We start from the raw sequence: 110,122 nt of genomic DNA on the forward strand, positions 1-110,122 counted from the left end.
TAGGCCGGCTCGCAGCCGTCCAGGCAGATCGCAATCGCCGGCACGCGCGGCCAAGGATAATCGCGCCCATTGACGGAAACAGTGACAGGGGACATCTGGTTCATGGGAAAAAATCCTTGTTCAGTAAGACGGCGTCAAGCTGCGAGCTTGGCTCGTTCGGCAATGGCGGCAGCGGGAGGGGTTGCGGTGTCGACGCCCATCTCGGCGAGCGAGGCGGCGGCGGCCTCGACTACGCGGCGCATGACATGTTCGTCCATGCGGCCGATGCAGCCGACACGAAAACTGTCCACCACGGTCAGCTTGCCCGGATAGATGATGAAGCCTTTGTCCTTCATCAACTCGTAGAAGCGCGAAAAGACGAAGCTTTCATGCGCCGGGCAGAAAAAGGTGACGATGATCGGCGACAGCCACCGGTCGGACAAAAGCGTCTCGAAACCCAATTCGCGCATCCCGGCCACGAGCACGTCGCGGTTCCTCATATAGCGCGCGCCGCGCGCGGCAACGCCGCCCTCGGCCTCGTGCATCTTCAAGGCTTCGAGGAAAGCGGCAACGACATGCGTCGGCGGCGTGAAGCGCCACTGGCCTGTCTTTTCCATGGTTGCCCATTGCGCGTGGATATCGAGGCTGAGCGAATGGCTGTTGCCCTTGGCGGCTTCCAGTTCGGTCTTCTTGGCGATGACGAAGCCGAAGCCTGGAACGCCCTCGATGCACTTGTTGGCCGAGGAGACCATCGCCTCGTAGCGAATGTCGCCGACTTCCAGCGGAACGGCCCCGAAGGCGCTCATGGAATCAACCAGCAGCTTGCGGCCCCTGGCATAGGTCGCTTCGGAAATCTCGGCGACCGGGTTGAGGATGCCGGAACTGGTTTCGCAATGGATCGCCAGCACATGGGTGATCGCCGGGTCGGCGTCGAGCGCCGCACCGACCTCGTCGCCGCGTGGCGGCAGGTAATCGCCCTTGTCGATCAGCGTATAGGCGCGGCCGAGCACTTGCATCGTCTGGGCGGCGCGCAGGCCGTAGGCGCCGTTGGCCAGCACCAGCACCTTGCCGTCCTTCGGCACGAAGGAACCCAGCATCGCTTCGACGCAGTAGGAGCCGCTGCCCTGGATCGGCACGCAGTCATATTCGTTTTTCGTATCGCCGATGAGGGCGAGCAGGCCACGACGGAGATCGGCGGTCATGGCGCGGAAATCGGCATCCCACGAACCCCAGTCGCGCAGCATTGCCTGCTTGACCGAATAGGCGGTAGTCAGCGGCCCTGGTGTCAGCAGATAGGGCTCGCCCAGCGCCGGCGGCTCGAAACCTTCAGGCGCTGCGGTTGACGTGTCGGCCGCCATGGTCTGTTCTCCGAATGAATTTCTTCTCCACCCTTATCGCCCCGCAAGAAGTATTCGTGAAATCGTTATTTTGTATCCATCGATAAGTTTGGCGTATAGTATGAGGACCAGCGAGCCTTCGCTTCGCATCATCAATCGGGTGGAACAGCCATGCGCTACGTACAGCTTCGGGCCTTTCACTACGTCGCCATAACCGGCGGGTTCTCGCGGGCAGCGGAAGAATTGTTCCTGACCCAGCCGGCGATTTCCGACCAGGTTCGCAAGCTGGAGGAAGAGTATGACATTCTGTTATTCAACCGGCAGCGCAAGCAGGTCACGCTGACGCCGGCCGGCGAAAAGCTGCTGGCGATCACGTTGCGCATGTTCGATACCGAAAGCCAGGCGCTGGAACTGCTGTCGGAATCGCGGGCGCTGCGGGCCGGCACGCTGCGCATCGTCGCCGACGCGGCGCACCACGTCCTGCACATCATGGGCGAGTTCCGCGACAAGTACCCCGGCGTCAAGGTCACGATCCGGGCCGGCAATACCGAGACGGTGATCGAGAGCCTGTACAGCTATAATGCCGATATCGGCGTGCTGGGCGATCTGCCTTCGGGCCGCGACTTCGAGGTCATCAAGCTGAACTCGTCGCCCATCATCGCCTTTGCCGCCGCCGGCCATGCTGCCACCCAGCGCAAGCTTCTGTCCTTTGCCGATCTGGTCTCCCTGCCGCTGGTGATGCGCGAGCGCGGCTCGCGGACGCGCAAGAAGCTGGAGGAGGGCGCGGTCGCCGCCGGCGTCGAACTGAAACCGTCCATCGAGGCGGAGGGGCGCGAAGCCGTGCGCGAGATCGTCGCCTCGGGTGCTGGCATCGGCTTCGTTTCGGAGGCCGAGTTCGGCAACGATTCGCGGCTGGAAAAAATCCCGATCGACGGCCCGCCCATGCTGATGGACGAGGCGCTGGTGTGCCTCGCTGAGCGCAGCCACGGCAAGACCATGCGTGCGTTCCTCGACATTGCGCGCTCGTTTTCGCACGAACACTGATGGGATCGAGCAAGACAAGAGGTCACGCTTGACTTCGAACTGAACCGATTTAGGTTCCGGCTCGATTCCAGCCTTTGATCGGACACCCATCATGGATGCGCCCAACGCCATTCAAATCGCCTATCGCGGCCGCTGGGCAGTCGCGACCATGTTCCTGGCCAACGGCTTCATCACCGGCAGTTGGGCCCCGCAAATTCCCGTCTTGCTGACCCGTCTCGACATCAGCAAGGGAACGCTCGGCCTGCTGATTCTCCTGTTCGGCGCGGGCGCGGTGGGGGCCATGACATGGTGCGGCCACCTGATCGAGCGCCACGGATCGCGGACCGTCCTGCGCTGGTTCGCCGTCTTCGCCAGCTTCGGCCTGCTCGTCGTGGCAGCGGCTTCCAGTCTGCCGCTGGCCGCACTCGCCATGGTCTTCTTCGGCGGTACGATCGGCGGCATGGACGTCGCCATGAACGCCAACGCGGTGGCTGTCGAACGAAAACTCTCCCGCGCCATCATGTCTTCCTCGCACGGTTTCTGGAGCCTTGGTGGTTTTGCCGGCGGTGCGGCGGGCGGCTTCGCCATCCAGCATTTCGGCCATCTCGCGCATGCGGCCGCGGTCACGCTTGTCGCTGTCGTTGCCATCCTTGTCGCCATGCGCATGCTCGTCGGCGAGGACAAGCCGGCCGTGCGGGCCCACACCAAATTCACGCTGCCGAAAAATCCCGCCATCTACCTCGTCGGCGTCATGGCGCTGCTGTCGATGATCCCGGAAGGGGCGGTGCTCGATTGGTCGGCGCTTTATCTGCGCCAGGAACTCGGCACCAACATCGCCACCGCAGGCCTCGCCTACGCCGCCTTTTCGGGCGTCATGGCGCTGATGCGCTTCCTCGGTGACGGCGTTCGAAACCGTTTCGGTTCCGTCACGACATTGCGCGTTTCGGCGTTGGTGGCGGCGGCGGGCATGCTGGTCGCGGGCCTGTCACCTTCACCCTGGCTGGCGATCCTCGCCTTCGCCTTTTGCGGGTTCGGCATCGCCAACATGGTGCCGATTGCCTTTTCCGCCGCGGGCAACCAGACCGGCATGTCGTCGGGCACAGGCCTGAGCGTGGTCACCACCATGGGCTATTGCGGCATCCTGGTGGTGCCGTCGGCCATCGGCTTCATCGCCGAGCGCACCGGCTTCGGCCCGATCTTCATCGTTCTGTCAGGCTTGCTGGTTGTCGTTTCCCTGATGGCGGGGCTGGCGCGCGGCGCCGACTTCAAGCCACCGCTCATGCCGTCCGAGTAGAGCGCTCACATCCGGCCGACCAGAACCAGCGTCAGAACCGCGACCAGACTGACGACCACGACGCTGAAGGGGCCATAGCCCCACGCGCGGGAATGACGCCAGGTCGGTACCGTGCCGATGAGCGCGGCGATCAACGCCACGATAACAATCGTGCTGAGTGTCATCAACGTTTCTCGCCTCAAGCGCTTCGGTTTATCCAGAATGAAAAAGCCGCCCGGTTGTTCCGGACGGCCTTCAGATTCATGAATGGTGACGGGGAATGGCGGCGGGATGCGCCTATTCCGCCGGCTTCGGCAAGGCTCCCGCAGGCGCTTCGGCGGTCGTCGCCTTGTCCTCTTTGCCGCGCCGCCAAAGCCTGCTCCACCAACTGCGATGCTGGCCGGGTTGTACCTTGGCGCGGGTAAACACCATCAGCATCGACGGCGTCACGATCAGCGTGAGAATGGTGGCGAAGGACAGGCCGAAAACGATGGCCGAGGACAGCGAGATCCACCATTGCGTCGAGGGCGCATTGATCGTCGTCTCGTGGTGGAAGATTTCCAGCCCGAGCCCGAAGGCAATCGGCAGCACGCCGAGAATGGCCGACACCGCCGTCAGCACCACCGGGCGGGCGCGCTCGCGGCAGGTTTGAAGCACGGCTTCGGTCCTGTCCCAGCCCTCTTCGCGCAGCCGGTCATAGGTATCGATCAAAACGATGTTGTTGTTGACCACGACGCCGGCCAGCGCGATCACGCCGATGCCCGACATGACGATGCCGAAGGTTTCGCCGGTAATCAGCAGGCCCAAAAACACGCCGATCGTTGCCATGACCACACAGGACAGCACCAGCCAGACGCTGGTGAATTTGTTGAACTGCGCCAGAAGCACGATGAAGATCAGGAAGATCGCCGCCCCGAACGCTTTCGACAGGAAGGCGGAAGCCTCCGCGCTGTCTTCGTTGGAGCCGGCGAGCTTCCAGCGCGTGCCGCTGCCGAGGTCCATTTCGGATATGGCCTTGGTGACGTCCTGCTGGACGACGGCGACCTGCTTGTCGGCGGCGACGTTGGCCTGCACCACCACGGTGCGCGCGCCATCGATGCGGTTCAGCGTGCCGACGCGCTGTTCGGGCTTGCGCACGACGAAGTTCGAGATCGGCACCGCGCCCTGGCTGGTCTGCACGCGCAATTCGTCCAGCGTCGACAGCGTGCGCTGGTCCTCCGGCAGGCGAAGCCGGATATCGACGGCGTCGTCAGCACCGGCTGGCCGGTATTCGGAAAGCTTCAGGCCGGTCGTCACCAGTTGCACCACCGTGCCGACGGAACTGGGGCTGATGCCGTATTGCGCCGCCTTGGCGCGGTCGACATTGAGCGCCCAATCGACGCCGGGCGGCGGCAGGCCGTCGGAAACATCGATGACGCCCGGAACCTTGGCGATGCGCGCCGCGACCTCGCGCGCCCTGTCGTTCAGGCCGGCCGGATCGACGGCGGACAGCCGCACCTGGATCGGCTTGCCGGTCGGCGGACCGGCGTCCGGCACCCGCACCTCGACGTCGATGCCCGGAAGCCCGGCCATGACCTTGCGCAGATCGTCGAGAATCTGGTTGGCCGGCTTGCGCTCGCGCCAGTCGACGAACTCGTACTGGATGACGCCGACCACATCCTCGGGGATATCCGCGCCGCCGCCCTGGGTCTTGCCGACGCGCGTATAGACCGACTTGACGCCCGGCCAGCCCAGCAGCCGGCTTTCCGCCTCCTTCGTCGCCGCATCCATCTCGGCCAGCGAGAGGTTGCCGCGCGCATGCACATAGAGCAGGCCGTAATCCGGCTCGACGCTGGGGAAGAATTCTACGCCGGCGCCGTACTTGGAATAGGAGAACTGCACGCCGACAAGCAGCACGACGGTCAGCACCAGCACCGTCTTCGGGAAATGCACCGCCTGTTTGACGACCGCCATGTACCAGCCGTCGCGGTGGTCGCTTTCGTGCTGCGCCGGAGCCTTGGCGAACATTGCGCCCAGCGTCGGCGCGAACACCAGCGCATAGAGCATCGAGGCGGCGAGCGTCACGATCAGCGTGATCGGCAGGTATTTCATGAAGTCGCCGATGATGCCCGGCCAGAACAACAGCGGCGAGAACGCCGCGATGCGTGTCATCGTGGCCGCGATCACCGGGCCGGCCATGCGCTTGGCGGCCAGTTCGAAGGCTTCTTCCTTCGCCATGCCCTCGCCCATGCGGCGCTCGGCAAATTCGGTGACGATGATGGCGTCGTCGACCAGCATGCCGACCGCCAGGATGAGGCTGAACAGCACGATCATGTTGATGGTGTAGCCCATCATGGTCAGCGCCAGGATGCCGATCAGGAACGATGACGGGATGGCAAGGCCGATCAGCAGCGAGGCGCGCCCCGACAGCGCGTAGAGAATGACGATGAACACCAGGATCACGGCGATCATGACGTGGTTCTGGAGGTCGCCGAGCAACTGGTTGACGAACACCGACTTGTCTTGCGTGTAGGTCACCTCGACGCCCTGCGGCATGGTCTTCACGAACGTGTCGGCTACCGTCTTCACCTGCGCGATCGTGTCGATCAGGTTCGCGCCGATGCGCTTCTTGACCTCGATGGCGATGGCCGGCTTGCCGTCGAGCCGCGTGGTCGTCTCGGCATCCTTGAAGGTGGAGCGGATCGTGGCGATGTCCTTGGCCTGCACCACGGCATTCGGGCCGGTCACGATCGGAAGATTGGCGACGTCTTCCGGCGTCTCGATCAGCGACGGCACTTTCACGGCATATTTGCCCTGCGAGCCTTCCATATTGCCCGCAGCCACGAGATCGTTGGAAGCCGCCACCCCCTGGATCATCTGGTCGAGTTGCAAGCCGTAGGAAGACAGCTTTACCGGGTCGATGACGACCTCGACGAGATCGTCGCGCGCGCCCTGCAGCGCGCCTTCCAGCACGCCGGGCACTTCCTCGATGCGGTCGCGCAATTCGCGCGCCGCCGCCGTCAGCGCGCGCTCGGGCACCTGGCCCGAAAGCGTCACCACCAGTACCGGAAATTCGGAGATGTTAATCTCGCTGACCGTCGGCTCCTCGGCCGCCTGCGGCAGGTCGGCCTTGGCGTCCGAAACCTTGGAGCGCGTATCCTGCAGGGCCGTCGCCAGGTCGACGGAAGGCTGGAACTCGACCAGCACGTAGCCGCCGCCCTGGAACGCCGCGGAGCGCATCTCCTTCAGGCCCTTGAGGTTCTTCAGCTTGGATTCCATCGGCCGAAGCAGCAGGCGCTCGGAATCTTCCGGCGAAATGCCCTGATAGATGAGGCTGACATACATCATCGGGATCGGCACGTCCGGCTCGGCTTCCTTCGGCACCGACTGATAGGCGAGCGCGCCCGCGATCACGAGGAACAGCAGGACGGAGATGGTGAGCCGCGAATTGCGGATCGCGAGTTTGACGATGTCCATGACTATTGAGTCCCGGCAGTCACTTCGCCGACAAGCTTCTTGATGGTTTCCTGGTCGGCCTCGACCGGCTTGACGACCTCGCCCTCCGTCACCAGTTCCTGCCCGGCGACGATGACCCTGGCGTCGGCCGGAATTCCGGCAAGCACAAGGCCCTTGGTCGTGTCGTCGATGAGATCGATCGGGAAGAACACCACCTTGTCGTCCTTGTCGACGGCGCGAATGCCGAGATCGCCCGCACCGCTCAGCGTCACGACCGAGCGGGGCAGCATGATGGCGTCAGTGGGGGCGGCCCTCAACGTGATTTCGGCGGTCATGCCGGCGGGAATGGCACCATCGGCGTTCGGGACGGCGATCTCGACGCGGAACGTGCGGGTCGCCGCCGAAGCATCGCGGCTGATATAGCGCAACGTACCCTTGACCGTTTCGCCGTTGACGAGGCGCACATCGGCCTTGTCGCCGGTCTTGATGAAACGCAAATCGCGTTCGCTGATCTCGCCCCGCGCTATGATCGGATCGAGCGCAAGGACGGTCGCGACCTCGCCGCCCTGCATGACGGCGCTGCCGAGTTCGACCGGCACGCGGTCGACAATGCCGTCGAACGGAGCCTTCACCTCGTTGCGGTCCAGTTCGGCCTGTGCCGTGCGCAGTTCGGACTGGGCGGAAGTCAGGTTGGAGCGCGCGGTATCGAGTTGCAGCTTGGGCAGATTGCCCGACTTCGCCAGCCGCTCGGCGGCACCCAGTTCGGCCTGCCGCTGCACGAGCAATTGCTTGGCGTTGTCCACGGCGGAAATCTTGTCCTCGGCATCGAGCATAAGGATCAGATCGCCCGCCTTGACGCGCTGCCCCTGCCTGACCGGCAGCTTGGCGATGACGCCGGCGGCCCGTGTCGCCAGCACCGCGCGCTTGTCGGCTTCCGTCAGGCCTGAAATGCGGATGGCGCGTGCGTGCATGCTTCGCGGCGGCGCTACTACCGCAACGGTGCGAAGCGGAGCCTTGGGCTGTTCGGCTTGCGCCGGCTTCGGCTTTTCAGCGACGGTGGCGCTGCCGACCGACGAGAATTCGCCCGTCGCCATCCACGCGGCGAAGACGATGAGCACAATAATGGCGGCAAGCTTGTGAAATCTGAATTTCGGCATTGTCGTCTTTCCGGGTGAGGAGCCTCGGCCGACCGCCCCTTGGTTCGGTGCGCGCTTCATATGGGGTTGTACGCGCTCCGTTCAAATCGTCGTGACCAACGGAGCGCGCCTTCTACAGGAAAGGCGCGGCCTGAAACAGTCAGAAAAGTTGATCGGATCGCACCGCGAAACCGTGCGGCGCGCTTGGAACGCATTCCGTTCGCGCGCATGACGCTGTTTTTTCTTGCATTTCGGGACGGCAGCCCGGCGTTTTGCGGGAAAGCGCCGATGATTGCGCGACATGGCAGCAGCCGTCAGCAGAGTCTATCGCGTCAGTTCCACGGCAAGTTCGCCGGGATGAGCAGGCGGCCAACCAAGCTCCTAATAATCTTGACTAAATAGTTCATGTATTTATAGGTGCGACGGCATCCTTCCCAATGTTCTGGAGAAACCCATGAAGTCCATTCTTTCCGCCATGGCCGGCGCTGCCGTTCTTGCCGGGCTCGCTGCCTTCCCAGCGCTCGCGCAGGACGATGGCATCGTGGTCTATAATGCCCAGCATGATAGCCTGGCCAAGGAATGGGCCGAGGGCTTCACCAAGGAAACCGGCATCGCGGTCACGCTGCGCAATGGCGGCGACAGCGAATTCTCCAACCAGATCGTCGCCGAAGGCGCTTCGTCGCCCGCCGACGTGTTCCTGACCGAAAACTCGCCGGCCATGGTGCTGGTCGAAAGTGCCGGCCTGTTCGCGCCGCTAGAGGCCGACACGCTGGCGCTAGTTCCGGAGCAGTTCCGCCCGGCCACCGGCGCGTGGACCGGCATCGCCGCCCGCAGCACCGTGTTTGCCTACAACAAGACCAAGTTGACCGCCGACCAGCTGCCAAAGTCGCTGCTCGACCTCGCCAATCCGGACTGGAAAGGCCGCTGGGCGGCCTCGCCTTCCGGCGCGGATTTCCAGGCCATCGTCAGCGCCCTGCTTGAACTCAAGGGCGAACAGGCCACGGTCGACTGGCTGAAGGCGATGAAGGAGAATTTCACCGCCTACAAGGGTAACGGCACGGTGATGAAGGCGGTCAATGCCGGCGAGATCGATGGCGGCGTCATCTATCACTATTACTGGTTCGGCGATCAGGCCAAGACCGGCGAAAACAGCAAGAACGTCGAACTGCACTATTTCAAGAACGAGGATCCGGGCGCGTTCGTCTCGATTTCCGGCGGCGGCGTGCTGGCTTCCAGCAAGCATCCGAAGGAGGCGCAGGCCTTCGTCAAGTGGATCGCCGGCAAGGGCGGCCAGGATATCCTGAAGAACGGAACGTCTTATGAGTATGCGGTCGGCAACGGCGCGGAGTCCAATCCGAAGCTAGTCCCGCTTGCCGACCTGCAGGCTCCCAAGGTCGAACCGTCGAAGCTGAACTCGAAGAAGGTCTCCGATCTGATGACGGCCGCCGGCTTGCTTTAGCCGCGGTTCGTCCTAAAAGAGCAACCATCCAGGCTCCCGCGGGCATTGTCCGCGGGAGCCTTAAAACATGTCTCTCGAAAGTGGGCACCGGTTTCGGGACAAAGACATGCGAAAATCAAAGAGCTGACGTGTCGGGCGATTCTGATTGATCGCGACACGCGTTAGCGTTTCGAAATGGCATTCGCCGATGACAACAAGCCAGCCTTTCGGCCCAAGGACAGCCTTGCGCACGGTGCGTTTCGCCTGATGCGGCCAGCGCTCGATCAAGCGCCCGATCAGGCGGATGGAGCCGTGCTGGCCGCCGGGTTTCCGATGCGCTCCGGCCGTGGGCTGAAGCTGTCGTGGATCACGCTTATTGCCGTCGGCGTTTCCGTCTTTACGCTGCTGCCGCTTGGCTTCGTGATCGTCGTCGCAGTCCAGAGCGGATGGGAGACGGTATCCGCGCTGGTGTTCCGGCCACGCGTCGGCGAACTTCTGGTCAACACCATCTTGCTCACCGCCCTTACCGTGCCGATCTGCATCGTGCTGTCGGTGGCGCTGGCGTGGCTGACCGAGCGCAGCGACCTGCCCGGCGCTCGCTGGTGGGCATGGCTGTCGGTCGCGCCGCTGGCGGTTCCGGCCTTCGTTCATTCCTATGCGTGGGTCACGCTGGTGCCCGGCCTGCACGGACTGGGAGCCGGCGTGCTCATTTCGGTGATCGCCTATTTCCCCTTCCTCTATCTACCGATATCAGCCTCGCTGCGCCGGCTCGACCCGGCGCTGGAGGATGCCGCCGCCGCACTCGGCCAGGCGCCGTGGCGCGTGTTCCTGCGTGTGGTGCTGCCGCAGCTTCGGCTTGCCATCTGCGGCGGTTCGCTGCTGGTTGGCCTGCATCTTCTGGCCGAGTATGGTCTGTTCGTGTTCATCCGCTTCGATACGTTCACGACGGCCATCGTCGACCAGTTCCAGTCGACCTTCAACGGGCCGGCAGCCAATATGCTGGCCGGCGTGCTGGTGACGTGCTGCCTCGTGCTTCTGGCGATCGAGGTGCTGGTGCGCGGCGAGGAACGGTATGCCCGCGTCGGCTCGGGCGCGGCACGGTTGCTTCCACGCACAAGGCTCGGGCGGGCGTCCCTGCCTTGCCTGCTTTTGATGGCAGGGGTTGCGGTTATGTCGCTGGGCGTGCCGTTCATGACGATCGGGCGATGGCTGGTGGCCGGGGGCGTCGAGGTGTGGCGCATCGACGAGATCGGCCTGGCGCTCGGCCAGACGCTTTTCCTGGCCGTCGCGGGCGGCCTTTTGGCCACCGTCGCCGCCATTCCGATGGCGTGGCTGTCGATCCGCGCGCCGGGACCGCTGCAGCGCGTGCTGGAAGGGTGCAATTATATCGTCGGCTCGCTTCCGGGCGTCGTCATCGCGCTGGCGCTGGTGACGATCACGGTGCGCGTCGCGCTGCCGCTCTACCAGACACTGTTCACCATCGTCGTTGCCTATGCGCTGATGTTCCTGCCGCGCGCGCTGATTTCGCTGCGCGCATCGATCGCGCAGGCACCGATAGAACTGGAGCGCGCGGCGGCCAATCTCGGCCGCGGCCCGCTCAATGCCCTGTGGTCGACCACGATCCGGCTTTCGGCGCCGGGCGCGGCCGCCGGCATGGCGCTGGTGGCGCTCGGCATCATGAACGAGTTGACGGCCACGCAGATGCTGGCGCCCAATGGCACCCGCACGCTGGCGCTGGCGTTCTGGGCCTATAGCGGCGAGATCGACTATGCCGCCGCCGCGCCCTACGCGGCGATCATGGTGGCTGCATCCATGCCGCTGACATGGCTGCTTTACGTCCAATCGAAGCGGATGGCCGGACGATGAGCTTTCTAGAATTCCACGCCATTCACAAGCGCTACGGGCCGGTCGAGGCCCTTGCCGGCATCGAGCTTGGCGTTGCAGCCGGCAGCCGCACCGCAATCGTCGGGCCGTCCGGCTGCGGCAAGACGACCTTGCTGCGGCTGATCGCGGGGTTCGAAGCCCCCGATGAAGGGCGCATCGTGCTGGACGGCGAAGTGCTGGCGGAAAACGGAGCCGCCGTGCCGGCGCATTTGCGTGGCATCGGGCTGGTGGCGCAGGACGGCGCGCTGTTTCCGCATCTGACCATTGCCGACAATATCGGTTTCGGCATGCGTCGGCGCGAGGCCGGCCGCGATGCCCGCATTCGCGAACTTGCCTACATTGTCGGGCTGGACAAGGCGATCCTGAAGCGGCGGCCGCATGAGCTTTCCGGCGGCCAGCAGCAGCGCGTGGCGCTGGCGCGCGCCATGGCCTGCAAGCCGCGCCTGATGCTGCTCGACGAGCCGTTTTCGGCGCTCGATACCGGCCTTCGGGTTTCGATGCGCAAGGTGGTTGCCGAATTGCTGGAAGCGGCCGGCATCGCCACCATCCTGGTGACGCACGATCAGGCCGAAGCGCTGTCTTTCGCCGACCAGGTTGCCGTCATGCGGGACGGCAAGTTCTCGCAAGTGGGCAGCCCGCGCGACCTGTATCTGAGGCCCCGGAACCGGATGGTCGCCGAATTCCTTGGCGATGCCATCATCCTGCCTGCCGGCCTTTCCGGCGGCTTTGCCCAATGCACGCTTGGCCGCATCGCAGTGGACATCCGGGAAACGCGCGAAAATGCCCGCATCATGCTGCGGCCCGAGCAACTGATGTTGAAGCGAACGTCGCGCGAAGGCATGTCGGGTACGCCGGACATGCTGTTCGGCGAGGTGACTGCCCTCGAATTCGGCGGGCCGAACTGCATGGTGGCGGTGCGCCTGATGAACAGCCCCGAGCCGCCGGACGCCGCCGCCATCGGCAATACGCCGCTCATCCTGCGCAAGCCCGGCATGGAGGCGCCGTCGGTGGGCGAGATCGTGCGGATCAGCGTGACCGGCACGGCGCATGTATTCGACTGACGCATGATCCCGAAAAGCGGGAGCCGCTTTTCAGTCGAGATACTGCTCGAAGACAAATACACCGGCGTGGTCGAGTGACCGGCAAGACCCACTGACCCATAGAAAGGGCCGGCGGGCGGCGGCGAAAAGTACTTCGCACTTGCACGACGGTGCGCCCTCTGATTCCTTGCGCCAAAGCTGTGCCGATGCGATTCGCACGCCTGCGATCCAGCCGGGCGAGAAACGCCTTTGGCCTGGCGCCGGTTTCTCAAGGGGATTTCCAGTCATGAACACCAAGCCCAGACCGGAGATTTCCGAGATGCGGCCCAAGATTTCCGTGATCGGAGTGGGCGGCGGTGGCGGCAATGCGGTCAACAACATGATCGCCAAGGACCTGCAAGGCGCGGAGTTCATCGTCGCCAATACGGACGCGCAGGCGCTTACCATGTCCAAGGCGACGCGGCTCATCCAGTTAGGCGTGCATGTGACCGAGGGTCTTGGCGCGGGGTCCCTGCCGGAGGTAGGGCAGGCGGCGGCGCTGGAATCGATCGACGAGATCATGGATCATCTGTCGGGCACCCACATGTGCTTCGTGACCGCAGGCATGGGCGGCGGCACCGGCACCGGAGCCGCCCCGGTGATCGCCAAGGCCGCGCGGGAAGCGGGCATATTGACGGTGGCCATCGTCACCAAGCCGTTCGCCTTCGAAGGCAAGCGGCGCATGCAGTCGGCCGAGCTGGGCATCGAGCGGCTGCGCGAAAGCGTCGATACCGTCATCGTCATCCCCAACCAGAACCTGTTCAGGATCGCCGACTCCAAGACGACATTCGCCGATGCTTTCGCCATGGCCGACAACGTCCTCTATGCGGGCGTCGGCTGCATTACCGACCTCATCGTCAAGGAAGGGCTTATCAATCTCGATTTCGCCGACGTGAAGTCGGTGATGCGCGACATGGGCCGCGCCATGATGGGCACCGGCGAGGCCACGGGCGAGGGGCGGGCCAAGCAGGCCGCCGAGGCGGCGATCGCCAATCCGCTGCTGGACGAGGCCTCGATGATGGGCGCCAAGGGCGTGCTCGTCTCGATATCGGGCGGCCTGGACATGACGCTGTTCGAGGTGGACGAGGCCGCCACCCGCATCCGCGAGGAAGTGGATGCCGATGCCGACATCATCGTCGGCGCCATCTTCGACAAGTCGCTCGAAGGCAAGTTCCGCGTTTCGGTGGTTGCGACCGGGTTGCGGCAGGAACCCCAGATCCTTTCCTGAACCGCCTTGCGGGACGGCAAGGCTGGGCGCAACGCGCCGTTCCAGGAACGAAAGGCGCGGCCGCGGCCGCGCCAGCCCGGTCAGCTAGCCTCGTCGGCCAGCGTGTTCTCGATTGCCGAGATGTTCAATTCCAGCTGGGCGACGCGCTGAAGCGTGCTCTGGCTTGGCAGGCCCGCCGACTGCGCGGCGGCGATCAGCAAGCCTTTCTGCTCGTCGCGCAGGCGCTTGGAGAGGGCGTCGAGTTTGGTTCGCTGATCCGATTTCATCTGTTGCCTATAAACCACCGCGCCTGAGGGCTCAAGACGCCTTGGCCTGCTTGCAGGGTGGTTTCCACCCCGCGCTCCAGAAAAAGGGGAGGCCACGTTCGCGGCCTCCCCTTTTCCTGTCGACGCAAAGTGTGCGGGCAGATTACTTCTGCCAGCTCTTCACCAGTTCGTCATAGTCGACGGTGATCGGCTTTTCCTTCTCGTTCTCGATCTTGAGCTGCGGCGCCAGATTGCCGTTCTTGACCGCGTCGGCATTCCAGTAGGCCAGATCGTGCTCTTCAGCCAGCTTCGGACCGATATCGCCCTGGACGCCCGACTTCTCGATGCGGGCCATGACCTTTTCCTGTTCGGCGCAGAGCGAGTCCATGGCTTCCTGCGCCGTCTTGGCGCCGGAAGAAGCATCGCCGACCGCCTGCCACCAAAGCTGGGCCAGCTTCGGATAGTCCGGGATGTTCGTTCCGGTCGGCGACCACTGCACGCGGGCCGGCGAACGGTAGAACTCGATGAGCCCGCCGAGCTTCGGCGCGCGTTCCGTGAAGCTCTCATGATCGATGCTGGATTGGCGGATGAGGGTCAGGCCGACATGGCTTTTCTTCACATCCACCGTCTTCGAGGTCACGAACTGCGCATAAAGCCATGCAGCCTTGGCGCGGTCGTCCGGCGTCGACTTCATCAACGTCCAGGAACCGACGTCCTGATAGCCCAGTTTCATGCCCTCCTTCCAGTAGACGCCATGCGGCGATGGCGCGAAACGCCACTTCGGAGTACCATCCTCATTCACCACCGGCAGGCCGGGCTTCACGAAATCAGCCGTAAAGGCGGTGTAGGTGAACATCTGCTGGGCGACTTCGCCCTGCGACGGCACCGGTCCCGATTCCGAGAAGTTCATGCCCTGCGCCGTCGGCGGTGCGTAGGCCTTCATCCAGTCGAGATATTTCTGGATCGAGTAGACGGCGGCCGGACCGTTGGTATCGCCGCCACGCGCCACGCAGGAGCCGACGGGCTGCGACTGGGCGTTGACCTTGATGCCCCATTCGTCGACCGGCAGGCCGTTGGGCAGGCCCTTGTCGCCATTGCCTGCCATCGACAGCCAGGCATCCGTGAAGCGCCAGCCCAGCGACGGGTCCTTCTTGCCGTAGTCCATGTGGCCATAGACTTTCTTGCCGTCTATCTCGCGGCCGGTGAAGAATTCGGCGATATCCTCATAGGCCGACCAGTTGACCGGCACGCCGAGATCGTAGCCGTACTTGGCCTTGAAGTCGGCCTTGTTCTTCTCGTCGTTGAACCAATCGTATCGGAACCAGTAGAGGTTCGCGAACTGCTGGTCGGGAAGCTGGTAGAGCTTCTTGTCCGGGGCGGTCGTGAACGAGGTTCCGATGAAGTCGGCCAGGTCGAGGCCGGGGTTGGTGACGTCCTTGCCTTCATTGGCCATGAAGTCGGTCAGGTTTCGCACCTGCTGATAGCGCCAATGCGTGCCGATCAGGTCGGAATCGTTGACCCAGCCGTCGTAAAGGTTCTGGCCGGTCTGCATCTGGGTCTGGATTTTCTCGACTACGTCGCCTTCCTGCAGAAGATCGTGCGTGACCTTGATGCCGGTGATGGCCGTGAAGGCCGGCGCCAGCACCTTCGATTCATATTCGTGCGTGGTCAGCGTTTCCGACACCACCTTGATGTCCATGCCCTGGAAAGGCTTGGCGGCGTCGATGAACCATTGCATTTCCTTTTCCTGCCCGGCGCGATCGAGCGTCGAAAGGTCGCCGATCTCCTTGTCGAGGAAAGTCTTTGCCTCATCCATGCCGGCATAGGCGTTGCCAGCGCACACCAACAGGATAAGCGCGGTTGTCGAGCTTAAGAATTGCCGTCGCATTATGTCCTCCACTGTTCAGTTTCGAGTGCGTTTCAGAGCGCCGGCGCGGTGCCGCCGCTCCAACGAGTTTCCCCTCTATACGTAGCGGAATACCCCGATGGCATAGACTACGGAGAGAGCGAGAGCCCACCACAGGTTCGGTCCGACCAGACCGAGCCAAGCGAGATGGATGAAGGCGCTGCCAAGCAGCGAAACGAAAAGGCGGTCGCCGCGCGTCGTCTCGAAGCGCAGGATGCCGACACGCGGATTGCCGCCGGGCGAGGCGTATTCCCACGCGCCCATGCCAGCCAAAAGCAGCGCGATGACGATGAAGAAGGCCGTCGTCGGCCACGTCCATGCCATCCAGGAGAGGTCAAAATTCACCTCATACCCTCCCCAGGGCGAAGCCCTTGGCGATGTAGTTGCGCACGAACCAGATGACGAGCGCGCCGGGGATCAGCGTCAAGACGCCGGCGGCGGCAAGCAGGCCCCAATCCATGCCGGATGCCGACACGGTGCGCGTCATAATGGCGGCGATCGGCTTGGCGTCGGTCGTCGTCAGCGTGCGGGCGATCAAAAGCTCCACCCAGGAGAACATGAAGCAGAAGAAGCAGGCGACGCCGATGCCGCTCGCGATCAGCGGTATGAAGATCTTCACGAAGAAACGCGGGAAGGAGTAGCCGTCGATATAGGCGGTTTCGTCGATCTCCTTCGGCACGCCGGACATGAAGCCTTCGAGAATCCACACCGCCAGCGGCACGTTGAACAGGCAGTGCGCCAGCGCCACCGCAATATGCGTATCGATGAGGCCGAAGGCGGAATAGAGCTGGAAGAACGGCAGCGCGAACACCGCCGGCGGCGCCATCCGGTTGGTCAGGAGCCAGAAGAACAGGTGCTTGTCGCCAAGGAAGCGGTAGCGCGAAAAGGCGTAGGCCGCCGGCAGAGCGACAGCGACCGAGATCACCATGTTCATGACCACGTAGATGATCGAATTGATGTAGCCGGAATACCACGACCGGTCGGTGAAGATGATCTTGTAGTGGCGCAGCGTCGGTTCGTGCGGGTAGAGCGTCAGCGAATTGACGATCTCGCTGTTGGTCTTGAAGCTCATATTGACGAGCCAGTAGATCGGCACCAGCAGGAAGACGATGTAGAGCGTGGGGATGACCCACCACCAGCGCGATTCCTCGCCGCGCCGGTGCATGCGGCGCGCCAGCGCATCCCGCGAAAGCTCGCTCGGCAAGACAGCGGCCTGGCCGGGCGCGACTGCCTGTTCGGTTCGTTCGTTGCCGCCGCCCATCTCAGCGCTCCGCGTCGTAGTTGGTCATGACGGTGTAGAACACCCACGACAGAAGCAGGATGATGAGGAAGTAGACCAGCGACATCGCCGCCGCTTCCCCCAGATTGAACTCGCCAAGCGCCATCTTGACCAGATCGATGGACAGGAAGGTCGTCGAATTGCCGGGGCCGCCGCCGGTGACGACGAACGGCTCGGTGTAAATCATGAAACTGTCCATGAAGCGCAGCAGCACGGCGATCAGCAGCACGCGGTTCATCTTCGGCAACTGGATGTAGCGGAACACCGCCCAGCGCGAGGCGCCGTCGATCTTGGCGGCCTGGTAGAAGGCGTCCGGAATGGAGACCAGTCCGGCGTAGCAGAGCAGCACCACAAGGCTGGTCCAGTGCCACACGTCCATGATGATGACCGTCACCCAGGCGTCGAACGGGTCCTGCACGTAATTGTAGTCGATGCCGATCGCGTTGATTGTATAGCCGAACAGGCCGATGTCGTTGCGCCCGAACACCTGCCAGATGGTGCCGACGACGTTCCACGGAACCAGAAGCGGCAGCGCCATGGCGACCAGGCATACCGGCACGCCCCAGCCCTTTTTCGGCATGTTGAGCGCCACGAAGATGCCAAGCGGCACCTCGATGGCCAGGATGATGAAGGAAAAGATCAGATTGCGCACCATCGCCTGCCAGAAGCGGTCGGAGCCAAGCAATTCCTGAAACCATTCGAGGCCGGCCCAGAAAAACTGGTTGCGGCCGAACGTGTCCTGCACCGAATAATTGACCACCGTCATCAGTGGGATCACGGCGGTGAAAGCGACCAGCACCAGCACCGGCAGTACCAGGAACCAGGCCTTGTTGTTCAAGGTCTTATCCATGTCAGGCTCCCATCTCGACGCGCCAGGAGTCGGCATAGATGTTGATGCCGGCAGGATCGAAGCGCACCTTCGGATCGGCCGGAATGTCTGTGTCCTCACTGACGATCGCCGCTATTTCACGGCCTTCCAGATTGGCCCGCACCACCTTGTGGCGACCGACATCCTCGACCTTGGCGATGCTGACCGCCATGCCCTCTTTGCCCAGCCTTACATATTCGGGACGCACGCCAAGCTCTATCGTACCGGCCGCCGCCTTCGGCGCGCCAGGCAGTGCAATGCGTTGCGAACCGAGATGCGCCGTCTTGCCGTCAACCGTGACGGGCATGACGTTCATGCCCGGCGAGCCGATGAAATAGCCGACGAAGGTATGTTTCGGCCTCTCGAACAGTTCCGCCGGCGTGCCGATCTGGACGATGCCGCCGTCATACATCACCACCACCTGATCGGCGAAGGTCAACGCCTCCGTCTGGTCGTGCGTGACATAGACCATGGTGTAGCCGAAGCGGCGGTGAAGCTGCTTCAGTTGCGAGCGCAGCACCCATTTCATATGCGGATCGATGACGGTCAGCGGCTCGTCGAACAGGATGGCGTTGACATCCGAGCGGACCAGCCCGCGGCCAAGCGAAATCTTTTGCTTCTGGTCTGCCGTCAGGCCGCGCGCCTTTCGCTTCGCCCAGTCGGCAAGGTCGATCATGTCGAGTGTCTCGCGCACCTTGCGGTCGACGTCGGCTTCCGGCACGCCGCGGTTGCGCAGCGGGAAGGCCAGATTGTCGTAGACGGTCATGGTGTCGTAGACGACGGGGAACTGGAACACCTGGGCGATGTTGCGTTCCTGCGTCGACAGATTGGTCACGTCCCTGCCGTCGAACAGCAACTGGCCATGCGAGGGGCGAAGCAAGCCTGAAATGATGTTGAGCAGGGTGGTCTTGCCGCAGCCGGAAGGGCCAAGCAGCGCATAGGCGCCGCCATTCTCGAACGTGTGATGGACCTCGCGCAGCGCAAAGTCGGCGTCCTTTTGCGGATTGGCCAGGTAGGAATGGCGGATATGGTTGACGTCGATGCGTGCCATGTCTCTCCCTCAGGCCGCAAGTTTCTGTGCCGCAACGGCTTGGCCGGCGGCATCGAAGACCATGATGTGGCGCGGATCGATGAACACCTCCACCATTTCGTCCGGCATGAAAGTGTGGATGCCGTGCGCCAGCATGACCCAGCGCACATCGGCGAAATCGAGATGGACGAAACTTTCAGAACCGGTGATTTCGGTGATCGAAACCTTGGCGCGAACCGGTACGGCGTTGGCGCTCGGCCGTTCCAGCGAAAGGTGATGCGGCTGGAAGCCGATCGTGTAGCTGGCGTCGGCGATGCCGGTTAAGCCGGCCGGCACCGGCAGGTTGACGCCGCCGTCGAGCAGGAAGTGATCGCCCTTCTTGGCCAGAACGATGGTGTTGAGCGGCGGGTCCGAAAACGTCCTTGCCGTTACCAGGTCGACGGGCTTGCGGAAGACCTCGACGGTCGGGCCGAACTGGGTGATGCGGCCTTGGCTGAGCGTCGCGGTATTGCCGCCGAGCAGCAGCGCCTCGTGCGGCTCTGTCGTCGCATAGACGAAGATGGTGCCGGACGCGGCGAAAATCTTGGGCAGTTCCTCGCGCAGTTCCTCGCGCAGCTTGTAGTCCAGATTGGCCAGCGGTTCGTCCAGCAGCACGAGGCTGGCTTTTTTGACGATGGCGCGCGCCAGTGCCGTGCGCTGCTGCTGCCCGCCCGACAAATTGAGCGGCAAGCGATCGAGATAGGGCGTCAGCTTCAGCAAGGCTGCGGCAGTGCGCACCTCTTTTTCTATCGTCGCCTTGTCCGCGCCCGCCACGCGCAGCGGCGAGGCGATGTTTTCATAAACGGTCATTGCCGGGTAGTTGATGAATTGCTGGTAGACCATGGCGATTTTGCGCTTCTGCACGGCCATGCCGGTGACATCGCGGCCATCGAACCAGACCGAGCCGGAACTCGGCGCGTCGAGACCGGCCATCAGGCGCATCAGGCTGGTCTTGCCCGAAAGCGTCGGCCCAAGCAGGACATTGAGCGAACTGTGCTGCAAGGTCAGCGACACGTTGCGGATATGCTCCGCCGCGCCCACCACCTTCGTCACGTTTCTCAATTCCAGCATAAGGCCTCCTCCCAGGCTATCTGCTCCGCGGCGTCGTCGACGCCCTCGCACCATTTGCCTTTCGCCGCTGGACCAGTTCCGCCAAACGGTCAGCATACTCGCGTACCGTCGGCGTGAACACGGGCCAAAACAGACTGGCAGATAGGCTGGTAGCGCTCCCCCGAATTTCGTATTCCATCGCAATTGTCGATAGCGAAGTTCGTTTTGATTATTTCGAAATTGTAACGAGTGTCAAACGAAATTACCAAAGCACCGAACAAGAATGCCCGGCGCACGGCCTGGCGCGCCGGCAAACCGGGCAGGGAAGGGGATTTTCCGGATGGTTCCGGTCGGGCTCGAAGCCTGTCAGGCCCCTGCGAGGTCGGTCGGCAAGGACCCGGCCGCAGTTCGATGCGCGAGGATCATGTCGACGATCTCGACAAAGCCGGCGCCGCCCCGCTTGCCGGCGACGAAAGCCGGTTCGGCCTCGATGCGGCCGGAAAAATCGCGGACATTGGCGACCCCGCAGGAGTTCGGGAAAAAGCCGAACATGGGCGCGTCGTTGGGGCTGTCGCCGACAAAGACAAAGACGTCCTTCGCTGCATCCAGATCGACGCCCAGCCGCTCCGTGGCAAAGCGGCGCGTCATCGACAACTTGTCGTAGTGGCCGAACCAGCCATTGACATGAATGGACGATATTTTCGCGACCGCGCCCTCTTCCTCGAAAATGCGCTTGATGCGCTGAACGGCGCTTGCCGACAGTTCGGGAACGTCCTCGCGAAAGTCGATCGCCAGGTCGGCCTCGCGGTAGGCCTGGTCGGCGGACACGGCGGTGCCCGGCACCTCTCTCAGGATGCGCGCTTCGATGGCGGCAAGCTTGCGCCGGTTGTCGGCGCGCTCGGCATCGCCGGCGGCAAAGACGCGGACCATCTTTCGCGTCACCTCGTCATAGGCGAAATAAAACGCGCCGTTTTCGCCGACCACGCCGCTTACCGGCCAGAAGCGGGCGATCATGTCGCACCAGCCGGCCGGTCGACCGGTGATCGGCGCAACCGCGAGGCCCGCTTCATGCAGGCGCTCCAGTGCCCGATAGGCATCGCCGGTCAGGCGTCCGTCGGTCGTGATCGTATCGTCGATATCGCAGAACACGCCGCGAATGCGCCGTGCCGCATCGGCGGGAAAATTGGCCAGCGCCCGCATTCACACCGTCCCGCCGCGCGCCAGTTCGGCTGGGACCGCCGGACAACCGGAAAGAGCTTTCGTCATGGCGTGATATTGTCCGCTGAAGATGTGGGTGTGTGGAACAGACGTCATCTGAAGTTGTTCTTTGTCAACAACGTTGTTTTCGAACGCGCATAGCCTTGCGCTGCGGCAGACGGTCCCATGCACGCAATGGTGCATTGCTTCGGCAGTGACGGGATGCCCTGCTTGTGACACACTGTCGACGCGCGGCACTACCGTCGAGCGTCGCGTTCGGGAACAGGATAACCGCGATGGAACTCGATCCACTTTTCCTTTCCCGGCTGCAATTTGCCTGGCTGATCGGCTGGCACATATTGATGCCGGCGCTGACTGTCGGCCTGGCCTCCTTCATCGCGCTGCTGGAGGGCATGCATTTCTTCACCGGCAAGGACATCTATTTCCGGATTTCTACATTCTGGATCAAGGTTTTCTCGGTCGCCTTCGGCATCGGCGTCGTCTCCGGCATCATCATGCCCTTCCAGTTCGGCACCAACTGGAGCCGGTATTCCGACGTGACCGCCAACGTGCTGGCGCCCCTGTTCGCCTATGAGGGGCTGACCGCGTTTTTCCTGGAAGCGGCGTTCCTCGGCGTGCTGTTGTTCGGGCGCAAGCTGGTGCCGGCCTGGGCGCATTTCTTCGCAGCCCTGATGGTGGCGTTCGGCACGCTGTTGTCCTCGTTCTGGATTCTCGCCGCCAATAGCTGGATGCAGACGCCGGCCGGCTACAAGATCGTCGACGGCCGCTTCTTTCCGACCGACTGGTTTGCAATCGTCTTCAACCCGTCCTTCCCCTACCGTTTCGCCCATACGGTCGTCGGCTTCTACATCACCACCGGTTTTGTCGTGATCGCGGTCGGGGCCTATCTGCTGCGCAGGCAAAAAGCCGTCGCAGAAGCCCGCACGATGCTATCGGTCACACTGTGGTTGCTGACGATCCTGGTGCCGATGCAGATTTTCATCGGCGACCAGCATGGCCTCAATACGCTCGAGCACCAGCCGGCCAAGGTCGCCGCCATGGAAGCGCTTTGGGAAACCCAGAGCGGGATGCCGCTCGTGCTTTTCACCATTCCCAGCGATACGGCGGAAGCCAACCGCTTCACCGTCGAGATTCCCAAGCTCGGCAGCCTGATCCTGACACACAGCCTGGACGGCACGGTCCGGGGCCTCAAGGATTTTCCAGCCGACCAGCGGCCGCCGGTCGCGCTGCCGTTTTTTGCCTTTCGCGCCATGGTCGGCATCGGCCTTTTGATGCTGGCGCTGGTGGTTTCCAGTTGGTGGCTGCGCTGGCGGGGGCGGTTGTTCGAAAGTCCGAACTTCCTCCGCGCCTGCCTGTTCATGGGGCCGATGGGCTTCATCGCCGTCCTTGCCGGATGGACGACCACCGAGGTTGGGCGCCAGCCCTGGGTCGTCTATGGGCTGATGCGGACCGCCGACGCCGTCTCGCCTTCGTTGACGGGGTGGAACGTCCTCACCTCGCTGCTTTTCTACATGGCTGTCTATCTCATCATTTTCCCGGCAGGCGCATTCATCATGCTCCGTATCATCCGCAAGGGACCGCACGATGCCTCGCCCGATGACGCAGACGACGACGAGCCGCTGATCGAGGGTGGCCGACCAAGCCAGCCGATCACGGTCGAACTGCACTCGAAGGGAGAAGCATGATGGACACCATGCTGAGCTTTGTCCCGATCTGGGCGATGATCCTTGCCGCCGGCATCTTCTTCTACGTGCTGCTCGACGGCTTTGATCTGGGCGTCGGAATTCTCTACGGGTTCGAACCCGATCTGCAGTCCCGCAACCTGGTCATGAATTCGATCGCGCCGATCTGGGACGGCAACGAAACATGGCTGGTGCTTGGCGGCCTGGCGCTGCTGGCGGCTTTCCCGCTTGCCTTTGCGATCATCGTTCCCGCTCTTTATTTCCCGATTCTGGTCATGCTTTTGGCCCTGGTTTTCCGGGGCGTGGCCTTCGAGTTCAGGTTCCGCGACGTCGAGCACAAGACGTTCTGGGATCATGGCTTCTGCTATGGATCGGCTGTCGCTGCCTTCGCGCAGGGCGTGATGCTCGGCTCCTATATTCAGGGCTTCAAGATCGAGGGGCGCGAGTTCGTCGGCAGTTCGCTCGATTTCTTCACGCCGTTCGCGCTGCTGACGGGCGTAGCACTTGTCTTCGGCTATGCGCTTCTGGGCGCGGGCTGGCTCGTCCTCAAGACGGAAGGCGATATCCAAAAACGCGCCCGCAAGCATGGCCGCTTCAGCCTGCTTGGCGTTCTGGCCGGTGTCGGCATCGTCAGCCTGTGGACGCCGCTGGTCAGCGCCGAGATTGCCGAGCGCTGGTTCTCCTGGCCGAATGTCCTGATCCTGGCGCCGATCCCGCTCCTTACCCTGCTGACGGCTTTCCTGACGTGGCGGTCGCTTTGGGGCAACTCGCATGCCGGGCCGTTCATCGGCGCGGTCATTCTATTTACGCTGTCTTATCTGGGCATCGCGGTCAGCCTGTGGCCGTTCATCGTCCCGCACACCTTCACGCTGTGGGAAGCGGCGTCGTCGCCTTCGACGCAGGCCTTCCTGCTGGTCGGCACGCTCTTCCTGCTTCCGATCATCCTCGTCTATTCCGGCTGGTCGTACTGGGTGTTCCGAGGCAAGGTACGCCACGACATCGGCTATCACTGACGGCCGGCGGCTCTTGCGGAAGACTGCGATGCGTCAGGCGATGCGCCGCTGCGTCGCCGGATCGAAGAACACCGCCTTCGACAGGTTGAAGGCCAGCGGCGCGTCGGCACCGGAGCGGATGTTGGCGTCGGCGCGAAGCCTGGCGACCACGGCCTTGCCGCCCAGATTGGTGATGGCGAAGGTGTCGGAACCGGCGGGCTCGATCACTTCGATATGGCAATCGGCGGTGGCGATGGTCGAGGCGTTGCGCTCGGCCCCATCCGGGTCGGTCAGCGCCTCGGGCCTGATCCCGAAAATGATCGGCTTGCCCTGAAAGGCGGAAAGGCCGGCCGGCGCCTTCGCCAGGGGCAGCAGGATCGGCGCGCCCTCTCTTTCGAGCACGACGTTCAGGGCGTTGTCCTTCGTCTCGATCGTTGCCGGAATGAGGTTCATGGCCGGCGATCCCATGAAGTCGGCGACGAAAAGGTTGAACGGGTTGTTGTAGATTTCCGCCGGCGTGCCGACCTGCTGCACCTCGCCCTCGCGCATCACCGCGATCTTGGTGGCAAGCGTCATCGCCTCGATCTGGTCGTGCGTGACGTAGACGATAGTCTTGCCGGTGTTGGCATGCAGGCGCTTGATCTCGACGCGCATGTCGACGCGCAGCTTGGCGTCGAGATTCGATAGCGGTTCATCGAACAGGAACAGTTTCGGGTCGCGCACCAGCGCCCGGCCCATGGCGACGCGCTGGCGCTGGCCGCCGGATAGCTGGCTCGGCTTGCGCTTCAGGAGGTGCTCGATCTGCAGCACCTTGGCGACCTTGTCGATGGCCGCCTGCCGCTCGGCCGCCGGTACGCCGCGCATTTCCATGCCGAAGGAGATGTTCCCGGCGACGGTCATGTTGGGGTAGAGCGCGTAGCTCTGGAACACCATGGCAATGTCGCGCTTCGATGGATGCAGATCGTTGATCGCGCGCCCGTCGACGCGGATTTCGCCCTGGGTGATCGGCTCCAGCCCGGCAATGGTGTTGAGCAAAGTGGACTTGCCGCAGCCGGAAGGGCCGACCAGCACCAGGAAGCCGCCCTCGTCGAGGTCGAGGTCGATCCCCTTGAGAATGTCGACCGTGCCGAACCGTTTTTTCAACCCATCGATTTCTAGAAATGCCATTGCATCATCCTTTGACGGCGCCCGCCATCAGGCCGCGCACGAAATAGCGGCCGGCGACGACATAGACGAGGAGCGTCGGCAGGGCCGCGATCATCGCCGCCGCCATGTTGACGTTGTATTCGACCACGCCGGTCGAGGTGTTGACGACATTGTTGAGAGCCACCGTCATCGGCATCGCGTCTCCCGTGCCGGCATAGGCCGAGGCGAACAGGAAGTCGTTCCAGATGTTGGTGAACTGGAAGATGACGGTGACGACGAAGATCGGCAGCGAGTTCGGCAGCATGATGCGCCGGAAGATCTGGAAGAAGCCGGCGCCGTCGACTTGTGCTGCCCTTACCAGTTCGGTCGGAAATGCCTCGTAGTAATTGCGGAAGAACAAGGTGGTAAAGCCGAGGCCGTAGACGACGTGGACGAACACCAAGTTTACCGTCGGATTGCCGAGGCCGAAGCGGAAACCGGTGAGGTTGTCCAGGGTCGCGCCGAAGCGGCCCAACGTGCCGAGGATCGTCGCCATCGGCAGCAATACTGACTGGAACGGAATGAAGCAGGCGAACAGCATCAGCCCGAACACCAGCGTCGCGCCGCGGAACCGCCATTTGGTCAGCACATAGCCGTTCAACGCGCCGAGAAACGTCGAAATCAGCACGGCTGGAACCACCATCTTGATGGAGTTCCAGAAATAGCCCTTGATGCCGGCGCAGGTCAGGCCGACGCAGGTTCCGCCCCAGGCCTTCACCCATGGCGCGATGGTGGGTTCCCTGGGCAGCGCCAGCATGGTGCCGTTCTGGATCTCGTCCATGGTCTTGAACGAGGTCACCAGCATGACGAACAGCGGCATCAGATAGAAGACGGCGAAGATCGCCAGCAAGCCGTAGATGACGATCCGGTTTAGCGTCCTTGTGCTGATGCCCAAGGGTTTTGGCCGGTCGGTGGCGGCAGCGGCGCTCATCGCGGCTTCTCCCGCAGTTCCGAGTAGAGATAGGGTACGATGATCGCCACGATGGCCATCAGCATGATGATGGCGCTGGCCGAACCCACGGCCATTTGGTTTCGCTTGAACGTATATTCGTACATGAAGTTCGACGGCAGCCAGGCGGAGCCGCCGGGACCGCCGCTGGTCAGCGCGACGACCAGGTCGTAGGATTTGATGGCCAGGTGCGCCAGCACGATGAAGGCGGACAGGAATACCGGCCGAAGCATCGGGATGACGATGCGGCGATAAAGCTGGAAGGTGGTCGCGCCGTCGATCTGCGCCGCCTTCAGGATCTCGCCGTCGATGCCGCGCAGGCCGGCCAGAAACATCGCCATGATGAAGCCGGAAGCCTGCCAGACGCCGGCGATCACCACGGTGTAGATGACGAAATCCTTGTTCTTGATCCAGTCGAAATGGAAGCTCGTCCAGCCCCACGCATGCAGCGTCTGCTCAAGGCCGAGGCCGGGATCGAGGAACCATTTCCAGGCCACGCCGGTGACGATGAAGGACAGCGCCATCGGATAGAGATAGATGGGGCGCAGCACGCCTTCGCCGCGAATTTTCTGGTCGAGAAGGATGGCCAGGCAAAGGCCGATCGCCAGGCAGATGCTGATGTAGAGAAAGCCGAATATGCCCATATTGGTGATGGATGTGTACCAGCCCGACGGCGGGTCGTTCTCGAAGGTCCAGCGCCACAGCTTTTGATAGGCGCCCGCGCCGGTAAGCTCGTAGGACGGGAAGGTCTTGGAGTTGGTGAAGGACAGATAGACCGTCCACAGGATGAAGCCGTAGACGAAGATGACCGTGATCGCGAAGCTTGGTGCCAGCACGATCTTGGGCAGGGCATCCTGCAGCCGCGACCGCACCGCGCGCCGCGGTCCCGAACCCCTTTTTGGCGTCAGGTTAACGGCGGTTTCGGCAACCGTGCTCATTGTTCCCCTCCCGTAACCGTAGCGCACCCCACGCCGTCAGACGCCAGGCAGATGGGCAGGCAGCCCATCGTTGACGGAAGCCTCCCCGCTCGCGCGGGAAGGCTCTTTCGCTTGTTCAGGCGCCTACCTGGCGTCGTCGATCGCCTGGACGAGCTGGGTTACGGCTTCGTCGGAGGTCTTGATCTGGCCGTGGACGAATTTCGACACCACGTCCTTGTAGGCGTTGGCGACGGCCGGCGGTGCGCCATAGCCCTGCGCCAGCGAGCCGAACAGCGTGCCGCCGTCATTGGCCGCCTTCAAATCGGCGATGCCCTTCTTGCCGCAGGCGTCGAAGTCGGTATCGGGCACGTCGGTGCGGGCTGGAACCGAGCCCTTGACCACGTTGAACGCCGACTGGAAGCTCTTCGACAGAGTTGCCGTGGCCAATGCGACCTGGGCGGCCTTGCGGTCGTCGGGAACATTGAACATGCCGAACATGTCGGAGTTATAGACCACGCTGCCATCCGTGCCGGGGAAGCGATAGCACAGGAAGTCGTCGCCCGCCTTCTTCTTGGCGGCGGTGAACTCGCCCTTTGCCCAATCGCCCATCACCTGCACCAGCGCGTCGCCCTTGATGACCATGGCGGTCGCAAGGTTCCAGTCGCGGCCCGCGAAATTGGCGTCGACATAGGGGATCAGCTTGGCGAGATTGTCGAACGACTTCTTCATCGTGTCGGATTTGAGCGCCTCCTCGTCGAGGTCGTTGAACGCCTTCTTGTAGAACTCCGGGCCGCCGGTGGAAAGTACGACGTCGTCGAACAGAATGGCTTCCTGCCAGTCCTGGCCGCCAAGCGCCAGCGGGGTGACGCCGGCTGCTTTCGCCTTGTCGAGCAGCGCCAGGAATTCATCGAAGTTCTTCGGCTCGGTGCCGCCGATCTTTTCCATCACCGCCTTGTTGACCCACAGCCAGTTGACCGAGTGGACGTTTACCGGCACGGCGACCCATTTTCCTTCATAGACGGAAAACTTCTGCAGAGCGGCGGGAACGACCTTGTCCCAGCCTTCCTTCGTCGCCGTCTCCGTCAGGTCGCCCATGACGCCGGCGGCGGCATAGTCGAGCACGGTGTAGCCGAGCATCTGCGAGGCGGTCGGATAATTGCCGGCCGCGACCATCGCCTTCAGCGCGGTCATGGCAGCGTCGCCGCCGCCGCCCGCCACCGGCACGTCCTTCCAGGCATAGCCTTCCTTGGACAGATCCTGCTTGAGCACGTTCAGCGCGGCCGCTTCGCCGCCGGACGTCCACCAGTGCAGCATCTGGACTTCCTTGACGTCTTCGGCGTGGGCCGCGAACGCAAAGGCTGACGCCAGAGCCGTTCCGATAAGAAGTTTGCGCAACATATTCCTACTTCCTCCCTTGGGTAACTGGCCGGCCTATACCGGAACTTGCCAACCATGGGCGAAGCATAAGGCGTGTCGTTGGCGAAGCGCAACGCCTTTTCAATCGATTCAAAGATCAAGGTCGCCGCCTCGCCTGCGCTGAAGCTATTTCGGGGAAGGGTTGTGGATCATGGCCGCGCCGAGAATGGGACCCGGCAGGCCGTCCTTGCCGACGGCCTGCAAAAGTGCTGCGCAGCCGCCCTTTTTGGCGATCTCGCTCATCGGCAATTCGTAGCGCTGCGCCTTGCCGTGCCACATGCCGGCGGTCTGGATTTCCGAAACCGCGTTCCAGTATGTTTCCTTGCGGCCGTTATTTTCGCCATTGCCGATGCTGATGATCTGAGGCGCGTCGAAAAAGACGAGGATGAGGTGGGCGTTGGGTGGCACGGCCGGATTGGCGCCCGCATCGCCGGCATCGATGATGACGCCATCGTCGGTGCGGCTGACCTTGAGCGAAACGCTCATGCCCTGGCCCGCCTTTTTCATGCCGGCCAGCGTGTCGTTCACAGCATGGCGGTTGGCGCCGTTGACATGGGTGCGGCCGTTGATGACGGCCTGCGGCGTATAGACGGACCGGCTGCCGAAGGCGCGCATATAGGCATATTGCCGTTCGGTGTTCTTCTTGCTGCTCAGCGTGTCCTTCCAGCCGAGATAGTCCCAGTAGTCGACATGGTAGGCGAGCGCCACGATGTCCGGCCGGGCCGCCAAATCGGCGAAAATCTCGTCGGCGGGCGGGCAGGAACTGCAACCCTGGCTGGTAAACAGTTCCACCACACCCAAGGGGGTGCCTTCGGTCTGCGTCTCGTCGGCAAGGGCGGTGTCGGCCAATGCCGTCAACGCCAGCGCCGCTACTGCCGCCAGCCGCAGAAAATTTGGAAATGCCATGGCCGTTCCGCGATTGCGCCGGTGATGCCGGCTCTTCTTGTTATCTCTAAAATATGTGGCAGAAGCGGCCCTCAACGGGAAGTCACGTTGCGGTGAAATTTTTCGCCGCCACAAACAAAACCGCCGGAGCTTTCGCTCCGGCGGTTGGCATTCGCGGATGAAAGGGCGGTTACGCCGCCAGATCGCGCAGCACATATTGCAGGATGCCGCCGTTCTTGAAGTAGTCGAGTTCGTCCAGCGTATCGATGCGGCACAGGATCGGCACGTTCTTCACCGTACCGTCGCCATAGGTCACCTTGGCGATCATCTTCTGGCGCGGCTTGATCGAGGAAAGCCCGTCGATCTCGACCAGTTCGTCGCCCTTGAGGTTGAGCGAGGCCCAGGAAGTGCCTTCCTCGAAAGTATAGGGAACGACGCCCATGCCGACCAGGTTCGAGCGGTGGATACGCTCGAACGACTGGGCGATGACCGCGCGCACGCCGAGCAGATTGGTGCCCTTGGCCGCCCAGTCGCGCGACGAACCGTTGCCATATTCGACGCCGGCAAAGACGACCAGCGGCACGCCTTCCTGCTTGTACTGCATGGCCGCGTCGTAGATCGATTCCTCTTCCTTGGACGGATAGTGGATCGTGTAGCCGCCCTCGCGGCCGTTTTCGCCCAGCATGTGGTTGCGGATGCGGATATTGGCAAAGGTGCCGCGCATCATCACCTCATGGTTGCCGCGCCGCGTGCCGTACTGGTTGAAGTCGGTGACGGCGACGCCATTATCGGTGAGGTATTTTCCGGCGGGCGACGCCGCCTTGATCGAACCGGCCGGCGAGATGTGGTCGGTGGTGATCTTGTCGCCGAACAGGCCAAGCACGCGCGCGCCCTTGATGTCGGCGATCGAGCCGAAGCCGGCCGTCATGCCTTCGAAATAGGGCGGATTTTGCACATAGGTCGAATTGTCGTCCCAGGCGTAGGTCTGGCCCGCCGGCGCTTGCACCTTCTGCCAGTTCTCGTCGCCCTTGAAGACGTCGGCATATTTGCGGGCGAACAGTTCGCGCGTGACGTTCTTTTCGATGAACTCCTGGATTTCGGCGGAGCTTGGCCAGATGTCCTTCAGATAGACCGGCTTGCCGTCGCGATCCTCGCCCAGCGGCTCCTTGGTCAGGTCCTTCGTCACCGTGCCGGCCAGCGCATGCGCGACCACCAGCGGCGGCGAGGCGAGATAATTCGCCTGCGTGTCGGGCGAGACGCGGCCCTCGAAATTGCGGTTGCCGGACAACACCGCCGCGACGATCAAGCCCTTGTCGTTGATGGCCTTGGAGATCGCCGGCGGCAAGGGACCCGAGTTTCCGATGCAGGTGGTGCAGCCGAAGCCGACGAGGTTGAAGCCGATCTGGTCGAGTTCCTTCTGCAGGCCGGACTTTTCCAGATATTCGGCAACCACCTGGGAGCCGGGCGCCAGCGAGGTCTTCACCCACGGCTTCTGCTTGAGGCCGAGCCGGTTGGCGTTGCGGGCCAGCAGGCCTGCCCCGATCAAAACGCTCGGGTTGGACGTGTTGGTGCAAGACGTGATCGCGGCGATGACGACGTCGCCATGGCCGAGATCGTGGCTTGTGCCCTCGACGGGGTAGCGCTTGTGGATTTCGGCAGCCTTCTTGTATTCCGTTTCCATCGCCGTGGCGAAGCCGGCCGGAATGTCTTCCAGCGCCTGGCGGCCTTCCGGACGCTTGGGGCCGGCCATGGAAGGCACGACATCGCCGAGGTCGAGTTCGAGCATGTCGGTGAAGACCGGATCGGCCGAGGAATTGTCGCGCCACAGGCCTTGCGCCTTGGAATATTCCTCGACCAGCGCGATGCGGGCCTCGGTGCGGCCGGACATATGCAGATAACGCACCGTCTCGACGTCGACGGGGAAGAAGCCGCAGGTCGCGCCATATTCCGGCGCCATGTTGCCGATGGTGGCGCGGTCGGCCAGCGTCATCGAGGACAGGCCGGGGCCGAAGAACTCGACGAATTTGCCGACGACGCCCTTCTTGCGCAGCATCTGGGTCACGGTCAGCACCAGGTCGGTGGCGGTGACGCCTTCCTTGACCTTGCCGGTCAGGCGGAAGCCGATGACTTCAGGCAACAGCATGGAAACGGGCTGGCCGAGCATGGCCGCTTCCGCCTCGATGCCGCCGACGCCCCAGCCGAGAACGCCAAGGCCGTTGATCATGGTGGTGTGCGAATCGGTGCCGACGCAGGTGTCGGGATAGGCGGTCGTTTCGCCGTCTTCGGAATTGGTCCACACGACCTGGCCGAGATATTCGAGATTGACCTGATGGCAGATGCCGGTGCCGGGCGGCACCACGCGGAAGTTGCGGAACGCCTGCTGGCCCCATTTCAGGAACTTGTAGCGTTCTTCGTTGCGTTCATATTCCAGTTCGACGTTGCGCGCGAACGCCATCGGCGTGCCGAACTCGTCGACGATGACCGAGTGGTCGATGACCAGATCGACGGGCACCAGCGGGTTGATTTTCTGCGGATCGCCGCCCAGCGACACCATCGCGTCGCGCATAGCCGCCAGATCGACCACGGCCGGAACGCCGGTAAAGTCCTGCATCAAGACGCGGGCCGGGCGATAGGCGATCTCGACGCCGGCGGTGCCCTTGTCGGTCAGCCAGTCGGCCACTGCCTGGATCGACGCCTTGGTGACGGTGCGGCCGTCCTCGTTGCGCAGCAGGTTTTCCAGCAGCACCTTCATCGAATAGGGCAGTTGGGCGATGCCGGTAAGGCCGTTCTTTTCAGCTTCGATGAGGCTGAAATAGACATATTCCGCGTCCCCCGCGGTCAGGGTACGGCGACAATTGAAACTATCGAGAGATTTGGACATTGCGATCCCATTCTGGTCTGTTCAGCCGGAAGGGAAGGGACGCCGATGGCATGCAATCACGCGCAAGGGTGCGGGTACGGCCATTTCCGCTGTCCGCTCCCTGATGTCCGGTCGTTCAAGGCGACACGCACACTGGTCCGGTGCAAATTCTGTTCCCGCGCCGACCGCTGGCACGGATGGCTCGCATATAGAGTTTATTCTGGAATAGTTCTAGACACAGAATCGCCATTTTTACCGCGCCGCCCGCATATTGCGGCCGAACGTCAGGCCAAGGGGGAACGATGCGGCTCATCGCCGAGAATTTGAGCGGCGAACGCGGAGGCGAAACCGTGTTCTCCAATATCGGCTTTTCGTTGGAAAAGGGAAAAGCGCTTGTCGTTACCGGCCCGAACGGTTCGGGAAAATCGACGCTGCTTCGCATTATCGCGGGCCTTCTACCGGCGGCGAGCGGGCGCGTCGCTTTCGAAGACGGCGGCGAGGCGTTCCCGACGGTTGCCTCTGCCTGCCACTATCTCGGCCATCAGAACGCGATGAAGCCGACGCTCAGCGTCACGGAAAACCTGTGCTTCTGGCGCGATTTCTGCGGCGAGACGCAATTGAGCACCGAGGAAGCTCTGGAAGTCGTCGGCCTTGGCGGGATCGGCCACCTGCCCTTTGGCTATCTGTCGACCGGCCAGCGGCGCCGCGCCGCGATAGCCCGGCTGCTGGTTTCGCGCCGCCCGCTCTGGCTGCTGGACGAACCGACCGCGGGGCTGGACAACGCTTCGGCGCAACGCTTTTCCGGGCTGATGGCGACATACTGCCGCGACGGTGGCATTCTCGTCGCCGCCACGCATCTGCCGCTGGGCATCGAAGCACAGGAATTGCGGATGGACGGGGATGCCTGAGCCTCTTCGCGCCCCCCTCGGAGAAACTCGATAGTGTGGGCCCTCTACCTCCGCGACCTGAAACTTTCCGTGCGCGCCGGCGGCGGGGCGCTGACCGGCGTCATCTTCTTCCTGGCCGTCATCGTCACCATTCCCTTTGGCGTCGGGCCGGACCTGAACCTGCTGGCCCGCATCGGTCCGGCCATCGTGTGGATCGGGGCGCTGCTGGCATCGTTGCTTGGCCTTGATCGGCTGTTCCAGGCGGAGCGCGAGGACGGCTCGCTTGACCTCCTGGTGCTGGCGCGCGACCGCCATATGCTGGCGCTGACCGTGCTGGTCAAATGCCTCGCGCACTGGACGGCAAACGTGCTGCCGCTGGTGATCGCCGCGCCCGTTCTCGGCCTGTTCATGAACATGGAGCCGATCGGCATCGGGGCGGCTGCCCTGACGCTGCTCGTCGGCACGCCGGCGATCGCCTTTATCGGCGCTGTCGGCGCTGCGGTCGCGGTTGCGTTGCCGCGCGGTGGCCTGCTGATCTCCGTGCTGGTGCTGCCGCTGACCATTCCGGTGCTGATCTTCGGCGTCTCGGCAAGCTACGGCGCGGTGGCCGAGCCGGACCCGTTCCTGCCGCCCTTCCTCATTCTTGCCGCCTTGACGCTGTTCTTCGCGGTGATCGGCCCGCTCGCGGCGGCACTGGCGCTGCGGCAGGGCACGGACTGAGCCCACCTGCGGCACGGCGGCTGATTGCGCCGGCAACGGCCCGACGCTAAGGAAAGACATGGTCATTCGAAATCGCACGCTACGGATGAAGTCGAACATCGCTTGCCCAGGGCGGCCCGCATGAGCGCGCATGCCCTTTATGTGACGGCGGCCTATGGCATCACCGCCGTGGCTCTTATCGGACTGATTGGTTGGGTGTTGCTTGACCAGCGGGCACGCAAGCGCGAACTGGCGGAACTGGAAGCGGCCGGCATTCGCCGCCGCTCCGACAAGGCGAAGGCGGCCAAGCCGTGAGCGTTGAACCAGACATGAGCGTTGAACCAGACAGGGCAGCCAAGCCGAAGCGCCGCCTTTTCGTGGTTCTGCCGCTGCTGATCTTTCTCGGGCTGGCCGGCGTGTTCCTGTCGCAATTGATGTCGGGCCGCGACAGTGCGGACGTGCCCTCGGCGCTGATCGGGCTGACGGCGCCGGCAACGCATCTTCCCCCGCTTGAAGGCACCAACCTGCCAGGCCTCGATTCCAAGGAATTCGCCGGCAAGGTGACCGTGCTCAACGTGTTTGCTTCCTGGTGCGCGCCATGCCGCGAGGAGCATCCGGTCCTGCTCGCCTTATCGAGGGACAAAAGCTATGTGATGGCGGGGCTGAACTACAAGGACAAGCCGCAGAACGCGCTCCGTTTCCTCGGCGATCTCGGCAATCCGTATCAAGCGGTGGGCGTCGATGGAGCCGGCCGCACGGCGATCGACTGGGGCGTCTATGGCGTGCCGGAAACCTTCGTCATCGGCAAGGACGGCAAGATCGCCTACAAGCATGTCGGCCCGCTGACGCCCCAATCCGTGCAGGCGCTGCTGCTTCCCGAGATCGAAAAGGCGCGGGCCAAGCCGGATTAACTTGGGCCGGAATAGAGTCCGAGCCGAATTGACGTCAATCAATTCGGCCCGACGCTCCATCTTTCTGTTTGAGCATCGGATTTTCCGAAAACCGGTAACCACTTTTCGGTCCGATGCTCTCGTGTTTCCTGCGCGCGGGACGCGGAAATCAGCCGAACACTTCCTTGTGGGCGTGATGCAGCATTTCCGAGCGGTTCCCGTTCATATCGGCAAGGTCGCGCTGGCTCAGGCTGTTGATCTCGTTGACAAGCTGGTTGTAGCGCTTGCGCTTCGCGTGGCGGTTGCGCGCGCCCTGGATAAGGCTTTCGAAGATCATGGCGGTTCCTTTCTGTGCCGCTGGCGGCACGATTGTTCCTCCCAGATCACATACGCAGCATGACATAGTGTGTGTGCGGCGCAAAAGGAATATGCTGCATTGCAGCATTGCACCAGGCGCATGGCGCCTAAAGCATCGGACCGAAAAGTGGAACCCGGTTTTCGGATTATTCCGACGCTCAATGAAAGGACGCTCTAACGGCCGTTCACAAATTCGCAAAAGGTCGACAGATGCTCGCGCATCGAGGCCATCGTTGCCGGCTTCGTCAGGATCGCGTGCATTTCCGGCGGTTTCTTGCCAAGCAGGGGAACCTCCAGTTCCGGCCCCTCATGCAGCGAAAACGACATCGTCCGCATGATCTCGCTCAGCGCCGCGCGGCAATACAGCGAGCGTGCCGAGGCGTGCACGAGCATGGCGGGCTTGCCGACGGCGGCGTCGCGCGACACCAGCCAGTCAAGCGCGTTCTTCAGGCCGCCCGGCACGCCATGGGCATATTCGGGACAGGAAAGGATGATGCCGTCCGACCGGGTGACAGCATCGATGAGCAGCGTCGCCTCGTCCGGGGTGCGCGAGCCCTCGTCGTCCGGGTTGAAGATAGGCAGCCGGCCCAGGCCGTCATGGATATGGATGCGGCAAAAGGGCTGAACGACCGCTGCCAATGCGGCGACCAAGGCGGAATTGGTCGAGGCGGCGCGCAAACTGCCGGAAATGGCCAGTATGTTCAGCAAGGACGATCAATCCATCAAGCGAGTCGCGCCCGACTGTAGCATAACCGGCCGTCAGCTATCGCGAGGCCCGCTATTTGCTGGCCTTGCCGCTATCCCCGCTCTTGTTGTCCAGCGAGTGGCGCAGGATCAGCGGCATCTGGCTGATGGTGAATACGATGGTGATCGGCATGGTCGCCCACACCTTGAACGCCACCCAGAAATCGGTCGAGAAATTGCGCCAGACCACCTCGTTCAGCACCGCCAGCACGAAGAAAAACAGGCCCCAGCGGAAGGTGAGCTTGCGCCAGCCTTCGGCGTCGAGGCTGAAAGCCGAATTGAAGACGTAGCCGAGCAGCGATTTTCCGAAGAGAAGTCCGCCGAGCAGGATGCCGCCGAACAGCGCGTTGACGATGGTCGGCTTCATCTTGATGAAAACGTCGTTTTGCAGATAGAGGGTCAGCGCGCCGAAGATGAGCACGACGACGCCGGATATCAGCGGCATCATCGGCAAGGTGCGGGTCAGCAGCCACGATACGGCGAGCGCAATCGCGGTCGCGGCCATGAACAGGCCGGTGGCGATGAAGATCGGACCGCCGAGTTCGGCCAGCGCCGGGAATTTTTGCACGAGCCATTCGCCCCGCGCGTTGGCGAAGAAGAAGACCATCAGGGGCCCGAGTTCCAGCACCAGCTTGAGCGCCGGATTGACGCTTTCCTTCCTGCTTTTCTGCGGGTCTTCGGACGGGTCGCGTTCGACAATAGGGGTCATGCTTGGGTTTCCGCGAAAAGGGGGGACAAGGGGGCAACGTAGAGAGTTGACATCAAAGTTACCCTACCCCTGCGATTGCCCGCGCGAATTCGTTGGCCGAGAACGGTTCGAGGTCTTCGACCTGCTCGCCGACGCCGATGAAATAGACGGGCAATTTGTGCTTGGCCGCGATCGCCACCAGAATGCCGCCGCGCGCGGTGCCGTCCAGCTTGGTCATGACCAGCCCGTTGACGCCGGCGATGTTGCGGAAGATTTCGACCTGGTTGAGTGCATTCTGGCCAGTGGTGGCGTCCACCGTTTGCAGCACCGTATGCGGCGCATCCGGGTCGAGCTTGCCCAGCACGCGCACGATCTTTTCCAGTTCCGCCATCAGTTCGGTCTTGTTTTGCAGCCGCCCGGCGGTGTCGATGATGAGTACGTCGGCGCCGGCCGCTTTCGCCTGCTCGAAGGCGTCATAGGCGAGGCCCGCCGCATCCGCGCCGAGCTTGCTCGAGACGACCGGCGAATTGGTGCGCTCGCCCCATATCTTCAACTGCTCGATTGCGGCGGCACGAAAGGTATCGCCCGCCGCCAGCATGACAGACAGCCCGCCCTCGGTGAGTTTGGCCGCGAGCTTGCCGATGGTGGTGGTCTTGCCGGTGCCGTTGACGCCGACAACCAGCACCACATGCGGCTTGTGCGAAAGGTCGAGTTCCAGCGGCATGGCGACCGGCGCCAGCACTTTTTCCACCTCGGCGGCCATGATGGTGCGCACGTCGGCGTCGGAAACTTCCTTGCCGTAGCGGCTGGCCGAAAGCGCATCGGTGATGCGCAGGGCCGTCTCCATGCCGAGATCGGCGCGGATCAGCACATCCTCCAGATCCTGCAGCGTGTCCTCGTCCAGCTTCCTGCGGGTGAAGACACCGGCGATGTTGCCCGACAATTCCTTCGACGAGCGCGCCAGCCCCTCGCGCATGCGCTGAAACCAGGAAAGCCTCGGTGCAACCGGTTCGGGCGCGGGGCTCGGTTCGGCCTTCTGCTCGACCTTTTTGGCGACGGTAACCTTGCCGGGCTTCGGCATAGGCGGGGCCAACGCTGTTTCGGCAAGCATCGGCTGAGTCTCGGCGGGTGGAGATGGGACTTCCACAGGCGGAGACGGGATTTCAGCGGGCGGCGGCGGAACTTCCACCACTTCCGGCTCACTCGGCTCCGGTGCCGGCTCGGGGATTTCTGGCGGTGCCGGTGCCGGTGTTGGAACGGGCGCGGGTGTTGGAACGGGTGAAGGGACCGGAACGGGTTCGGGCACGATAGGCTCAACCGGGATTTCCGGGGGTGTCGGCGCGGGCTGTTCGGCAGGCTCGGGTCGCGCCGGTTCCGGCTTTTCCGGCACCTCGACCGGAGCCGGTTCGGGCTGCGTTTCCGGCTCAGGTTCCACTTCCGGGGCGGCCGGCTCCGGCTCCGGTTCAACCGGCGTCGGCTGTTCCGGCTCGGCGGCCGGCTTCAATCCTTCCAGCGCTTCGAAATTCAGCGGCGGCAGAGGCGTCGCCTCGTCCGGCCGCTCCTCGACCACTTCCTTCTTGCCGAAGGAAAAGACTTTCTTGATGAAACCAAATGCCATGCGGATTGTCTTCTCAGGCCGCTTGCGCGGCGAGGGGCGCGGCGACCAGCTTGGTGCCGTCATGCCCGGTTATGGTCGCCTCAATGATCTCGCCCGGAGAGCCGGCGGCGATGGCGGCCATGGTAAAACCCTCAGTGCGGCCAAGCCCGTCGCGCTCAATGAGGATTGACTGATGCGTACCAGCCAATGAACCGAGATGCTTGCGATAGGCCGCATCACCAGCGGCCCGGAGGCGTGCGGCGCGCTCTTTGACGACTTCGCGCCGCACCTGCGGCATGCGCGCGGCAGGCGTGCCTTCGCGCGGCGAAAACGGAAAAACGTGCAGATGCGTCAGCCCGCATTCCTCGACAATCTTGATGGAATTTTCGAACATTTCGTCCGTTTCGGTCGGAAAACCGGCGATAATATCGGCTCCGAAGACGATTTCGGGTCGAATTTTACGGATTTCCGCGCAAAAACGAATGGAATCGTCGCGTAAATGACGGCGTTTCATGCGTTTCAGGATCATGTCGTCGCCCGATTGCAGCGACAGGTGCAGGTGCGGCATCAGCCGGCGCTCGCTGGCGATGACCTCCAGCAACTCGGCGTCGGCCTCGATGGAATCGATGGAGGAAAGCCTGAGCCGCTTCACCTCCGGCACCTGTTTCAGGATGGTTTTGACCAGCTTGCCGAGCTTCGGCGCGCCCGGCAGGTCGCCGCCGAAACTGGTCATGTCGACGCCGGTCAGCACCACTTCGGCATAGCCGTTGCCGGCAAGGCGCTTGACCTGCTCGACCACGCCGCCCATCGGCACCGAGCGCGAATTTCCGCGCCCGTAGGGGATGATGCAGAAGGTGCAACGATGGTCGCAGCCGTTCTGCACCTGCACGAAGGCGCGCGCGCGGCCCTCGATGGCGTCGACCATGTGGCTGGCCGTCTCGCGCACCGAAAAGATGTCGTTGACGCGGGCCTTCTCGAAATCGTTGACGCCGAAATCCGGCAGCGCGCGGTAATTGTGGCTGTGCAGTTTTTCCTCGTTGCCGAGAACCAGATCGACCTCGTCCATCGCGGAAAAATCCTGCGGCGCGGTCTGTGCCGCGCAGCCGGTGACGATGATTTTCGCTTCGGGATGTTCGCGGCGCGCCTTGCGGATCGACTGTTTTGCCTGGCGAACCGCCTCGCCGGTGACGGCGCAGGTGTTGACGATGATCGCGCCACCAGCCAGCGCGCCAAGACCGGCCGCCTTGGCCTCGCGCCGCATCACTTCGGACTCGTAGGTGTTGAGCCGGCAGCCGAATGTGACAATTTCGATGCCCATCACGCCACGCTCTCGACATCGCGCGCCCAAGCACCCGTGGCAGGGTCGAAATTGCCGGAAAATTCCCATTCGGCGGCACCCGTCAGCACGACATGGTCGTCCTCGCGCCATTCGACATGCAACTGGCCGCCGGGAGCCTGCAGCGTGACGTTGCGTCCGGTTCGCTTTGTGCGCGCTGCGGCAACGGCGGCAGCACAGGCGGCAGAGCCGCAGGCCTTGGTCAGGCCGGCACCGCGTTCCCAGGTGCGGATCGTCATCGTCTCGGGCGACGTCACCTGCGCGATGGTGATGTTGGCGCGTTCTGGAAAGATCGGATGGTTTTCCAAGAGCGGTCCGAAGCGGTCGAGTTCGTAGGACCAAACATCGCGGTCGACCCAGAAGATGGCGTGCGGATTGCCCATCGACACCACCGACGGCGAATGCAGCACCGGCGCGTCGATCGGGCCGATCTGCAACTCGATCATGCGGGTGTCGCGGAATTCCTCCGCCAACGGAATGTCCTGCCAACCGAAGCGTGGCACGCCCATGTCCACCGAGATCGAGCCGTCGTCATGCTGCTTTGCATTGAGGATGCCGGCGACGGTCTCGAAGGTGAATGTGCTCTGGCCGGTCTCGGCGGCCAGCGCCTGCACGACGCAGCGCGTGCCGTTGCCGCAGGCCTGCGCGCCGCTGCCGTCCGAGTTCAGGATGTCGATGAAGTAGGCCGTGCCCGGTGTGCGCGCATCGTGGATCGCCATGATCTGGTCGAACCGGGTCGAAGCGTCGGCATTGAGCGCAATGGCGGCCTCAGCGGTCACCCGATCGGCACGGCCGCGCATGTCGGCGACGATGATCTCGTTGCCGATGCCGTTCATCTTGGCGAAAGGAGCCGCGCCTGCCATGGTAATAGAAAATCTCTTGCCGGTTTGCGCCTATATGGCGGAAACGGCCGGGAATTACCAGTGACGAGGCCCTACCAAACGCCGCCGCCGGCCAAGGCGAACAGCAGCAGCACCACGGCCACGACCACCAGTACCGCCGCGATCAGGAACGAAGCGATGCGCGACGTCGTGCCGGCAACACCGCGATAGCCCAAGGCGCTCGCTATCACCGAAACGACGAGAAGTATGACGATCCATTTGATCATAATGAGGCCCCCTTTTGGTTGTGGGGGATAACGCGGCATGGTCGTTTCCCGTTCCGCACCATGATGCAAAATTACAACATACTCGGCTGCAAACCGTTTTTTAAGCATATCGGGTTGAAATTCTGCCATCTTACCCTTGTTGGTAGGGTGGGATTTTATCGAATTGCGCCCGCTATGGGTCGCGGAGGTTGGCATGACATTCTCGAAAACCGGTCTGATGGCCATGGCGCTGGGCGCCCTGCTGGCGAGCGGCTGCACGAGCACGCGCTTCTCGTCGATGGATTCTACCAGGCCCGAACCCCTGCAGGCGGCACCCGCCGGCCAGGTCACGTCCAACCAGTTGCCGCCGCCCTCCGGGCCAGCGAGCACCGATCCGTCGCAGTTCCCGACCGCGCCGCAGAATACGCAGGTCGCTGCGTTGCCGACGGACGGCTCGGCTCCCGCTGCGGCCGCCGACCTCACCGCATCCAGCGTTGCCGGTGTGTGGAACGCCAACGTCTCCGGCCAGAGCTGCAAGGTCGCGACCCCGCAGACCAAGTTCGGCCAGGGTTATCGCGCCGGACCGTTGCGCTGCCCGGCTCCCCTTGATGGCGTGAAGTCGTGGAACGTGGCCGGCAAGCAACTGACCCTCTACGACAATGACGGCGGCACGCTGGCTCGGCTCTATTCTTCCGGCGGCTCCAAATTCGATGGCCAGACCTCCACCGGCCTGCCGATCTCGTTGACGCGCTAGTGGTTCGTTTCCAACATTTGCATCCCATTTGTATCAGGCGTAGGGCAAATGTTGGAAACAGGAGAACCACTAGCAAGTCTATGATCTAGTGGAATTTTTAAATTTGACATTCGATCTCGAGGCCGACATCAAGCGGGTATCGAATGTCAAATTCATTTCACTAGCCCGCTTCATCTTTCCAGGAACGGCTTGACCGATGCATTTGCGCGACGGCCTCCAGACCCGCGCGACCGTGCGCCAGCGCTACGACCATGAAGTGGGCGGCGGCGTTATCGAGCGCGACCCCGCGCAAGAAGGGATTGCGGCCGCGCTCGACCGCCTGATCGACGAGCTTTCGGCGAAGCGGCTCGCCCACAAATCCAGCGCGCTGGGCTGGCTGTTCGCCAGAAAGCGCGAAACGCGCGAGACCGTCAAAGGCCTCTACATCCATGGCAGCGTTGGCCGTGGCAAGACCATGCTCATGGACATGTTCTTCGAACTTGTCCCGGTTCGGCGCAAGCGCCGCGTGCATTTCAACGATTTCATGGCCGACGTGCAGGACCGTATCCAGAAGCACCGGCAGGCGCGCAAGAACGGCGACGTCAAGGAAGACGACCCCATCCCGCCGGTGGCGCGAGCGCTGGCCGACGAGGCGTGGGTGCTGTGCTTCGACGAATTTTCCGTCACCGACATCGCCGATGCGATGATCCTGTCGCGGCTGTTTTCGGCGCTGTTTTCCAACGGTGTGGTGCTGGTCGCCACCTCCAACGTCGCGCCGCAGGACCTTTATCGCGACGGGCTCAACCGCCAGCTTTTCCTGCCGTTCATCGCCATTCTGGAGCGGTACACCGCTGTCGTTTCGCTCGACGCCGACAAGGACTACCGGCTGGAGAAACTGGCGCGCACGCCGGTCTACATGACGCCGAACGGCGAAGCGGCCGACCGCACGATGGACGAGGCCTGGGCGGCGATGACGCATGGCGAACCGGCCGCCGCGCTGACCTTGACGCTGAAGGGACGGCATTTGCAGGTGCCGCTCGCGGCTGGCGATGCAGCCCGGTTTACCTTCGCCGAACTTTGCGAGGCGCCGCTCGGCGCGCGCGACTACAAGGTGCTTGCCGACCGTTTCGATACTTTCTTCGTCGATCGGGTGCCGGTGCTCGACCCGACGCTGCGAAGCGCCACGAAACGCTTCATCCTTTTGATCGACACGCTCTACGACAGGCGCAAGCGCCTTGTCCTGAGCGCCGATACCTCTCCCGACCGCCTCTATGCCGGCCGGCCGGGCGTCACGGAAGCCTTCGAATTCGACCGCACGGCCTCGCGGCTGATCGAGATGCAGAGCCGCGACTGGCTGGAAGACTGGGCGAAGCGGCGTAAGGAAGCGGCGGAAGAAACCGCGCCTGTCGCATCCGCTTCTCCGTAAAACCCGCCGTCTGGTGCCGGGCCGGCAGCCAGCCGGCATCACAAGGCCGTCATCGCAGCCGGATACGCTTCCGGTTTGACCGTGTCTGATGTAATTCTACGGGAAAGCTAGAGTATATTTTGACGTTTACGTAAGTCCCGATGGTTCTAACCGATTGAATTTATTCATGCGGAAATAATCGTTGAAGTTTTTTCCCAAGGGGGCTATGGGGTGCGGCGAAATCGCGCGGTTCCCCCGCATCGGTCGGCCTCTCCTCGACGCCATTCTGGCGCCGTCTCAGATATAAGGGAAAACATCCTCAAATGGCACGCAACAAGATAGCGCTCATCGGCTCCGGCATGATCGGCGGCACGCTCGCTCACCTGATCGGCCAGAAAGACCTCGGCGACGTGGTGCTTTTCGACATCGCCGAAGGCACGCCGCAAGGCAAGGCGCTGGACATCGCCCAATCGTCGCCCGTCGACGGGTTCGACAGCCGTCTGACCGGCGTCAACAACTATGCCGGCATCGAGGGCGCGGATGTGTGCATCGTTACCGCTGGCGTGCCGCGCAAGCCCGGCATGAGCCGCGACGATCTTCTGGGCATCAATTTGAAGGTCATGGAGCAGGTCGGTGCCGGCCTGAAGAAATACGCGCCCAAGGCGTTCGTCATCTGCATCACCAATCCGCTCGACGCCATGGTCTGGGCGCTGCAGAAGTTCTCTGGCCTGCCCAAGACCCATGTCGTCGGCATGGCCGGCGTGCTGGACTCGGCGCGCTTCCGCTATTTCCTCGCCGAGGAATTCAAGGTTTCGGTCGAAGACGTCACCGCCTTCGTGCTTGGCGGCCACGGCGATTCCATGGTGCCGATGATCCGCTATTCGACGGTTTCCGGCATTCCGCTGCCCGATTTGATCAAGATGGGCTGGACCTCGAAGGAAAAGCTCGACCAGATCGTGCAGCGCACCCGCGACGGCGGCGCCGAGATCGTCGGCCTGCTCAAGACGGGTTCGGCCTTCTACGCGCCGGCGGCGTCCGCCATCCAGATGGCCGAGAGCTACCTCAAGGACAAGAAGCGCGTGCTGCCCTGCGCCGCCCATCTCAATGGCCAGTACGGCTTGAAGGACACCTATGTCGGCGTCCCGGTGGTGATCGGCGCGGGCGGTGTCGAGCGCATCATCGAGATCGACCTCAACAAGGCCGAGCAGAAGATGTTCGAGTCTTCCGTCGCGACCGTGAAGGGCCTGACCGACGCTTGCGTCGCGATCGCGCCGCAACTGGCCAAGAAATAACCCGGAGGCTTTGCCGATGAACATCCATGAATATCAGGGCAAGGCCCTTCTGAAGGGTTTTGGCGCACCGGTGGCCGAAGGCGTGCCGGTGTTCAAGGCGGACGAGGCGGAAGCGGCAGCGAAGCAACTGCCCGGCCCGCTCTATGTGGTGAAGAGCCAGATCCATGCCGGCGGCCGCGGCAAGGGCAAGTTCAAGGAACTTTCCGCCGATGCCAAGGGCGGCGTGCGGCTGTCGAAGTCGGTGGCCGAAGTCGTCGCCAACGCCAACGAGATGCTGGGCCATACTCTGGTGACCAAGCAGACCGGCCCGGCCGGCAAGCAGGTCAACCGCCTCTATATCGAAGACGGCGCCGACATCGACCGCGAGCTTTATCTGTCGATCCTGGTCGACCGCACCGTCGGCCGCGTCGCCTTCGTCGTTTCGACCGAGGGTGGCATGGACATCGAGGCGGTCGCGCATGACACGCCTGAAAAGATCATCACCGTGGCGATCGACCCGGAAGCCGGCGTAAGCGCCGACGATTTGAAGGCGCTGAACGCGGCGCTGAAGCTGACCGGCGAAGCGGCCACGGACGGCGAAAAGCTGTTCCCGATCCTCTACAAGGCCTTTGTCGAAAAGGACATGAGCCTGCTGGAGGTCAATCCGCTGATCGTCATGACCAACGGCCGCCTGCGCGTGCTCGACGCCAAGGTGTCGTTCGACAACAACGCGCTGTTTCGTCACCCCGACGTGCTCGAACTGCGCGACACCACAGAAGAGGATGCCAAGGAAATCGAGGCGTCGAAATACGACCTCGCCTATGTCGCCCTCGACGGCAATATCGGCTGCATGGTCAATGGCGCCGGCCTTGCTATGGCGACCATGGATATCATAAAGCTCTATGGCGCGGAGCCGGCTAACTTCCTCGATGTCGGCGGTGGCGCGACCAAGGAGAAGGTGACGGCTGCGTTCAAGATCATCACCGCCGATCCGGCCGTGAAGGGCATTCTCGTCAACATCTTCGGCGGCATCATGAAATGCGATGTCATTGCCGAGGGCGTGGTCGCGGCGGTCAAGGAAGTCGGCCTCACGGTCCCGCTGGTGGTGCGCCTCGAGGGTACCAACGTCGCCCTTGGCAAGAAGATCATCAACGAGAGCGGCCTCAACGTCATTTCGGCCGACGACCTCGACGACGCCGCCAAGAAGATCGTCTCGGCGGTGAAGGGAAACTGATCGCATGTCCATTCTCATCGACAAGAACACCAAAATCCTCGTCCAGGGCCTGACCGGCAAGACCGGTTCGTTCCATACCGAACAGGCGCTGGCCTATCACGGCACGCAGATGGTCGGCGGTATCCATCCCAAGAAGGGCGGCGAAAAGTGGGACGGCTCAGTGCCATTGCCGATCTTCGCCACCGTCGCCGAAGGCAAGGCCAAGACCGGCGCGAATGCGTCCGTCGTCTATGTGCCGCCGGCGGGCGCTGCTGCTGCGATCATCGAGGCGATCGACGCTGAAATCCCGCTGATCGTCTGCATCACCGAGGGCATTCCAGTGATGGACATGATCAAGGTCAAGGCGCGGCTCGACCGTTCGACATCGCGGCTGATCGGCCCGAACTGCCCCGGCATCGTCACGCCCGACCAGTGCAAGATCGGCATCATGCCCGCCAACATCTTCAAGAAGGGCTCGGTCGGCGTTGTTTCGCGCTCGGGAACGCTTACCTATGAGGCTGTCTTCCAGACCACCAATGCCGGCCTTGGCCAGTCCACGGCTGTCGGCATCGGCGGCGATCCGGTGAAAGGTACCGAGTTCATCGACATGCTCGAGATGTTCCTCGCCGACGACGAGACCAAGTCGATCATCATGATCGGCGAGATCGGCGGTTCGGCGGAAGAAGACGCGGCGCAGTTCATTATCGACGAGGCCAAGCGCGGCCGCCGCAAGCCGATGGCCGGCTTCATCGCCGGGCGCACGGCGCCGGCTGGCCGCACCATGGGCCATGCGGGCGCCGTCATTTCCGGCGGCAAGGGCGGCGCGGAAGACAAGATCGCGGCGATGGAAGCCGCCGGCATCAAGGTTTCGCCGTCGCCGGCCCGGCTCGGCACGACACTGGTTGAAGCGATCAAGGCATAGTGAGCAGCGAAATAGGGAGTAGCGAGTAGCGAAAAAATGCGGGGGCCGGCAAAATCCCTACTCGCCATTCGCTACTCTCTATTCGCTCCAACAAGGAGACGAGGCCAAAAGGCTTCGGGAGCGACATGTCGAGACAAGATCAGGCCAACGACCAATTTTCGCTGACCTCTTTTCTGTATGGCGGCAATGCCGACTACATCGAGGCGTTGCATGCCGCCTATGAGGACGACCCGGCATCGGTCGATCCCGAATGGCAGGCCTTCTTCGCCTCGCTGCAGGACGATGCCGGCGACGTTCGCAAGAATGCACGGGGCGCATCGTGGAAGCGCCCGTCCTGGCCGCTGCAGGCCAATGGCGAGCTTGTTTCGGCGCTCGACGGCAATTGGGGCCTGATCGAAAAGGTCATCGACAAGAAGATCAAGGACAAGGCGGTCGTCAACGGCAACACGCTTTCCGACGCCGACGTGCATCAGGCGACGCGCGATTCCGTGCACGCCATCATGATGATCCGCGCTTTCCGCATGCGCGGCCATTTGCACGCCCGCCTCGATCCGCTCGGCATTGCGGCTGAGCTTGAAGACTACAACGAGCTTTCGCCGCAGAATTACGGCTTCGCCGAAGCCGATTACGACCGGCCGATCTTTCTCGACAACGTGCTCGGGTTGGAGTTCGGCACCGTCCGGCAGATGCTGGAAATTCTTACCCGCACCTATTGCTCGACGCTCGGCGTCGAGTTCATGCACATTTCCGACCCCGAGGAGAAGGCCTGGATTCAGGAGCGCATCGAGGGTGCGAACAAGGAAATCACCTTCACGGCCGAAGGCAAGAAGGCGATCCTGCAAAAGCTGGTCGAGGCGGAAGGTTTTGAGCAGTTCATCGACGTCAAGTACAAGGGCACCAAGCGCTTCGGCCTCGACGGCGGCGAATCGCTGATCCCGGCGCTGGAGCAGATCGTCAAGCGCGGCGGCCAGCTCGGCATGAAGGAAATCGTGCTCGGCATGGCCCATCGCGGCCGCCTCAACGTGCTCTCCCAGGTGATGGCCAAGCCGCACCGCGCCATCTTCCACGAGTTCAAGGGCGGCTCGGCGGCTCCCGATGACGTCGAAGGCTCGGGCGACGTGAAGTACCATCTCGGCGCCTCGTCGGATCGTGAATTCGACGGCAACAAGGTGCATTTGTCGCTGACGGCCAACCCCTCGCATCTGGAAATCGTCGACCCGGTGGTGATGGGCAAGGCGCGCGCCAAGCAGGACCATCTGTTCGGCCGCACGCGCGAGGAGATCGTGCCGCAGGAGGAACGCGCCAAGGTGCTGCCGCTGCTGCTGCATGGCGACGCGGCGTTTGCCGGCCAGGGCGTCATCGCCGAGATACTGGGGCTGTCGGGCCTGCGCGGCCACCGCGTCGGCGGCACGCTGCATTTCATCATCAACAACCAGATCGGCTTCACCACCAATCCGCGTTTTTCGCGTTCGTCGCCCTATCCGTCCGACGTCGCCAAGATGATCGAAGCACCGATCTTCCACGTCAACGGCGACGATCCGGAAGCCGTGGTTCACGCCACCAAGGTAGCGATCGAATTCCGCATGAAGTTCTGCAAGCCGGTTGTGGTGGACATGTTCTGCTATCGCCGCTTCGGTCACAACGAAGGCGATGAGCCGGCGTTCACGCAGCCGATCATGTACCGCTCGATCCGCGCCCACAAGACGACCCTCCAGCTTTACGGCGAGCGGCTGATCGCGGAAGGACACGTCAACCAGGCCGAATTCGACAAGATGAAAGCCGACTGGCGCGCGCATCTGGAAGAGGAATGGGAGAACGGCCAGCACTACAAGCCCAACAAGGCCGACTGGCTGGACGGCGCGTGGTCGGGCCTGCGCACCGCCGACAATGAGGACGAGCAGCGGCGCGGCAAGACGGCGGTGCCGGTCAAGATTCTCAAGGAAATCGGCAAGAAGCTGACCGAAGTGCCGAAGGATTTCGAGGCGCACCGCACCATTGGCCGCTTCCTCGAACACCGCCGCCACGCCATCGAAACCGGCGAGGGCATCGACTGGTCGACCGGCGAGGCGCTGGCTTTCGGCGCGATCCTGCTCGACGGCAATCCGATCCGGCTTTCCGGCCAGGACTCGGAGCGTGGCACCTTCTCGCAGCGCCATTCGGTGCTCTACGACCAGCGCGACGAGAACCGCTATATCCCGCTCAACAACCTCTCGGCGGCGCAAGCCAACTATGAGGTCGTCAACTCCATGCTGTCGGAAGAAGCCGTGCTCGGCTTCGAATATGGCTACAGCCTGGCCGAGCCCAAGGCGTTGACGCTGTGGGAGGCGCAGTTCGGCGACTTTGCCAACGGCGCGCAGGTGGTGTTCGACCAGTTCATCTCGTCGGGCGAGCGCAAATGGCTTCGCATGTCGGGCTTGGTCTGCCTGCTGCCGCATGGCTATGAGGGGCAGGGACCGGAGCATTCGTCGGCCCGCCTGGAACGCTTCCTGCAACTCTGCGCGGAAGACAACATGCAGGTCGCCAATGTCACGACGCCGGCTAACTACTTCCATATCCTGCGTCGCCAGTTGAAGCGCGACTTCCGCAAACCGCTGATCCTGATGACGCCGAAGTCGCTGCTGCGCCACAAGCGGGCGGTTTCGACCATCGCCGAAATGTCCGGCGAAAGTTCGTTCCACCGCCTGTTGTGGGACGACGCGCAATATCTTGCCGATCAGCCGATCAAGCTGGTCAAGGATAGCAAGATCCGCCGCGTCGTGCTGTGTGCCGGCAAGGTCTATTACGATCTCTACGAGGAACGCGAGAAGCGCGGCGTCAACGACGTCTATCTGCTGCGCGTGGAACAGCTCTACCCGTTCCCGGCCAAGGCGCTGATCAACGAACTGTCGCGCTTCCGCAACGCGGAGATGGTGTGGTGCCAGGAAGAGCCCAAGAACATGGGTGCGTGGTCCTTCATCGATCCCTATCTGGAATGGGTGCTGGCGCATATCGACGCCAAGCATCAGCGCGTGCGCTATACAGGTCGCCCGGCTGCCGCCTCGCCGGCAACGGGCATGATGTCAAAACATCTGGCGCAACTGGCCGCGTTCCTCGAAGACGCGCTCGGTGGATAGCCCGGAAACGAACCGCAAGGACGGACAAGCATAATGGCCAATGAAATCCGCGTTCCCACCCTGGGCGAATCCGTTACTGAGGCGACCATCGGCAAGTGGTTCAAGAAGGTCGGCGACGCCATCGCCATGGACGAGCCGCTGGTCGAACTGGAAACCGACAAGGTGACCATCGAAGTTCCGGCAGCCGCGGCGGGAACGCTGGCGGAGATCGTCGTGCAGGAAGGTGAAACCGTCGAGGTCGGTGCGCTGCTCGGCACGATTTCGGCCGGTGCGGCCAAGGCGGCAGCGCCGAAGCAGGATGTGACTGTCGCGCAGGCTTCCGCACCTTCGGCGGCCTCGACCACCAAGGAAGCCGCCGCGCAGAGCGCCAAGGTCGCCGGCGAAAGCCAGATCGAAGAGCGCAAGATGCCGCCTGCTCCGGCGGCGGCGAAGATGCTGGCGGAAAAGAACCTTTCCGTCGATCAGGTTTCGGGCTCCGGCAAGCGCGGCCAGGTGCTCAAGGGCGACGTTCTCGACGCGGTGGCGCAGGGCGCGCCGTCGCAGCCGGCCGAAACGCCGAAGAGCGCTGCCACTCCCGCCCCGGTCACTGTCCGTGCGCCGTCGTCGCCTGACGATGCCTCTCGCGAGGAGCGCGTGCGCATGACCCGCCTGCGCCAGACCATCGCGCGCCGGCTCAAGGAAGCGCAGTCGGCTGCGGCCATGCTGACCACCTTCAACGAGGTGGACATGAAGGCGGTGATGGAGCTGCGTACCAAGTACAAGGATATTTTCGAGAAGAAGCATGGCGTGAAGCTCGGCTTCATGGGCTTCTTCACCAAGGCGGTCACGCATGCGCTGAAGGAAATCCCCTCGGTCAACGCCGAGATCGACGGCACCGACATCGTCTACAAGAACTTTGCCCATGTCGGCGTCGCCGTCGGCACGGACAGGGGTCTCGTGGTGCCGGTGGTGCGCGATGCCGACGCCATGTCGATTGCCGAGATCGAGAAGGAAATCGGCCGGCTTGGGCTGGCTGCGCGGGACGGTAAGTTGTCGGTCGCCGACATGCAGGGCGGCACCTTCACCATCTCCAATGGCGGCGTCTACGGTTCGCTGATGTCGACGCCGATCCTCAACGCGCCGCAGTCCGGCATTCTGGGCATGCACAAGATCCAGGAGCGGCCGGTGGTGGTCGGCGGCCAGATCGTCATCCGTCCGATGATGTATCTGGCGCTCAGCTACGATCACCGCATCGTCGACGGCAAGGAAGCGGTGACATTCCTGGTGCGCGTCAAGGAAAGCCTGGAGGACCCGGAACGGCTGGTGCTAGACCTTTAGGCTGGTGATGCGCGGGGTTCTCGCCGCGGTCCCGGCCGTCGTCCTGGGTTGCGCCGGCGCTCAAGCCGCCTGCCCGATGGAACTGGCCGTCTACGGCGACAAGGATCAGGCCGGCGAGATCGATTTTTCGCCCGCCAAGGGGTTGGCGGTGGTCACCAACGCATTCAGGATGGTGCTCGAGCGCGACGTGGTTCTGGATGGCATTGTCATGTGGAGCGGCGGCGACGTTGCCCGGCCCTATGGGTCGCTCATGTACCAGTGTCCGGATGGCGACGTTACGGGCGACGAATTGACGGCCTGCACGGTCTGGGAAGGCGTGATCTACACCTCCGACGACAAGGGGAATATCGGTTTGCTGCCGGCGGAAGGCGAAGCGCCCGCGACACTGATCTTTCCCGATCTCGGCCCCTCGGTGGGCGGGTCGCCGGTCCATGGCGCCAACGGTCTTTCCAGATTGCCGGGGGACGTCTTTGCCTTGAAGGGCTGCCAGGAATGAGCGGCGGGTCTGGCACAGCGCGGTTCCTTCCACACTCTCGGAAAACGGGGCACACGCGGCCCGTATGAAACAGGGAAATTGAAAAATGGCTTATGATGTCGTGGTGATCGGTTCGGGACCGGGCGGCTATGTATGCGCGATCAAGGCGGCGCAGCTTGGCCTGAAGGTGGCCGTGGTGGAAAAGCGCGAGACGTTTGGCGGTACCTGCCTCAATATAGGCTGCATCCCTTCCAAGGCCCTGCTGCACGCATCGGAAATGTTTGCCGAGGCCACGCATTCCTTCGATGCGCTGGGCGTCGAGATTTCCACGCCGAAGATGAACCTGAAGAAACTGATGGCGCACAAGGGCACGACGGTGTCGGCCAATGTCAACGGCGTCGCCTTTCTGTTCAAGAAGAACAAGATCGACAGTTTTCGCGGCACCGGAAAGGTGCTGGCCGCCGGCAAGGTCTCGGTGACCGGCGAGGACGGCAAGACCGAGGTGATCGAGGCGAAGAACATCGTCATCGCCACCGGTTCCGAAGTGGCGGGCATTCCGGGCGTCAAGGTCGATATCGACGAGAAGGTGATCGTATCGTCGACCGGCGCGCTGGCGCTGGGCAAGGTGCCGGGTCATCTGGTGGTGGTCGGCGGCGGCGTCATCGGACTGGAACTGGGCTCGGTCTGGGCGCGTCTCGGGGCGAAGGTTACCGTGGTCGAATTCCTCGATACCATTTTGGGCGGCATGGACGGCGAAGTGTCGAAACAGTTCCAGCGCCTGCTGTCCAAGCAAGGCTTTGAGTTCAAGCTGGGCGCCAAGGTGACGGCGGTTGCCAAGGCGAAGAAGGGCGCGACCGTTACTTTCGAGCCGGTGAAGGGCGGCGAACCTCAGACCATCGAGGCCGACGCGGTGCTGATTTCCACCGGCCGCCGCGCCTATGCCGACAATCTCGGGCTGAAGGAAGCCGGCGTCGAGGTCGATGAGCGCGGCCGCGTCAAGACGGATGCGCATCTCCAGACCAATGTTCCCGGCATCTATGCCATCGGCGATGTCATCGCCGGGCCGATGCTGGCGCACAAGGCCGAGGATGAGGGCGTCGCGGTTGCCGAGATCATTGCCGGGCAGGCCGGTCATGTGAACTACGACGTCATTCCGAGCGTCGTCTATACCAGCCCGGAAATAGCCTCTGTCGGCAAAACCGAGGAAGAACTGAAGAAGGCTAGCGTGGACTACAAGGTCGGCAAGTTCCCCTTTACCGCCAATGGCCGCGCGCGCGCCATGCTGCACACGGACGGCTTCGTCAAAATCCTGGCCGACAAGACAAGCGACCGCGTTCTCGGCGTCCATATCGTCGGCTTCGGCGCGGGCGAGATGATCCACGAGGCGGCGGTGCTGATGGAATTCGGCGGCTCGTCGGAAGACCTCGCCCGTACCTGCCATGCGCACCCGACCATGTCGGAAGCGATCAAGGAAGCGGCGCTGGCGACCTTCTTCAAGCCGATTCATATCTGATCTGGAGATCGGTGATCCAAAGCAAAACGGCCCGCTATTGGCGGGCCGTTCGCGTTTATGCCGGATGTAAGGTTAGTTGGCCGGAGCCGGGGCCGGAGCGGGCTCGGCCGGAGCCGGCGTTGCTGGCTCGGCAGGCGCGGGAGCTGGCGTCGCTGGCGCGGTTTCCGCAGGCGCTTCCGGTGTCATCGGCGTCGTCTCGGAAGGAGCCGGCGCGGGAGCTGGCTCGGTTGTGGAAGGCGCCGTCGTAGAGGGCTCCGTCGTCGAAGGAGCCGGGGCGCTCTCGGTTGCGGCCGGCGCGTCGGCCGGGGGCACTTCCGTCGCTGTGCGCCCGAAAATGTAATAGGCCACGATGGCCAGAATGACGACGATCAGGGCAATGAGCCACCCACTGCCGCCGGAACGCGCGGCAACGCGATTTTCGATCACCGGGTCCGCTGTTCGGGGGGGGATCGGATTAAGCGGATCGTTGCGCAATGGATCTAGTGGATCTGGGTTGTTAGGCGGGTTCGCCATTACGGTGTCCTCCGTGAAATGATTTGCATCGGTCAACATGCATCAACGCACGACGAGCGATTGGGTTTCATTCGCGGCGGAAATAGACGGACGCGCCGTGGCGGAGGCGCTCAGTGAAAGATTATTCGACGGCCGTGACCGTGTAGCCGGCCTTGCGGAAATCCTCGACAAGTCCTTCTGCGCCGGGCAGGTGCAGCGCGCCAACCGCCATGAAGGCGTTGCCCTTGGCAAGGATGGGCGCGGCATGCTCGGCCATCACCTTGTTGCGGCCGGTCACCATGGCTTCCTCGAACGCGGCATAGCCGGCCTGATCGTCGCCCTCCTCGGGCAGCAGGGCGCGAAACAGCGGCCAGATCATGCCGATCTCGCCGCGCTGGTAGAGCGCGATCATGGTTTCGTTGATGTCGTCCATCTTGTCGCCGAGCTTCAACGTATCGACCAGCCCCTTCATGTGAAAGGCGATCGGCAGCGAGGCCATGGCCCGAAGCTGGTCGGCGACCGTTTCCAGCCCCTCGACGCTCTTGCCAGCGGCCTTGGCTTCTTCGGCCAGCTTGATGTCGAGCACGGGCGCACCGCCTGCCTTTCGCGCCATTTCACAAGCTGGCAGCGCCACCATCGCCGACAGCATCCATGGCTTCATCTTGGCGACGCTCAAAGGCGGAATGCCGCGCGCGTCGAGTTCCTTGTTCATGGTGGCGGCATCCGCCGGCGACAGCAGCGACGTCAGCGTCGTGTTGTCGGTGAACATCATCAGGTCCGGCTCTTTCAGCATCGCGGCCATCAGCTTCGTCTGGTCGAGCACTTCGGTCGTCTCGATGATGACGGTGTCGGCCGCGTCGAAGGCCTTTTGCGCGGCGGCAGGCAGGGTGACAACGCGCGGGTCGGTCATGTGCATGGTGCCGAACAGGAAGGACGGCTTTTCGCCGGGCTTTTCCAGCTTCCACAACAGCCCCTTGCCGTTCGGGGTCGCCGCCGCTTCGCTTTCCACCTTTTTATAGGCGGCCGGATCGGTTTTCTGCAGGTCTGCCGTCAGGTCGATGCCGGTGCAGACCGGGGTGTCGGCGTGCGCCTTACCTGTGGCGAGCAGCAGGAAGACCAGAAAGGAAAGAAAGAACAGCGCATTGAGCACGGCCAGCAGTTTCAAGGCGGGCAGCGCTGCACGGTCGGCAAGGGCGATGGCTTTCTTCATGGGCTTTTTCTAGGCGCAAAAAGCGGCGAAACCGTTAACCGGAGCGGCAAAATTGAAGGGGATCATGCCCTCGGATGCGCGGCCTCGTAGATTTCCAGCAAGCGGGCGGTGTCGACACCGGTATAGACCTGCGTTGTCGACAGGCTGGCATGGCCGAGCAACTCCTGGATGGTCCTGAGGTCGCCGCCGCGCCCGAGCAGATGCGTGGCGAAGGAGTGGCGCAGCGCATGCGGCGTGGCGGTGTCCGGCAGGTTCAGCGCCGAGCGCAGCTTTGCCATGTCACGCTGGACGATGGCCGGGTTGAGCGGCCCGCCGCGCGCGCCGCGAAACAGCAGACCCTTCGGGTCGAGATGATAGGGGCAAAGCCGGCGGTATTCGGCGACGGCGCGCAAGGCTACCGGCAGCACCGGCACCAGCCGCGTCTTGCCGCCCTTGCCCGTCACGCGCAACACGGTATCGCTGGCCGACAAAAGCTCGCCGGCCGACAGGCCGAGCGCTTCGGAAATGCGCAGGCCCGAGCCGTAGAGCAGCGTCAGCACGGCGGCGTTGCGCGCGGCGATCCACGGCTCTTCCGCCAGTTGCCCTTCGATCGACACGACATGCCTGGCATCGCTGGCGGTCAGGGGTTTTGGCAGCGACTTGGGCTGGCGTGGTGCGCGCAGCGCCGCCGCACCCGCCGCGTTGACAAGGCCGCGCCGCTCCATGAAGCGCAGCAGCGAGCGGATGCCGGCCAGGCCGCGCCCCAGTGTACGCGCACCGGCACCGCCGGCGCGACGCTGGGCCAAGAAACCGCGAAGATCGGCCGGACGCAGATCGGCGATATCGGAGACGCCTGGTGGCCCACCACAGTGGCCGGTCAGGAATTGCAAAAACTGGCGCGTGTCGCGCTCATAGGCCTCGACGGTTTCCGGCGACAGCCGGCGCTCGCCCGCAAGCATTTTCAGCCAGCTTTCGCGTGCCGCCTGCAGGTCGGGTTTGGCCGTGATGAGGAATTTTTCTTCCATGACCTTTTTCACGCCCCTGGCCCCTCATCCTGCAGCCATCAAGTTAGGAAGCGATGAACGGCACGCAATTGAAAACCGCTTGCTCTGCGTTTAGGAGACAGGGCTAAACAGGAACGCTCCACCCATGCCAGCCCCAAAGAACCCCATCCAGATGGCCGTGATCGGCGCCGCGCACGGCATCAAAGGCGAAGTGCGGGTGAAGACATTTACCGGCGACCCGCTGGCGCTGGGCGACTACGGGCCGCTTTATGCCAAGGACGGAAGGGCGTTCGAGATCGCTGACATCCGCCCGGCGAACACCGTCGTGGTCGTGCGCTTCAAGAATGTGAAGGACCGCAATGCAGCCGAAGCGCTGGCCGGCACCGAACTCTTCGTCGATCGCTCGATGCTGCCCGACGATGGAGGCGACGACGAATTCTACCATGCCGATCTGGTCGGGCTGGCCGTGAAGGACGAGACGGGCGAAGTGCTCGGCAAGGTGGACGCCGTGCATAATTTCGGTGCCGGCGATATTCTCGAAGTGACGCTCAGTGGCCGCAGGGGCGTGCTGATCCCGTTCAGCCAGGCGGCGGTGCCCGAAGTGTCCATTTCCGGCGGGTTCGTCCACGTCGATCCGGCCGCTGCCGGGCTGATCGGCGGCGAGGACGATGAAAATCCCGAAGCTGCCGGAGGCGACCGGTGAGTTTCTCCGCCTCGGTGCTGACGCTCTATCCGGAAATGTTTCCGGGTGCGCTCGGGCTATCGCTGGCGGGGCGCGCGCTCGAAGCCGGCACCTGGGCGTTGGAAGCCGTCCAGATTCGCGATTTCGCCCCGGATCGCCACCGTACCGTCGACGATACGCCGGCGGGCGGCGGGGCCGGCATGGTGATGCGCGCCGACGTTCTGGCCAAGGCCATCGACCATGCCTCGCCGCAAGGCGATCCGCGCCTGCGCCTGCTGATGAGCCCGCGTGGAAAACCGCTGACGCAGGCGCGCGTGCGCGAACTGGCCTCTGGGCCGGGCGTGGTGATCGTCTGCGGGCGGTTCGAGGGCGTCGACCAGCGCGTCATCGACGCGCGCGGCCTGGAGGAAGTGTCGGTCGGCGATTTCATTCTCTCGGGCGGCGAGCCGGCAGCCCTTGTGCTGCTTGACGCGGTGGTACGGCTTTTGCCCGGCGTCATGGGCAATGAGCGCTCCGGCGAAGAAGAGAGTTTTGAAAACGGCCTGCTCGAACACCCGCATTACACGCGGCCGCAGGAGTTCGAAGGGCTTGTCATCCCCGAGGTGCTGACTTCCGGCAATCACGCCAAGATAGCGGCTTGGCGGCAGGCGGAATCGGAAAGACTGACGCGGGAGCGCCGGCCGGACCTACTGGCCGTCACTCAGGGTTTGGCGAAGTAGTAGAGCGCGAGAAGCAGGCCGACCGCGATGACGAAGATGCGCACCGCGCCTTGCGGCACGCGCTTGGCAATCCATACGCCGGAATAGCCGCCCAGCGCACCGCCGGGGATCATCACGATCGCTTCCGGCCAGGCCACCACGCCGCCGGCGACGAACACGACGATGGCCAGCGAAGCGATGACCATGGCCAGCATGTTCTTCAGCGCGTTGATGCGGTGGTAGTCGCCGCTTTCGGTGAGGCCGAGCGTCGCCAGCATCATCACGCCCATGCCGGCGCCGAAGAACCCGCCATAAATGGCGGTGAAGAATTGCGCGATGGAGCCGGCCAGCGACCCCACCTTTGGTTCGCCGGCGGCTTTGGGCGCGGGTTTCAACCAGGGGCCGGCGGCAAACAGCGCCGTTGCCGCCAGAAGCAGCCACGGCACCAGCGCCTTGAAGGATGCGCTGTCCAGCGCCAGCAGGATGAGCGAACCGACCAGCGCGCCAGCGGCCGAGATGGCGCACAGGAGAAGCGCGCCGCGCCAGAAAAGCTTGATGTCGCTCCAATAGGCGAGCGTCGAGGTGATGTAGCCGGGAAACTGCGTCACCGAGGACGTGGCGTTGGCAAGGATAGGCGGCGTTCCCAGAAGCGACATGGCGCCGAAGGTGATGAAGGTGCCGCCGCCGGCCATCGCGTTGACGACGCCAGACAGATAGCCTGCAAGGAAAAGAATGATGACATCGACAATGGACATTGAAGGCTAACCGCCGTGGGTGGAGAGGAGGCCGCGCCGATCCGACGCCTTACTTCATGGGGCAATCGTCGATATACACGGGTTGCGCTAGGCTCAATGGCGAAAAAGTCTCGGGCCAAGACGTGACAAAGTCGTAAAATGCCTGTATGTGCCCGCTCGAACCGGTAGTATCTGCCGGATTTGCAAAAATAACCCGTCAACATTGACGGTGTAGTCGCCCCTGCCGGACGTTCTCGAACGGATGGCATAGCCGAGCGGTCCCTGTCCGATTTCCGGGGGAACTGCAAGGCGAGTGCAGGGCGCTCTGACTGTCGGAAGAACAAGAAGTGGATTTTTCAGATGGATATTCTCCGTCAGATCGAGGCCGAACAGGTCGCCAAAATCGAAGCCAAGCGCGTCCTGCCGGAATTCCAGCCCGGCGATACCGTTCGCGTCAATGTTCGCGTCACGGAAGGTACGCGCACCCGCGTCCAGGCCTATGAAGGCGTTGTCATCGCTCGTGCCGGCGCCGGCTTCCAGGAAAGCTTTACCGTCCGCAAGATTTCCTATGGCGAAGGCGTCGAGCGCGTGTTCCCCGTCTATTCGCCGATGATCGAGGGCGTCGAGATCGTGCGCCGCGGCAAGGTTCGCCGCGCCAAGCTCTATTATCTGCGCGACCGTCGCGGCAAGTCGGCCCGCATTTCCGAAAATACCGGTGTTCGCGCCCGTAAGCTGAACGATGCCGAGCGCGCGGCGCTGCATGCCGAGAAGGCCCGCATCGAGGCCGAGAAGGTCGCCGCCGCTCAGGCGCTTGCCGCCGAGAAGGCCGCACAGGAAGCCGCCGAGAAGAAGGCCGCCGCCGAGGCTGCAAAGGCCGCCGAGGAGGCTGCAAAGGCTGCCGAAGCAACTGCCGCCGCCGAGCCGGCAGCGGAGTAAGCTTCGCCAGACGATTGACGAAAGGCGGCTCCGGCCGCCTTTTTCATTTGTGCGCTTGGCGTTCGCTACAAGGCGGCGCTTGAAAGGTGCCGGTGAAACGCTAAACTCGACAGCGTTTCGTGCTCGCAGAGCATTGTGCCGCGCAGATTTCCGGGGACCCTCATGACCAAGTCGAAACTGCTGCTGGCAAGCCTGTTCGCCCTGCTTCTCGCGCCCATCGCCGCGCTTCTCATGCCCATGGCCGCCTTGGCGCAAACGCTGCCTGACCTCGCCGGCAAGACGGTCGTGGTGGTTACGGAAAACGCCTACCCGCCGCTGCAGTTCGTCGACCCCAAGACCGGCAAGCAGATCGGCTGGGAATACGACGCGATGAACGAGATCGCCAAGCGGCTGAATTTCAAGGTCGAGTACCAGAACGCCTCGTGGGATGCGATGATCCAGGCGGTTTCCGATAAGCAGTATGATATCGGCATGACCGGCATCACCATCAATGACGAGCGCAAGGCCAAGGTCGATTTCTCCGATCCCTATATGCGCAACGAGCAGTTCATGCTGGTGCGGGGTGACGAGAGCCGCTTCACCGATGCGGCCAGCTTCGGCGCGTTCAAGGATGGTCTGGTCGGCGCGCAGGCCGGCACCGCGCCCTTCTATACGGCCGTCTACAGCGTGCTCGACGGCAACGAACAGAACCCGCGCATAAAGCTGTTCGAGACGTTCGGCGCTTCGGTGCAGGCGCTGAAGAGCGGCGACGTCGATGTGGTGCTGACCGACGGCACCGCCGGCAAAGGCTATGCGGACGCCTCGAATGGCGGCCTGAAGCTGATCGGCGGACCACTTGGAACCGAGGATTTCGGTTTTATTTTCCCCAAGGGATCCGACCTGGTCGCACCGGTCAACGCCGCGATCGCTGCGCTGAAGGCCGACGGAACGCTCGAGAAGCTGAACCAGAAATGGTTTCTAGATTACAAGATGGGGCAGTGAGCGGCTGAATAGTTGCGGATGACCGCGCAACCCTGCCCGCTCGGTCGAACCTGAATGCCCCCGCATCGCCAAAAATCCGACTTCCCGTGGTGGCTGGTGGTTGCTGCGGCGATTGCCATCGCGGCGGCGATTTTCATTGCGGCGAGCGATCTTTATGCTCAGGTGTTTTCGACGGTTGCCAAGGGCATCGGCATTACCGTCTTCGTCACCGCCGTTGGCTTCACCCTCGCTTCCGCCATCGGGCTCGGCGTAGCGTTGATGGCGCTGTCTGGTTCGCGCTTGCTGCGTCAGGTCGCCCGCTTCTATGTCGAGATCATTCGCGGCGTGCCGATCCTGGTGCTGTTGTTCTGGATCGCCTTCGCCGGGGCGCCTGGTTTTGTGGCGCTATGGAACTGGCTCACAGTGCCCCTGCAGGACGCCGGGCTTTTCGGCGAATTGCGGGTGCGCGATATTTCGCTCTTGTGGCGCGCCATCATGGCGCTAACCATCGGCTATTCGGCCTTTATCGCGGAAGTTTTTCGCGCCGGAATCCAGTCGGTGGACCCCGGCCAGATCGAGGCGGCCAAGGCGCTCGGCCTGTCGCGTTATCGCCGTTTTCGACTGATCGTCCTGCCGCAGGCGATCCGCACCATCCTGCCGCCGCTTGGCAATGATTTCGTCGCTATGGTCAAGGACAGTTCGCTGGTCTCGGTTCTTGGCGTCGCCGACATCACCCAGATGGGCAAAATCTATGCGGCCGGCTCGTTCCGTTTCTTCGAGACCTATTCGATCGTCGCCTATATCTATCTGGTGCTGACGGTCGGCCTGTCACTCGCGCTCAGGGCGCTGGAGAAACGGATGCGCAAGGGCCATGCGACATGAGCGAGGGACGGGAATCGGAGGGGCTGGCGCAGGTCTATGCGGCAGAAACGCCGCAGGAACTGGCGCAAGCCTATGCCGCGTGGTCGGCCGAATACGACCGCGAGACGGCCGCGTCGGGCTATTGCCTGCCGTTCCTGATCGCGGCGTGGGTGGCGCGCTACGTGGCAAAGGACGCCGGGCCGCTGCTCGATGCCGGCTGCGGTACCGGGCTTTCCGGACCGGCGTTGAAAGCCCTCGGCTATGAAGACATTACCGGCCTCGACATGTCCCCGGAAATGCTGGGCATCGCCGGCTCGCGGCAGGCTTATCGGGCGCTTGCGCAGGCGGCACTGGGCGGTTCGCTGCCATGGGCCGACGATCATTTCGCGGCTTTCTTCTCGACCGGCGTGTTCACGCAAGGCCACGCGCCTGCATCCAGCCTTGAAGAACTGGTGCGGATCACGCGCCCCGGCGGCATGGCCATCTTCACCGTTCGCGACGTGGTGCTGGATGCGGGCGGCTTTTTCGCGACGTTCAAGGCGCTCGAAGTCGCCGGGCGCTGGCGGATGCTGGAAGAGAGCCCCGCCTTCCGCGCCTTCGCCATCGACGAGGCGGATGTGCTGGTCAAGGCCTTCGTCTTCGAGGTGCTTTAAAGGAAGCATGTCGCGCTTCCGACAGCAGGCGGTCGAGGCGGGGTAGCCAGCCGCCAGCCTGCATGGCAAGGCAGGATAAATTCCTTGCCGGTGCGCAAATGACAAGAACCTTCTCTACCCTGATCGGCTTCGCCGCGATCCTGACCTGGTCCTTCCTGGCGCTGCTATCGACTGCGGCGGGGCCGGTCCCGCCCTTTCAACTCGCGGCGATGACCTTCTTCCTAGGCGGGTTGGTCGGCGCGTCAAGCTGGCTGTTTCGCCCCGGCGCGATCAGGGCGCTGCGCCAGCCATGGCGGGTCTGGGCGCTCGGCGTCGCTGGCCTGTGCATCTACCACTGCGCCTATTTCTTCGCGATTCAGTCTGCGCCGCCTGTGGAAGCCAGCCTGATCGCCTATCTCTGGCCCCTACTGATCGTCGTCTTCGCAGCCTTCCTGCCGGGCGAGCGGCTGCGCGCCCATCATCTGGTCGGCGTGCTGCTCGGCCTCGCCGGCGCGGTGATCGTCATCACCAAGGGCGGCAGCGTCGGGCTGGCCGATGGCATCCGGCCTGGACATATCATCGCGCTGTTCTGCGCGTTCGTGTGGTCCGGCTATTCCGTGCTGTCGCGCCGTTTCGGCGCGGTGCCGACCGACGTGGTCGCCGGCTACTGCCTGATTACGGCGGCCGTGGCGGCTGGCCTGCACCTCGGCCTCGAGACGACCGTTTTTCCGCAAACCGCGACGCAATGGACGGCAATCGTCGTTTTGGGAACGATCCCGCTGGGGGCAGGGTTTTATGCGTGGGACTGGGGATGCAAGCACGGCGACATCATGGTGCTCGGCGCTCTTTCCTATGCCGCGCCGCTGTTCTCCACGGTCGTCCTGCTGGCGGCAGGCTACGGCGCCTATCACTGGTCGGTCGCTCTCGCCTGCACGCTCATCGTCGCCGGGGCGCTGATTGCGGCGAAGGACATGTGGCGGCGGCGGGCAAGCCCTGCCTCGGCGCCCTCGCATCTGGTGCCGGAAGCGGAACGCAGCCTATAGGCCCGCACGCAATTGCCGACCCGGCAAAACATTGCTATCTAACAGCCTATGGAAAAGCTTTTTGGCGATCCGGCCTACAAAGGCTTCGTGCTGCAGGACCACAAGCGCCTGCCGGGGCGGTTTTTTGCGCGCATTTGCGGCGCGCGGACCACTCGACTTAGCTAGGCGCAGCCTTTTCACGCCTCCGGATTCCATCAGCTTTTCTCTTGAATTCTCATCGACGGATTTACGCATATGAGCGCACCGCGCACCCTCTACGACAAGATTTTCGACGACCATCTGGTCGACCAGCAGGACGACGGCACCTGCCTGCTCTATATCGACCGGCACCTCGTCCATGAAGTGACCAGCCCGCAGGCTTTCGAGGGCCTGCGCATGACGGGCCGTCAGGTTCGCCATCCGGAAAAGACGCTGGCCGTGGTCGACCACAACGTGCCGACGTCGGCCGACCGCAAGCTCGGCATCAACCGCAACAAGGAAAGCCGCATCCAGATCGCGGCGCTGGCGAAGAATGCCAAGGATTTCGGCGTCGAATATTATTCCGAAACGGACATCCGCCAGGGCATCGTCCACATCATCGGACCGGAACAGGGCTTTACGCTGCCGGGCATGACCATCGTCTGCGGCGACAGCCACACCTCGACGCATGGCGCGTTCGGCGCGCTGGCGCACGGCATCGGCACGTCCGAGGTCGAGCATGTGCTCGCCACCCAGACGCTGATCCAGCGCAAGGCCAAGAACATGCTGGTGCGCGTCGACGGGCAGTTGCCGGATGGCGTCACCGCCAAGGACATCATCCTGGCCATCATCGGCGAGATCGGCACCGCCGGCGGCACCGGCTATGTCATCGAATATGCCGGCGAGGCGATCCGCGCGCTTTCCATGGAAGGCCGCATGACCATCTGCAACATGTCGATCGAAGGTGGCGCGCGCGCCGGCCTGATCGCGCCGGACGAAACCACCTTTGCTTACGTGAAGGACAAGCCCCGCGCCCCGAAAGGCGAAAACTGGGACAAGGCGCTCGAATACTGGAAGACGCTGACGACCGACGAGGGCGCGCATTACGACAAGGTGATCGTGCTCGACGCGGCCAAGCTGCCGCCCATCGTCACCTGGGGCTCGTCGCCGGAAGACGTCGTCTCGGTGCAGGGCGTGGTGCCGAACCCCGAGGAGATCGATGACGAGAACAAGCGCAACTCAAAGATTCGCGCCCTCGACTATATGGGCCTCGTTGCCGGAACAAAAATAACCGACATCGCGCTCGACCGCGTCTTCATCGGCTCCTGCACCAATGGCCGCATCGAAGATTTGCGGGCGGTCGCCAAGGTGGTCGAAGGCAAGACCGTGGCCTCGACCGTCGACGCGATGATTGTGCCGGGCTCTGGCCTGGTCAAGGAACAGGCGGAAGCCGAAGGCCTCGACAAGATCTTCATCGCCGCCGGCTTCGACTGGCGCGAGCCGGGCTGCTCCATGTGCCTGGCCATGAACGACGACCGGTTGAAGCCGCATGAGCGCTGCGCCTCGACCTCGAACCGCAATTTCGAAGGCCGGCAGGGTTTCAAGGGCCGCACCCATCTGGTGTCGCCGGCCATGGCGGCGGCGGCGGCGATCGCCGGCCATTTCGTCGACATTCGCGACTGGAAATAGGCCCGGCCACCCGCTTTGCATGGAAAACCCCGAGGCCACCCGCTTCGGGGTTTTTTGTTGTTAATCCGGGCGGCGGATCATTTCGTAAGAAGCTTCGCGCAGGCCCGGCTGATCCTTGGCGACCACCAGGGCCAGGGCACTTTCGTCGAACAGCTTGAACCAGTCGTCCCATTCGACCAGTTCGTAGTCGCCGGCATTGGTCGGGCGTTCGGGCCGATCGTTATCGGCATAGGCCTGCTGGCCGAAAACGATCCGCAGCATGGGCTGCGTTCCCGATTCCGGCGAAACGTCCACGACGGCCGGCGCGCCGGCGCGCGCTGCGGCCCAGTCCCGGATGGTTTCGTGGTCGGTCAAGGTAACGGTCTCAGTCATGCTGCAACCTCTCGTGCTTTGACTCCCTCCCGAAACGCCTGCTTTGCCGTCAGGTTCCCAACCTGATTTCGCCGTTGCTATTCGCAGTTCCGCTTAACGCGTTGTTTGCGCTTACCGGATAGGTTCGCTCCAACGGAAACAGCGGAATAAATCTGTCTTGGGGAACGGCCTTTCCATAGCGCTGCTCAATCCGGCGATCGCGCTCGTGCTGGCTGCGGCATTTTTCGCGCTATGGCTCTATCAGCGCAACTCCCCTCATCTGCTGATGCTGGCGGCTGGCTTCATCAGCTCGGGCATGGGGTTCGGGCTGCAATATTTTACCGTGCCCTTCGCCGGGTTCGCGCTAACCAAGCTGGCGTCCAGTGTGAGTTTCACCCTCGCCGTCGCCTGTCTCGCCACCGCGATCCTTTATCGCTACGGCAAACGCGTCCCTTACGCCGCAATCGGCATCCTGTCGGTCGGCGGCGTCGCCACCTTCGCATGGTTCCTGTTCATCGAGCCGAGCATCACCTACCGCATTTATGCCTTGAACTTTGCTTTCGGCGGCATCTGCCTGTTGATGGCTGCCGAGTTGCGTAGGGTTCGTCGCGACGGACCAATCCAGATGGCCCTGCTCATCCTCACGCTGCTTGCCGCCAGCAACTTTCTTCTGCGGACACTGGTGGCGGTGAAGTTGCACGGCGCCTTCGTCTCCTATGACGGGTTTTATACCTCGGCCTACTGGACGACGACACAATTGGCCCACGCGACGTTTTCCCTGCTGATCGCGCTTACCCTGCTCACGGCGGCCGCGCTGGACATGATGGGCATGCTGAAGATGGAATCGCATACCGATCCGCTGTCGAAGCTGCTGAACCGGCGCGGCTTCGAAGAGCGCGCCGCGCAATTGCTGGATCGCTGCGCAAATGCCAAGCTGCCGGCGGCCCTGGTGCTGGCCGATCTCGATCACTTCAAGGCGGTAAACGACGTGCATGGCCATGCGGCCGGCGACCGCGTCATCATGGACTTCGCCGACAAGCTGCGGACGGCGGCCGGATCGCGCGGGGTCGCGGGGCGAATAGGCGGCGAGGAATTCGCCGTGCTGCTGCCGTTGACCGATCTGGGCGCGGCGCGGCTGTTCGCGGAAGCTGTCCGCACGCTGTTTTCGACGGATCGGGTGGAAGGCTTGAGAGGTATCCGGCTGACGGCCAGCTTCGGCGTTGCCGCGCGCAGCGGCGAGGAAGGGCTGGCGCCGATGCTTCGCCGCGCCGACGAAGCGCTCTATCAGGCCAAGCAAAGCGGGCGCGACAGCGTACGCCTGTCCTATCAGCGCCCGGCCATGGCCTTCTTCACGTCCAAGCCGCAGGCGCCGCCTGACGACGGGACAGGCATGGCTCCCCATGGATAAACCTCGCCGTTAACGTCTTTTTCGTTCGTCGATGGTTTGCTTCGGGGCCAAGCGGGAAACTCCATGGGCGGGGCAATCTTCATTCTAGCGATCAACATGGCTGTCGCCGGCCTGCTGGCGGCGGCTTTCATGACGATTGCCGTCTACGACGTGCGCCGCATCTCGGCGCGCTGGATGGCCGTCGGCTATCTGCTTGGCGTGGCCTACTTCATCATCGAATTCAGCATTCCCTCCTTCTCGAATGCCATTCCCGTGGTCGTCGTGGCCTTCGCCGTCTTGCTTGCCGGCATCCTGGCGTTCAATGTCGCCATCGCCCACAAATACGACGTTGCCCCACCCTGGCGGCTGATGGTCGGCTTCCTGGTGGCCGCCGCCATTGTCGTGTCGCTGGTGCAGGACCTGCCGCGCCAGTCATTGCTGCGCATGATGGCCTACCAAATGCCCTACGCGCTCATGACGCTCATGGCGATCGGCATCGTGCGGTCCTCGCCGCTCAAACGGCAGCGACTGGACTACGCCCTGATGGCGCTTTTAGGGGCAACCGCCGCCCAGTTCGCGGCAAAACCGTTCATCGCGCAGGCGCTTGGAGGCTGGGGCGCGAACCCCCAGACTTACGTCCAGAGCAGTTATGCGGCCGTGTCCCAGGCTCTCGGAGCCGTTTTCCTCGTCGCCATAGCGCTGCTCATCATGGTCATGATCGTGCGCGACGTGCTCGCGGACGCCACGGCGAAGTCCGAAACCGATGCGCTTTCGGGCCTGATGAACCGGCGCGGCTTCGAATATCATGCGCAGGACGCGCTTCGCGACGCCTTGTGCCACGGTGCGCCGGTGTCGCTGGTCATTGCCGATCTCGACCATTTCAAAAGCGTCAACGACAGCTTCGGCCACGCTTGCGGCGACCGCGTCATCAAGGCGTTCGCTGCCTTTCTGCGTGAGGCGACAAGCTATAACCACATCGCAGGGCGTATCGGCGGCGAGGAATTCGCGGTCCTGCTGCCCGCCACGAACCTTGCGACGGCGAGATTGCTGGCCGAGGGAACGCGCACCGCCTTCAGTGCCTTGCCCATCGAAGGGCTTCCGGGGGACCATCGTTGTACGGCAAGCTTCGGTGTCGCCGAACTCCGTTCCGGCGAAGATTTCAACGAACTGATCCGGCGTGCCGATCAGGCGCTTTACGAAGCGAAAAAAGGCGGCCGCGACCGCGTCCATGTATCGGCCACGGTCCAGGATCGTGCGGCGGCCAGCCAGGCCACCTTCACTGGCAGGGACTGAGGTCCGGCATCTCTCCGTCGGACAGGCCGTACATATAGCTGCGGCCTTTCACGAAAACCGGGGGCCGGTAGCAGTCCAGCCCGCCCGTTTCGTCGGCGTAGACGACTTTCGGCTGCCCGGCGCTGGTGTAGGCTGCCAGTTCCTTGGCCAGCCTGCCTTCGCCGACGAGGATGCGCTTGTAGCCGGCGGCGCTGTCGATGACGAGATTGCCGAAGGAATCGGCGTAGACCCGGTCGTGGTGGCGCGACCCTGCAAAGGTTGGAACCGTGTAGGCTGCCGCCAGGGCGGCGAGCGCAAGAACCGCAAGGCGCGGCTTGCCGATCGTGAAACGCGCATTATCCGAACGCATAGGCGTCTCCTTGTCAAAGCGCCGTGCCCCGGTTGGGCACGCAAGGGGCGCTCCTGCAGCGGGAGTCCCCGATTCGGAGAAATTAACCTTTTATTAACCTTTGTTAAGAGATTAACCGCGTTCTCAAATTGCCTTGTGCAAATATGGTTAATGACGCAAGATTTGCGTTTGAGGCAGGCTTTCAGTTCCATTTCGGCACCGCTTCGCCACAGGGAACGGCAAACGGATAATCTGGACGGGGAAAACGGCATGGCAGAGCGCGGCGCTTTTCGGCTATGGCTTGCCTTGCTTCCACTGCCTCTGGCCCTGTCTCTGGCCACCGCATGCGTGCCGCAACCGGCAGCGTCACCGATGACGGGCAGCCTTGCCAAGGCCTCTCTTTCCGGAGAAATCGCCTCGCCGTCCAACACGGCCACCTATACATGCGCCGATGGCGGCATGATGCGCATCCAGAATCTGGGGACGTCGCTGCGCCTGCTGGGGCCGGATGGCATCGACGAGGAACTGCCGGCCTCGCCGGCCAACCAGACCAGCCGCTACGGCCAAGCGCATGACGCCATCCTTATCGACGGCCAGGAGGCCTTGATCATGAAGGCCGGCCAGAGGCCGTTGACCTGCACGCATTGATTCGTGCAGGTTTTGGGGATTCGCGCCGTTTCGAGGATTCGTGCCGTTTCGGGTTGGCGCCCGCTTTATGCCGCAGTGCAGCGATTTCGGCTCGCCGCTCAATCGATTGAAGCCGCGCGGGGCAGGGATCTTCGCTCAATTCCGGCGCTGAAAAGGCTTTCCGGCTTTGACGCGGTGCAAAAAGAGTTTTAGAAACCTGCCTATCCGAAGTCGCATACGGAAGCGGCAACGCCGCTTTTCCGATTGAGACCCCAAGGATACTGTATTGGGGGAGCCATGAGCCAATCACCAGCCACCCGCGCACAAGCCGGTCCCACCAGGGCCAAGCCGCGTCCGCTTTCGCCGCATCTGTCGATCTATCGGCCGCCGATCACCATGACGATGTCGATCGTGCACCGCATCACCGGTATCGCGCTCTATGTCGGCACGCTGCTGGTCGCCTGGTGGCTGATCGCCGCTGCCGGGCCGCAGTCCTATTTCGATTTCGTCAACGGCATTTTCGGCTCCTGGTTCGGACGGCTTGTGCTGTTCGGCTACACCTGGGCGCTGATGCACCATCTGGCGGGCGGCATCCGCCATTTCATCTGGGATACCGGTGCCGGTCTTGAGAAACACACGGCTTCGAAAATCGCCTGGGCGACGCTGGTTGCGTCCGTCGTGCTGACGGTGGCGATCTGGATCGTCGGCTACTACGCACGGGGGGCCTGATCATGAGCGGCAACAACACCGACATGCGCACCCCGCTGGCCAAGGTGCGGGGCCTCGGCTCGGCGCGTGAAGGCACCGGCCTTTTCTGGCGGCAGCGGCTGACAGCGGTAGCGCTTGTTCCGCTGACCCTGTTCTTCGTCGGCTTCCTGATCTGCATGAACGGCGCCAGCTATGACGAGGTACGCTCGGCGCTCAATCATCCGCTGGTGGCGCTGGTTTTCGCCGTCATGCTCGTTGCCGGCCTGATCCATATGCGGCTCGGCATGCAGGTCATCATCGAGGATTACATCCATGGCGAGGGCGGCAAGCTCTCCCTGTTCATCCTCAACACTTTCTTCACCATAGCGGTTGGCGTCGTCTCGATCTTCGCCCTCGCCAAGCTGTCATTCGGAGGCTGAGTCTTGGCCAAGGACGCAAAGAACGCGGGCGGTGCTTCCGCCTATACCTATGTCGATCACCAGTTCGACGTCGTCGTCGTCGGTGCCGGTGGAGCGGGGCTGCGCGCCACGCTCGGTATGGCCGAGCAGGGACTGAAGACCGCCTGCATCACCAAGGTGTTCCCGACGCGCTCGCATACGGTGGCGGCACAGGGCGGCATCGCCGCCTCGCTGTCCAACATGGGCCCCGACAACTGGCAATGGCATATGTACGACACCGTCAAGGGGTCGGACTGGCTGGGCGACATGGACGCCATGGAGTATCTGGTGCGCCAGGCTCCCGCCGCCGTCTATGAGCTGGAACATTACGGCGTTCCCTTCTCGCGCACGGAAGAAGGAAAAATCTACCAGCGGCCGTTCGGCGGCCACATGATGAACTTTGGCGACGGTCCGCCCGTGCAGCGCACTTGTGCTGCCGCCGACCGCACCGGCCACGCCATCCTGCACACGCTTTACGGCCAGTCGCTGAAGCACAAGGCGCAGTTCTTCATCGAGTATTTCGCGCTCGACCTGATCATGGAAGACGACGGCACCTGCACCGGCGTCGTCGCCTGGAATCTCGACGACGGCACCATCCACCGCTTTTCGGCGAAAATGGTGGTGCTGGCGACGGGCGGCTATGGCCGCGCCTTCTTCTCCGCGACCTCGGCGCATACCTGCACCGGCGACGGCGGCGGCATGGCCGCACGGGCGGGTCTCCCGCTTCAAGACATGGAATTCGTCCAGTTCCACCCGACCGGCATCTATGGCGCGGGCTGTCTGATCACCGAGGGCGCGCGCGGCGAAGGCGGCTACCTTGTCAACTCCGAGGGCGAGCGCTTCATGGAGCGCTATGCGCCGTCCGCCAAGGATCTGGCCTCGCGCGACGTGGTTTCGCGCTGCATGACGCTGGAAATCCGCGAAGGACGCGGCGTCGGCAAGAACAAGGACCACATCTTCCTGCATCTCGACCATCTCGACCCGGCCGTGCTGCATGAGCGGCTGCCCGGCATTTCGGAATCGGCACGTATTTTCGCCGGCGTCGACCTGACCAAGGAGCCGATCCCGGTGCTGCCGACGGTCCACTACAATATGGGCGGCGTGCCGACCAATTACTGGGGCCAGGTGCTGAACCCGACCAAGGCGGAGCCCGACCGCGTGTCGCCCGGCCTGATGGCGGTGGGCGAAGCCGGCTGCGCCTCGGTGCACGGCGCCAACCGCCTCGGTTCCAACTCGCTGATCGACCTTGTCGTGTTCGGCCGCGCCGCCGCGATCAAGGCCGGTGAGGTGATCGACCGTGCGGCCCCGATCCCGTCGCTCAATATGGCGGCGGTCGACAAGATCATGGACCGCTTCGACACATTGCGCCACGCCAACGGCACCACGCCGACCGCCGTCATCCGCGAGCGGATGCAGCGCGCCATGCAGGAGGACGCTGCCGTCTTCCGTACGCAGGAGTCTCTGGAAAACGGCTGCAAGCGGATTTCGCAGATCTGGGGCGAGTTGAAGGACATCAAGGTCTATGACCGCTCGATGATCTGGAACTCCGACCTTGTCGAGACGCTGGAACTGGAAAACCTGATGGCCAACGCCATCACCACCGTCTGTGGCGCGGAAGCTCGCAAGGAAAGCCGTGGCGCGCATGCCCGCGAAGACTTTGCCGACCGCGACGACACAAACTGGCGCAAGCACACGCTGGCGCACCTAAGCGACGACGGCAAGGTTTCGCTCAGCTACCGGCCGGTTCACACCGAACCGCTGCTGAAGGAAGAAGACGGCGGCATCAGCCTCGCCCGGATCGCGCCAAAAGCGCGGGTGTATTGAGGATCGCAGATCATGGTTGAACTCACGCTCCCCAAGAACTCGCAGATCACGGTCGGAAAAACCTGGCCGAAGCCGGAAGGTGCTACCAATCTGCGCGAATACCGCATCTACCGATGGTCGCCGGACGATGAGGCGAACCCGAGCATCGACACGTATTTCGTCGACATGGACGATTGCGGGCCGATGGTTCTGGACGCGCTTTTGTACATCAAGAACAAGATCGATCCGACGCTGACGCTGCGCCGTTCCTGTCGCGAGGGCATTTGCGGCTCCTGCGCCATGAATATCGACGGCTCGAACACGCTCGCCTGCACCAAGGGCTGCGACGACATTTCCGGGCCGGTGAAAATCTACCCGCTGCCGCATATGCAGGTGGTGAAGGATCTGGTGCCGGACCTGACCAATTTCTACGCCCAGCATGCCTCGATCGAGCCATGGCTGCATACGGTTTCGCCGGAGCCGGCCAAGGAATGGTTGCAAAGCCATGAGGATCGCGAGAAGCTGGACGGCCTCTACGAATGCATCCTGTGCGCCTGTTGCTCGACGTCGTGCCCGAGCTACTGGTGGAACGGCGACCGCTATCTCGGCCCGGCAACGCTGCTGCAAGCCTATCGCTGGCTGATCGACAGTCGCGACGAGGCGACCGGCGAGCGGCTGGACAACCTCGAAGACCCGTTCCGGCTCTATCGCTGCCACACTATCATGAACTGCGCGCAGACCTGCCCCAAGGGATTGAACCCGGCCAAGGCGATCGCCGAAATCAAGAAGATGATGGTGGAACGGCGGGTTTGATCAGCGTGGTGCGTCCTTCGAGGCTCGCTGCGCTCGCACCTCAGGATGAGGACCGTAGTTGCAGTGACCGCCTCATGGGAACGTTGCCGCCAGCGCGATCCGGCGCGACCTCCCTCATCCTGAGGTGCGAGCGATAGCGAACCTCGAAGGACGCACGGATAGCATAAGACGAGGCGATATGACTGACACCGACCTCCCCGTCCTCAACGACATAGAAGCCCGTATTCTCGGTTGCCTGATCGAGAAGAAGGAGCTGACGCCTGACGTTTATCCGCTGTCGCTCAATGCCGCGATTGCCGCAGCGAACCAGAAGACGGCGCGTGAGCCGGTGATGGCGCTGGAGCAAGGCGATGTGCACCGGACCTTGAAGCTGCTGGAACAGAAGGGGCTGGCGCGGCAGGTGTTCGGTTCGCGGGTGGAGCGCTACGAACATATGATGGCGCAGCGCTTTTCGCTGACCACGGCGCAGACGGCGCTGATCGGCCTGTTGCTGCTGCGCGGCCCGCAGACGGTGCCCGAGCTTCTGGTGCGCAGCGAACGCATGGCGCGTTTTTCGGCTGCCGACGATTTGCGAACCGAACTCGACATGCTGATCGGGCGTCGGCCGGCGCTGGTCAAGGAAATAGGCCGTGCCCCCGGCCAGCGCGAAGACCGCTACGCGCAATTGCTTGGCGGCCCCGTGGAGCTTGCGGCGGTCGCCATGCCGAGCCGCCTGCATTCGGTTGCGGCCGGCCTGGAAGCTCGTGTCGAGGTTCTCGAGGAGGAGATCGCGGCGCTGCACGCCAGGCTCGATGCGCTGGCCGCCCGACTGGCCTAAATCCAGATTGAAAGAAGCAGCGCCTTTCGCGGCGCTGCTTCCCGGTTGGTGTCGTTCAAGCCAGCTTGGCGTCGAGTGTCACCTTGATCGCGCCGAGCGCCTTGGAAACCGGGCAGGTAGCCTTGGCCTTGTCGGCCAGTTCCTTGAACTTCTCCTGATCAATGCCGGGCACCTTGCCGGTCAGCTTGAGCGCGCTTTCGGTGATCTCGAAACCGCCGCCGGCGGCAGGACCGTAGGTGACGACCGCCTCGGCATTGAGTTCGTCCGCCGGCGTGCCGTTCTCGGCCAGGAAATGCGAAAGCTGCATGGCAAAGCAGCCGGCATGCGCCGCCGCGATCAATTCTTCCGGGTTGGTGCCGGACTTGCCGCTTTCGTCCTGGAAACGGCCCTTGAAGGAATAGGGCTGCTTGTTGAAAGCGCCGCTCTGCATATCGAGCGTGCCGGCTCCCTCGGTGAGCGTGCCTTTCCAGACGGCGGTGGCGTGACGGTTCATGGTTCTCTCCTTGGGTTGAAAACTTTTGGCGGGCGCGAACGCGCGGCTCCGATGAATATAGCGTCGATGCGCCCGAATGCCATGGCAGTCTTGCGCAGACGGCGTGCACTGTGGGATCAGGATGCCGCGACAAGGGAATAACGACCACGGCGCTGTGTGCGGCGCAGGAGAGGAAGCGCAAGCTTTCCGGGAGAGGATGGAAAATGGCGGAAGCCTATATCTGCGACTACATACGCACGCCCATTGGCCGTTTCGGCGGGGCACTGGCAACGGTGCGCACCGACGATCTCGGCGCGGTTCCGCTCAAGGCGCTGATGGCGCGCAATGCATCGGTCGATTGGGCAGCCGTTGACGATTTGATCTATGGTTGCGCCAACCAGGCCGGCGAGGACAACCGCAACGTGGCGCGCATGGCGCTGCTGCTGGCCGGCCTGCCGCAGGAAATATCGGGGACGACGATCAACCGGCTTTGCGGTTCCGGCATGGATGCGGTCATCATGGCTGCCCGTGCCATAAAGGCCGGCGAGGCCGAGCTGGTGATTGCCGGCGGCGTCGAATCGATGAGCCGCGCGCCCTTCGTGCTGCCCAAGGCCGACAGCGCATTTTCGCGCAAGGCCGAGATCCACGACACCACCATCGGCTGGCGCTTCGTCAATCCCTTGATGAAGAGCCAATATGGCGTGGATTCCATGCCGGAGACGGGCGAGAACGTTGCCGAAGCGTATCGCGTATCGCGCGCCGACCAGGACGCCTTCGCCTTGCGCAGCCAGACAAGAGCGGTCGCCGCGCAGGAAAACGGCCGTCTCGCCCAGGAAATCGTCCCGGTCGGGGTGCCGCAGCGCAAGGGCGATCCAATCCTCGTTTCCGCGGACGAGCATCCGCGCGCCGGAACGACGCTGGAGGCGCTGGCAAAACTGCCGACACCGTTTCGAAAAGAGGGCGGGACGGTGACCGCCGGCAATGCCTCCGGCGTCAACGATGGCGCGGCCGCGCTGATTATTGCCTCGGAGGCGGCGGCGATCCGGCATGGACTGACGCCGATTGCCCGTATTCTGGGCGGCGCGTCCGCTGGCGTCGCCCCTCGGATCATGGGCATCGGCCCGTCGCCGGCAACGAAGAAGCTTTGCGCGCGGTTGAATCTAACACCTGCCGATTTCGACGTCATCGAACTGAACGAGGCCTTCGCCTCGCAGGGCATTGCCGTGCTGCGCGAACTCGGCCTCGCGGAAGATGCGGAGCACATCAATCCGAATGGCGGCGCCATCGCGCTCGGCCATCCGCTTGGCATGTCGGGTGCGCGCATAACCGGGACGGCCGCTCTCGAGCTGCGGGAGCGGCGCGCCAGGCTGGCGCTTGCAACCATGTGCGTCGGCGTCGGGCAGGGAATTGCCGTTGCGCTGGAACGGGTGTGAAGCCGGCTATTCCTGAGCGGCCGGCTCGCGGCAGACATCCACCCATTCGGCGTTGGTCAGCGCCGTAAGCCGGTCGGGGCTGAGCCGCACGGCGGCGTTGGTCGCACCGGCAGCGGGCACCACCGCCTCGAACGGGCGCAGCGATACGTCGCAATAAACCGGCAAGGGCGCGGGCAGGCCGAACGGGCAGACGCCGCCGACCGGATGACTGGTAACCGCTACCACCTCGTCGGCATCCAGCATGCGGCCCTTGGCGCCGAACCGGTCGCGGAACTTGCGGTTGTCGAGCCGCGCCGTGCCGCTGGCGACAATCAGCATGGTCGCGTCGCCGGCCCGCAGGCAGATGGTTTTCGCGATCTGCTCCGGCTCGACGCCGTGCGCCTCCGCCGCCAGCGCCACCGTTGCCGAACTGGCCTCGGTGACGATGATCTCGATGTCGGGGGCGTGGGTAGCGAAAAACGCGCGAACGGATTCGAGGGACATGCGGTAACCTTGGATCGAAGAAATCGGAGAGGCGGAAGGGCGGGGAAAAATCAGATAGGCTCGCCCTGCAAAAGACGTGGTGTGCCGCCGGTCAGGCCGGATGCCTGGCGAATGAAGAAATCCTTGAGGCGCGGCATGCGCTGGACCAGGCCAAGGCCAATGCTGCGCGCCGCCCGCAGCGGTGCGTGGTCATTGGAAAACAGTCGGTTCAGCACGTCGGTGGTGACGCCCATCTGTACCGTGTCGAAGCGCCGCCATTGCTGGTAGCGCTCCAGCACGTCCAGCGCGCCGAAATCCTGGCCAAGCCGGTCGGCCTCGACCACCACTTCGGCGAGCGCGGCCACGTCCTTGAAGCCGAGATTGAGACCTTGCCCGGCGATTGGATGGATACCGTGCGCGGCGTCACCGGCCAGCGCCACGCGCGGGGCAACGAAGGCGCGGGCGAGCGTCAGCCCGAGCGGCCAGGCGCGCGGCTTGTCCATGACGTGGATTTCGCCGAGCTTCAGGCTGAAGCGCTGTTCGAGTTCTGTCTCGAAGACGAGATCGTCGCCGGCGACCAGCCTTTCGGCATCCTCCGTGCGCTCGACCCAGACGATGGAGGAGCGGTTCTTGCCGTTCTTGTCGGGGGAAAGCGGCAGCGTGGCGAAGGGACCGGCTGGCAGGAAGTGCTCCTCGGCGCGTCCGTTGTGCGGGCGCTCGTGGCCCACCGTGCAGACGATGCCGGACTGGCCGTATTGCCATTTCACCGTCTTGATGCCGGCCATGTCGCGCAGCTTCGAATTGACGCCGTCGGCCGCGACCAGCAGGCGCGCGGCGATCGCCGCGCCATCGGCCAGATGCACGGTCACGCCGCTGCCGCCGGTATCGAAGGCGCTGACCCCGACACCTTCGATGATGTCGATGCCGAGCGCCTTGGCGCGCTTGCGCAGCGCACCGTTGAGGACGTGATTGGCGACCATGCGGGCGAAGGGTTCGCCGGGGGCTACTTCGCCGTCGAAGGTGAGCAAGGCGGGCCGCACCGGATCGGCGGTGCGCGAATCGGTGATGACCATTTCGGTGATGGCCTGCGCATGCGGGGCGATTTCCGGCCATGCATCGAGACGGTCGAGCATGCGCCGCGCGGCGGCCGCGATAGCGGAGGCGCGGCCGTCTTTTTGCCAGACGCCGGCAGGCGCGGCATCGACGATGGCCACGGCAAGGCTCGGGCGCGCCTGTTTCAACGCCACGGCGGCGGCCAGCCCGACATAGCCGGCACCCGCAACCAGCACGTCGAGCGCCGCCAATTTCGTGTCCGCCTTGTCTTGCGCCATGCCTGAACCTTCTTGAGCGGGCCAGTCTTTGCGCCTGCGCGCCTTGACTACCCGTTGTTCCTGTCCGAAACCGGCCATTCCTATTTCCGCAAAGGCGCGAAAACATGACGACAGCCATGGATCAGCTTCTCGGCATTCTCGCCCTCGAGAAGCTGGAACACAACCTGTATCGTGGTCGCAGCCCGCAGGTCGAGTGGCAGCGCGTGTTCGGCGGCCAAACCATCGCGCAGGCGCTGGTCGCCGCGCAGGGAACGGTTGCGCCCGATCGCCACGTCCATTCCCTGCACGGCTATTTCATGCGGCCGGGCGACATCAAGGTGCCGATCGTCTATGAGGTCGACCGCATCCGTGACGGCTCCTCCTTCACCACGCGGCGCGTGGTGGCGATCCAGCACGGCCAGGCGATCTTTTCGCTGGAGGCGTCGTTTCAGGTTGATGAGCAGGGGCTTGAGCATCAATTCCCGATGCCGCTGGACGTGCCGCCGCCGGAAGGGCTGCAGGACCATCGCGAATTGCTGGAGAAGGCGACGCATGTGCCCGAAGCGATCCGCCACTTCTGGGCGCGAGAGCGGCCGCTCGAACTGAAGCCGGTCAATATCAGGCACTATGAGAGCCGCGAAAAGCTGCCGCCGCGCCAGAACGTCTGGATAAGGCTGACGGGGCCGACGCCCGACAGCCGCGCTTTGCAATCGGTCCTGCTCGCCTATCTGTCCGACATGACGCTGCTCGATACGTCCACCTTCGCGCATGGGCGTGGCCTGTTCGACCCCGATATCCAGGCGGCAAGCCTCGACCATGCCATGTGGTTCCACCGTCCGCATGCGCTGGACGACTGGCTGCTCTATACGCAGGATAGCCCCTCCACTTCCGGCTCGCGCGGCTTCAGCCGTGGCACCCTTTACGCCCGCGACGGCACGCTGATCGCCTCGGTGGCCCAGGAAGGCCTTATCCGCCTGCGCCGATAGCCTAAAAGATAGGCAGTGATGAAAATCTGCCTGCATTTTTAGCATTTTTTCGACTGTGCTGGCCGGCGTGGCGTGCAGACAATGAATTAAGTTGTTTTAATACAGATGCTTACATGCCGCTTCGGCAATTGGCATGAAGCTTGATTCCTCCTGGACAGTCGGCGAACGGAATCGTCGAGATGCCGAATGGCGTTCCAATGGAGAAATCAATGGTTCTTTTTTCCCTTTCAAAGCCGGTGATGCGCGCTGCCCCCGCGGGCTTGCTTGCCAGTTGCGCCATGGCCAGCGCCGCGCTTGCGCAGGAAGCGGCACCGGCCGCAGCACCTGTCCTCGACACCGGCAACACCGCCTGGATGCTGACCGCCACGGCCCTCGTGCTGATGATGACCATTCCGGGTCTGGCGCTGTTTTATGGCGGCATGGTGCGCAAGAAGAACGTGCTCGCCACCGTCATGCAAAGCTTTGCGATTTGTTGCCTCGTCACGGTGCTGTGGTTCGCGGTCGGCTATTCGCTGGCCTTCTCCGACGGCGGTGCGGCGAATGCCTGGATCGGCGGCTTCGACAAACTGTTCCATAGGGGCATCACCGTTTCTACGCTGTGGGCGCCGGGCGTCGCCAACATCCCCGAGTTCGTTTTTTCAACCTTCCAGATGACCTTCGCCATCATCACGCCGGCGCTGATCTGCGGGGCCTTCGCCGAACGCATGAAGTTCTCGGCATTGCTACTGTTCACGACGCTGTGGCTGCTGGTCGTCTATGCGCCCGTCGCGCATTGGGTCTGGGGCGGCGGTTTCCTCGGCTCGTCCGGCGTGCTCGACTTTGCCGGCGGCACCGTCGTCCACATCAATGCCGGTGTCGCGGGCCTCGTCTGCGCGCTGGTGCTTGGCAAGCGCGAAGGCTACGGCACCACCAACATGGCTCCGCACAACCTCGTCTATTCGGTGATCGGGGCGGCCCTTCTGTGGGTCGGCTGGTTCGGCTTCAACGCCGGCTCGGAACTGGCCGCTGACGGCCTTGCCGGTGCCGCCATGCTCAACACGCAGGTCGCCACGGCGGCTGCGGCGCTGGCGTGGATGTTCGCCGAATGGATCGTCGCCAAGAAGCCGAGTGTGCTCGGCATCATCTCGGGCGCTGTCGCCGGCCTCGTCGCGGTGACGCCCGCCGCGGGTTTCGTCAACCCGACGGGTGCGTTCGTCATCGGCATTGTTGCCGGCATCGTCTGCTACATCGCCGCGGTCAAGGTGAAGCACGCGCTGGGCTATGACGATTCGCTCGACGCCTTCGGCGTGCATGGGATCGGCGGCATCGTCGGCGCTTTGCTGACCGGCGTGCTTGCCGATCCGGCGATCAATGCGCTCGGTGCGAACGCTTCGCTTCTGACGCAGACGAAGGGCGTCGTCGTGACCATCGCCTGGACGACGGTCGCGACCTTCGTGATCCTTCAAGTCGTCAAGGTTCTGGTCGGCGGGCTGCGGCCAAGCCGGCAGGAAGAAATCGAGGGCCTCGACATCACCCAGCATGGCGAGGTGGTGCCGTAAGGCTCAGCCAGAAAACATTCCGCGTGCCGCTTTCCAAAGCAGTGACGCCTTGAGGCCCGGACAAGTTTCGGGCCTCTTTTTTATCGGCGAAAAACCTATTCCAGCCAGTCGGGGATGCTGTCCAGGCCGATCAGTTCGTCATAGGTCGGGCGCGGGCGCACGACGTGAAAACGGTCGCCGTCGACCAGCACCTCGGGCACCAGCAGGCGGGTGTTGTAAGTGCCGGCCTGCACTGCGCCGTAAGCGCCGGCAGTGCCGACAGAAATCAGATCGCCTGCCTTCAGCTTCGGCAGATCTCTGTCGAGGCCCAGATAGTCGCCGGTCTCGCAGACCTGGCCGACCACGTCCACGTTCATGCGCGGCGCGGAGGCCGGCTGCTGCACCACCGGGCGGATGTCGTGGAAAGCTTCATAGAGCGTCGGCCGGATCAGGTCGTTCATCGCCGCATCGACGATGAGAAAATTCTTGGCGTCGCCTTCCTTCACATAGATGACTTCGGAAACGAGAATGCCGGCATTGCCGACGATCATCCTGCCCGGTTCGAACATCACCTTCAGCCCGAGATCGCTGACATGCTTCTTGACGATGGCCGCATAGGCGTCGGGCAGCGGCGGCGGGTTGTTGTCGGTGCGGTAGGGAATGCCGAGGCCGCCGCCGAGATCGACATGGTCGATGGCATGGCCGTCTGCCTGTAATTGCCCGGCCAGGGTGACAAGCAGCGCAAAGGCGTCGTCGAAGGGCTGCAGATCGGTGATCTGGCTGCCGATATGGGTATCGATACCGGTTACCTTGATGCCGGGCAGTTTGGCCGCGCGGGCATAGACTTCGCGCGCCCGCCGCCAGTCGATGCCGAACTTGTTCTCGGCCTTGCCGGTCGAGATTTTCTTATGCGTCTTGGCGTCGACGTCCGGATTGATGCGCAGCGATATGTTGGCGGTCTTGCCCAGCGCCGCGGCGCGGGCGGAAAGCAGGTCCAGTTCCGGTTCGGACTCGACGTTGAAGCAGATGATGCCGGCTTCGAGCGCAAAATCCATTTCGCGCGCGGTCTTGCCGACGCCGGAGAAAACGATCTTTTGGGCCGGGATGCCGGCGGCGAGCGCGCGCCGCAACTCGCCTTCGGAGACGACGTCTGCGCCCGCGCCTTCCCTTGCCAGCGTCCTTAGAACGGCCTGGTTGGAGTTCGCCTTCATGGCGTAGCAGACCAGCGTGTCCAGCCCAGCGAAAGCATCCGAGAAAACACGGAAATGACGGGTGAGTGTGGCCGTCGAATAGCAATAGAACGGCGTGCCGACCGCTTTCGCGATCTCGGGGACGGCGACATTTTCGGCATGCAGCACGCCGTCGCGGTAATCGAAATGGTTCACGGCAATGATTCCGGAGAAACTACTAGATGAGTTTGTCGAGGATGAACGGCTTGTCGGTTTCCGGTTTCTGCGGCTCCGGCGGCAGCGGCTGCTTGGCCTTCTCGGCATCCTTGCGGGCCTGCACGGCCGCCTCATAGGGCGTGTCGAGACTGGCTCTGCGGCCGCAAGCCACGACCGTGGCCATCGCGGCCAGAAGCGTCAGCGTCACCAACATCCTGCTTGCGGTCATCGTCTCACCTGCCAAACTCCGAGAAGCCGCTTCTAACTGAATTTCCGGCCGTTTGCACCCCGCATTCAAGCCTTGGCCAGCCGCTTCTTCCAGTAGCGTATCTGCCTGCGCACCTCAGCCGGTGCGGTGCCGCCGAACGAAGTGCGGCTCTTGACCGAGCTTTGCACGGAAAGCACGGAATAGACGTCCTCGGTGATGCCCGGATGGATGGACTGCAAATCCGCCAGCGACAGTCTTTCCAGCCCGACCTTGTTGGCCTCGGCCAGTGCTACGGCGCGGCCCGTAACGTGGTGCGCTTCGCGGAACGGGAGCGCGAGCGTGCGCACCAGCCAGTCGGCGAGGTCGGTTGCGGTCGAATAGCCGGCACCCGCCGCCTTCTTCATCGCCGCCACATTGATCGTCATGTCGCTGACCATGCCGGTCATAGCCGCCAGCATCAGGTCGAGCGTTTCGGCGGCGTCGAACACGGCTTCCTTGTCTTCCTGCATGTCCTTGGAATAGGTCAGCGGTAGGCCCTTCATCACGGTCAGAAGACCGACCAGATGGCCGTTGACGCGGCCGGTCTTGGCCCGAACCAGTTCGGCGGCGTCGGGGTTCTTCTTCTGCGGCATGATCGAGGAACCGGTGGAAAAAGAATCCGACAGGCGCACGAAGCCGAATTGCGGCGTCGACCAGATGACGATCTCTTCGGCCAGCCGCGACAGATGCGTGGCGCAGATCGCCGACGCGGAGAGGAATTCCAGCGCGAAGTCGCGGTCGGACACGCTGTCCAGCGAATTACGGGTCGGCTCGCGGAAACCCAATGCTGCCGCCGTCTGGTGCCGGTCTATGGCAAAACCGGTGCCGGCAAGGGCGGCCGCCCCCAGCGGGCTCTCGTTCAGGCGCTCGGCGGCGTCGCGCATGCGCGACAGGTCGCGCGAAAACATCTCGACATAGGCCATGCAGTGATGGCCGAAGGTTACCGGCTGCGCCGCCTGCATATGGGTAAAGCCGGGCATCACGGTCGCCGCATGTTCCTCGGCCCGCGCCAGAAAAGCCGCGATCAGGCCTTTCAGCGCCTCGGCGACGCGAAACAGCTCGTCCTTGACCCAAAGGCGGAAATCGACCGCGACCTGGTCGTTGCGCGAGCGCGCCGTGTGTAGCCGCCCCGCCGCCGGTCCGATCAATTCGGCCAGCCGCGCCTCGATGTTCATGTGAATGTCTTCGAGCCGTGTCGAGAACTCGAACTTGCCGGCCTCGATCTCTGCCTGAATCGTGTTCAGGCCGTGAGCGATCTTTTCTTGATCCGCCGTCGAAATAATGCCCGTTTGCGCCAGCATGGCGCTGTGGGCGAGCGAGCCGCGAATGTCTTGCGCGTACAGCTTCCTGTCGAAACCGATGGAGGCGTTGATCGCTTCCATGATCGCCGCAGGGCCCGAGGCAAAACGTCCGCCCCACATCTGGTTGCTGGCCTTTGTATCGCTCATCGCTATAACCCTGAGTTTCCGGAGCAGCTTGAAAAAATGACAAACGGCAAAAAACTTTTCCCCGCCCCACGCCTGATCGTCGCCGCACTCATTGCCGGCGTGGTGGCTGGCGCGGTCGCGGTATATGTCAAGGAGAGCGGCTCTGGCAACACGGCTGGCGCTCAGCTAGCTGTCGGAGAGAGCCAGGACGACATTGCCTGCGCGGCAAAGGCCGATCGCGCCAAGACGATTGCGGCAGCGGCGACCGGCCAGGTCGCGGCGCTTTTGCCGGCCGATCCGCCGCAATCGCTCAAGAGCCTTGCCTTCAACGGGCCGGACGGCAAGCCGATGAGCCTCGCCGACCTCACAGCCAAGACGGCGACCGGGAAAACGGTGCTGCTCAACCTGTGGGCGACATGGTGTGCGCCCTGCCGCGCCGAGATGCCAGCCCTCGATGCCTTGCAAAAGGAAATGGGTAGTCAAAAATTCGAGGTCGTCGCCGTCAATGTCGATACGGGCGACGACACCAAGCCGAAGAAATTCCTTGCCGACACTGGCGTCGCCTCGCTCGGCTATTATCGCGATGCTTCGATGGGCGTGTTCAACGATCTGAAGACGCGCGGCCTGGCGCTCGGCCTGCCGGCCACCATGCTGGTCGACGGCGAGGGCTGCCTGATCGCCCATATGAACGGGCCGGCGGAATGGGCGGGTCCTGACGCCAAGCGGCTGGTCGAGGCGGCGATAGGCGGGTAGAAAAGCTCGCATCGGGCTGCGGAAGGATGAAGCGGCGGGTATGGCATTTGGCTGGGGCATTGTTGGCACGGGTAACATAGCGCGCCAGTTTGCCGCCGATCTCGCTTATGCGCCGGGCGCTGGCATTGCCGCGGTTCATTCGCGCGTCGCCGAAAAGGCCGAAGAATTTCGAACCGCATTCGGGGCAGGCCGGGGCTACACCGATTTCGATGCCCTGCTTGCCGACAGCACTGTCGATGCCGTCTATCTTGCCACGCCGAACGCACTGCATGCCGGGCAGGCCCTGCGCGCCATCGCCGCCGGCAAGCCGGTGCTGGTCGAAAAGCCGCTGGCGCTGTCCGTGGCCGAGGTCGAGGAAATCGAGCAGGCGGCGTCCGCCAGGGGCGTGTTCGTCATGGAGGCCATGTGGACCCGCTTCCTGCCGGCGGTGGTGCGCGCTAAGGCAAGCATCGATGCCGGCGACATCGGCAGGGTAACGGCCATCCACGCCGACCTGTCCTACCATCGCGAGGAATTGGCCGGCAGCCGCTTCTTCGTCGCGCAAGGTGGCGGTGCGTTGTTGGACCTGGGCGTCTATCCGATCTCGCTTGCCCTGCATTTCCTGGGGCATCCGAAAGACGTTTCCGGGCGCTGGAAGGCGGCGCGAAGCGGCGTCGACATGCACGCCGAAATCGAGCTTCGCTACGACGAGGCAACGGCAAGCCTGTCCTGCGGCTTCGACCGGGCCGGCGGGAATTCTTTCCTGATCGAAGGGACGAGCGGCACAATGCGGCTCAAGGCGCCCTTCTTGAAGGCACAACGGCTGACGCATTATCGTGGCGTCCAGCGTGCCGGTTCGGAAGAGGGCGGAACGCTGTCGAAAATGCTCGACCACCTCGCCATCGGCGGACGCAAGGTCGAGAAAAAGCCGTTTCCCGGCGGCGGCCTGCAATTCGAGGCCATTGCGGTCATGGATGCGGTCCGGCAGGGCAGGACGGTTTGCGATCGGATGCCGTTAGCCGACAGCAAGGCGGTGCTCGCCATTATCGACGCGGTGCGGGCGCTGCCTCCGGTGTGACGCCGAGGCTCAAAACGAGCTTTGCATCGTGTATGGCTGGGGCAGGCTGCCGGCATTGTTCAGGGCCAGCGCCAGTTCGGTAATGTGCAAGGCCATCGCGCCGGAGAATTGCGGCTGCCGGCTTTGGGCAATCGCCTGCGCCTGTGCCGCGATGCCGGCGCAAAAATCGATCTGCGAGGGAAAGCCGGGCAATGTCTTTTTCGATGCCGGGTAGGCAAGCCGCCTGCCCGGTGTCGGCTTCCAGGGCAGGAATTTGCCGAGCCGGCTTTCCAGTCGGTTGGCCAGTCTCTGCTTCAGGCTGCGCGGCTCTCCGGCCGCTTCCAGATGGATGGCCGAATTCTCGTCCCACAGATCGCGCACGGTGATGGAGCCGGCATCGCCCAGAATGGTCAGCGACCGGTCCTTGGGAGCTGCAAGGCCGCAGGTCATCCGCGCGACAGGGCCGGATTTGAAGCGCAGGCAACCGACGGAGAAATCCGGCCCAAGGGCCAGCTTTTCCGTGGCCGATCCCTTGTCTGGAAAGGTCAGCGCCGAGAACGCGGTGAGGCTCTCGACCGGGCCGAACAGGCAGGTGAGCCACGAAAGCGCATAGCCGGCATGTTCCAGCGTGCAGCCGACTTCGAACTCATGGACGCCCGGCCATGCGGCCCCCGAACGCGAGCGCCATTCGCGCCATTTGTCGCGGAATACCGCGCCGTCCTCCATCTCTGCGTAGATCAGGCGTGGCGTGCCGATGCGGCCGGCGGCAAGCGCATCTGCGACCGCTTTATGTGCGGCGCTCAATGCGTTGGCGGGTGCGCTCGCCAGCGTCAGCCCCAGCGTATCGGCAAGCCCGACCAGCGTGCGGGCATCTTCGAAGCGCATCGCCAGCGGTTTTTCGCAGTAAACATGCCTGCCTGCCCGCAAGGCCCGTTCGGATAGTTCAAAATGGCTTTCCGGCGGCGTCAGATTGACGACGATGCCGACAGAAGGGTCTTCGAGCAGCGCTTCGGCGCTTTCATAGGGCCGGACCCGATAAAAATCGCAGAACTGGGCCAACCGTGCGGCGTCACGGTCGAAAGCGCCGGCAAGTTCGAGGCCGGGATGGTTGGGCAGCGTCGCCATATAATAGTCGGCAACGAAGCCGGTGCCGAGAAACGCGATTTTCATGCCGGCTTTCCAGAAAGACAGGCATCCAGCCTAGCAGGCTCCCGTTACATCGCGGTAAAGGCGCAGGCATAAAGGCGCACGGGCTGGCACTGGCGTCGCAAACGGCCTTGCGTTATACGCTCCCGTTCTCACCCGGTGCCCACCATGACCTTCATTCCCGATATTGCCACGCTGATCCAGTTCGGCATCGCGACCCTTGTCCTCGCCGCTACGCCTGGCCCGGACATGACGCTGTTCGTCAGCCGCACGCTGAGCCAGGGCAGGGCCTCCGGCCTCGCCTCGATGACTGGGGCGCTTTGCGGCACGCTGATCCATACGACGCTGGTCGTCGTCGGCATTTCGGCGCTGATCGTCGCCTCGCCCATGGCCTTCTTCGTGCTGAAGATTTTTGGTGCCGGCTATCTCGTCTTCCTGGCTTGGCAGGCGCTGGCGAAAGGCTCGGCTTTCACGCCCGTGACCAAGAAAGGGCCGCGCATCTCGCTGCCCAGAAGTTTCGCGGCCGGGCTTGGCGTCAACCTGCTCAACCCGAAGATCATTCTGTTTTTCATGACCTTCCTGCCGCAATTCGTGTCCGCCCACGATCCGCATGCGCCGGGAAAACTGTTTTTTCTCGGCGTGATGTTCATCGCGCTGTCGATACCGGTGACGGTGCCGATGGTGCTGGCAGCGGAGAAATTCTCGACGGCGATGAAAGCGAGCCCGAAGGCGACGCGCGTGGTCGACTATCTGCTGGCCGGCGTATTCTCGGCCTTTGCGCTCAAGATCCTGACGGCCCAGGTAAAGTAGCGCGGTTGCGCCAGCTGCCAGCCCAGCGTCCGGCGCTTAGCCAGTAGGCGAGGCCACCGACGATACCCCCGCCGATGAACAGGCCGACGGACAGTGCCGGGTCTGCTGTCATCCGGCCCATCTCGTCCGTCGGCGCTTGCCAGAACAGGCCAGCGACCGCCAGGCCGACGGCGGCACCGGCGAGCGCGTGAAACAGCCAGTTGCTCTGCCCGAGAATTTCACCGAGCAGGATCACGACGAGGGAAGGCAGGAAGGCGAAATAGCCGACGAACAGCGCGGTGAAGGGAATCGAAAACAGCAGCGAGCCGGCGACAATGGTCGAGCTATCTTCAGGCCGGAAGCCCGCGGCTCCAAGGAAAAGCAAATGGAGGAAGGCGCTGGCGGCCAGGGCTGCAACCATGTAGCCGACCACGATGGCGGCGAAGCGGAAGAGATAACGAAGAACGCGGCTCACTCCTCGCCGTGACCCGCGATCATCATTGCTTCCAGCGCCAGCCGGTCGACCTTGCGCATGCGCTCCGATTCGGATTTGAGCTGGCCGCAGGCCGCGAGAATGTCACGGCCGCGCGGGGTGCGGATCGGCGAGGCATAGCCGGCATTGTTGATGTAGTCGGCGAATTTCTCGATCGTCTCCCATTCCGAGCACTGGTAGTTGGTGCCCGGCCACGGGTTGAACGGGATCAGATTGATCTTGGCCGGAATGCCCTTCAGCAGCTTGATCAGCGCCTTGGCGTCGTCGATGGAATCGTTGACCTCGCGCAGCATCACGTATTCGAAAGTGATACGGCGCGCATTGGACACGCCCGGATAGGCGCGGCAGGCGGCGATCAGGTCGGCAAGCGGATATTTCTTGTTGATCGGCACCAGCAGGTCGCGCAGATCGTCATTGGTGGCGTGCAGCGAGATGGCCAGCATGACGCCGATCTCTTCGCCGGTGCGGTAAATTTCGGGCACAACGCCGGACGTGGACAGCGTGATGCGGCGCTTGGACAGGGCCAGCCCGTCGCCATCGGAGGCGATCAGCAATGCCTTCTTCACCGCCTCGAAATTATAGAGCGGCTCGCCCATGCCCATCATGACGATGTTGGATATCTTTCGCCCTTCGGCGGGGACGATAGCGCCGGCCGGCGTGTCGCGGTCGGGAAAATCGCCGAGCTTGTCGCGGGCGGTCAGCAATTGCGCCAGGATTTCCTCGGCCGTCAGATTGCGCACCAGCTTCTGCGTGCCGGTGTGGCAGAAGGTACAGGTCAGCGTGCAGCCGACCTGCGAGGAGATGCACAGCGTGCCGCGTCCCTGTTCGGGGATATAGACCGTCTCGATCTCGACCGGGCGGCCCGCGCCGCGCGGCGGGAAGCGAAACAGCCATTTGCGGGTGCCGTCGGTGGAAATCTGTTCTTCCACGATTTCCGGGCGTGCGACGGTAAAATGCTTGTCCAGTTCCGCGCGCAGTTCCTTGGAGATGTTGAACATATGCGCAAAGTCGGAGACGCCGCGCACATAGAGCCAATGCCACAATTGGCTGGTGCGCATCTTCGCCTGCCGCTCGGAAACGACGCCGGACGCCACCAGCGCCTCGGCCATTTCCGCGCGCGTCAAACCGACCAACGACGGCTTCTCAGCCGTCGAAGCGCGGGGGCGCAACGCATCGCGTGCGGTGTCGGTGGTGAGATCGAGCGAAAGGGTCATTGTGGTTCTTTGGTTCAGTCCGTCCGGACCGGCTACAGATAGGGATTACCGGCCACATATCACAGCTGTGCCGTGCCGTCACGGCCACCTGCCAAGGGCTAACCCAGTTGCGCCAGCAGTTCCGGTAACTCGCCGAGGTTTGAAACCTGCCTGAAGCGCGGTTCATCGACCGGCGTTTCGGCATGTTCGAGTACCCAGTTCAGGTCATGCGGGACATAGACGCCCCAGCCGCCGGCTTGCAGGGCTGGTACGATGTCGGATTTCAACGAGTTGCCGACCATCATGCTTCTTTCAGGCCCGTCGCCGTGGCGGCTGAAGATACGGCTGTAGGTTTCGGGCTGCTTGGCACTGACGATCTCGACGGCGTCGAACAGGCCGCCGAGCCCCGATTGCGCGAGCTTGCGCTCCTGGTCGAACAGATCGCCCTTGGTGATCAGCACCAGCCGAAATTTTCCCGCCAGTTGCTCAAGGGTTTCGCGCGCGTAAGGCAGCGTCTCGACCGGATGGGAAAGCATCTGCCGCCCGGCCTGGACAATATCGGCGATGATTTTTGCGGGAACCTTGCCGCCCGTCACCTCGATCGCCGTTTCGACCATCGACAAGGTGAACCCCTTGATGCCGAAACCATACAGATCGAGATTTCGCCGCTCGGCGTCGAGAAGCCGTTCCTTGACGTCGTTCTGCTCGGCGTGGTCGGCCAGCAGGGACACGAAGCGATCTTCGGTCAGCCGGAAGAACTGCTCGTTCTGCCACAGCGTGTCGTCGGCATCGAAGCCTATGGTCGTAAGTCTGGCGGAATTCATGTCCGTGCGTGCCATGTTTGCAGCTTGTTAGTCTATCTTTGCCAGATTCTCTCGATGATTTCCCCGCCTCAGATCCTGGCCGCCCTGCTTGCGGTCAACGGCGCCGCGTTCCTGGCCTTCTGGTGGGACAAACGCCAGGCGCGAGCGGGCGCGTGGCGGATCCGTGAAAGCACGTTGCTATGGCTCGCGGTTCTTGGCGGCACGGTGGGCGCGGTATCGGCGCAGCACCTCTTCCGGCACAAGACCCGCAAGGAACCATTCCGGACCAGGCTTTACCTCATCGCGTTCCTGCAGGTCGCATGGGTCGCGGCCTTGCTTCTGGTGCCGGATATGGGACCGAGACTTGTCGGCCTGCTGTCGGCCTGAAAAGGCCTGGAGATACCGGCTAGAGCATCGGACCGAAAAGTGGAATCCGGTTTTCGGAAAATCCGATGCTCAAACAAGAGGATAGAGCGGCAGCGCGGGTTTACCCGAGCGTCCGCCGCTCTAGCCGTCATTTGCAGTTGGCGATGGAGCTTAGGGCTGCCGAAATGCCCTTGAGCGAGAAGACATAGCTGGTCGCGTTGCCGCGCCCGGACTTGGCCTGCACCTTCATGTCGCTGCCGGACTTCATGGCCGCGATCAGCACCGGCTCTTCGGCGGCGTTTTCCACCCAGGCCGACTTGCCGCGCGTGAACATGGAAAAGGATTTCTTGTCGATGGTGACGGTGGCCTTCGATCCTGCCTGGAAGTCGTAGCCGGCGATGAATTGCGGCTCGTAGGAAACCTGCTGGCCGGGGCGCTGGCTGACAAAGAAGAACATGTCGCCGTGATCGAGCGTCGGCGGCTGCTTGTCGGTCGGCACCGTCAGCACGTAGCAGACCTTGCCGCCGGAAGCTTGGTAGCTGTAAGTGCCCCAGGCGTTATGCTGGCCGATCTTGGTCGCCTGCTGTGCAAGCGCCGGCGAAGCCGCCACCGCTGCCATGGCAAGGCCCGAAACTAGTGCAATCAATCCGCGCATTGTTTTTCCCGTATTCCAAATTATGCGGAGGCCGGCCGGCTTGGCGTCCTGCCATTCGCTTCATTTTGATTTAATCTGGGTTACCAAAGAATGAAGTTCCGTGAGAAAAGGACCTCCGCCATCCAGAAACCAGCACCGTTTGCACGCCGCCGCCTTCCGGCAGGGCGGCGCAACGTCCCCGTCGCGACTTGGAATACATGAAAGCGGCGAGAGTTTGTCTTTTGGGTAGCCGAGGCGGTGCGCCCGTAGCCGGCACCGAAGCCTGTCAGCTTTCGTCGGCGATCGCTTCGCGCGCGGCCAGCCGGTGCGCCGGCTTGATATGGGCGCGCACGGTGGCGATCGCCGCCGTCAGCACCGCGATGTCGTCGGTGAAGCCGAGGCCGAAGATGAAATCCGGGATGGCGTCGGTTGGCAGCACGAAATACGCCAGCGCGGCCAGCAATATACCCTTGGCGCGCAACGGCGTCTTCCTGTCCAGAGCACAATAGTAAGCGGCGACCACATCCTCCATGAAGGGAATCTGGCGGGCAGCCTTCTTGGCTGTGCGCCAGAATTTTGTACGCACCTCGCTCTCGTCAGCCGGCTTGCTGCCAAAGCCGAAGAAATCGAAGTTCGGTTTTTGCGCCATGGAACTCTCCAGCTGGGTCGACATTTGCGGGTACAAATACCGGTTCCGGGCAAATGTGGTAAAGCCGCCGCCCGACTGCAAGATGCCGTCTTCTATCGCATGATGCCTGTGGCGTCGGCCGCCTCTTCGGAGCGCTGGCGCGTAGCCTGGTGCAGAAGCGGCCATGCCTCCTCGATGACGTAAGGGCCGCCGCCGACCGAATCGCGCGACGACATCAGCACGAAACGCCCGACCCGAAACGGCGCGCTCGAAAAATTGCCGCGCGCCGAAAGATAATGCGCCACTTCGATGGGGCTGGAGTTGCGCAAGCGGGCCAAGGTGACATGCGGCATGAATTTGCGCGGATCGGCGGGAATGCCGAGCCGCTGGCAGATGCGGTCGATCTCGCCATGCAAGGCGCTCAGATCGGGCGAAGCGGTCGCGCCCGCCCAGATGGCATGCGGCTTCTTCTGGCCGAATGCGCCGACGCCGGACAGCGCCATGGTGAAGGAGGGCCGCTGCACCCGATCCAGCGCATCGGCGATCTCGTCGGCGATGTGCCCTTCGACGTCGCCGATGAAGCGCAGCGTGAGATGATAATTCTCGACGTCGATCCAGCGGGCTCCCGGCAGGCCTCCCCTAAGCAGGGAAAGCGATAGTGCGGCATCTCGCGGAATTTCGAGGGCGGTGAAAAGACGCGGCATGAGAGCCTCCCTTCATCGAATCGAAGTCTGTACCCAGCGAATCACCGATAGCCGGATGGAGCAAGCGCTTTGTTGGTCGCAACCGACCATGAAGCCTTCATGACGAAAAGAGCTTTGGGCCATTTTGGTTGCGTTTCATGGCTGGGCCGGCAATGCGGCGAGTGCCTTTTCAACGGTCGGCAGGATCGCATCGACGATCCGCTCGATGCCCTTTGCATTGGGGTGCATGACGTCTTCAAGTTCCAGCGACGCATCGCCCGTGACGCCGTCGAGGAAGAACGGATAAAGCGTCGCACCGTATTTTTCGGCAAGCTTCGGGTAGATCGAACCGAACGCCTCCTGATAATCATGGCCGAGATTGGGGGCGGCGACCATGCCCGCCAGCAGGACGGGGATTTTCCTTTCCGCGAGCCTCGCCATCATGGCGTCGAGGTTTTTCTCGACGATCTCGGGCGCAATGCCGCGCAGCATGTCGTTGCCGCCGAGTTCCAGGATCACCAAATCGGTGCCGTCGGGAACCGACCAGTCGAGCCGCGACAGTCCGCCGCTGGTGGTGTCGCCGGACACGCCGGCATTCGCGACCGTCACGTCATGGCCCGTGGCACGCAGCGCTGCCTGCAGCCTGTCGGTAAATCCTTCGCCCGGCCCGAGACCGTAACCGGCCATCAGGCTGTCGCCGAAGCCGACGATCTTGACCGGATTGGCGAAAGCCGGACAAGTCCATGCACCGAGCGCGACAAAAACTGTAAAAGCGGCGGCGAGGAGATGTTTGAAAGCCATGCAGCAAGTCCCATATGACCAAGGCAATCCTTCGCCTCTTCCTCCCATATAGGACGATTTACCCTTGGCAGAAGCCGTCATCGAGCTGAAAGACGTGTCGCTGACGCTTGGCGACGGCGCGTCGCGCGTGCATGTGCTGAAGGGCGTGAGCCTCGGCGTGGAAAGCGGCGAGGTGATCGGCATCGTCGGTCCGTCCGGCTCCGGCAAGTCGACGCTGCTGATGGTGCTGGCGGGACTGGAGAAGGTCGACGCCGGCACCGTGCGCATCGCAGGTGAAGTGCTGAACGGCAAAAGCGAGGACCGGATCGCGTCGTTTCGGGGCCGAAACATCGGCATCGTGTTCCAGTCGTTCCATCTCATCCCCAACATGACGGCGCTGGAAAACGTCGCCGTCCCGCTGGAACTGGCCGGCCATGCCGATCCGTTCGGCATCGCGGCGCGTGAACTGGCTGCGGTCGGCCTCAGCGACCGCGTCACGCATTATCCGGGCGAATTGTCCGGCGGCGAGCAGCAGCGCGTCGCGATCGCGCGCGCGCTGGCGCCCAGCCCGCGCATCCTGATCGCGGACGAGCCGACCGGCAATCTCGACCAGGCGACGGGCAGGCAGGTCGCCGACCTTTTGTTCGCGAAAGCAGCCGAGCGCGCGATGACGCTGGTGCTGGTCACGCACGACCCCGCCCTTGCCGCCCGCTGCTCGCGACAGGTGGCGATGCGCTCGGGCCGGATCGAGGACGCGCCGGCACTGGTGAGGGCAACGGCTTGATGAGGATGGTTGAAGGAAGCGCTCGACGTTGCTCCTCTCTTCTATGTCGCGCTCCGTCGCGCCCCAAAAGAGAGGCCCGCCGTAGGGCGCGGCCTTTGCCGTTACCGGCGTCACGCGCATGATCCCCCGCACCCTCTCGCTTGCCATCCGCTTCTCCCTGCGCGAAATGCGCGGCGGGCTGTCGGGCTTTCTGATTTTCCTTGCCTGTATCGCGCTTGGGGTCGCGGCCATCGGCGGGGTCAATTCGGTGGCGCTTTCGATTTCGGCGGGCGTGGCCAATCAGGGGCAATCGCTGCTGGGCGGCGACATGCGTTTTCAATTGACCCAGCGCGCGGCAACCGCGCCCGAATATGCCTTCCTCGAAAGCCTCGGCACGGTTTCGCAAACCGCCAACATGCGCTCCATGGCGCGGCTGGAGGACGGTTCCGACCAGGCTTTGGTCGAGGTCAAGGCGGTCGATGCCGCCTATCCGCTCTATGATGGACTGGTGACGGCACCGGCCCTGCCGCATGAAGAATTGTTCGGCGAGCGTGCCGGCCTGTTCGGTGCGGCCGCTCCCGATCTTTTGTTCGAACGCCTCCATTTGAAGCTTGGCGACAGGGTGAAACTCGGCGGCGCCACGTTCGAATTGCGCGCCAAGCTGTTCACCGAACCCGATGCGCTTTCCGACGGTTTCGGGTTTGCGCCCCGGTTGATGATTTCGGCCGAAGGCCTGTCGGCTTCCGGCCTGATCCAGCCGGGCAGCCTGGTCCAGCATATCTACAAGCTGCGACTGCCGTCCGACACCGCCGATGCCCGGATCAAGGAAATCGAGGCTCAGGCCGGCGAAAAATTCCCGCAGGCCGGCTGGTCGGTGCGCACCCGCGCCAATGCAGCGCCCTCGCTGTCGTCCAACATCGAACGCTTTTCGCAATTCCTGACGCTGGTCGGGCTGACCGCGCTGGTAGTGGGTGGCGTCGGCGTCGCCAATGCGGTGCGCGCCTATCTCGACTCCAAGCGCGGGGTCATCGCCACCTTCAAGAGCCTCGGGGCCTCCGGGCGTTTCGTCTTCATCGTCTACCTGGTGCAAATCCTGATCATTGCCGGGCTAGGCATCGCCGCCGGTCTCGTGCTTGCCGCGCTGATGCCGTTTGCGGCAAGTGCCGCCCTTGCCTCGGTCATTCCGGTGCCGGCGGCCGGCGGGTTTTATCCCGGCGCTTTGGCGCTTGCCGCACTGTTTGGCGTGTTGACGACGCTGGCTTTCGCCTTGCTGCCGCTCGGCCGCGCCCGCGATGTTCCGGCGACGGCGCTGTTTCGTGAAATGGCGCTGCAAGGCAAGGGCCTGCCCCGCCCGATCTATGGCTTGGCGGCGCTCGGCATCGCGCTTGTCTTGGCTGCACTGGCGATCTTTTCGGCGACGGACCGCCGCATCGCGGTGATTTTCGTCGGCGCTACCCTGGTTTCATTTCTGGTGCTGCGCGGCGTGGCCGTCCTTGTGCAGTGGCTGGCGAGAAAAAGCCCGCGCGCCCGCTTCGTCGTGCTGCGGCTCGCGGTCGGCAACATCCACAGGCCCGGCGCGCTGACGCCGTCCGTGGTCTTGTCGCTCGGCCTCGGCCTGACGCTTCTGGTGACGCTGGCGCTAATCGACGGCAATCTGCGGCGCCAGATCGGCGGCAATCTGCCCGAACAGGCCCCGAACTTCTTCTTCGTCGACATACAGGCCGGCGAAGTCGACGCGTTTTCATCGCTGATCGCAAAAGAGGCGCCGGGCGGCACACTGGCCAAGGTGCCGATGCTGCGTGGGCGCGTGATGGCGCTGAACGGCGTCGATGTTGCCAAGGTTTCAGTGCCGGCGGAAGGCGGTTGGGTGCTGAAGGGCGATCGTGGCCTGACCTACGACGCCGCGAAACCGGCCAACGCGACACTCACCGAAGGCGCATGGTGGCCGGCCGACTATGCCGGCGAGCCGCTGGTTTCCTTTTCAGCCGAAGAGGCCGCGCAGATGGGCCTGAAGCTTGGCGATACCGTCACCGTCAACGTGCTCGGCCGCAACGTTACGGCGAAAATAGCCAATTTCCGCCAGGTCGAGTGGGAAACCATGGGCATCAATTTCGTCATGGTGTTTTCGCCCAACACCTTTGCCGGCGCGCCGCATGCATGGATCGCGACGCTGGCCGACAAGCAGGCCACGACGGCCGATGACGCGCGCCTGTTGAATGCGGTTACGCGTGCCTTTCCCGCGGTGACGACAGTGCGCGTCAAGGACGCGCTCGACATCATCAACCGACTGGTCGGCGAATTGGGCACGGCGATCCGGGCTGCGGCAAGCGTCGCGCTGATCGCTTCGGTGCTGGTGCTGGCAGGCGCGCTCGCCGCCGGCAACCGGGCACGCATCCACGATGCCGTGGTGCTGAAGACGCTGGGCGCGACAAGGCGAACGCTGATGGCCGCCTACGCGTTGGAATATGCGTTGATCGGCCTGGCAACGGCGCTGTTCGCGCTTGTTGCCGGCGGGTCGGCGGCATGGTTCGTGGTTGCGCGCATCATGAAACTGCCCTCGCATTTTTCGCCGGAAGTGGCGTTGGCCACAATTGTCCTGTCGCTTGGCATGACGGTTGGCCTCGGCCTTCTCGGAACATGGCGGGTGTTGGGACAGAAGGCCGCACCGGTGCTGCGCGACGGGTAATGCAGCGCCTTGCGGCCGGCTGTTTCGGGCTCGTTTTGATTAATTCGCGGTAATGTTTGGCCCTACGACCCAATAAATGCGATTTCCAAGCGTTTCACGAAGCGTTGCAGTCGGTTACGGTCTTGTTCTTGACGAAAAGAATCATCATATTCGGCCACAGGCATGCTGGAGTTCCGCCAGCGGCGCCTGGGCTTGACGAAAGCCTGACACCGGACGGGACAGAAGCAATAGAGGAAACCCATGGCTGATACCCGTAATTATCAGACTCGCGCCGCCCAAGTAGGCACCGGCGCCTATGCTGACATTGATCAAGGCCTTCGCGCCTATATGATCAAGGTCTACAATTTGATGGGGCTTGGCCTTCTCATCACCGGCCTTGCCGCTATCGCCACCGTCATGATGGCGATCACGACCGATCCGTCCGCCGCAGTAGCAACTCTGCCGAGCGGCCAGATGCTGACTTCTTTTGGCTATGCGATCTTTGCCTCGCCGTTGAAATGGGTGGTTATTCTGGCGCCGCTGGCCGCCGTGATGTTCCTGTCGTTTCGCGTCCAGTCGATGAGCGTAGCGGCGGCGCAGACGACGTTCTGGGTCTATGCCGGCCTGGTCGGCCTGTCGCTGTCGTCGATCTTCCTGGTCTACACCTCGGCCAGCATCACGCAGACCTTCTTCGCTACCGCCGCTGCCTTCGGCGCGCTGTCGCTGTACGGCTACACCACCAAGCGCGACATGACCGCGATGGGTTCGTTCCTGATCATGGGCGTGGTCGGCCTCATCATCGCCATGGTCATCAACATCTTCCTGCAGTCCTCGGCGCTGTCCTTCGCCATCTCGGCGATCGGCGTGCTGGTGTTCGCCGGCCTCACCGCCTACGACACGCAGAAGATCAAGGAAATGTATTTCGAGGGCGACGACACGGCCGTTGCCGGCCGCAAGTCGATCATGGGCGCGCTGCGCCTCTATCTCGACTTCATCAACCTGTTCATGTTCATGCTGCAGTTCATGGGCGATCGCCGCTAAAACCGGTTGAGACTGAACTATTCGAAGGGCGGCCCAAGGGGTCGCCCTTTTCTTTTGCGACAATGTTTGCATTAATGAGAGGCACTGGAAATTGGTGCCTAAATTATGAGCAGCATTGCAATGCGACCTGCCACATTGGCGGATATCGGCCGGATCACGGCGATCTATGCCGACGCCGTCATCAACGGCACAGCCAGCTACGAGTTGGAACCGCCTGCGCAAGCTGCGATGCTTGAGCGGTTCGAGGCGTTGGCGCTCTATGGGTATCCCTATCTTGTCGCCGAAGAAGACGGAGCGGTTCTCGGCTATGCCTATGCCAGCGCGTTCCGCGCCCGGCCGGCCTATCGCTTCATCGCCGAGGATTCGATCTATGTCGCACCCGAGGCGAAGGGCCGGGGTGCCGGGCGGCTCCTGCTGGAGGCGCTGATCGAGGCCGTGCGGGCGCTGGGCTTTCGCCAACTGGTCGCGGTGATCGGCGACGGCACGCCAGACAGCGCTTCGGTCAGGCTGCACGAAAAACTGGGGTTCAGCCACAGCGGCAAGCTGCAAGGCTCCGGCTACAAGCACGGGCGCTGGCTGGACACCGTGTTCATGCAGCTGGATATGAATGGCGGCATAGCGACGCCGCCCGATCCGCAATCATTGCCGGAGCGAAAATTCAGGGAGCAGGGTTAGCCTTACGGTTGCGGTTTGAGGCGTGATCGCACAGGTGCGGCGGTCGTCGATGCCTTTTCCGATGGCTGCTCAGGCATAGCTCCCCCGGCGCAGGCCCTCTATCCAGTTCTGGCAAAGCTCTATCCCGTCCTGCGGCCTGAAGGCGGTCGGGTTGAGGCACCATGCCAGCCACAGGCCGTCGAGCAGCGCCGTGAAGGCGACGGCGGCCAGCCTCAGGTCCCGGATCGAAAAACCCTCGGCCGCCGCCAGGTCCGAGAGCAGCCGCTCGACCGTGGAGACATAGGACGAATATTCGCTCTTTTGCGATGCGCTCATGCGCGGCGAATGCAGGATCAGGCCCCAGAACACCACCCACACATGCAGCACGTCGCGGTCGAAGATGATGGGCGAGAACGACGCGTCGATATAGGCGTCGAGGCGCGCCTGCGGGTTGTTCGGGGCGGCGTCGGTGGCGGCGATGATGGCATCGAGGATGCCGTCGGACATCAGGTCGAAGGCATAGGAAACCAGTTCGCTGATTTCGCCGAAATGGTGGGTGATCAGGCCCTGCGTAACGCCGGCTTCCGCCGCGATCTGGCGCGCGGAAACACCGGCAACGCCCTTCTTGGCGATGCAACGCAGCACCGCTTCGCCGAGTTGGCGGCTGCGCTCTTCGGGCGTCGCTCGGTGGAAGTGCGCGCGGGGCTTTTTTGCGGGCGTTGGCTTGGTCAAACCTGGTTCTCTGCGCCGAATGCATGGCGGATCGGACGAGCGTCGCCCGCAGCGTGATGGTCAGCGGCCCCTAGATAACCTTTTCCGAAAAGGCCCGCAATGGCATCGAACAGAGAAACTATATGATCGTATAATTTGCTTGCGTGACGGTGTTTTTTCGATATCGTTGCCGTGCTGGTGCCTGTTGGGCGCGGACGGCGAGGAGAGGCGGATGGCGCGGAATTCCGGTTACGACGTGCTTTTCGAGCCGGTGAGGATCGGCCCGGTGACGGCGCCGAACCGTTTCTACCAGGTGCCGCATGCCAGCGGCATGACCAACGCGCTTCCCCGTGTCCGCGCCGCCTTTCGTGAAACCAAGGCCGAGGGCGGCTGGGGCGTCATCTGCACCGGCGCCTGCTCGATCGACCCGGATTCGGACGACACGCCGCTGCCCTTTGCGACGATGTGGGACGACAACGACATTCGCTCCCACGCCTTGATGACGGACGCCGTGCACCGGCATGGCGCGCTGGCCGGCGTAGAGCTGTTTCATGGCGGGGCCTCGGTGATGAACCGGACCAGCCGCCTGCCGCCGCTCTCGCCCTCGGGCATTCCGTGGATGGCCACCCATCTCGGTTTCATGGGCAATCTGCGCCCGAGGATCATGGATAAGGCCGACATTCGCGCTGTGCTGAAGGCGCAGGCGGAGGCCGCGCGCAAGGCGCGCATCGCCGGCTTCGACATCGTCTATGTCTATGCCGGCATGGGCTATCTCGGCTCGCAGTTCCTGCTGCCGGAATACAATCACCGCACCGACGAATACGGCGGCTCCATCGCCAACCGAGTCCGCTTCGTGCGCGAAATGATCGAGGTGACGAAGGATGCCGTAGGCAAGGATTGCGGCGTTGCCCTGCGCATCAGCCTGGAAGAATTGCGCGGCCGGCCGGGCCGCAACCAACCCTCGGAAGCGCATGAGGCAATCGAGCTGCTTTCCGACGTACCGGACCTGTTCGACGTCAAGATGGATTCGAGCCCGACCGACTGTTCCGCGTCGCGGTTCACCGCTGAGGGCAGCCATGAGCCTGTCATCGATTTCGTGAGAACCCTGACGAAAAAACCCGTCGTCGGCGTCGGCCGCTTCACCTCGCCGGACGCGATGGTCTCGCAGATTCGTCGCGGCATCCTCGACCTGATCGGCGGCGCGCGCCCCTCGATCGCCGATCCGTTCCTGCCGGCCAAGATCAGGGAAGGGCGCATCGACGAAATCCGGGAGTGCATCGGCTGCAACATCTGCATTTCAAGCTGGCATGACGGCGTGCCGGTGCGCTGCACCCAAAACCCGACGGCGGGGGAAGAATGGCGGCGCGGCTGGCACCCGGAGCGGGTCGAGCCGGCGACGACGCCGGAAAAAATCCTCATTGTCGGGGGCGGGCCGGCCGGCCTCGAATGCGCGCTGACGCTTGGCCGTCGCGGCCACGAGGTGACGCTGGCCGACAAGGGCAAGGCGTTTGGCGGCCGGCTGACATTCGAGACGCGGCTGCCCGGCCTTGCCGCCTGGCGGCGCGTCAGCGATTACCGGCTTGGCCGTCTGGCCGAGATGGCCAATGTGTCGATGTTCCTCGAAAGCGATCTCGGCGTCGATGACATAATCGAACTGAAGCCGGACCGCGTCGTGCTGGCGACCGGCGCGCGCTGGACGCGGATGCTCTATTCCTCGAAGGAAATTCCGGTCGGCCAACTCGACGGCCCCGGCGTTTTTACGCCGGACGACATCGCCGCAGGCCGCATGCCCGAGGGGCCGACGCTGCTGTTTGATTTCGACAACTACTATATGGGCGGCGTTCTGGCGGAGCATCTGGCGGCGCAGGGCATTGCGGTTTCCTATGTGACGCCTGCCGGCCAGGCTTCGGCCTGGACCTTCATGACCAACGAACTGCCGCTGGTGCATCAGGCGCTGTCGAGGCACGACATCCCGGTCACTACCTTGACCCGGCTGGTGGCTTTCAATGGAAGCGAAGCCACTCTTGCCCATATGTTCACCGGCGAGGAAACCCGCATCCCCTGCCGTTCCGTGGTGCTCGTCGGCCTGCGCCATCCTCATGACGAGTTGCATGAGGCGCTGAGCGGGCGCTCTGCCGACCTTGCCGCAGCGGGCATAAAAAGCGTCGACCGGATCGGCGATGCGATGGCGCCCGGTGCGATCGTTCACGCTGTCCATAGCGGTCACAAGCTGGCGCGCGAACTGGGCGAGGTGACGTCCGCACTAGCCTATCGCCGCGACATGCCGATCGTGGATGCGGCGGGCGGCTATGACAGCCGAGAGGCAGCGGAATGACGGTTGCCGCCATGCCCTATCCGGTCGACTGTACCGACCCGCTATTCCTCACGCTTGCCGATGGCACGCGCATTGCCGTGACGCTGTGGCGTCCCGTGACGGACACCAAAGTGCCGGTGGTCGTCGAGATGGTGCCCTATCGCCGGCGCGACGGCACGGTAGAGCGCGACATGGAAATCCATCCCTGGCTTGCCGGGCACGGCATCGCCTGCGCCCGTGTCGACATTCGCGGCTCCGGCGATTCCGATGGCGATCTGGCCGACGAATACCTGCCGCTGGAGCAGGAGGACGCCTGCGAGATCATCGCGTTGCTGGCGGCAAAAGACTGGTGCAACGGCAATGTCGGCATGACCGGCATTTCCTGGGGCGGCTTCAACGCGCTGCAGGTCGCGGCCCGCCGGCCGCCGGCGCTGAAGGCTGTCATCGCCAACTGCGCCACCGACGACCGCTATTCCGACGACATCCACTATATGGGCGGCGCGCTGCTGACCGAGCAAGAGATGTGGTCGAACTTCATGCTGGTGAAGAAGGCGATGGCGCCCGACCCGCAGATCGTCGGCGATGCCTGGCGGAAGATGTGGATGAGGCGGCTGGAGACGACCACTTCGCTCTCTGAAATCTGGCTCGACCATCAGCGCCGCGACGACTACTGGCGGCAGGGTTCGATCTGCGAGGATTATACCGCCGTTCAGTGCGCGGTGCTGGCCGTGTGTGGCTGGGAGGACAGCTATACGAATTTCGTGCCGCGCCTGCTCGAGCGCCTGCCGGGGCCGAAACTCGGCATCGTCGGCCCGTGGTCGCACAGCTATCCGTGCCGTGGCTCGCCGGGGCCGTTGATCGGCTATCTTCAGGAGGCCCTGCGTTGGTGGCGGCATTGGCTGTGCGGCGAGGCGACCGGCATCATGGACGAGCCGCTCTACCGGGTGTGGATCACCGAGGAGGAGCGCCCGCGCCCGTTCTATCTGCCCGACCATGCCGGCCGCTGGGCGGCCGAGGACCAATGGCCGTCGCCGCACATCGAGCGCCGCGCGCTGCATCTGAACGAGACGGGGCTCGGCACCGAGGCTGTTGCCGGCAAAAGCCGTTCCGTGTGTTCGCCGGCACATGCGGGGCGCGATTGCGGGCGCTGGGGCGGCTATGGCGGAAGCTGCCCGGATATGCCGATTGACCAGCGCCGCGAGGACGGGTTGGCGCTGTGTTTCGATACCGCGCCGCTGGACGAAGACCTCACACTGCTGGGCGCGCCGGAACTCGACCTTCTGGTGAGCGTCGACCAGCCGCACGTCAATCTGGCGGTCAGGCTGTGCGATGTCTATCCCGACGGTACTTCCGCGCTGATGACCTATGGCGTGCTCAATCTCAGCCATCGCGACAGCCACGAACACCCGACGCCCTGCCCGGTAGGCACGCCGTTCCGGGTCAAGTTGCAACTCAACGATTTCGGCCGGACCGTGTCGAAGGGGCATCGCATCCGCGTGGCCATCGCCAACCAGCACTGGCCGATCCTGTGGCCGCAGCCGAAACTGGCGACGCTTGCCGTCGCCATGGGCGAGAGCACGGTCGTCCTGCCGGTTCGTCCGCCGTCGCCGCGCGACAGCGCCGTGCGCTTTGCCGAGGCCGAAACCGCGCCGCCGGTTGCATCCACCACCTTGCAGGCGGGCTTCGACAGCCGCGTCGTCACCGATGATGTCGGCAGCGGCGTGCAGACGATCGCGCTGGCTTCGGACCATGGCCGCACGCGCTACGACGATCGCGGCATCACGGTTTCGTCCTCCAACAGCGACACGATGCGCATTCGTGGCGACGATCCCCTATCGGCATGTCTCGTCACGGAATACCGTTGGGCCATCCAGAGCGGCGAAGCCGACATCGACAACAGGGCGTGGACGGAATTGACGGCGGACGAGACGCATTTCAACCTGAGTTGGCGGCTGGAGGCCCGAGAACGGGGCACGCTCGTTCATAGCGCCTCTGCAACACGGCGCATCAGGCGCGATTTCGCCTGAGAAAGGGGAGGGGGTCATGCTTGCATACACAGTAAAGCGCATCGGCCTTGGTCTCCTGATCCTCACCTTCGTCATGGTGGCCATGTATGCGGCTGTGTTTCTCGTTCCGGGCGATCCGGCGAGCGTGGCGCTCGGGCCGCGCGCCACGCCGGAACTGAAACGCATGCTGATCGAGCGCATGGGGCTCGACCAGCCCGTCTGGTGGCAGATCGTCGAGTTCTTCCGCAACGCGCTGACCGGAAATCTGGGCTATGACGTCTGGTCGAACCGGCCGGTTTCTACGCTGGTCATGGAGGCGCTGCCCAACACGCTGATCCTCGGCGTGGCAGCACTTAGCGCTGCCCTTCTTGTCGGCGTGCCGCTTGGCTGCCTTTCGGTCATAGGCCGCGGCACGGCCGCCGACGCGGTCATCGGCGTGCTCTCGGTCGGCGTCATCGCGGTGCCGTCCTTCGTCGTCGCCATTTATTCGCTGCTGCTTTTCGCCGTCACCCTGCGCTGGCTACCGGCGATAGGCGCGGGCGAGGCGGGCGATATCGCCAGCCAGGCAAAGGCGCTGATCCTGCCTGCCTTCGCCATAGCGCTCGGCTGGATCGGCTATATCGCGCGCATGGTGCGCGCCTCGATGATGGAGGTGATGGGCGAGCCGCATATCCGCACGGCCCGTTCCTTCGGCCTGCCGGAATGGAAGATCGTCTCCAAATACGCGCTGCGCATCGCCATCATCCCGACGATCTCGCTGGTGGCGGTGGGCTTGGGCAGCATCCTGTCCAGCGCGGTCTTCGTCGAGGCGGTGTTTGCGCGTCCGGGTATCGGCAAACTCATCACCGACGCGGTCAACACCCGCAACTATCCCGTCGTCATGGGCACGGTGCTGATCATGACCGCCATCTATGTTTCCATCACCATCGTCGCCGATCTGTTGATCGCCCGGCTCGACCCGAGGGTTCGCGATGTCTTCCGTAGCTGAAGCATCAGCCCCTTATCCCGACCGACAACGGTTCCCGCTGCTGCGGGCGCTGCTGGCCGATCCGTTTACATGCATCGCCCTCATCCTTGTCGTGAGCTTCCTGATCACCGCTCTTTTCGCGCCCTGGCTTGCCCCTTATTCGCCGACGAAGATCGACGTGCTGCACAAGTTGCAGGCGCCCTCGGCGGCGCATTGGTTCGGCACGGATCATCTCGGCCGCGATCTCTTGTCCCGCATCATCTATGGCGCGCGCACCGCCCTCATGATCGCCATCGTTTCCGTGGCGATAGCGGGTACGATCGGTCTCCTGCTCGGCATCATCGCGGGTTACGGACCGCGCTGGCTCGACGCTGTGCTGGTGCTTGTCTTCGACAGTCTCAATTCCCTGCCGATGATCATGTTCGCGCTCGCCATCATCACCGTCCTGGGTACCGGAACCGGCACGCTGATCATCGTCATCGCGGCAACGTCCTTCCCAAGCTATGCGCGGCTGATACGGGCGCAGACGCTGGCGTTGAAAAACAGCGACTACATTCTCGCCGAACGCCTGCTCGACGCCAGCGCGATGCGCATCATCTTCATCCATCTTTTGCCCAACGTCGTTGGCCCGCTGATCATCCTGCTGTCGATGGATATTCCGGTGGTCATCATGGTCGAGGCCGGTTTGAGCTTCCTCGGCCTTGGTGTGCGCCCGCCGACGCCGTCGTGGGGCTCCATCCTGTACGACGGCTACACCTCGATCCGGGCAGCGCCATTCATGGTCGTTTTCGGCGGCCTGCCGCTGGTGCTGGCGACGCTCGGCTTCACCTTTCTCGGAGAGGGATTGCGGGATTATCTCGATCCGCGCCTGCAAGCGAGGCGACCGTCGTGACCGGCTCGCTTGCAGCGCGTGACCTCAGCGTCCGCTATGTGACGCCGCACGGCAGCGTTCATGCGCTGCGCCATGTCGACATCGAGGCGCATCCCGGCGAGGTGATCGGCATTGTCGGCGAAAGCGGCTGCGGAAAATCGACGCTGGTCACCGCGCTGGCCAATCTTTTGCCGAACAACGCGCGGGTGGAAGGCTCCATCGTCTACAACGGCATCGACCTCACCACGCTCGATGCCCACCGGCAACGGCTTTTGCGCGGCGACGAGATCGCTCTGGTCGGCCAGGACCCGATGACGGCCTTCAATCCGGTGCTGACCATCGGCGACCAGTTGATCGATTTCCAGCATCGCCGCAGGGATCTGGGCCGTGCCGCGAAGAGCGCGCGGATTGCCGCCATGCTGGAGCGCGTCGGCATTTCCGACGCCGAGCGCCGCATGGCGAGCTACCCGCACGAACTGTCGGGCGGCATGCGCCAGCGCGTCGCCATCGCGGCTGCGCTGCTGACCGATCCGGGGCTGTTGATCGCAGACGAGCCGACGACGGCGCTGGACGTGACGATGGAAGCGCAGATCATCCATTTGCTGCGCCAGTTGCGGCGCGACTATAACGGCATCATCGTCGTGGTCTCGCACCACCTCGGCGTCATCGCCGAACTCTGCGACCGGGTCTATGTGATGTATGCCGGCGAGGTCGTGGAATGCGGCGAGGTCGATGCCATCTTCCACCATGTCCGCCACCCTTACACGCAGGCCCTGCTTGCCTGCGATCCGGCGCGCTTTGACAAAAAGCTGGACAGGCTTCCCACCATTCCCGGTTCGCTGCCCAGCTTGACCGACGAAATCGCCGGCTGCGTCTACGCGCCGCGTTGCACGCGCGCCTTTGCGCCATGCCGCACGATTGCCCCGCCGTCGGTGCAGGTTTCGCCCTCCCACGTCGCGCGCTGCCACGCGGTGACGCCATGACGCCGCTGCTCGCCGTCGAAGGCATCTCGGCAAATTTCTCGCGGGGCGGGCTGATCAACCGGCTCGTCAATCCATTTCCGCTGCCTCCCGTCAACATCCTCGACGACGTGACCCTGACCTTGATGCAGGGCGAGACGCTGGGGTTGGTCGGCGAATCGGGGTCCGGCAAGACCACGCTGGCCCGCACCATCCTCGGGCTGATGCCGGCGGCGTCCGGCCGCATCATTTTCGAGGGCAATGAGGTGCGCATGCCGACCGATTTCCGCGCCATGCGCCGTCGCTCGGCGATGATGTTCCAGGACCCGGTCGGCTCGCTCAGCCCGCGCCTGCGCGTCGGTTCGCTGCTGGTCGAACCGCGCATCATCCAGGGCGAGAAGATCACTGATCGCCGCGCTGCCGCCAAGATGCTGTTGGCGCAGGTCGGCCTGCCTGCATCCTTCGTCGACCGTTATCCGCACGAGCTTTCGGGCGGGCAAGCGCGCCGCGTCGGCGTCGCGCGCGCGCTTTCGACCAGGCCCAAGCTGCTTTTGGCGGATGAACCGACCGCCGGCCTCGACGTATCGGTGCAGGGTGACGTGCTCAATCTGATCGGCGACCTGAAGCGCGAACTCGGCTTTGCCGCAATGATCGTGACCCACAATCTGGCGATGATCCGGCATGTCAGCGACCGCCTCGCGATCATGTATCTGGGCCGGCTGGTCGAGACCGGGCCTACGCAGGCGGTGTTTTCAGCGCCGCTTCACCCGTACACCGCGACCTTGATCCAGTCGGAACCGGTGCCGGACCCGCGTCGGCGCAGCTACAGCCTCGCTGTCAGCGGCGAAATTCCAAGCGTGTTTCGGCGGCCCGCCGGCTGCGAATTCCACACACGCTGTCCGATCGTGCGCGATCGCTGCCGCGTGGAGGCACCCGCCTATCGCCAGCTTGGCGAGGGCAGGATGGTGCGCTGTCATTTCCCGCTGATGCCAGGCGGGCAAGAAAGGGAAGCCTTCTCATGCGCTTCCGCAAACCAGCAGGGGAGAACGACATGACGCAATGGAGCACCGACAGACGAACCTTCCTCAAGGCCGCCGGGGCACTGGGGGCCGGCATCGCCCTGAGGCCGGGCTTCGCCTGGGCCGCCGATGGCGACACGCTGCGCATCCGCATGGAAGGCGACCTTCAAAGCCTCGACCCCGCCACCATGAACGGCGGCATCGAGGACGTCATCATGCGCGGCATCTACGTGACGCTGAACCGGCTTGGCGACATCAGGCAGGGCTCGCCATGGGCGTTGTGGGGCGCGGAAAAACTGGAGCAGACCGATCCGACGTCGATTGCCTTCACGCTCATCGACGGGCTGAAATGGTCGAACGGTTTCGGCGCGGTGACCGCCGACGACGTGAAATTCTCGTATGAGCGGATCGCCGACCCAAAGCTCGCCTCGCCCTGGGCCTACCAGTTCGAGCCGCTTGACCGGGTCGAGGTGGTGGACAGCCGCAACGGCATCATCCATCTGAAAAACCCTTATCAGCCGTTGTTCGTGACCTCGTTGCCTTATTATGGCGGGCATATCCTCAGCCGGGCGGCCACCGAAAAGGCCGGCGGCAAGTTCACCACCGAACCGCCGGCTTCCTGCGGCCCCTATATTTTCAGCGACTGGCAGCAGAAGCAGAAAGTGACGCTGACCGCCAATCCCGACTGGCCGGGACCGAAGCCGGATTTCAGCAAGGTCGAGATCTACATCGTCACCGACGATCAGGCGGCGCAACTAGCCTATGAGGCCGACGCCTTCGACTACACCAAGATCGCCATTTCCTCGACCAAGGCAGTGAAGGCAGCCCCGCCGCCCGATACCACCATTATCGAGGCGCAATCGACCCGCTATGTCTGGCTGACCATCAACATGCTCAGCCCGCGCCTCCAGGATTTGAAGGTGCGCCAGGCCGTGCAGTACGGCGTCGACGTCAGTCAAATCCTGACAGGCGTGTATGACGACCTGACCAAGCGTTCCACCGGCGTTGTGCAACCCGGCACCAAGTTTGCCCGGGCCAAGAACCTGATCGAGGCACCGGACTACGAGAAGTCGGCGGCGCTGCTTGCCGAGGCCGGGGTCAGCGATCTGACGCTGACGTTGACCGTGATGAACGATTCCATCCGCAGCGCCACCGCCCAGATCATCCAGGCGAGCCTTGAGCAGGCCGGCATCAAGGTGGAAATCCAGCCCTATGACGAAGCCGCCTATTGGGGCGTCGGCGACAAGACCCAAGGCGATGGCTACAAGAACCTCGACCTGGCGCTGATGGATTTCGCGGGCGGCGTCGATCCGTCGGAAAATCTCGTCTGGTTCCGGTCCGACCAGATCGGCGCTTATAACTGGTCCGGCTTTGACAACGCCGAGTTCGAGGCCAATTACCAGAAGCTGGTCTCTGAGGTGGACGAGGAAAAGCGCATTCAGCTTTCGCAGCGCATGGAGGACTTGATGGAGGAGTCCGGCTGTTTCGTCTTCATCTGCCACCAGCCGCTCGTCGTCATCCACAAGTCGAATTTCGAACCGGTCATCTATCCGGACGGCCACCCGAATCCGGTGCTGTTCAAGAAGGTGTAGCGCGCTCGCGCTTGACGAAAAACGGCGGCAGGAGATTGCCGCCGCTTTTCCGTTCGAATGGGCGAAAAATCAGTTGAGCGGCGAGCCACCCTCGCGCTTGCGCCGTTCCATATAGTCGCGCAAAGCATCGTCGATGCCGGGGTCGATCGGCGGCTGCTCGTAGTCGGCGACCATCCGCTTCCAGATCGTGTTGGCGCGTTCGGGGGCGGTCACCTGGCCGCGCTCGAGCCACTGGTTGTAATTGTCCCAGTTGGAAACCAGCGGCGAATAGAAGGCGTGCTCGTAGCGCTGCATGGTGTGGGCCGCGCCGAAGAAATGCCCGGCCGGCCCGACCTCGCGAACCGCTTCGAGCGCCAGCGTATCGGTGTCGACGACCGGCGGCTCGAAATAGGCCGCCATCATCTGCAGCATCTCGGCGTCGATGACCAGTTTCTCGAAGGAGGCGGTCAGGCCGCCGCCCAGCCAGCCGGCCGCATGCAGCACGAGATTGGCGCCGCCCATCAGGCAGCCCCACAGCGACATGGCGCTTTCATAAGCCGCCTGTGCGTCGACCGCGTTGGCGGCGGTGACGTTGCTGGAACGGAACGGGATACCGATCAGGCGGCAGAGCTGGCCGGTTATCTGTGCGGCCTGCGTGTATTCCGGTGTGCCGAAAGCCGGCGCGCCGCTCTTCATGTCGACGTTGGAGGTAAAGCCGCCATACATGACCGGCACACCGGGGCGCACGATCTGGGTCAGCACGATGCCGGCCAGCGCTTCGGCATGCTGCTGGGAAAGCGCGCCGGCAAGTGTCACCGGCGACATCGCGCCGGCCAGCGTGAACGGTGTAATGACGTTGACCTGACCGTGACTGGCCATCGTGATCAGCCCTTCGGCCATCGGAACGTCGAGTTGCAGCGGCGAATTGGTGTTGATGATCGCGGTGAATACCGGCATTTCGTCGGCCAGTTTTTCGCGCGTGGTGCCGAGCGAGATGGCGACCATTTCAAGCGCGTCCAGCGCCCGGCCTTCGCCCAGCGCCTGCGGCTGCCAATTCTTGTCCAGCAGGGTGATCTCGGCATAGTACAGGTCGAGATGGCGCGTATTCTGATGCAGGTCGAGCGGTTCGAACGGCCCGCCGCCTTCCTGGTGCAGCACGTTGAACGACTGTATCAGCTTCAGGTAGTCGCACATCTCGGCATAGGTGCCGGGCCTGCGGCCGCGGTCGTTGTCCATCACATAGGCAGGGCCGCCGACGGAAGACAGGATGCAGTGCCGGCCGCCGACCTTGACGTTCTTCTGCGGATTTCTGGCGCGCAGTTCGAACGAAGACGGCGCCATGGCAACGTGTTTCATGACCATGGCGCGGTCGAAGCGCACGCGCATCTCGCCTTCGTCGACATCGGCGCCCGCCGCGCGATAAAACTGGCGGGCTTGCGGCTGCAAGACCTTCATGCCGATCTCTTCCAGAATGGTGAGGCCCATTTCGTGGATGGTCGTGACCTGATCGACGGACAGGATTTCGATCGGCGCGTAGGGCCGCGTCAACTGCTTCCAGGGGCGCTGCTGGATGCCGCCGATCTCACGCGGCGGTCGACCCGGCCGGCGACGTATCGAGGTGCGTTCCATGGCTCTTCTCCTCGGTCGGAATATCATGCAGCGGTCACCGCTTGAGGCGGATATGGCAGTTCAAATCAGGTGAATTGGCCTAGGGCGATCTCGAATTGACTGGCGTGGATCATGGGCACATCGCACTTGTTAAACGACCGTACAACAAGGCTAGCCGAAGCGTGCGGGGAAGGCAATATCCGAACCAGGTGTGGCGCGGACGCGGATGCCGGGGGTCGATGACCGGCAACGTTACGGTGCGGTTCGCGATAGTGCCGTCGCCCTTGCTTCGACGAAGCATAATGGATCAAATGACGCTGCTCCCCGCTGGATGAAGTTGCGGGCCGTGTCACGACTTGGATGTCGGCAATGGGAACGATAGGTTGCGCAGGATGAACCAGTTTTCGTTGCCAGATGTGCTTGCCGATAGCGGACGGCCGTTCGTCAAGATGCACGGGCTGCGCAACCATTTCGTGATCTTCGACCGTCGTGTCGATCGGCGCGGCTTCCGGCTGGATGACATCGTGCGTATCTGCGATGCGCATGTCGGGGTCGGCGGTGACCAGTTGTTGACCATCGAGCAACCTTCGGCGGCGGGCATTGCCGTCGGCGCGTATGCGGCCATGCGGATATTCAACATCGACGGGCGCGAGGTTTCGGCTTGCGGCAACGCCACGCGCTGCGTGGCGCATCTTCTGTTCGAGGAAAGCGGCGGGACCGAGCTAGTTCTGGAGACCGGCGGCGGCATGCTGGCGTGCAGCCGTGCCGGTCCGATGCAGATCAGCGTCGGGATGGGGCCGATCAGCCAGGATTGGCGCGCTTTTCCGATGGCGCAGGAGGTCGATACGCTGCATCTGCCGGTTTCAAGCGGGCCGCTGGTCGACGGTCTCGCCATCTGGATCGGTAATCCGCATGTGGTGTTCTTCGTCGACGATCTCGATACGGTGAACCTGGCCGAGTTCGCGCCTGCGATCCAGAACCACAAGCTGTTTCCGGAAGGCGTCAATGTCGGGGCAGCTCAATTGTTGGACAGCGAGACGATCCGGCTGGCGGTGTGGGAGCGGCCGGGGATGTTGACCGAGGCGTGCGGGACAGGGGCCTGCGTCGCGGCATTTGCCGCACGTTTGCGGGGCTTGTCGCACAGCAGCCGTTTTACGGTGCACCTTCCCGCCGGTGCGCTGACGATCGACATTTCCGGCGACAGGGCGGTGATGACCGGACCGGTGGCCTATTGCTGCCGGGGTGTCGTCGAGTGCGAGGCCGATCCGGCGGGGCTGTAGAGCCCGGCTTCATTTATACCCCGATGCGCAAACCGTTCTCATCGAGAAGCACGCATCCCGACGGGTCGAAGCCGACATCCACCATTTCGCCCTCGCGCAACGGCTTGCCATCGATCAGCGTATTGGCGCGCAGGATCGTGTTGTCGCCGATATCGATCTCGTAGACGGCATTGCCGCCAAGATAGGAGGTCGAGACGATCCGCCCCGCGAGCCTGTTGGCGATGGCGGCAGCGCCCACCAGCAATTTCTGCGGCCGGATGACGATGGTGACGCGGCTGCCTTGTGCCAGGAGCGTGGGCGACTGCGCCTTGACCGAGCGGCCGTCAGCCAGCGTGATCGTCGCTGTTTTTGCGTCCGCCGACGTCACCGTGCCTTTCAGCATGTTGGCCTTGCCGAGAAAGTCGGCGACGAAGGCGGTGGCCGGTTCGTCATAGACCTGCTCGGGCGAGCCGATCTGCTCGGCCGTGCCGGCGTTCATGACGACGATCTGGTCGGACATCGACAAGGCTTCTTCCTGGTCGTGCGTCACGAAGATGGCGGTGATGCCGGTCTCCTTCTGGATTTTCTTGATCTCGACGCGCATGTCCTCGCGCATATTGGCGTCGAGCGCCGACAGAGGCTCGTCCATCAGCAGGACTTCCGGTTCGAAGACGATGGCGCGGGCAAGCGCGATGCGCTGCTGCTGACCGCCCGAAAGCTGCGACGGCAATTTTTTCTCGCTGCCCGGAAGCCGTACCATCTCCAGCGCCTTGCCGACCCGGCGGACGATCTCGGGCTTGGGCACATCCCGGTATTTGAGGCCGAAGGCGACATTGTCGAAGACGTTCTTGTGCGGAAAAAGCGCGTAGCTCTGAAACACCAGGCCGATATTGCGCTTGTAGATCGGGATGTCGTCGACCCGCTTTCCGCCGATCGAAATCTGGCCCGAGGCAATATCGACCAGACCCGCGATCGAGCGCAGGATGGTCGTCTTGCCGCAACCGGAAGGCCCTAGCAGGGTGACGAAGCTGCCCTTGCGGATCGCCAGCGAGAAATTGCGCACGGCGGTGAACTTGCCGTAGGCGATGTCGATGTCGCGAAATTCGACTGCGGGTTGTTCCATCGATTGCTTCCCGCTGCGCGTGGATT

The 110,122-nt window shown here is 63.3% G+C and carries 105 protein-coding genes; 56 read left to right on the forward strand and 49 right to left on the reverse strand.

Translation table 11 applies throughout. From position 1 onward, the window contains the following. Nucleotides 1–134: 134 nt before the first annotated feature. Nucleotides 135–1,337 carry a 2-aminoethylphosphonate--pyruvate transaminase gene (locus ACX3P1_RS06785; protein ID WP_459078801.1) on the reverse strand — a complete coding sequence of 401 codons (1,203 nt, stop codon included), beginning with the start codon at nt 1,335–1,337 and terminating at the stop codon, nt 135–137. 150 nt (nt 1,338–1,487) lie between these two features. Between ACX3P1_RS06785 and ACX3P1_RS06790 the strand changes: the two genes are divergently transcribed. Both ACX3P1_RS06790 and ACX3P1_RS06795 read left to right on the forward strand, forming a co-directional pair. After that, the gene (locus tag ACX3P1_RS06790) at nt 1,488–2,360 is read left to right on the forward strand and encodes a LysR substrate-binding domain-containing protein (protein ID WP_459078802.1); all 873 of its coding nucleotides are present in this window, start codon (nt 1,488–1,490) and stop codon (nt 2,358–2,360) included. Between the two features lie 91 nt (nt 2,361–2,451). Further along, the gene (locus ACX3P1_RS06795) at nt 2,452–3,633 is read left to right on the forward strand and encodes an MFS transporter (RefSeq protein ID WP_459078803.1); all 1,182 of its coding nucleotides are present in this window, start codon (nt 2,452–2,454) and stop codon (nt 3,631–3,633) included. 5 nt (nt 3,634–3,638) lie between these two features. On the opposite strand, the gene ACX3P1_RS06800 is transcribed toward ACX3P1_RS06795, so the two are convergent. The 3 genes from ACX3P1_RS06800 to ACX3P1_RS06810 form a co-directional block, all read right to left on the reverse strand. Next, complete coding sequence (locus tag ACX3P1_RS06800; protein WP_459078804.1) at nt 3,639–3,797, reverse strand: DUF3309 family protein; 159 nt, start codon at nt 3,795–3,797, stop codon at nt 3,639–3,641. Between the two features lie 112 nt (nt 3,798–3,909). After that, complete coding sequence (locus ACX3P1_RS06805) at nt 3,910–7,068, reverse strand: efflux RND transporter permease subunit (RefSeq protein WP_459078805.1); 3,159 nt, start codon at nt 7,066–7,068, stop codon at nt 3,910–3,912. 2 nt (nt 7,069–7,070) lie between these two features. Then, complete coding sequence (locus ACX3P1_RS06810; protein WP_459078806.1) at nt 7,071–8,204, reverse strand: efflux RND transporter periplasmic adaptor subunit; 1,134 nt, start codon at nt 8,202–8,204, stop codon at nt 7,071–7,073. A 433-nt stretch (nt 8,205–8,637) separates the two neighbouring features. On the opposite strand from ACX3P1_RS06810, the gene ACX3P1_RS06815 reads away from it, so the two are divergent. The 4 genes from ACX3P1_RS06815 (at nt 8,638) to ftsZ (ending at nt 13,812) form a co-directional block, all read left to right on the forward strand. Next, complete coding sequence (locus tag ACX3P1_RS06815; RefSeq protein ID WP_459078807.1) at nt 8,638–9,642, forward strand: iron ABC transporter substrate-binding protein; 1,005 nt, start codon at nt 8,638–8,640, stop codon at nt 9,640–9,642. Between the two features lie 246 nt (nt 9,643–9,888). After that, complete coding sequence (locus ACX3P1_RS06820) at nt 9,889–11,487, forward strand: ABC transporter permease (RefSeq protein ID WP_459079020.1); 1,599 nt, start codon at nt 9,889–9,891, stop codon at nt 11,485–11,487. Continuing rightward, the gene (locus tag ACX3P1_RS06825) at nt 11,484–12,566 is read left to right on the forward strand and encodes an ABC transporter ATP-binding protein (RefSeq protein WP_459078808.1); all 1,083 of its coding nucleotides are present in this window, start codon (nt 11,484–11,486) and stop codon (nt 12,564–12,566) included. Before ACX3P1_RS06820 ends, ACX3P1_RS06825 begins: the two co-directional genes overlap by 4 nt. Nucleotides 12,567–12,831: 265 nt before the next feature. After that, nucleotides 12,832–13,812, forward strand: coding sequence for a cell division protein FtsZ (gene ftsZ / locus ACX3P1_RS06830; RefSeq protein ID WP_459078809.1), 981 nt, complete (start codon nt 12,832–12,834; stop codon nt 13,810–13,812). An 80-nt stretch (nt 13,813–13,892) separates the two neighbouring features. On the opposite strand, the gene ACX3P1_RS06835 is transcribed toward ftsZ, so the two are convergent. The 8 genes from ACX3P1_RS06835 to ACX3P1_RS06870 form a co-directional block, all read right to left on the reverse strand. After that, the gene (locus ACX3P1_RS06835; RefSeq protein WP_459078810.1) at nt 13,893–14,078 is read right to left on the reverse strand and encodes a hypothetical protein; all 186 of its coding nucleotides are present in this window, start codon (nt 14,076–14,078) and stop codon (nt 13,893–13,895) included. Between the two features lie 142 nt (nt 14,079–14,220). Beyond that, the gene (locus ACX3P1_RS06840; protein ID WP_459078811.1) at nt 14,221–15,945 is read right to left on the reverse strand and encodes an ABC transporter substrate-binding protein; all 1,725 of its coding nucleotides are present in this window, start codon (nt 15,943–15,945) and stop codon (nt 14,221–14,223) included. A 75-nt stretch (nt 15,946–16,020) separates the two neighbouring features. Continuing rightward, a complete protein-coding gene (locus ACX3P1_RS06845; protein ID WP_459079021.1) occupies nt 16,021–16,287 on the reverse strand; it encodes a DUF2160 domain-containing protein in 267 nt (88 codons plus the stop codon). A 22-nt stretch (nt 16,288–16,309) separates the two neighbouring features. Continuing rightward, complete coding sequence (locus tag ACX3P1_RS06850) at nt 16,310–17,224, reverse strand: carbohydrate ABC transporter permease (RefSeq protein ID WP_459078812.1); 915 nt, start codon at nt 17,222–17,224, stop codon at nt 16,310–16,312. Between the two features lies 1 nt (nt 17,225). Continuing rightward, entirely contained in the window at nt 17,226–18,092 is an 867-nt protein-coding gene (locus tag ACX3P1_RS06855; protein WP_459078813.1) for a carbohydrate ABC transporter permease, read from the reverse strand. Between the two features lies 1 nt (nt 18,093). Further along, nucleotides 18,094–19,161, reverse strand: a complete 1,068-nt coding sequence (locus tag ACX3P1_RS06860) for an ABC transporter ATP-binding protein (protein WP_459078814.1) — start codon at nt 19,159–19,161, stop codon at nt 18,094–18,096. Nucleotides 19,162–19,170: 9 nt separating this feature from the next. Beyond that, nucleotides 19,171–20,250 carry an ABC transporter ATP-binding protein gene (locus ACX3P1_RS06865; RefSeq protein ID WP_459078815.1) on the reverse strand — a complete coding sequence of 360 codons (1,080 nt, stop codon included), beginning with the start codon at nt 20,248–20,250 and terminating at the stop codon, nt 19,171–19,173. Between the two features lie 345 nt (nt 20,251–20,595). Continuing rightward, the gene (locus tag ACX3P1_RS06870; RefSeq protein ID WP_459078816.1) at nt 20,596–21,429 is read right to left on the reverse strand and encodes an HAD-IIB family hydrolase; all 834 of its coding nucleotides are present in this window, start codon (nt 21,427–21,429) and stop codon (nt 20,596–20,598) included. A gap of 293 nt (nt 21,430–21,722) precedes the next feature. On the opposite strand from ACX3P1_RS06870, the gene ACX3P1_RS06875 reads away from it, so the two are divergent. Then, on the forward strand, nt 21,723–23,132 hold the full coding sequence (locus ACX3P1_RS06875; protein ID WP_459078817.1) for a cytochrome ubiquinol oxidase subunit I: 1,410 nt from the start codon (nt 21,723–21,725) through the stop codon (nt 23,130–23,132). Continuing rightward, nucleotides 23,129–24,142, forward strand: coding sequence for a cytochrome d ubiquinol oxidase subunit II (gene cydB / locus ACX3P1_RS06880; protein ID WP_459078818.1), 1,014 nt, complete (start codon nt 23,129–23,131; stop codon nt 24,140–24,142). Before ACX3P1_RS06875 ends, cydB begins: the two co-directional genes overlap by 4 nt. A gap of 33 nt (nt 24,143–24,175) precedes the next feature. Here cydB and ACX3P1_RS06885 read toward each other — a convergent pair whose 3' ends face one another. From ACX3P1_RS06885 to acnA, 6 genes are all read right to left on the reverse strand, one after another. Then, nucleotides 24,176–25,288, reverse strand: coding sequence for an ABC transporter ATP-binding protein (locus ACX3P1_RS06885; RefSeq protein WP_459078819.1), 1,113 nt, complete (start codon nt 25,286–25,288; stop codon nt 24,176–24,178). A gap of 4 nt (nt 25,289–25,292) precedes the next feature. Then, nucleotides 25,293–26,237: a carbohydrate ABC transporter permease gene (locus ACX3P1_RS06890; protein WP_459078820.1), complete on the reverse strand. Its 945-nt coding sequence runs from the start codon at nt 26,235–26,237 to the stop codon at nt 25,293–25,295. Next, entirely contained in the window at nt 26,234–27,193 is a 960-nt protein-coding gene (locus ACX3P1_RS06895; protein ID WP_459078821.1) for a carbohydrate ABC transporter permease, read from the reverse strand. The genes ACX3P1_RS06890 and ACX3P1_RS06895 overlap by 4 nt, the downstream gene beginning before the upstream one ends. A 123-nt stretch (nt 27,194–27,316) precedes the next feature. After that, complete coding sequence (locus tag ACX3P1_RS06900; RefSeq protein WP_459078822.1) at nt 27,317–28,570, reverse strand: ABC transporter substrate-binding protein; 1,254 nt, start codon at nt 28,568–28,570, stop codon at nt 27,317–27,319. A gap of 144 nt (nt 28,571–28,714) precedes the next feature. Then, nucleotides 28,715–29,494 (reverse strand): DUF1223 domain-containing protein, encoded by a 780-nt coding sequence (locus ACX3P1_RS06905; protein WP_459078823.1) that lies wholly within the window; start codon nt 29,492–29,494, stop codon nt 28,715–28,717. Nucleotides 29,495–29,663: 169 nt separating this feature from the next. Beyond that, nucleotides 29,664–32,354 carry an aconitate hydratase AcnA gene (acnA, locus tag ACX3P1_RS06910; RefSeq protein WP_459078824.1) on the reverse strand — a complete coding sequence of 897 codons (2,691 nt, stop codon included), beginning with the start codon at nt 32,352–32,354 and terminating at the stop codon, nt 29,664–29,666. A gap of 281 nt (nt 32,355–32,635) precedes the next feature. Here acnA and ccmA point away from each other — a divergent pair, with 281 nt between their 5' ends. The 4 genes from ccmA (at nt 32,636) to ACX3P1_RS06930 (ending at nt 34,830) form a co-directional block, all read left to right on the forward strand. Beyond that, nucleotides 32,636–33,241: a heme ABC exporter ATP-binding protein CcmA gene (gene ccmA, locus ACX3P1_RS06915; protein ID WP_459078825.1), complete on the forward strand. Its 606-nt coding sequence runs from the start codon at nt 32,636–32,638 to the stop codon at nt 33,239–33,241. A 33-nt stretch (nt 33,242–33,274) separates the two neighbouring features. After that, on the forward strand, nt 33,275–33,940 hold the full coding sequence (ccmB, locus tag ACX3P1_RS06920) for a heme exporter protein CcmB (protein WP_459078826.1): 666 nt from the start codon (nt 33,275–33,277) through the stop codon (nt 33,938–33,940). 120 nt (nt 33,941–34,060) lie between these two features. Then, nucleotides 34,061–34,234: a heme exporter protein CcmD gene (ccmD, locus tag ACX3P1_RS06925; protein ID WP_459078827.1), complete on the forward strand. Its 174-nt coding sequence runs from the start codon at nt 34,061–34,063 to the stop codon at nt 34,232–34,234. A 14-nt stretch (nt 34,235–34,248) separates the two neighbouring features. Further along, the gene (locus ACX3P1_RS06930; RefSeq protein ID WP_459078828.1) at nt 34,249–34,830 is read left to right on the forward strand and encodes a DsbE family thiol:disulfide interchange protein; all 582 of its coding nucleotides are present in this window, start codon (nt 34,249–34,251) and stop codon (nt 34,828–34,830) included. 148 nt (nt 34,831–34,978) lie between these two features. Here ACX3P1_RS06930 and ACX3P1_RS06935 read toward each other — a convergent pair whose 3' ends face one another. The 7 genes from ACX3P1_RS06935 to ACX3P1_RS06965 form a co-directional block, all read right to left on the reverse strand. Continuing rightward, nucleotides 34,979–35,146, reverse strand: a complete 168-nt coding sequence (locus ACX3P1_RS06935) for a hypothetical protein (protein ID WP_459078829.1) — start codon at nt 35,144–35,146, stop codon at nt 34,979–34,981. 194 nt (nt 35,147–35,340) lie between these two features. Then, nucleotides 35,341–35,874, reverse strand: a complete 534-nt coding sequence (locus ACX3P1_RS06940) for an NADPH-dependent FMN reductase (RefSeq protein ID WP_459078830.1) — start codon at nt 35,872–35,874, stop codon at nt 35,341–35,343. Nucleotides 35,875–35,944: 70 nt separating this feature from the next. Then, nucleotides 35,945–36,619 carry a septation protein A gene (locus ACX3P1_RS06945; RefSeq protein ID WP_459078831.1) on the reverse strand — a complete coding sequence of 225 codons (675 nt, stop codon included), beginning with the start codon at nt 36,617–36,619 and terminating at the stop codon, nt 35,945–35,947. A 58-nt stretch (nt 36,620–36,677) separates the two neighbouring features. Further along, the gene (gene ftsY, locus ACX3P1_RS06950) at nt 36,678–38,216 is read right to left on the reverse strand and encodes a signal recognition particle-docking protein FtsY (protein WP_459078832.1); all 1,539 of its coding nucleotides are present in this window, start codon (nt 38,214–38,216) and stop codon (nt 36,678–36,680) included. A gap of 13 nt (nt 38,217–38,229) precedes the next feature. Next, nucleotides 38,230–39,513 carry a tRNA (N(6)-L-threonylcarbamoyladenosine(37)-C(2))-methylthiotransferase MtaB gene (gene mtaB, locus ACX3P1_RS06955; protein WP_459079022.1) on the reverse strand — a complete coding sequence of 428 codons (1,284 nt, stop codon included), beginning with the start codon at nt 39,511–39,513 and terminating at the stop codon, nt 38,230–38,232. Continuing rightward, nucleotides 39,513–40,394: a diaminopimelate epimerase gene (dapF, locus tag ACX3P1_RS06960; protein ID WP_459078833.1), complete on the reverse strand. Its 882-nt coding sequence runs from the start codon at nt 40,392–40,394 to the stop codon at nt 39,513–39,515. Before dapF (ACX3P1_RS06960) ends, mtaB begins: the two co-directional genes overlap by 1 nt. 71 nt (nt 40,395–40,465) lie before the next feature. Then, nucleotides 40,466–40,768 carry a hypothetical protein gene (locus ACX3P1_RS06965; RefSeq protein WP_459078834.1) on the reverse strand — a complete coding sequence of 101 codons (303 nt, stop codon included), beginning with the start codon at nt 40,766–40,768 and terminating at the stop codon, nt 40,466–40,468. A gap of 64 nt (nt 40,769–40,832) precedes the next feature. Here ACX3P1_RS06965 and ACX3P1_RS06970 point away from each other — a divergent pair, with 64 nt between their 5' ends. From ACX3P1_RS06970 to lpdA, 9 genes are all read left to right on the forward strand, one after another. Continuing rightward, nucleotides 40,833–41,372: a protease inhibitor Inh/omp19 family protein gene (locus ACX3P1_RS06970; protein WP_459078835.1), complete on the forward strand. Its 540-nt coding sequence runs from the start codon at nt 40,833–40,835 to the stop codon at nt 41,370–41,372. A 196-nt stretch (nt 41,373–41,568) separates the two neighbouring features. Further along, on the forward strand, nt 41,569–42,777 hold the full coding sequence (gene zapE, locus ACX3P1_RS06975) for a cell division protein ZapE (protein WP_459078836.1): 1,209 nt from the start codon (nt 41,569–41,571) through the stop codon (nt 42,775–42,777). 302 nt (nt 42,778–43,079) lie between these two features. Continuing rightward, a complete protein-coding gene (gene mdh, locus ACX3P1_RS06980; RefSeq protein WP_459078837.1) occupies nt 43,080–44,048 on the forward strand; it encodes a malate dehydrogenase in 969 nt (322 codons plus the stop codon). Nucleotides 44,049–44,064: 16 nt separating this feature from the next. Beyond that, the gene (sucC, locus tag ACX3P1_RS06985; RefSeq protein ID WP_459078838.1) at nt 44,065–45,261 is read left to right on the forward strand and encodes an ADP-forming succinate--CoA ligase subunit beta; all 1,197 of its coding nucleotides are present in this window, start codon (nt 44,065–44,067) and stop codon (nt 45,259–45,261) included. A 4-nt stretch (nt 45,262–45,265) separates the two neighbouring features. Further along, nucleotides 45,266–46,162, forward strand: coding sequence for a succinate--CoA ligase subunit alpha (sucD, locus tag ACX3P1_RS06990; protein WP_459078839.1), 897 nt, complete (start codon nt 45,266–45,268; stop codon nt 46,160–46,162). 125 nt (nt 46,163–46,287) lie between these two features. Beyond that, nucleotides 46,288–49,275 (forward strand): 2-oxoglutarate dehydrogenase E1 component, encoded by a 2,988-nt coding sequence (locus tag ACX3P1_RS06995; protein ID WP_459078840.1) that lies wholly within the window; start codon nt 46,288–46,290, stop codon nt 49,273–49,275. 33 nt (nt 49,276–49,308) lie between these two features. Then, nucleotides 49,309–50,592 (forward strand): 2-oxoglutarate dehydrogenase complex dihydrolipoyllysine-residue succinyltransferase, encoded by a 1,284-nt coding sequence (gene odhB / locus ACX3P1_RS07000; protein ID WP_459078841.1) that lies wholly within the window; start codon nt 49,309–49,311, stop codon nt 50,590–50,592. Nucleotides 50,593–50,599: 7 nt separating this feature from the next. Further along, nucleotides 50,600–51,088 carry a hypothetical protein gene (locus ACX3P1_RS07005; protein WP_459078842.1) on the forward strand — a complete coding sequence of 163 codons (489 nt, stop codon included), beginning with the start codon at nt 50,600–50,602 and terminating at the stop codon, nt 51,086–51,088. A gap of 85 nt (nt 51,089–51,173) precedes the next feature. Continuing rightward, the gene (gene lpdA, locus ACX3P1_RS07010) at nt 51,174–52,580 is read left to right on the forward strand and encodes a dihydrolipoyl dehydrogenase (protein WP_459078843.1); all 1,407 of its coding nucleotides are present in this window, start codon (nt 51,174–51,176) and stop codon (nt 52,578–52,580) included. Nucleotides 52,581–52,652: 72 nt separating this feature from the next. Here the strand turns inward: lpdA and ACX3P1_RS07015 are convergent, their stop codons facing one another. The 3 genes from ACX3P1_RS07015 to ACX3P1_RS07025 form a co-directional block, all read right to left on the reverse strand. Continuing rightward, a complete protein-coding gene (locus ACX3P1_RS07015) occupies nt 52,653–53,093 on the reverse strand; it encodes a hypothetical protein (protein WP_459078844.1) in 441 nt (146 codons plus the stop codon). A gap of 121 nt (nt 53,094–53,214) precedes the next feature. After that, nucleotides 53,215–54,282 (reverse strand): TraB/GumN family protein, encoded by a 1,068-nt coding sequence (locus ACX3P1_RS07020; protein ID WP_459078845.1) that lies wholly within the window; start codon nt 54,280–54,282, stop codon nt 53,215–53,217. Nucleotides 54,283–54,344: 62 nt separating this feature from the next. Beyond that, entirely contained in the window at nt 54,345–55,286 is a 942-nt protein-coding gene (locus ACX3P1_RS07025; protein WP_459079023.1) for a tyrosine recombinase XerC, read from the reverse strand. Between the two features lie 124 nt (nt 55,287–55,410). On the opposite strand from ACX3P1_RS07025, the gene rimM reads away from it, so the two are divergent. Beyond that, a complete protein-coding gene (rimM, locus tag ACX3P1_RS07030; protein WP_459078846.1) occupies nt 55,411–55,968 on the forward strand; it encodes a ribosome maturation factor RimM in 558 nt (185 codons plus the stop codon). Then, nucleotides 55,965–56,666 carry a tRNA (guanosine(37)-N1)-methyltransferase TrmD gene (trmD, locus tag ACX3P1_RS07035; protein WP_459078847.1) on the forward strand — a complete coding sequence of 234 codons (702 nt, stop codon included), beginning with the start codon at nt 55,965–55,967 and terminating at the stop codon, nt 56,664–56,666. The genes rimM and trmD overlap by 4 nt, the downstream gene beginning before the upstream one ends. Here trmD and ACX3P1_RS07040 read toward each other — a convergent pair. Further along, a complete protein-coding gene (locus ACX3P1_RS07040; RefSeq protein ID WP_459078848.1) occupies nt 56,648–57,400 on the reverse strand; it encodes a sulfite exporter TauE/SafE family protein in 753 nt (250 codons plus the stop codon). The genes trmD and ACX3P1_RS07040 overlap by 19 nt on opposite strands. Before the next feature lie 339 nt (nt 57,401–57,739). Between ACX3P1_RS07040 and rplS the strand changes: the two genes are divergently transcribed. The 5 genes from rplS (at nt 57,740) to yddG (ending at nt 61,811) form a co-directional block, all read left to right on the forward strand. Further along, the gene (rplS, locus tag ACX3P1_RS07045; protein WP_459078849.1) at nt 57,740–58,315 is read left to right on the forward strand and encodes a 50S ribosomal protein L19; all 576 of its coding nucleotides are present in this window, start codon (nt 57,740–57,742) and stop codon (nt 58,313–58,315) included. Between the two features lie 162 nt (nt 58,316–58,477). Further along, the gene (locus ACX3P1_RS07050; protein ID WP_459078850.1) at nt 58,478–59,296 is read left to right on the forward strand and encodes a transporter substrate-binding domain-containing protein; all 819 of its coding nucleotides are present in this window, start codon (nt 58,478–58,480) and stop codon (nt 59,294–59,296) included. Between the two features lie 54 nt (nt 59,297–59,350). After that, nucleotides 59,351–60,157, forward strand: coding sequence for an amino acid ABC transporter permease (locus ACX3P1_RS07055; RefSeq protein WP_459078851.1), 807 nt, complete (start codon nt 59,351–59,353; stop codon nt 60,155–60,157). Further along, nucleotides 60,154–60,789, forward strand: a complete 636-nt coding sequence (locus ACX3P1_RS07060; protein WP_459078852.1) for a class I SAM-dependent DNA methyltransferase — start codon at nt 60,154–60,156, stop codon at nt 60,787–60,789. Before ACX3P1_RS07055 ends, ACX3P1_RS07060 begins: the two co-directional genes overlap by 4 nt. Nucleotides 60,790–60,887: 98 nt before the next feature. Beyond that, on the forward strand, nt 60,888–61,811 hold the full coding sequence (gene yddG, locus ACX3P1_RS07065) for an aromatic amino acid exporter YddG (protein ID WP_459078853.1): 924 nt from the start codon (nt 60,888–60,890) through the stop codon (nt 61,809–61,811). Here the strand turns inward: yddG and ACX3P1_RS07070 are convergent. Beyond that, nucleotides 61,806–62,045: a hypothetical protein gene (locus ACX3P1_RS07070; RefSeq protein WP_459079037.1), complete on the reverse strand. Its 240-nt coding sequence runs from the start codon at nt 62,043–62,045 to the stop codon at nt 61,806–61,808. The genes yddG and ACX3P1_RS07070 overlap by 6 nt on opposite strands. Here ACX3P1_RS07070 and leuC point away from each other — a divergent pair, their 5' ends adjacent. Further along, nucleotides 62,046–63,458 carry a 3-isopropylmalate dehydratase large subunit gene (leuC, locus tag ACX3P1_RS07075; RefSeq protein WP_459078854.1) on the forward strand — a complete coding sequence of 471 codons (1,413 nt, stop codon included), beginning with the start codon at nt 62,046–62,048 and terminating at the stop codon, nt 63,456–63,458. Between the two features lie 60 nt (nt 63,459–63,518). On the opposite strand, the gene ACX3P1_RS07080 is transcribed toward leuC, so the two are convergent. Further along, a complete protein-coding gene (locus ACX3P1_RS07080) occupies nt 63,519–63,830 on the reverse strand; it encodes a hypothetical protein (RefSeq protein WP_459078855.1) in 312 nt (103 codons plus the stop codon). Between the two features lie 157 nt (nt 63,831–63,987). Here ACX3P1_RS07080 and ACX3P1_RS07085 point away from each other — a divergent pair, with 157 nt between their 5' ends. Together ACX3P1_RS07085 and ACX3P1_RS07090 are read left to right on the forward strand one after the other, a co-directional pair. Further along, nucleotides 63,988–65,217 (forward strand): GGDEF domain-containing protein, encoded by a 1,230-nt coding sequence (locus ACX3P1_RS07085; protein WP_459078856.1) that lies wholly within the window; start codon nt 63,988–63,990, stop codon nt 65,215–65,217. Between the two features lie 63 nt (nt 65,218–65,280). Next, nucleotides 65,281–66,489: a GGDEF domain-containing protein gene (locus tag ACX3P1_RS07090; protein WP_459078857.1), complete on the forward strand. Its 1,209-nt coding sequence runs from the start codon at nt 65,281–65,283 to the stop codon at nt 66,487–66,489. Here the strand turns inward: ACX3P1_RS07090 and ACX3P1_RS07095 are convergent. Further along, a complete protein-coding gene (locus ACX3P1_RS07095) occupies nt 66,473–66,838 on the reverse strand; it encodes a hypothetical protein (protein WP_459078858.1) in 366 nt (121 codons plus the stop codon). The two genes, ACX3P1_RS07090 and ACX3P1_RS07095, sit on opposite strands and share 17 nt — an antisense overlap. A gap of 249 nt (nt 66,839–67,087) precedes the next feature. Between ACX3P1_RS07095 and ACX3P1_RS07100 the strand changes: the two genes are divergently transcribed. From ACX3P1_RS07100 to ACX3P1_RS07125, 6 genes are all read left to right on the forward strand, one after another. After that, complete coding sequence (locus ACX3P1_RS07100) at nt 67,088–67,465, forward strand: hypothetical protein (protein ID WP_459078859.1); 378 nt, start codon at nt 67,088–67,090, stop codon at nt 67,463–67,465. Nucleotides 67,466–67,741: 276 nt separating this feature from the next. Beyond that, nucleotides 67,742–68,173 carry a succinate dehydrogenase, cytochrome b556 subunit gene (gene sdhC / locus ACX3P1_RS07105; RefSeq protein ID WP_459078860.1) on the forward strand — a complete coding sequence of 144 codons (432 nt, stop codon included), beginning with the start codon at nt 67,742–67,744 and terminating at the stop codon, nt 68,171–68,173. Nucleotides 68,174–68,175: 2 nt separating this feature from the next. Then, a complete protein-coding gene (gene sdhD, locus ACX3P1_RS07110) occupies nt 68,176–68,571 on the forward strand; it encodes a succinate dehydrogenase, hydrophobic membrane anchor protein (protein WP_459078861.1) in 396 nt (131 codons plus the stop codon). 3 nt (nt 68,572–68,574) lie between these two features. Further along, nucleotides 68,575–70,413, forward strand: coding sequence for a succinate dehydrogenase flavoprotein subunit (gene sdhA / locus ACX3P1_RS07115; protein WP_459078862.1), 1,839 nt, complete (start codon nt 68,575–68,577; stop codon nt 70,411–70,413). 12 nt (nt 70,414–70,425) lie between these two features. Beyond that, nucleotides 70,426–71,205 (forward strand): succinate dehydrogenase iron-sulfur subunit, encoded by a 780-nt coding sequence (locus ACX3P1_RS07120; RefSeq protein ID WP_459078863.1) that lies wholly within the window; start codon nt 70,426–70,428, stop codon nt 71,203–71,205. Nucleotides 71,206–71,383: 178 nt separating this feature from the next. After that, a complete protein-coding gene (locus tag ACX3P1_RS07125) occupies nt 71,384–72,022 on the forward strand; it encodes a YceH family protein (RefSeq protein ID WP_459078864.1) in 639 nt (212 codons plus the stop codon). A gap of 55 nt (nt 72,023–72,077) precedes the next feature. Here ACX3P1_RS07125 and ACX3P1_RS07130 read toward each other — a convergent pair whose 3' ends face one another. Continuing rightward, a complete protein-coding gene (locus tag ACX3P1_RS07130; RefSeq protein ID WP_459078865.1) occupies nt 72,078–72,515 on the reverse strand; it encodes an OsmC family protein in 438 nt (145 codons plus the stop codon). Nucleotides 72,516–72,718: 203 nt separating this feature from the next. On the opposite strand from ACX3P1_RS07130, the gene pcaF reads away from it, so the two are divergent. After that, nucleotides 72,719–73,927 (forward strand): 3-oxoadipyl-CoA thiolase, encoded by a 1,209-nt coding sequence (gene pcaF / locus ACX3P1_RS07135; RefSeq protein WP_459078866.1) that lies wholly within the window; start codon nt 72,719–72,721, stop codon nt 73,925–73,927. 6 nt (nt 73,928–73,933) lie between these two features. Here the strand turns inward: pcaF and ACX3P1_RS07140 are convergent, their stop codons facing one another. Further along, entirely contained in the window at nt 73,934–74,410 is a 477-nt protein-coding gene (locus ACX3P1_RS07140) for a YbaK/EbsC family protein (protein ID WP_459078867.1), read from the reverse strand. 50 nt (nt 74,411–74,460) lie between these two features. Then, nucleotides 74,461–75,720, reverse strand: a complete 1,260-nt coding sequence (locus ACX3P1_RS07145) for a ubiquinone biosynthesis hydroxylase (RefSeq protein WP_459079024.1) — start codon at nt 75,718–75,720, stop codon at nt 74,461–74,463. Nucleotides 75,721–75,824: 104 nt separating this feature from the next. On the opposite strand from ACX3P1_RS07145, the gene ACX3P1_RS07150 reads away from it, so the two are divergent. Then, nucleotides 75,825–76,685 carry an acyl-CoA thioesterase gene (locus tag ACX3P1_RS07150; protein WP_459078868.1) on the forward strand — a complete coding sequence of 287 codons (861 nt, stop codon included), beginning with the start codon at nt 75,825–75,827 and terminating at the stop codon, nt 76,683–76,685. Nucleotides 76,686–76,894: 209 nt separating this feature from the next. Beyond that, a complete protein-coding gene (locus ACX3P1_RS07155; protein ID WP_459078869.1) occupies nt 76,895–78,223 on the forward strand; it encodes an ammonium transporter in 1,329 nt (442 codons plus the stop codon). A gap of 95 nt (nt 78,224–78,318) precedes the next feature. Here the strand turns inward: ACX3P1_RS07155 and lysA are convergent, their stop codons facing one another. The 3 genes from lysA to argH all read right to left on the reverse strand — a co-directional run bounded on the left by lysA (nt 78,319) and on the right by argH (nt 81,282). Next, a complete protein-coding gene (gene lysA / locus ACX3P1_RS07160) occupies nt 78,319–79,587 on the reverse strand; it encodes a diaminopimelate decarboxylase (RefSeq protein ID WP_459078870.1) in 1,269 nt (422 codons plus the stop codon). Nucleotides 79,588–79,609: 22 nt separating this feature from the next. Beyond that, complete coding sequence (locus ACX3P1_RS07165) at nt 79,610–79,816, reverse strand: hypothetical protein (protein ID WP_459078871.1); 207 nt, start codon at nt 79,814–79,816, stop codon at nt 79,610–79,612. Between the two features lie 65 nt (nt 79,817–79,881). Further along, a complete protein-coding gene (argH, locus tag ACX3P1_RS07170; RefSeq protein ID WP_459078872.1) occupies nt 79,882–81,282 on the reverse strand; it encodes an argininosuccinate lyase in 1,401 nt (466 codons plus the stop codon). Nucleotides 81,283–81,318: 36 nt separating this feature from the next. Between argH and tlpA the strand changes: the two genes are divergently transcribed. Beyond that, a complete protein-coding gene (gene tlpA / locus ACX3P1_RS07175) occupies nt 81,319–82,014 on the forward strand; it encodes a thiol:disulfide interchange protein TlpA (RefSeq protein WP_459078873.1) in 696 nt (231 codons plus the stop codon). Between the two features lie 40 nt (nt 82,015–82,054). Then, complete coding sequence (locus ACX3P1_RS07180; RefSeq protein WP_459078874.1) at nt 82,055–83,071, forward strand: Gfo/Idh/MocA family protein; 1,017 nt, start codon at nt 82,055–82,057, stop codon at nt 83,069–83,071. Between the two features lie 9 nt (nt 83,072–83,080). Here ACX3P1_RS07180 and ACX3P1_RS07185 read toward each other — a convergent pair whose 3' ends face one another. Further along, nucleotides 83,081–84,220, reverse strand: coding sequence for a Gfo/Idh/MocA family protein (locus ACX3P1_RS07185; RefSeq protein WP_459078875.1), 1,140 nt, complete (start codon nt 84,218–84,220; stop codon nt 83,081–83,083). Between the two features lie 144 nt (nt 84,221–84,364). Here ACX3P1_RS07185 and ACX3P1_RS07190 point away from each other — a divergent pair, with 144 nt between their 5' ends. Beyond that, nucleotides 84,365–85,006 carry a LysE family translocator gene (locus ACX3P1_RS07190; protein ID WP_459078876.1) on the forward strand — a complete coding sequence of 214 codons (642 nt, stop codon included), beginning with the start codon at nt 84,365–84,367 and terminating at the stop codon, nt 85,004–85,006. Here the strand turns inward: ACX3P1_RS07190 and ACX3P1_RS07195 are convergent. From ACX3P1_RS07195 to ACX3P1_RS07205, 3 genes are all read right to left on the reverse strand, one after another. Beyond that, entirely contained in the window at nt 84,978–85,460 is a 483-nt protein-coding gene (locus ACX3P1_RS07195; RefSeq protein ID WP_459078877.1) for a hypothetical protein, read from the reverse strand. The genes ACX3P1_RS07190 and ACX3P1_RS07195 overlap by 29 nt on opposite strands. After that, nucleotides 85,457–86,692, reverse strand: coding sequence for a 23S rRNA (adenine(2503)-C(2))-methyltransferase RlmN (rlmN, locus tag ACX3P1_RS07200; protein WP_459078878.1), 1,236 nt, complete (start codon nt 86,690–86,692; stop codon nt 85,457–85,459). The genes ACX3P1_RS07195 and rlmN overlap by 4 nt, the downstream gene beginning before the upstream one ends. A gap of 98 nt (nt 86,693–86,790) precedes the next feature. After that, nucleotides 86,791–87,495 (reverse strand): HAD family hydrolase, encoded by a 705-nt coding sequence (locus ACX3P1_RS07205; protein WP_459078879.1) that lies wholly within the window; start codon nt 87,493–87,495, stop codon nt 86,791–86,793. 54 nt (nt 87,496–87,549) lie between these two features. Here ACX3P1_RS07205 and ACX3P1_RS07210 point away from each other — a divergent pair, with 54 nt between their 5' ends. Beyond that, complete coding sequence (locus tag ACX3P1_RS07210; protein WP_459078880.1) at nt 87,550–87,861, forward strand: DUF1294 domain-containing protein; 312 nt, start codon at nt 87,550–87,552, stop codon at nt 87,859–87,861. Nucleotides 87,862–87,988: 127 nt separating this feature from the next. On the opposite strand, the gene ACX3P1_RS07215 is transcribed toward ACX3P1_RS07210, so the two are convergent. The 4 genes from ACX3P1_RS07215 to ACX3P1_RS07230 form a co-directional block, all read right to left on the reverse strand. Beyond that, nucleotides 87,989–88,495 carry an invasion associated locus B family protein gene (locus tag ACX3P1_RS07215; protein ID WP_459078881.1) on the reverse strand — a complete coding sequence of 169 codons (507 nt, stop codon included), beginning with the start codon at nt 88,493–88,495 and terminating at the stop codon, nt 87,989–87,991. Between the two features lie 265 nt (nt 88,496–88,760). Next, entirely contained in the window at nt 88,761–89,123 is a 363-nt protein-coding gene (locus ACX3P1_RS07220) for a YkvA family protein (RefSeq protein ID WP_459078882.1), read from the reverse strand. Nucleotides 89,124–89,215: 92 nt separating this feature from the next. Further along, nucleotides 89,216–89,806 (reverse strand): RNA 2',3'-cyclic phosphodiesterase, encoded by a 591-nt coding sequence (gene thpR / locus ACX3P1_RS07225; protein WP_459078883.1) that lies wholly within the window; start codon nt 89,804–89,806, stop codon nt 89,216–89,218. Between the two features lie 135 nt (nt 89,807–89,941). Further along, on the reverse strand, nt 89,942–90,586 hold the full coding sequence (locus ACX3P1_RS07230; protein ID WP_459078884.1) for an arylesterase: 645 nt from the start codon (nt 90,584–90,586) through the stop codon (nt 89,942–89,944). 64 nt (nt 90,587–90,650) lie between these two features. On the opposite strand from ACX3P1_RS07230, the gene ACX3P1_RS07235 reads away from it, so the two are divergent. The 4 genes from ACX3P1_RS07235 to ACX3P1_RS07250 all read left to right on the forward strand — a co-directional run bounded on the left by ACX3P1_RS07235 (nt 90,651) and on the right by ACX3P1_RS07250 (nt 95,709). After that, on the forward strand, nt 90,651–91,349 hold the full coding sequence (locus ACX3P1_RS07235; protein ID WP_459078885.1) for an ABC transporter ATP-binding protein: 699 nt from the start codon (nt 90,651–90,653) through the stop codon (nt 91,347–91,349). A 118-nt stretch (nt 91,350–91,467) separates the two neighbouring features. Next, the gene (locus ACX3P1_RS07240) at nt 91,468–94,014 is read left to right on the forward strand and encodes an ABC transporter permease (protein ID WP_459078886.1); all 2,547 of its coding nucleotides are present in this window, start codon (nt 91,468–91,470) and stop codon (nt 94,012–94,014) included. Nucleotides 94,015–94,254: 240 nt separating this feature from the next. Further along, nucleotides 94,255–95,034 carry a Bax inhibitor-1/YccA family protein gene (locus ACX3P1_RS07245; protein WP_459078887.1) on the forward strand — a complete coding sequence of 260 codons (780 nt, stop codon included), beginning with the start codon at nt 94,255–94,257 and terminating at the stop codon, nt 95,032–95,034. Nucleotides 95,035–95,139: 105 nt separating this feature from the next. Beyond that, nucleotides 95,140–95,709 carry a GNAT family N-acetyltransferase gene (locus tag ACX3P1_RS07250; RefSeq protein ID WP_459078888.1) on the forward strand — a complete coding sequence of 190 codons (570 nt, stop codon included), beginning with the start codon at nt 95,140–95,142 and terminating at the stop codon, nt 95,707–95,709. Between the two features lie 69 nt (nt 95,710–95,778). Here the strand turns inward: ACX3P1_RS07250 and ACX3P1_RS07255 are convergent, their stop codons facing one another. Continuing rightward, a complete protein-coding gene (locus ACX3P1_RS07255) occupies nt 95,779–96,420 on the reverse strand; it encodes a TetR/AcrR family transcriptional regulator (protein WP_459078889.1) in 642 nt (213 codons plus the stop codon). 211 nt (nt 96,421–96,631) lie between these two features. Between ACX3P1_RS07255 and ACX3P1_RS07260 the strand changes: the two genes are divergently transcribed. From ACX3P1_RS07260 to ACX3P1_RS07290, 7 genes are read left to right on the forward strand one after another with little or no spacing between them, the layout of a single operon-like run. After that, nucleotides 96,632–98,734, forward strand: coding sequence for an oxidoreductase (locus tag ACX3P1_RS07260; RefSeq protein WP_459078890.1), 2,103 nt, complete (start codon nt 96,632–96,634; stop codon nt 98,732–98,734). Next, nucleotides 98,731–100,740 (forward strand): CocE/NonD family hydrolase, encoded by a 2,010-nt coding sequence (locus ACX3P1_RS07265; RefSeq protein ID WP_459078891.1) that lies wholly within the window; start codon nt 98,731–98,733, stop codon nt 100,738–100,740. The genes ACX3P1_RS07260 and ACX3P1_RS07265 overlap by 4 nt, the downstream gene beginning before the upstream one ends. Nucleotides 100,741–100,756: 16 nt before the next feature. Continuing rightward, nucleotides 100,757–101,707, forward strand: a complete 951-nt coding sequence (locus ACX3P1_RS07270; RefSeq protein WP_459078892.1) for an ABC transporter permease — start codon at nt 100,757–100,759, stop codon at nt 101,705–101,707. Beyond that, nucleotides 101,691–102,578: an ABC transporter permease gene (locus ACX3P1_RS07275; protein WP_459078893.1), complete on the forward strand. Its 888-nt coding sequence runs from the start codon at nt 101,691–101,693 to the stop codon at nt 102,576–102,578. Before ACX3P1_RS07270 ends, ACX3P1_RS07275 begins: the two co-directional genes overlap by 17 nt. Continuing rightward, nucleotides 102,575–103,540 (forward strand): ABC transporter ATP-binding protein, encoded by a 966-nt coding sequence (locus tag ACX3P1_RS07280; protein ID WP_459078894.1) that lies wholly within the window; start codon nt 102,575–102,577, stop codon nt 103,538–103,540. The genes ACX3P1_RS07275 and ACX3P1_RS07280 overlap by 4 nt, the downstream gene beginning before the upstream one ends. Continuing rightward, on the forward strand, nt 103,537–104,571 hold the full coding sequence (locus tag ACX3P1_RS07285) for an oligopeptide/dipeptide ABC transporter ATP-binding protein (protein ID WP_459078895.1): 1,035 nt from the start codon (nt 103,537–103,539) through the stop codon (nt 104,569–104,571). Before ACX3P1_RS07280 ends, ACX3P1_RS07285 begins: the two co-directional genes overlap by 4 nt. Then, nucleotides 104,568–106,127 (forward strand): ABC transporter substrate-binding protein, encoded by a 1,560-nt coding sequence (locus tag ACX3P1_RS07290; RefSeq protein ID WP_459078896.1) that lies wholly within the window; start codon nt 104,568–104,570, stop codon nt 106,125–106,127. The genes ACX3P1_RS07285 and ACX3P1_RS07290 overlap by 4 nt, the downstream gene beginning before the upstream one ends. 69 nt (nt 106,128–106,196) lie before the next feature. On the opposite strand, the gene ACX3P1_RS07295 is transcribed toward ACX3P1_RS07290, so the two are convergent. Continuing rightward, entirely contained in the window at nt 106,197–107,735 is a 1,539-nt protein-coding gene (locus ACX3P1_RS07295) for a trimethylamine methyltransferase family protein (protein ID WP_459078897.1), read from the reverse strand. A 371-nt stretch (nt 107,736–108,106) separates the two neighbouring features. Between ACX3P1_RS07295 and dapF (ACX3P1_RS07300) the strand changes: the two genes are divergently transcribed. Beyond that, entirely contained in the window at nt 108,107–108,994 is an 888-nt protein-coding gene (gene dapF / locus ACX3P1_RS07300; protein WP_459078898.1) for a diaminopimelate epimerase, read from the forward strand. A gap of 13 nt (nt 108,995–109,007) precedes the next feature. Here the strand turns inward: dapF (ACX3P1_RS07300) and ACX3P1_RS07305 are convergent, their stop codons facing one another. Continuing rightward, entirely contained in the window at nt 109,008–110,096 is a 1,089-nt protein-coding gene (locus ACX3P1_RS07305; RefSeq protein WP_459078899.1) for an ABC transporter ATP-binding protein, read from the reverse strand. Nucleotides 110,097–110,122: the final 26 nt, after the last annotated feature.

The organism is Mesorhizobium sp. A623 (assembly GCF_054489405.1).

What these genes read in the sequence shown, in the direction of transcription:
- ACX3P1_RS06785 (WP_459078801.1), bottom strand. Translation starts at nt 1,337, where the DNA reads ATGGCGGCCGACACGTCAACCGCAGCGCCTGAAGGTTTCGAGCCGCCG.
- ACX3P1_RS06790 (WP_459078802.1), top strand. Translation starts at nt 1,488, where the DNA reads ATGCGCTACGTACAGCTTCGGGCCTTTCACTACGTCGCCATAACCGGC.
- ACX3P1_RS06795 (WP_459078803.1), top strand. Translation starts at nt 2,452, where the DNA reads ATGGATGCGCCCAACGCCATTCAAATCGCCTATCGCGGCCGCTGGGCA.
- ACX3P1_RS06800 (WP_459078804.1), bottom strand. Translation starts at nt 3,797, where the DNA reads ATGACACTCAGCACGATTGTTATCGTGGCGTTGATCGCCGCGCTCATC.
- ACX3P1_RS06805 (WP_459078805.1), bottom strand. Translation starts at nt 7,068, where the DNA reads ATGGACATCGTCAAACTCGCGATCCGCAATTCGCGGCTCACCATCTCC.
- ACX3P1_RS06810 (WP_459078806.1), bottom strand. Translation starts at nt 8,204, where the DNA reads ATGCCGAAATTCAGATTTCACAAGCTTGCCGCCATTATTGTGCTCATC.
- ACX3P1_RS06815 (WP_459078807.1), top strand. Translation starts at nt 8,638, where the DNA reads ATGAAGTCCATTCTTTCCGCCATGGCCGGCGCTGCCGTTCTTGCCGGG.
- ACX3P1_RS06820 (WP_459079020.1), top strand. Translation starts at nt 9,889, where the DNA reads ATGCGGCCAGCGCTCGATCAAGCGCCCGATCAGGCGGATGGAGCCGTG.
- ACX3P1_RS06825 (WP_459078808.1), top strand. Translation starts at nt 11,484, where the DNA reads ATGAGCTTTCTAGAATTCCACGCCATTCACAAGCGCTACGGGCCGGTC.
- ftsZ (WP_459078809.1), top strand. Translation starts at nt 12,832, where the DNA reads ATGAACACCAAGCCCAGACCGGAGATTTCCGAGATGCGGCCCAAGATT.
- ACX3P1_RS06835 (WP_459078810.1), bottom strand. Translation starts at nt 14,078, where the DNA reads ATGAAATCGGATCAGCGAACCAAACTCGACGCCCTCTCCAAGCGCCTG.
- ACX3P1_RS06840 (WP_459078811.1), bottom strand. Translation starts at nt 15,945, where the DNA reads ATGCGACGGCAATTCTTAAGCTCGACAACCGCGCTTATCCTGTTGGTG.
- ACX3P1_RS06845 (WP_459079021.1), bottom strand. Translation starts at nt 16,287, where the DNA reads ATGGCATGGACGTGGCCGACGACGGCCTTCTTCATCGTCATCGCGCTG.
- ACX3P1_RS06850 (WP_459078812.1), bottom strand. Translation starts at nt 17,224, where the DNA reads ATGGGCGGCGGCAACGAACGAACCGAACAGGCAGTCGCGCCCGGCCAG.
- ACX3P1_RS06855 (WP_459078813.1), bottom strand. Translation starts at nt 18,092, where the DNA reads ATGGATAAGACCTTGAACAACAAGGCCTGGTTCCTGGTACTGCCGGTG.
- ACX3P1_RS06860 (WP_459078814.1), bottom strand. Translation starts at nt 19,161, where the DNA reads ATGGCACGCATCGACGTCAACCATATCCGCCATTCCTACCTGGCCAAT.
- ACX3P1_RS06865 (WP_459078815.1), bottom strand. Translation starts at nt 20,250, where the DNA reads ATGCTGGAATTGAGAAACGTGACGAAGGTGGTGGGCGCGGCGGAGCAT.
- ACX3P1_RS06870 (WP_459078816.1), bottom strand. Translation starts at nt 21,429, where the DNA reads ATGCGGGCGCTGGCCAATTTTCCCGCCGATGCGGCACGGCGCATTCGC.
- ACX3P1_RS06875 (WP_459078817.1), top strand. Translation starts at nt 21,723, where the DNA reads ATGGAACTCGATCCACTTTTCCTTTCCCGGCTGCAATTTGCCTGGCTG.
- cydB (WP_459078818.1), top strand. Translation starts at nt 23,129, where the DNA reads ATGATGGACACCATGCTGAGCTTTGTCCCGATCTGGGCGATGATCCTT.
- ACX3P1_RS06885 (WP_459078819.1), bottom strand. Translation starts at nt 25,288, where the DNA reads ATGGCATTTCTAGAAATCGATGGGTTGAAAAAACGGTTCGGCACGGTC.
- ACX3P1_RS06890 (WP_459078820.1), bottom strand. Translation starts at nt 26,237, where the DNA reads ATGAGCGCCGCTGCCGCCACCGACCGGCCAAAACCCTTGGGCATCAGC.
- ACX3P1_RS06895 (WP_459078821.1), bottom strand. Translation starts at nt 27,193, where the DNA reads ATGAGCACGGTTGCCGAAACCGCCGTTAACCTGACGCCAAAAAGGGGT.
- ACX3P1_RS06900 (WP_459078822.1), bottom strand. Translation starts at nt 28,570, where the DNA reads ATGTTGCGCAAACTTCTTATCGGAACGGCTCTGGCGTCAGCCTTTGCG.
- ACX3P1_RS06905 (WP_459078823.1), bottom strand. Translation starts at nt 29,494, where the DNA reads ATGGCATTTCCAAATTTTCTGCGGCTGGCGGCAGTAGCGGCGCTGGCG.
- acnA (WP_459078824.1), bottom strand. Translation starts at nt 32,354, where the DNA reads ATGTCCAAATCTCTCGATAGTTTCAATTGTCGCCGTACCCTGACCGCG.
- ccmA (WP_459078825.1), top strand. Translation starts at nt 32,636, where the DNA reads ATGCGGCTCATCGCCGAGAATTTGAGCGGCGAACGCGGAGGCGAAACC.
- ccmD (WP_459078827.1), top strand. Translation starts at nt 34,061, where the DNA reads ATGAGCGCGCATGCCCTTTATGTGACGGCGGCCTATGGCATCACCGCC.
- ACX3P1_RS06930 (WP_459078828.1), top strand. Translation starts at nt 34,249, where the DNA reads ATGAGCGTTGAACCAGACAGGGCAGCCAAGCCGAAGCGCCGCCTTTTC.
- ACX3P1_RS06935 (WP_459078829.1), bottom strand. Translation starts at nt 35,146, where the DNA reads ATGATCTTCGAAAGCCTTATCCAGGGCGCGCGCAACCGCCACGCGAAG.
- ACX3P1_RS06945 (WP_459078831.1), bottom strand. Translation starts at nt 36,619, where the DNA reads ATGACCCCTATTGTCGAACGCGACCCGTCCGAAGACCCGCAGAAAAGC.
- ftsY (WP_459078832.1), bottom strand. Translation starts at nt 38,216, where the DNA reads ATGGCATTTGGTTTCATCAAGAAAGTCTTTTCCTTCGGCAAGAAGGAA.
- mtaB (WP_459079022.1), bottom strand. Translation starts at nt 39,513, where the DNA reads ATGGGCATCGAAATTGTCACATTCGGCTGCCGGCTCAACACCTACGAG.
- dapF (WP_459078833.1), bottom strand. Translation starts at nt 40,394, where the DNA reads ATGGCAGGCGCGGCTCCTTTCGCCAAGATGAACGGCATCGGCAACGAG.
- ACX3P1_RS06965 (WP_459078834.1), bottom strand. Translation starts at nt 40,768, where the DNA reads ATGGCAGAATTTCAACCCGATATGCTTAAAAAACGGTTTGCAGCCGAG.
- ACX3P1_RS06970 (WP_459078835.1), top strand. Translation starts at nt 40,833, where the DNA reads ATGACATTCTCGAAAACCGGTCTGATGGCCATGGCGCTGGGCGCCCTG.
- zapE (WP_459078836.1), top strand. Translation starts at nt 41,569, where the DNA reads ATGCATTTGCGCGACGGCCTCCAGACCCGCGCGACCGTGCGCCAGCGC.
- mdh (WP_459078837.1), top strand. Translation starts at nt 43,080, where the DNA reads ATGGCACGCAACAAGATAGCGCTCATCGGCTCCGGCATGATCGGCGGC.
- sucC (WP_459078838.1), top strand. Translation starts at nt 44,065, where the DNA reads ATGAACATCCATGAATATCAGGGCAAGGCCCTTCTGAAGGGTTTTGGC.
- sucD (WP_459078839.1), top strand. Translation starts at nt 45,266, where the DNA reads ATGTCCATTCTCATCGACAAGAACACCAAAATCCTCGTCCAGGGCCTG.
- ACX3P1_RS06995 (WP_459078840.1), top strand. Translation starts at nt 46,288, where the DNA reads ATGTCGAGACAAGATCAGGCCAACGACCAATTTTCGCTGACCTCTTTT.
- odhB (WP_459078841.1), top strand. Translation starts at nt 49,309, where the DNA reads ATGGCCAATGAAATCCGCGTTCCCACCCTGGGCGAATCCGTTACTGAG.
- ACX3P1_RS07005 (WP_459078842.1), top strand. Translation starts at nt 50,600, where the DNA reads ATGCGCGGGGTTCTCGCCGCGGTCCCGGCCGTCGTCCTGGGTTGCGCC.
- lpdA (WP_459078843.1), top strand. Translation starts at nt 51,174, where the DNA reads ATGGCTTATGATGTCGTGGTGATCGGTTCGGGACCGGGCGGCTATGTA.
- ACX3P1_RS07015 (WP_459078844.1), bottom strand. Translation starts at nt 53,093, where the DNA reads ATGGCGAACCCGCCTAACAACCCAGATCCACTAGATCCATTGCGCAAC.
- ACX3P1_RS07020 (WP_459078845.1), bottom strand. Translation starts at nt 54,282, where the DNA reads ATGAAGAAAGCCATCGCCCTTGCCGACCGTGCAGCGCTGCCCGCCTTG.
- ACX3P1_RS07025 (WP_459079023.1), bottom strand. Translation starts at nt 55,286, where the DNA reads ATGGAAGAAAAATTCCTCATCACGGCCAAACCCGACCTGCAGGCGGCA.
- rimM (WP_459078846.1), top strand. Translation starts at nt 55,411, where the DNA reads ATGCCAGCCCCAAAGAACCCCATCCAGATGGCCGTGATCGGCGCCGCG.
- ACX3P1_RS07040 (WP_459078848.1), bottom strand. Translation starts at nt 57,400, where the DNA reads ATGTCCATTGTCGATGTCATCATTCTTTTCCTTGCAGGCTATCTGTCT.
- rplS (WP_459078849.1), top strand. Translation starts at nt 57,740, where the DNA reads ATGGATATTCTCCGTCAGATCGAGGCCGAACAGGTCGCCAAAATCGAA.
- ACX3P1_RS07050 (WP_459078850.1), top strand. Translation starts at nt 58,478, where the DNA reads ATGACCAAGTCGAAACTGCTGCTGGCAAGCCTGTTCGCCCTGCTTCTC.
- ACX3P1_RS07055 (WP_459078851.1), top strand. Translation starts at nt 59,351, where the DNA reads ATGCCCCCGCATCGCCAAAAATCCGACTTCCCGTGGTGGCTGGTGGTT.
- ACX3P1_RS07060 (WP_459078852.1), top strand. Translation starts at nt 60,154, where the DNA reads ATGAGCGAGGGACGGGAATCGGAGGGGCTGGCGCAGGTCTATGCGGCA.
- yddG (WP_459078853.1), top strand. Translation starts at nt 60,888, where the DNA reads ATGACAAGAACCTTCTCTACCCTGATCGGCTTCGCCGCGATCCTGACC.
- ACX3P1_RS07070 (WP_459079037.1), bottom strand. Translation starts at nt 62,045, where the DNA reads ATGCGTAAATCCGTCGATGAGAATTCAAGAGAAAAGCTGATGGAATCC.
- leuC (WP_459078854.1), top strand. Translation starts at nt 62,046, where the DNA reads ATGAGCGCACCGCGCACCCTCTACGACAAGATTTTCGACGACCATCTG.
- ACX3P1_RS07080 (WP_459078855.1), bottom strand. Translation starts at nt 63,830, where the DNA reads ATGACTGAGACCGTTACCTTGACCGACCACGAAACCATCCGGGACTGG.
- ACX3P1_RS07090 (WP_459078857.1), top strand. Translation starts at nt 65,281, where the DNA reads ATGGGCGGGGCAATCTTCATTCTAGCGATCAACATGGCTGTCGCCGGC.
- ACX3P1_RS07095 (WP_459078858.1), bottom strand. Translation starts at nt 66,838, where the DNA reads ATGCGTTCGGATAATGCGCGTTTCACGATCGGCAAGCCGCGCCTTGCG.
- ACX3P1_RS07100 (WP_459078859.1), top strand. Translation starts at nt 67,088, where the DNA reads ATGGCAGAGCGCGGCGCTTTTCGGCTATGGCTTGCCTTGCTTCCACTG.
- sdhC (WP_459078860.1), top strand. Translation starts at nt 67,742, where the DNA reads ATGAGCCAATCACCAGCCACCCGCGCACAAGCCGGTCCCACCAGGGCC.
- sdhD (WP_459078861.1), top strand. Translation starts at nt 68,176, where the DNA reads ATGAGCGGCAACAACACCGACATGCGCACCCCGCTGGCCAAGGTGCGG.
- ACX3P1_RS07120 (WP_459078863.1), top strand. Translation starts at nt 70,426, where the DNA reads ATGGTTGAACTCACGCTCCCCAAGAACTCGCAGATCACGGTCGGAAAA.
- ACX3P1_RS07125 (WP_459078864.1), top strand. Translation starts at nt 71,384, where the DNA reads ATGACTGACACCGACCTCCCCGTCCTCAACGACATAGAAGCCCGTATT.
- ACX3P1_RS07130 (WP_459078865.1), bottom strand. Translation starts at nt 72,515, where the DNA reads ATGAACCGTCACGCCACCGCCGTCTGGAAAGGCACGCTCACCGAGGGA.
- pcaF (WP_459078866.1), top strand. Translation starts at nt 72,719, where the DNA reads ATGGCGGAAGCCTATATCTGCGACTACATACGCACGCCCATTGGCCGT.
- ACX3P1_RS07140 (WP_459078867.1), bottom strand. Translation starts at nt 74,410, where the DNA reads ATGTCCCTCGAATCCGTTCGCGCGTTTTTCGCTACCCACGCCCCCGAC.
- ACX3P1_RS07145 (WP_459079024.1), bottom strand. Translation starts at nt 75,720, where the DNA reads ATGGCGCAAGACAAGGCGGACACGAAATTGGCGGCGCTCGACGTGCTG.
- ACX3P1_RS07150 (WP_459078868.1), top strand. Translation starts at nt 75,825, where the DNA reads ATGACGACAGCCATGGATCAGCTTCTCGGCATTCTCGCCCTCGAGAAG.
- ACX3P1_RS07155 (WP_459078869.1), top strand. Translation starts at nt 76,895, where the DNA reads ATGGTTCTTTTTTCCCTTTCAAAGCCGGTGATGCGCGCTGCCCCCGCG.
- ACX3P1_RS07165 (WP_459078871.1), bottom strand. Translation starts at nt 79,816, where the DNA reads ATGACCGCAAGCAGGATGTTGGTGACGCTGACGCTTCTGGCCGCGATG.
- argH (WP_459078872.1), bottom strand. Translation starts at nt 81,282, where the DNA reads ATGAGCGATACAAAGGCCAGCAACCAGATGTGGGGCGGACGTTTTGCC.
- tlpA (WP_459078873.1), top strand. Translation starts at nt 81,319, where the DNA reads ATGACAAACGGCAAAAAACTTTTCCCCGCCCCACGCCTGATCGTCGCC.
- ACX3P1_RS07180 (WP_459078874.1), top strand. Translation starts at nt 82,055, where the DNA reads ATGGCATTTGGCTGGGGCATTGTTGGCACGGGTAACATAGCGCGCCAG.
- ACX3P1_RS07185 (WP_459078875.1), bottom strand. Translation starts at nt 84,220, where the DNA reads ATGAAAATCGCGTTTCTCGGCACCGGCTTCGTTGCCGACTATTATATG.
- ACX3P1_RS07190 (WP_459078876.1), top strand. Translation starts at nt 84,365, where the DNA reads ATGACCTTCATTCCCGATATTGCCACGCTGATCCAGTTCGGCATCGCG.
- rlmN (WP_459078878.1), bottom strand. Translation starts at nt 86,692, where the DNA reads ATGACCCTTTCGCTCGATCTCACCACCGACACCGCACGCGATGCGTTG.
- ACX3P1_RS07205 (WP_459078879.1), bottom strand. Translation starts at nt 87,495, where the DNA reads ATGAATTCCGCCAGACTTACGACCATAGGCTTCGATGCCGACGACACG.
- ACX3P1_RS07210 (WP_459078880.1), top strand. Translation starts at nt 87,550, where the DNA reads ATGATTTCCCCGCCTCAGATCCTGGCCGCCCTGCTTGCGGTCAACGGC.
- ACX3P1_RS07215 (WP_459078881.1), bottom strand. Translation starts at nt 88,495, where the DNA reads ATGCGCGGATTGATTGCACTAGTTTCGGGCCTTGCCATGGCAGCGGTG.
- ACX3P1_RS07220 (WP_459078882.1), bottom strand. Translation starts at nt 89,123, where the DNA reads ATGGCGCAAAAACCGAACTTCGATTTCTTCGGCTTTGGCAGCAAGCCG.
- thpR (WP_459078883.1), bottom strand. Translation starts at nt 89,806, where the DNA reads ATGCCGCGTCTTTTCACCGCCCTCGAAATTCCGCGAGATGCCGCACTA.
- ACX3P1_RS07230 (WP_459078884.1), bottom strand. Translation starts at nt 90,586, where the DNA reads ATGGCTTTCAAACATCTCCTCGCCGCCGCTTTTACAGTTTTTGTCGCG.
- ACX3P1_RS07240 (WP_459078886.1), top strand. Translation starts at nt 91,468, where the DNA reads ATGATCCCCCGCACCCTCTCGCTTGCCATCCGCTTCTCCCTGCGCGAA.
- ACX3P1_RS07245 (WP_459078887.1), top strand. Translation starts at nt 94,255, where the DNA reads ATGGCTGATACCCGTAATTATCAGACTCGCGCCGCCCAAGTAGGCACC.
- ACX3P1_RS07250 (WP_459078888.1), top strand. Translation starts at nt 95,140, where the DNA reads ATGAGCAGCATTGCAATGCGACCTGCCACATTGGCGGATATCGGCCGG.
- ACX3P1_RS07260 (WP_459078890.1), top strand. Translation starts at nt 96,632, where the DNA reads ATGGCGCGGAATTCCGGTTACGACGTGCTTTTCGAGCCGGTGAGGATC.
- ACX3P1_RS07265 (WP_459078891.1), top strand. Translation starts at nt 98,731, where the DNA reads ATGACGGTTGCCGCCATGCCCTATCCGGTCGACTGTACCGACCCGCTA.
- ACX3P1_RS07270 (WP_459078892.1), top strand. Translation starts at nt 100,757, where the DNA reads ATGCTTGCATACACAGTAAAGCGCATCGGCCTTGGTCTCCTGATCCTC.
- ACX3P1_RS07275 (WP_459078893.1), top strand. Translation starts at nt 101,691, where the DNA reads ATGTCTTCCGTAGCTGAAGCATCAGCCCCTTATCCCGACCGACAACGG.
- ACX3P1_RS07285 (WP_459078895.1), top strand. Translation starts at nt 103,537, where the DNA reads ATGACGCCGCTGCTCGCCGTCGAAGGCATCTCGGCAAATTTCTCGCGG.
- ACX3P1_RS07290 (WP_459078896.1), top strand. Translation starts at nt 104,568, where the DNA reads ATGACGCAATGGAGCACCGACAGACGAACCTTCCTCAAGGCCGCCGGG.
- ACX3P1_RS07295 (WP_459078897.1), bottom strand. Translation starts at nt 107,735, where the DNA reads ATGGAACGCACCTCGATACGTCGCCGGCCGGGTCGACCGCCGCGTGAG.
- dapF (WP_459078898.1), top strand. Translation starts at nt 108,107, where the DNA reads ATGAACCAGTTTTCGTTGCCAGATGTGCTTGCCGATAGCGGACGGCCG.
- ACX3P1_RS07305 (WP_459078899.1), bottom strand. Translation starts at nt 110,096, where the DNA reads ATGGAACAACCCGCAGTCGAATTTCGCGACATCGACATCGCCTACGGC.